At 63.1% G+C, this 112,341-nt stretch carries 113 protein-coding genes (2 of these 113 cut by a window edge); 48 read left to right on the forward strand and 65 right to left on the reverse strand.

The genetic code is table 11. The features are described 5' to 3' along the window. Positions 1-945 carry the 3' portion of a sensor histidine kinase gene (locus PIN31009_RS19905; RefSeq protein ID WP_150791375.1) on the forward strand. 444 nt of this gene lie to the left of the window's left edge, so the window shows 945 of its 1,389 coding nt (coding positions 445-1,389); the start codon falls outside the window, past its left edge; the stop codon is at positions 943-945. Positions 946-978: 33 nt separating this feature from the next. Here the strand turns inward: PIN31009_RS19905 and PIN31009_RS19910 are convergent, their stop codons facing one another. The 7 genes from PIN31009_RS19910 to hda all read right to left on the reverse strand — a co-directional run bounded on the left by PIN31009_RS19910 (position 979) and on the right by hda (position 6,616). Then, positions 979-1,500 carry a hypothetical protein gene (locus PIN31009_RS19910; RefSeq protein WP_150791376.1) on the reverse strand — a complete coding sequence of 174 codons (522 nt, stop codon included), beginning with the start codon at positions 1,498-1,500 and terminating at the stop codon, positions 979-981. 11 nt (positions 1,501-1,511) lie between these two features. Continuing rightward, positions 1,512-2,330, reverse strand: coding sequence for a 3-methyl-2-oxobutanoate hydroxymethyltransferase (gene panB / locus PIN31009_RS19915; protein ID WP_150791377.1), 819 nt, complete (start codon positions 2,328-2,330; stop codon positions 1,512-1,514). A gap of 117 nt (positions 2,331-2,447) precedes the next feature. Then, entirely contained in the window at positions 2,448-3,104 is a 657-nt protein-coding gene (locus PIN31009_RS19920) for a deoxynucleoside kinase (RefSeq protein ID WP_150791378.1), read from the reverse strand. 7 nt (positions 3,105-3,111) lie between these two features. Then, complete coding sequence (folK, locus tag PIN31009_RS19925) at positions 3,112-3,624, reverse strand: 2-amino-4-hydroxy-6-hydroxymethyldihydropteridine diphosphokinase (protein ID WP_150791379.1); 513 nt, start codon at positions 3,622-3,624, stop codon at positions 3,112-3,114. Next, complete coding sequence (gene pcnB / locus PIN31009_RS19930; RefSeq protein ID WP_150791380.1) at positions 3,621-5,198, reverse strand: polynucleotide adenylyltransferase PcnB; 1,578 nt, start codon at positions 5,196-5,198, stop codon at positions 3,621-3,623. Before pcnB ends, folK begins: the two co-directional genes overlap by 4 nt. Next, on the reverse strand, positions 5,195-5,875 hold the full coding sequence (locus PIN31009_RS19935; protein WP_058375853.1) for a histidinol-phosphatase: 681 nt from the start codon (positions 5,873-5,875) through the stop codon (positions 5,195-5,197). Before PIN31009_RS19935 ends, pcnB begins: the two co-directional genes overlap by 4 nt. A 30-nt stretch (positions 5,876-5,905) precedes the next feature. Next, positions 5,906-6,616: a DnaA regulatory inactivator Hda gene (hda, locus tag PIN31009_RS19940; RefSeq protein ID WP_058375852.1), complete on the reverse strand. Its 711-nt coding sequence runs from the start codon at positions 6,614-6,616 to the stop codon at positions 5,906-5,908. 147 nt (positions 6,617-6,763) lie between these two features. Here hda and purM point away from each other — a divergent pair, with 147 nt between their 5' ends. Then, positions 6,764-7,810, forward strand: coding sequence for a phosphoribosylformylglycinamidine cyclo-ligase (gene purM, locus PIN31009_RS19945; protein ID WP_058375851.1), 1,047 nt, complete (start codon positions 6,764-6,766; stop codon positions 7,808-7,810). A gap of 126 nt (positions 7,811-7,936) precedes the next feature. Here the strand turns inward: purM and PIN31009_RS19950 are convergent, their stop codons facing one another. After that, positions 7,937-9,526, reverse strand: a complete 1,590-nt coding sequence (locus PIN31009_RS19950; protein WP_150791381.1) for an MFS transporter — start codon at positions 9,524-9,526, stop codon at positions 7,937-7,939. A 206-nt stretch (positions 9,527-9,732) separates the two neighbouring features. On the opposite strand from PIN31009_RS19950, the gene PIN31009_RS19955 reads away from it, so the two are divergent. Then, positions 9,733-10,614 carry a LysR family transcriptional regulator gene (locus PIN31009_RS19955; RefSeq protein WP_058375849.1) on the forward strand — a complete coding sequence of 294 codons (882 nt, stop codon included), beginning with the start codon at positions 9,733-9,735 and terminating at the stop codon, positions 10,612-10,614. 12 nt (positions 10,615-10,626) lie between these two features. Here the strand turns inward: PIN31009_RS19955 and PIN31009_RS19960 are convergent, their stop codons facing one another. After that, positions 10,627-10,962 (reverse strand): winged helix-turn-helix transcriptional regulator, encoded by a 336-nt coding sequence (locus PIN31009_RS19960; RefSeq protein ID WP_150685828.1) that lies wholly within the window; start codon positions 10,960-10,962, stop codon positions 10,627-10,629. A gap of 121 nt (positions 10,963-11,083) precedes the next feature. On the opposite strand from PIN31009_RS19960, the gene gstA reads away from it, so the two are divergent. Next, positions 11,084-11,710, forward strand: a complete 627-nt coding sequence (gene gstA / locus PIN31009_RS19965) for a glutathione transferase GstA (RefSeq protein WP_150791382.1) — start codon at positions 11,084-11,086, stop codon at positions 11,708-11,710. Between the two features lie 25 nt (positions 11,711-11,735). Here the strand turns inward: gstA and PIN31009_RS19970 are convergent, their stop codons facing one another. From PIN31009_RS19970 to mutL, 9 genes are all read right to left on the reverse strand, one after another. After that, a complete protein-coding gene (locus PIN31009_RS19970) occupies positions 11,736-12,650 on the reverse strand; it encodes a LysR substrate-binding domain-containing protein (protein ID WP_058375846.1) in 915 nt (304 codons plus the stop codon). 66 nt (positions 12,651-12,716) lie between these two features. Continuing rightward, entirely contained in the window at positions 12,717-13,958 is a 1,242-nt protein-coding gene (locus PIN31009_RS19975) for a metal-dependent hydrolase family protein (protein ID WP_150791383.1), read from the reverse strand. Positions 13,959-14,065: 107 nt separating this feature from the next. Beyond that, on the reverse strand, positions 14,066-15,262 hold the full coding sequence (locus PIN31009_RS19980) for a M24 family metallopeptidase (protein ID WP_058375844.1): 1,197 nt from the start codon (positions 15,260-15,262) through the stop codon (positions 14,066-14,068). 100 nt (positions 15,263-15,362) lie between these two features. Then, positions 15,363-16,283 carry an ABC transporter permease gene (locus PIN31009_RS19985; RefSeq protein ID WP_237171990.1) on the reverse strand — a complete coding sequence of 307 codons (921 nt, stop codon included), beginning with the start codon at positions 16,281-16,283 and terminating at the stop codon, positions 15,363-15,365. A 35-nt stretch (positions 16,284-16,318) separates the two neighbouring features. After that, positions 16,319-17,383, reverse strand: a complete 1,065-nt coding sequence (locus PIN31009_RS19990) for an extracellular solute-binding protein (RefSeq protein WP_087691350.1) — start codon at positions 17,381-17,383, stop codon at positions 16,319-16,321. A 75-nt stretch (positions 17,384-17,458) separates the two neighbouring features. After that, entirely contained in the window at positions 17,459-18,511 is a 1,053-nt protein-coding gene (locus PIN31009_RS19995; protein ID WP_150791384.1) for an ABC transporter ATP-binding protein, read from the reverse strand. Position 18,512: 1 nt separating this feature from the next. Beyond that, entirely contained in the window at positions 18,513-19,412 is a 900-nt protein-coding gene (locus PIN31009_RS20000; RefSeq protein ID WP_150791385.1) for an ABC transporter permease, read from the reverse strand. Between the two features lie 197 nt (positions 19,413-19,609). After that, positions 19,610-20,557, reverse strand: coding sequence for a tRNA (adenosine(37)-N6)-dimethylallyltransferase MiaA (gene miaA / locus PIN31009_RS20005; protein ID WP_150791386.1), 948 nt, complete (start codon positions 20,555-20,557; stop codon positions 19,610-19,612). A gap of 37 nt (positions 20,558-20,594) precedes the next feature. After that, a complete protein-coding gene (gene mutL, locus PIN31009_RS20010; RefSeq protein ID WP_425495501.1) occupies positions 20,595-22,688 on the reverse strand; it encodes a DNA mismatch repair endonuclease MutL in 2,094 nt (697 codons plus the stop codon). 261 nt (positions 22,689-22,949) lie between these two features. Between mutL and PIN31009_RS20015 the strand changes: the two genes are divergently transcribed. Continuing rightward, entirely contained in the window at positions 22,950-23,618 is a 669-nt protein-coding gene (locus PIN31009_RS20015; RefSeq protein WP_150791387.1) for a VTT domain-containing protein, read from the forward strand. A 156-nt stretch (positions 23,619-23,774) separates the two neighbouring features. On the opposite strand, the gene PIN31009_RS20020 is transcribed toward PIN31009_RS20015, so the two are convergent. After that, entirely contained in the window at positions 23,775-25,262 is a 1,488-nt protein-coding gene (locus tag PIN31009_RS20020) for an N-acetylmuramoyl-L-alanine amidase (protein WP_150791388.1), read from the reverse strand. After that, positions 25,244-25,768: a tRNA (adenosine(37)-N6)-threonylcarbamoyltransferase complex ATPase subunit type 1 TsaE gene (gene tsaE, locus PIN31009_RS20025; RefSeq protein WP_058375837.1), complete on the reverse strand. Its 525-nt coding sequence runs from the start codon at positions 25,766-25,768 to the stop codon at positions 25,244-25,246. The genes PIN31009_RS20020 and tsaE overlap by 19 nt, the downstream gene beginning before the upstream one ends. Positions 25,769-25,785: 17 nt before the next feature. On the opposite strand from tsaE, the gene queG reads away from it, so the two are divergent. Together queG and xerD are read left to right on the forward strand one after the other, a co-directional pair. Then, positions 25,786-27,027 carry a tRNA epoxyqueuosine(34) reductase QueG gene (gene queG, locus PIN31009_RS20030; RefSeq protein ID WP_150791389.1) on the forward strand — a complete coding sequence of 414 codons (1,242 nt, stop codon included), beginning with the start codon at positions 25,786-25,788 and terminating at the stop codon, positions 27,025-27,027. 116 nt (positions 27,028-27,143) lie between these two features. Further along, entirely contained in the window at positions 27,144-28,079 is a 936-nt protein-coding gene (gene xerD, locus PIN31009_RS20035; protein WP_150791471.1) for a site-specific tyrosine recombinase XerD, read from the forward strand. A 26-nt stretch (positions 28,080-28,105) separates the two neighbouring features. On the opposite strand, the gene PIN31009_RS20040 is transcribed toward xerD, so the two are convergent. Then, positions 28,106-29,671 (reverse strand): class I adenylate-forming enzyme family protein, encoded by a 1,566-nt coding sequence (locus tag PIN31009_RS20040; protein ID WP_150791390.1) that lies wholly within the window; start codon positions 29,669-29,671, stop codon positions 28,106-28,108. Between the two features lie 65 nt (positions 29,672-29,736). Between PIN31009_RS20040 and ybaK the strand changes: the two genes are divergently transcribed. After that, positions 29,737-30,231 (forward strand): Cys-tRNA(Pro) deacylase, encoded by a 495-nt coding sequence (gene ybaK / locus PIN31009_RS20045; protein WP_058375836.1) that lies wholly within the window; start codon positions 29,737-29,739, stop codon positions 30,229-30,231. A gap of 125 nt (positions 30,232-30,356) precedes the next feature. Next, complete coding sequence (gene plsY, locus PIN31009_RS20050; protein ID WP_150685836.1) at positions 30,357-30,962, forward strand: glycerol-3-phosphate 1-O-acyltransferase PlsY; 606 nt, start codon at positions 30,357-30,359, stop codon at positions 30,960-30,962. A gap of 85 nt (positions 30,963-31,047) precedes the next feature. Here the strand turns inward: plsY and PIN31009_RS20055 are convergent, their stop codons facing one another. Further along, entirely contained in the window at positions 31,048-31,533 is a 486-nt protein-coding gene (locus tag PIN31009_RS20055) for a YajQ family cyclic di-GMP-binding protein (protein WP_058375834.1), read from the reverse strand. Between the two features lie 263 nt (positions 31,534-31,796). On the opposite strand from PIN31009_RS20055, the gene murB reads away from it, so the two are divergent. Continuing rightward, positions 31,797-32,822 (forward strand): UDP-N-acetylmuramate dehydrogenase, encoded by a 1,026-nt coding sequence (murB, locus tag PIN31009_RS20060; protein ID WP_150791391.1) that lies wholly within the window; start codon positions 31,797-31,799, stop codon positions 32,820-32,822. Here murB and PIN31009_RS20065 read toward each other — a convergent pair. From PIN31009_RS20065 to argF, 3 genes are all read right to left on the reverse strand, one after another. After that, the gene (locus PIN31009_RS20065) at positions 32,812-34,260 is read right to left on the reverse strand and encodes a patatin-like phospholipase family protein (protein ID WP_150791392.1); all 1,449 of its coding nucleotides are present in this window, start codon (positions 34,258-34,260) and stop codon (positions 32,812-32,814) included. The genes murB and PIN31009_RS20065 overlap by 11 nt on opposite strands. Positions 34,261-34,346: 86 nt before the next feature. Continuing rightward, positions 34,347-34,670, reverse strand: coding sequence for a pyrimidine/purine nucleoside phosphorylase (gene ppnP, locus PIN31009_RS20070; protein ID WP_058375832.1), 324 nt, complete (start codon positions 34,668-34,670; stop codon positions 34,347-34,349). Between the two features lie 361 nt (positions 34,671-35,031). Continuing rightward, on the reverse strand, positions 35,032-35,958 hold the full coding sequence (argF, locus tag PIN31009_RS20075; RefSeq protein ID WP_150791393.1) for an ornithine carbamoyltransferase: 927 nt from the start codon (positions 35,956-35,958) through the stop codon (positions 35,032-35,034). Positions 35,959-36,306: 348 nt separating this feature from the next. Here argF and PIN31009_RS20080 point away from each other — a divergent pair, with 348 nt between their 5' ends. Together PIN31009_RS20080 and PIN31009_RS20085 are read left to right on the forward strand one after the other, a co-directional pair. Further along, a complete protein-coding gene (locus PIN31009_RS20080) occupies positions 36,307-36,618 on the forward strand; it encodes a DUF3579 domain-containing protein (protein WP_058375830.1) in 312 nt (103 codons plus the stop codon). A 305-nt stretch (positions 36,619-36,923) separates the two neighbouring features. Further along, the gene (locus tag PIN31009_RS20085) at positions 36,924-37,613 is read left to right on the forward strand and encodes an outer membrane beta-barrel protein (protein WP_174997300.1); all 690 of its coding nucleotides are present in this window, start codon (positions 36,924-36,926) and stop codon (positions 37,611-37,613) included. A gap of 142 nt (positions 37,614-37,755) precedes the next feature. Here the strand turns inward: PIN31009_RS20085 and rpsT are convergent, their stop codons facing one another. Next, positions 37,756-38,028 (reverse strand): 30S ribosomal protein S20, encoded by a 273-nt coding sequence (gene rpsT / locus PIN31009_RS20090; RefSeq protein WP_058375828.1) that lies wholly within the window; start codon positions 38,026-38,028, stop codon positions 37,756-37,758. 135 nt (positions 38,029-38,163) lie between these two features. On the opposite strand from rpsT, the gene murJ reads away from it, so the two are divergent. Further along, positions 38,164-39,759 (forward strand): murein biosynthesis integral membrane protein MurJ, encoded by a 1,596-nt coding sequence (murJ, locus tag PIN31009_RS20095; RefSeq protein WP_425495504.1) that lies wholly within the window; start codon positions 38,164-38,166, stop codon positions 39,757-39,759. Between the two features lie 24 nt (positions 39,760-39,783). After that, positions 39,784-40,650, forward strand: coding sequence for a SirB1 family protein (locus PIN31009_RS20100; RefSeq protein ID WP_150685841.1), 867 nt, complete (start codon positions 39,784-39,786; stop codon positions 40,648-40,650). 89 nt (positions 40,651-40,739) lie between these two features. Here PIN31009_RS20100 and PIN31009_RS20105 read toward each other — a convergent pair whose 3' ends face one another. From PIN31009_RS20105 to PIN31009_RS20140, 8 genes are all read right to left on the reverse strand, one after another. Beyond that, positions 40,740-41,234: an Mpo1 family 2-hydroxy fatty acid dioxygenase gene (locus PIN31009_RS20105; RefSeq protein ID WP_150685842.1), complete on the reverse strand. Its 495-nt coding sequence runs from the start codon at positions 41,232-41,234 to the stop codon at positions 40,740-40,742. Positions 41,235-41,435: 201 nt separating this feature from the next. Next, positions 41,436-42,194: an SDR family NAD(P)-dependent oxidoreductase gene (locus PIN31009_RS20110; protein WP_150791395.1), complete on the reverse strand. Its 759-nt coding sequence runs from the start codon at positions 42,192-42,194 to the stop codon at positions 41,436-41,438. Between the two features lie 132 nt (positions 42,195-42,326). Then, a complete protein-coding gene (gene adk / locus PIN31009_RS20115; protein ID WP_058375824.1) occupies positions 42,327-42,992 on the reverse strand; it encodes an adenylate kinase in 666 nt (221 codons plus the stop codon). Positions 42,993-43,382: 390 nt separating this feature from the next. Continuing rightward, positions 43,383-44,165 carry a 3-deoxy-manno-octulosonate cytidylyltransferase gene (gene kdsB, locus PIN31009_RS20120; protein WP_150685844.1) on the reverse strand — a complete coding sequence of 261 codons (783 nt, stop codon included), beginning with the start codon at positions 44,163-44,165 and terminating at the stop codon, positions 43,383-43,385. Continuing rightward, a complete protein-coding gene (locus tag PIN31009_RS20125) occupies positions 44,162-44,368 on the reverse strand; it encodes a Trm112 family protein (protein ID WP_058375822.1) in 207 nt (68 codons plus the stop codon). The genes kdsB and PIN31009_RS20125 overlap by 4 nt, the downstream gene beginning before the upstream one ends. Further along, positions 44,349-45,377, reverse strand: coding sequence for a tetraacyldisaccharide 4'-kinase (gene lpxK, locus PIN31009_RS20130; protein WP_246185786.1), 1,029 nt, complete (start codon positions 45,375-45,377; stop codon positions 44,349-44,351). Before lpxK ends, PIN31009_RS20125 begins: the two co-directional genes overlap by 20 nt. Positions 45,378-45,523: 146 nt before the next feature. After that, entirely contained in the window at positions 45,524-45,976 is a 453-nt protein-coding gene (locus PIN31009_RS20135) for an ExbD/TolR family protein (RefSeq protein WP_150791397.1), read from the reverse strand. Between the two features lie 15 nt (positions 45,977-45,991). After that, the gene (locus PIN31009_RS20140; protein WP_058375820.1) at positions 45,992-46,606 is read right to left on the reverse strand and encodes a MotA/TolQ/ExbB proton channel family protein; all 615 of its coding nucleotides are present in this window, start codon (positions 46,604-46,606) and stop codon (positions 45,992-45,994) included. A gap of 447 nt (positions 46,607-47,053) precedes the next feature. Here PIN31009_RS20140 and xseA point away from each other — a divergent pair, with 447 nt between their 5' ends. The 3 genes from xseA to PIN31009_RS20155 all read left to right on the forward strand — a co-directional run bounded on the left by xseA (position 47,054) and on the right by PIN31009_RS20155 (position 50,183). Beyond that, positions 47,054-48,427 carry an exodeoxyribonuclease VII large subunit gene (xseA, locus tag PIN31009_RS20145; RefSeq protein ID WP_150685847.1) on the forward strand — a complete coding sequence of 458 codons (1,374 nt, stop codon included), beginning with the start codon at positions 47,054-47,056 and terminating at the stop codon, positions 48,425-48,427. Positions 48,428-48,628: 201 nt separating this feature from the next. After that, on the forward strand, positions 48,629-49,207 hold the full coding sequence (locus tag PIN31009_RS20150; protein WP_150685848.1) for a superoxide dismutase: 579 nt from the start codon (positions 48,629-48,631) through the stop codon (positions 49,205-49,207). A gap of 229 nt (positions 49,208-49,436) precedes the next feature. Continuing rightward, a complete protein-coding gene (locus PIN31009_RS20155; protein ID WP_150791398.1) occupies positions 49,437-50,183 on the forward strand; it encodes an HD-GYP domain-containing protein in 747 nt (248 codons plus the stop codon). On the opposite strand, the gene PIN31009_RS20160 is transcribed toward PIN31009_RS20155, so the two are convergent. The 4 genes from PIN31009_RS20160 to PIN31009_RS20175 all read right to left on the reverse strand — a co-directional run bounded on the left by PIN31009_RS20160 (position 50,180) and on the right by PIN31009_RS20175 (position 52,035). After that, positions 50,180-50,671, reverse strand: a complete 492-nt coding sequence (locus PIN31009_RS20160) for a DUF192 domain-containing protein (RefSeq protein ID WP_246185770.1) — start codon at positions 50,669-50,671, stop codon at positions 50,180-50,182. The genes PIN31009_RS20155 and PIN31009_RS20160 overlap by 4 nt on opposite strands. 135 nt (positions 50,672-50,806) lie before the next feature. Continuing rightward, positions 50,807-51,019: a hypothetical protein gene (locus tag PIN31009_RS20165; RefSeq protein WP_058375815.1), complete on the reverse strand. Its 213-nt coding sequence runs from the start codon at positions 51,017-51,019 to the stop codon at positions 50,807-50,809. A gap of 127 nt (positions 51,020-51,146) precedes the next feature. Beyond that, entirely contained in the window at positions 51,147-51,392 is a 246-nt protein-coding gene (locus PIN31009_RS20170; protein ID WP_087691371.1) for a hypothetical protein, read from the reverse strand. A 52-nt stretch (positions 51,393-51,444) separates the two neighbouring features. Continuing rightward, the gene (locus PIN31009_RS20175) at positions 51,445-52,035 is read right to left on the reverse strand and encodes a pseudouridine synthase (protein ID WP_150791399.1); all 591 of its coding nucleotides are present in this window, start codon (positions 52,033-52,035) and stop codon (positions 51,445-51,447) included. A gap of 287 nt (positions 52,036-52,322) precedes the next feature. On the opposite strand from PIN31009_RS20175, the gene icd reads away from it, so the two are divergent. After that, positions 52,323-53,576, forward strand: coding sequence for an NADP-dependent isocitrate dehydrogenase (icd, locus tag PIN31009_RS20180; protein WP_150791400.1), 1,254 nt, complete (start codon positions 52,323-52,325; stop codon positions 53,574-53,576). Between the two features lie 135 nt (positions 53,577-53,711). On the opposite strand, the gene PIN31009_RS28370 is transcribed toward icd, so the two are convergent. From PIN31009_RS28370 to PIN31009_RS20190, 3 genes are all read right to left on the reverse strand, one after another. Beyond that, positions 53,712-53,834, reverse strand: a complete 123-nt coding sequence (locus tag PIN31009_RS28370; protein WP_281355888.1) for a hypothetical protein — start codon at positions 53,832-53,834, stop codon at positions 53,712-53,714. A 192-nt stretch (positions 53,835-54,026) separates the two neighbouring features. Further along, positions 54,027-54,215, reverse strand: coding sequence for a hypothetical protein (locus PIN31009_RS20185; RefSeq protein WP_150685852.1), 189 nt, complete (start codon positions 54,213-54,215; stop codon positions 54,027-54,029). A 147-nt stretch (positions 54,216-54,362) separates the two neighbouring features. Next, positions 54,363-54,827, reverse strand: a complete 465-nt coding sequence (locus PIN31009_RS20190; protein WP_150791401.1) for a hypothetical protein — start codon at positions 54,825-54,827, stop codon at positions 54,363-54,365. 209 nt (positions 54,828-55,036) lie between these two features. On the opposite strand from PIN31009_RS20190, the gene PIN31009_RS20195 reads away from it, so the two are divergent. Then, a complete protein-coding gene (locus PIN31009_RS20195; RefSeq protein ID WP_150685854.1) occupies positions 55,037-55,396 on the forward strand; it encodes a VOC family protein in 360 nt (119 codons plus the stop codon). A 53-nt stretch (positions 55,397-55,449) separates the two neighbouring features. Here PIN31009_RS20195 and PIN31009_RS20200 read toward each other — a convergent pair whose 3' ends face one another. Further along, a complete protein-coding gene (locus PIN31009_RS20200; RefSeq protein WP_150791402.1) occupies positions 55,450-56,382 on the reverse strand; it encodes a LysR family transcriptional regulator in 933 nt (310 codons plus the stop codon). A gap of 108 nt (positions 56,383-56,490) precedes the next feature. Between PIN31009_RS20200 and PIN31009_RS20205 the strand changes: the two genes are divergently transcribed. Next, entirely contained in the window at positions 56,491-57,234 is a 744-nt protein-coding gene (locus PIN31009_RS20205; protein ID WP_150685856.1) for an SDR family oxidoreductase, read from the forward strand. A gap of 99 nt (positions 57,235-57,333) precedes the next feature. Then, a complete protein-coding gene (locus tag PIN31009_RS20210) occupies positions 57,334-58,449 on the forward strand; it encodes a glycosyltransferase family protein (protein ID WP_150791403.1) in 1,116 nt (371 codons plus the stop codon). Between the two features lie 20 nt (positions 58,450-58,469). Here the strand turns inward: PIN31009_RS20210 and PIN31009_RS20215 are convergent, their stop codons facing one another. Beyond that, the gene (locus PIN31009_RS20215; RefSeq protein ID WP_150791404.1) at positions 58,470-59,390 is read right to left on the reverse strand and encodes a LysR family transcriptional regulator; all 921 of its coding nucleotides are present in this window, start codon (positions 59,388-59,390) and stop codon (positions 58,470-58,472) included. A gap of 164 nt (positions 59,391-59,554) precedes the next feature. Between PIN31009_RS20215 and PIN31009_RS20220 the strand changes: the two genes are divergently transcribed. The 4 genes from PIN31009_RS20220 (at position 59,555) to PIN31009_RS20235 (ending at position 62,800) form a co-directional block, all read left to right on the forward strand. Then, the gene (locus tag PIN31009_RS20220; RefSeq protein ID WP_150791405.1) at positions 59,555-60,610 is read left to right on the forward strand and encodes a 2Fe-2S iron-sulfur cluster-binding protein; all 1,056 of its coding nucleotides are present in this window, start codon (positions 59,555-59,557) and stop codon (positions 60,608-60,610) included. A gap of 97 nt (positions 60,611-60,707) precedes the next feature. Next, positions 60,708-61,985 carry an aromatic ring-hydroxylating dioxygenase subunit alpha gene (locus tag PIN31009_RS20225; protein ID WP_246185771.1) on the forward strand — a complete coding sequence of 426 codons (1,278 nt, stop codon included), beginning with the start codon at positions 60,708-60,710 and terminating at the stop codon, positions 61,983-61,985. Between the two features lie 14 nt (positions 61,986-61,999). Then, positions 62,000-62,473: an aromatic-ring-hydroxylating dioxygenase subunit beta gene (locus PIN31009_RS20230; RefSeq protein ID WP_150791406.1), complete on the forward strand. Its 474-nt coding sequence runs from the start codon at positions 62,000-62,002 to the stop codon at positions 62,471-62,473. Positions 62,474-62,485: 12 nt separating this feature from the next. Further along, on the forward strand, positions 62,486-62,800 hold the full coding sequence (locus PIN31009_RS20235) for a non-heme iron oxygenase ferredoxin subunit (protein ID WP_150685861.1): 315 nt from the start codon (positions 62,486-62,488) through the stop codon (positions 62,798-62,800). A gap of 539 nt (positions 62,801-63,339) precedes the next feature. Here the strand turns inward: PIN31009_RS20235 and PIN31009_RS20240 are convergent. Then, entirely contained in the window at positions 63,340-63,546 is a 207-nt protein-coding gene (locus PIN31009_RS20240; protein ID WP_058375799.1) for a cold-shock protein, read from the reverse strand. 443 nt (positions 63,547-63,989) lie between these two features. Between PIN31009_RS20240 and clpS the strand changes: the two genes are divergently transcribed. Continuing rightward, entirely contained in the window at positions 63,990-64,304 is a 315-nt protein-coding gene (gene clpS / locus PIN31009_RS20245) for an ATP-dependent Clp protease adapter ClpS (RefSeq protein WP_010807118.1), read from the forward strand. Beyond that, entirely contained in the window at positions 64,301-66,598 is a 2,298-nt protein-coding gene (gene clpA / locus PIN31009_RS20250; protein ID WP_150685862.1) for an ATP-dependent Clp protease ATP-binding subunit ClpA, read from the forward strand. The genes clpS and clpA overlap by 4 nt, the downstream gene beginning before the upstream one ends. 125 nt (positions 66,599-66,723) lie before the next feature. Here the strand turns inward: clpA and dut are convergent, their stop codons facing one another. The 7 genes from dut to PIN31009_RS20285 all read right to left on the reverse strand — a co-directional run bounded on the left by dut (position 66,724) and on the right by PIN31009_RS20285 (position 75,658). Next, a complete protein-coding gene (dut, locus tag PIN31009_RS20255; protein ID WP_039367384.1) occupies positions 66,724-67,170 on the reverse strand; it encodes a dUTP diphosphatase in 447 nt (148 codons plus the stop codon). A 30-nt stretch (positions 67,171-67,200) separates the two neighbouring features. Further along, a complete protein-coding gene (locus PIN31009_RS20260; protein ID WP_150791407.1) occupies positions 67,201-68,244 on the reverse strand; it encodes an LLM class flavin-dependent oxidoreductase in 1,044 nt (347 codons plus the stop codon). Between the two features lie 113 nt (positions 68,245-68,357). Further along, positions 68,358-69,575 (reverse strand): MFS transporter, encoded by a 1,218-nt coding sequence (locus PIN31009_RS20265; RefSeq protein WP_150791408.1) that lies wholly within the window; start codon positions 69,573-69,575, stop codon positions 68,358-68,360. Between the two features lie 198 nt (positions 69,576-69,773). Continuing rightward, positions 69,774-70,976: a bifunctional phosphopantothenoylcysteine decarboxylase/phosphopantothenate--cysteine ligase CoaBC gene (gene coaBC / locus PIN31009_RS20270; RefSeq protein ID WP_150791409.1), complete on the reverse strand. Its 1,203-nt coding sequence runs from the start codon at positions 70,974-70,976 to the stop codon at positions 69,774-69,776. A 134-nt stretch (positions 70,977-71,110) separates the two neighbouring features. Beyond that, positions 71,111-71,668, reverse strand: coding sequence for a signal peptidase II (gene lspA, locus PIN31009_RS20275; protein ID WP_174997302.1), 558 nt, complete (start codon positions 71,666-71,668; stop codon positions 71,111-71,113). After that, positions 71,668-74,505, reverse strand: coding sequence for an isoleucine--tRNA ligase (gene ileS / locus PIN31009_RS20280; protein ID WP_150685865.1), 2,838 nt, complete (start codon positions 74,503-74,505; stop codon positions 71,668-71,670). The genes lspA and ileS overlap by 1 nt, the downstream gene beginning before the upstream one ends. A 160-nt stretch (positions 74,506-74,665) precedes the next feature. Then, positions 74,666-75,658, reverse strand: a complete 993-nt coding sequence (locus tag PIN31009_RS20285) for a bifunctional riboflavin kinase/FAD synthetase (protein ID WP_150685866.1) — start codon at positions 75,656-75,658, stop codon at positions 74,666-74,668. A 222-nt stretch (positions 75,659-75,880) separates the two neighbouring features. Here PIN31009_RS20285 and purN point away from each other — a divergent pair, with 222 nt between their 5' ends. The 6 genes from purN (at position 75,881) to nadC (ending at position 83,131) form a co-directional block, all read left to right on the forward strand. Then, a complete protein-coding gene (gene purN, locus PIN31009_RS20290; protein WP_150791410.1) occupies positions 75,881-76,531 on the forward strand; it encodes a phosphoribosylglycinamide formyltransferase in 651 nt (216 codons plus the stop codon). Between the two features lie 158 nt (positions 76,532-76,689). Further along, entirely contained in the window at positions 76,690-78,051 is a 1,362-nt protein-coding gene (locus PIN31009_RS20295; RefSeq protein ID WP_150686117.1) for an RsmB/NOP family class I SAM-dependent RNA methyltransferase, read from the forward strand. Between the two features lie 40 nt (positions 78,052-78,091). After that, positions 78,092-79,504 (forward strand): mechanosensitive ion channel family protein, encoded by a 1,413-nt coding sequence (locus tag PIN31009_RS20300; protein ID WP_150791411.1) that lies wholly within the window; start codon positions 78,092-78,094, stop codon positions 79,502-79,504. Positions 79,505-79,807: 303 nt separating this feature from the next. Next, positions 79,808-81,004, forward strand: a complete 1,197-nt coding sequence (locus tag PIN31009_RS20305; RefSeq protein WP_087691394.1) for a DesA family fatty acid desaturase — start codon at positions 79,808-79,810, stop codon at positions 81,002-81,004. A gap of 91 nt (positions 81,005-81,095) precedes the next feature. After that, positions 81,096-82,229, forward strand: a complete 1,134-nt coding sequence (gene nadA / locus PIN31009_RS20310) for a quinolinate synthase NadA (RefSeq protein WP_150791412.1) — start codon at positions 81,096-81,098, stop codon at positions 82,227-82,229. Then, entirely contained in the window at positions 82,229-83,131 is a 903-nt protein-coding gene (gene nadC, locus PIN31009_RS20315) for a carboxylating nicotinate-nucleotide diphosphorylase (RefSeq protein WP_150685870.1), read from the forward strand. Before nadA ends, nadC begins: the two co-directional genes overlap by 1 nt. A 121-nt stretch (positions 83,132-83,252) precedes the next feature. On the opposite strand, the gene nadB is transcribed toward nadC, so the two are convergent. The 4 genes from nadB to radC all read right to left on the reverse strand — a co-directional run bounded on the left by nadB (position 83,253) and on the right by radC (position 86,407). Then, positions 83,253-84,854: an L-aspartate oxidase gene (gene nadB / locus PIN31009_RS20320; RefSeq protein WP_150791413.1), complete on the reverse strand. Its 1,602-nt coding sequence runs from the start codon at positions 84,852-84,854 to the stop codon at positions 83,253-83,255. Positions 84,855-85,096: 242 nt separating this feature from the next. Further along, a complete protein-coding gene (gene rpmG, locus PIN31009_RS20325) occupies positions 85,097-85,264 on the reverse strand; it encodes a 50S ribosomal protein L33 (RefSeq protein WP_058375786.1) in 168 nt (55 codons plus the stop codon). Positions 85,265-85,280: 16 nt separating this feature from the next. Then, a complete protein-coding gene (rpmB, locus tag PIN31009_RS20330) occupies positions 85,281-85,514 on the reverse strand; it encodes a 50S ribosomal protein L28 (protein ID WP_058375785.1) in 234 nt (77 codons plus the stop codon). Positions 85,515-85,729: 215 nt separating this feature from the next. Then, positions 85,730-86,407, reverse strand: a complete 678-nt coding sequence (gene radC / locus PIN31009_RS20335; RefSeq protein WP_150791414.1) for a RadC family protein — start codon at positions 86,405-86,407, stop codon at positions 85,730-85,732. 162 nt (positions 86,408-86,569) lie between these two features. Here radC and PIN31009_RS20340 point away from each other — a divergent pair, with 162 nt between their 5' ends. The 7 genes from PIN31009_RS20340 (at position 86,570) to PIN31009_RS20370 (ending at position 93,794) form a co-directional block, all read left to right on the forward strand. Continuing rightward, positions 86,570-87,025, forward strand: coding sequence for an FKBP-type peptidyl-prolyl cis-trans isomerase (locus tag PIN31009_RS20340; RefSeq protein WP_150685873.1), 456 nt, complete (start codon positions 86,570-86,572; stop codon positions 87,023-87,025). Positions 87,026-87,033: 8 nt separating this feature from the next. After that, positions 87,034-88,005, forward strand: coding sequence for a 4-hydroxy-3-methylbut-2-enyl diphosphate reductase (gene ispH, locus PIN31009_RS20345; RefSeq protein WP_150685874.1), 972 nt, complete (start codon positions 87,034-87,036; stop codon positions 88,003-88,005). A gap of 752 nt (positions 88,006-88,757) precedes the next feature. After that, positions 88,758-89,966, forward strand: coding sequence for a branched-chain amino acid ABC transporter substrate-binding protein (locus PIN31009_RS20350; RefSeq protein WP_058375781.1), 1,209 nt, complete (start codon positions 88,758-88,760; stop codon positions 89,964-89,966). A gap of 214 nt (positions 89,967-90,180) precedes the next feature. Further along, positions 90,181-91,131, forward strand: a complete 951-nt coding sequence (locus PIN31009_RS20355) for a branched-chain amino acid ABC transporter permease (protein WP_058375780.1) — start codon at positions 90,181-90,183, stop codon at positions 91,129-91,131. Between the two features lie 18 nt (positions 91,132-91,149). Continuing rightward, positions 91,150-92,286 carry an ABC transporter permease subunit gene (locus tag PIN31009_RS20360; protein WP_174996201.1) on the forward strand — a complete coding sequence of 379 codons (1,137 nt, stop codon included), beginning with the start codon at positions 91,150-91,152 and terminating at the stop codon, positions 92,284-92,286. Between the two features lie 21 nt (positions 92,287-92,307). Further along, positions 92,308-93,081, forward strand: a complete 774-nt coding sequence (locus PIN31009_RS20365) for an ABC transporter ATP-binding protein (protein ID WP_150685876.1) — start codon at positions 92,308-92,310, stop codon at positions 93,079-93,081. Next, the gene (locus PIN31009_RS20370; RefSeq protein ID WP_058375778.1) at positions 93,081-93,794 is read left to right on the forward strand and encodes an ABC transporter ATP-binding protein; all 714 of its coding nucleotides are present in this window, start codon (positions 93,081-93,083) and stop codon (positions 93,792-93,794) included. Before PIN31009_RS20365 ends, PIN31009_RS20370 begins: the two co-directional genes overlap by 1 nt. A gap of 115 nt (positions 93,795-93,909) precedes the next feature. On the opposite strand, the gene PIN31009_RS20375 is transcribed toward PIN31009_RS20370, so the two are convergent. From PIN31009_RS20375 to PIN31009_RS20390, 4 genes are all read right to left on the reverse strand, one after another. Then, positions 93,910-94,380 carry a GNAT family acetyltransferase gene (locus PIN31009_RS20375; RefSeq protein WP_150791474.1) on the reverse strand — a complete coding sequence of 157 codons (471 nt, stop codon included), beginning with the start codon at positions 94,378-94,380 and terminating at the stop codon, positions 93,910-93,912. Continuing rightward, entirely contained in the window at positions 94,380-94,877 is a 498-nt protein-coding gene (locus PIN31009_RS20380) for a GNAT family N-acetyltransferase (protein ID WP_087722500.1), read from the reverse strand. Before PIN31009_RS20380 ends, PIN31009_RS20375 begins: the two co-directional genes overlap by 1 nt. 43 nt (positions 94,878-94,920) lie before the next feature. After that, positions 94,921-96,189 carry an acetylornithine transaminase gene (locus PIN31009_RS20385; RefSeq protein WP_150791415.1) on the reverse strand — a complete coding sequence of 423 codons (1,269 nt, stop codon included), beginning with the start codon at positions 96,187-96,189 and terminating at the stop codon, positions 94,921-94,923. A gap of 276 nt (positions 96,190-96,465) precedes the next feature. Beyond that, positions 96,466-97,500, reverse strand: a complete 1,035-nt coding sequence (locus PIN31009_RS20390) for a CDP-6-deoxy-delta-3,4-glucoseen reductase (RefSeq protein WP_150685879.1) — start codon at positions 97,498-97,500, stop codon at positions 96,466-96,468. Between the two features lie 81 nt (positions 97,501-97,581). On the opposite strand from PIN31009_RS20390, the gene PIN31009_RS20395 reads away from it, so the two are divergent. Both PIN31009_RS20395 and PIN31009_RS20400 read left to right on the forward strand, forming a co-directional pair. Further along, entirely contained in the window at positions 97,582-98,577 is a 996-nt protein-coding gene (locus PIN31009_RS20395) for a Rossmann-fold NAD(P)-binding domain-containing protein (protein ID WP_246185774.1), read from the forward strand. Continuing rightward, on the forward strand, positions 98,574-99,122 hold the full coding sequence (locus PIN31009_RS20400; RefSeq protein WP_150791417.1) for a phospholipase D family nuclease: 549 nt from the start codon (positions 98,574-98,576) through the stop codon (positions 99,120-99,122). Before PIN31009_RS20395 ends, PIN31009_RS20400 begins: the two co-directional genes overlap by 4 nt. Before the next feature lie 39 nt (positions 99,123-99,161). On the opposite strand, the gene PIN31009_RS20405 is transcribed toward PIN31009_RS20400, so the two are convergent. The 4 genes from PIN31009_RS20405 to PIN31009_RS20420 form a co-directional block, all read right to left on the reverse strand. Further along, on the reverse strand, positions 99,162-100,643 hold the full coding sequence (locus PIN31009_RS20405; protein ID WP_150791418.1) for an efflux transporter outer membrane subunit: 1,482 nt from the start codon (positions 100,641-100,643) through the stop codon (positions 99,162-99,164). A 102-nt stretch (positions 100,644-100,745) separates the two neighbouring features. Beyond that, a complete protein-coding gene (locus PIN31009_RS20410) occupies positions 100,746-102,860 on the reverse strand; it encodes a MacB family efflux pump subunit (RefSeq protein ID WP_150791419.1) in 2,115 nt (704 codons plus the stop codon). Between the two features lie 44 nt (positions 102,861-102,904). Then, positions 102,905-104,062, reverse strand: coding sequence for a macrolide transporter subunit MacA (gene macA, locus PIN31009_RS20415; protein WP_150791420.1), 1,158 nt, complete (start codon positions 104,060-104,062; stop codon positions 102,905-102,907). Positions 104,063-104,225: 163 nt separating this feature from the next. Next, positions 104,226-104,858, reverse strand: coding sequence for a hypothetical protein (locus PIN31009_RS20420; protein WP_174997306.1), 633 nt, complete (start codon positions 104,856-104,858; stop codon positions 104,226-104,228). 279 nt (positions 104,859-105,137) lie between these two features. Here PIN31009_RS20420 and PIN31009_RS20425 point away from each other — a divergent pair, with 279 nt between their 5' ends. From PIN31009_RS20425 to PIN31009_RS20435, 3 genes are read left to right on the forward strand one after another with little or no spacing between them, the layout of a single operon-like run. Next, entirely contained in the window at positions 105,138-105,395 is a 258-nt protein-coding gene (locus PIN31009_RS20425) for a hypothetical protein (RefSeq protein WP_150686016.1), read from the forward strand. 18 nt (positions 105,396-105,413) lie between these two features. Continuing rightward, positions 105,414-106,268 carry a response regulator gene (locus PIN31009_RS20430; RefSeq protein WP_150791421.1) on the forward strand — a complete coding sequence of 285 codons (855 nt, stop codon included), beginning with the start codon at positions 105,414-105,416 and terminating at the stop codon, positions 106,266-106,268. Beyond that, positions 106,265-107,695, forward strand: coding sequence for an ATP-binding protein (locus PIN31009_RS20435; RefSeq protein ID WP_246185775.1), 1,431 nt, complete (start codon positions 106,265-106,267; stop codon positions 107,693-107,695). The genes PIN31009_RS20430 and PIN31009_RS20435 overlap by 4 nt, the downstream gene beginning before the upstream one ends. Here PIN31009_RS20435 and ppk2 read toward each other — a convergent pair. After that, entirely contained in the window at positions 107,689-108,609 is a 921-nt protein-coding gene (ppk2, locus tag PIN31009_RS20440) for a polyphosphate kinase 2 (protein ID WP_058375770.1), read from the reverse strand. The two genes, PIN31009_RS20435 and ppk2, sit on opposite strands and share 7 nt — an antisense overlap. Before the next feature lie 284 nt (positions 108,610-108,893). On the opposite strand from ppk2, the gene PIN31009_RS20445 reads away from it, so the two are divergent. The 3 genes from PIN31009_RS20445 (at position 108,894) to PIN31009_RS20455 (ending at position 111,803) form a co-directional block, all read left to right on the forward strand. Then, positions 108,894-109,919 (forward strand): transporter, encoded by a 1,026-nt coding sequence (locus PIN31009_RS20445; protein WP_150686018.1) that lies wholly within the window; start codon positions 108,894-108,896, stop codon positions 109,917-109,919. 73 nt (positions 109,920-109,992) lie between these two features. Then, complete coding sequence (locus tag PIN31009_RS20450; protein ID WP_246185776.1) at positions 109,993-110,397, forward strand: helix-turn-helix domain-containing protein; 405 nt, start codon at positions 109,993-109,995, stop codon at positions 110,395-110,397. Between the two features lie 59 nt (positions 110,398-110,456). Further along, positions 110,457-111,803, forward strand: coding sequence for a type II toxin-antitoxin system HipA family toxin (locus PIN31009_RS20455; RefSeq protein WP_150791422.1), 1,347 nt, complete (start codon positions 110,457-110,459; stop codon positions 111,801-111,803). A 24-nt stretch (positions 111,804-111,827) separates the two neighbouring features. On the opposite strand, the gene PIN31009_RS20460 is transcribed toward PIN31009_RS20455, so the two are convergent. Then, positions 111,828-112,341, reverse strand: the 3' portion of a protein-coding gene (locus PIN31009_RS20460) for an autotransporter strand-loop-strand O-heptosyltransferase (protein ID WP_150791423.1). 710 nt of this gene lie beyond the right edge of the window; the window shows 514 of its 1,224 coding nt (coding positions 711-1,224); its start codon lies beyond the right edge, outside the window; it ends in the stop codon at positions 111,828-111,830.

Consider the following 112,341-nt stretch of genomic DNA (forward strand, 5'->3'; position numbering starts at 1 on the left):
GCGCACACGCAGAATGCCCGCGTGAGATTCACGCGAAATCTGGCGGATAACACGCTGCTCATTACGATCGCCACAGGCGTGCTGACGCTGCTTGCCGCGCTATGGACACTGCGTCAGGCACTGGCACCGCTCAAGCAAATCGAGACGGCGATTCGCGCGCGTGATTCAAACGATCTCGTGCCGTTGGCGGTCACGGCACCCGCGGAAACACTCGCGTTAGTCGGCGCGATCAACGACTTCATGCAGCGGCTGGCGACCTCGCGTGCGTTGATGCGGCGTGTGATCGGCGACGCGGCGCATCAGTTGCGAACGCCGGTGACGGCGCTCACCGCACAAGCGGAAATGCTGACGCAAACCGATGACGAAACCGCTCGGCAGTCGCACATTGCCCGCATTCAGAAACAGGCACGCGGCTTGGGCGGGCTCATTCATCAGTTGATCAATCACGCGATGGTGCAGCACCGCGCCGATAGCGTGGCGCCGGTGCCTGTCGATCTGGGCGAGCTGTTGCAGGATGCGATGCGCGAGACACTGTCGTATGCCGATCGCGATATCGATTTCTCGCTGCAAATGCCTGAAACCCCGGCGGGTGCAAGTGTACCGGCGATGATCGTGGGCGACGCGCTGAGCTTGCGTGAGGCGATCAAGAACGTGCTGGTCAACGCACTCGCGTACGGCGCGCCGCATCGGTTGTATGTGGACGTGACCGGCGATGGCGATCAGTGGCGCCTGCGTTTCTTCGACGATGGGCCGGGCATTCCCGAGACGGAGTGGCAGCGCGTACGCACGCCGTTTTCGTCACGTGCCGATGGGCGAGAAGGTGCGAGTCTGGGGCTGGCGATGGTGGCCGAAGTGATGCGTGCGCATGGCGGCCAAATGGCCTTCGAGCGCATCGATGGGGAAGGGTTTGCGGTGGTGTTGACGTTGCCGAAGGCGAGCGCTTGACGACGCATGACGGCGCATCAAGGACGTTCGTTCTTACTTATTACCCGGCATCGTTAGCAGAACGTCGTAATAGCTGACGACGTTGTCTTCGCTGCCCTGTGTGATTCGGTTGTACGTTTTCGCCCATGGGGAAAAACGGGTGCCGCCTTCACTTTGCATGCCGGGAAAACGTTGGTCGCCGAGGGTGACCAGACCCCACTGTCCACCGTGATTGCGACGATAGACTTCGCCGATGTAGCTGCCGAAGACCTGCGCATATTGCAGGACTTTGGTGTCGGCGGGTTTGGGGTCTTGTGACACGTAAGCGTCGTGCAGTTTGCCCAGTACCGTCTCGACGCCGGCGATGCTTTTCTCCGATCCGTCGAGGGTCACCGAGTACTGAATCAACGCGTAGCGCACGGCATCCGCAGCATAGTGCTGCGCGGCCGCTTCGATATTCGCGTCGGGCACGAAGGTACTCTGCGTCCCTTGTGCCGCGACGCTTCCGGCGCCTGCAAGCAGGCATGCCGGCAGCACGAGCGTTATCAGTCGTCGCTTGAAAATGCTCGTGCTCATGGCGATTCCCCTCAGAAGCAGTGCTCCGGTGCCGGGAACGTGCCGTGCTTGACCGCCTGCACATAAGCTTCCACCGCAGCGGCGATGCTCGGCTGACCGTCCATGAAGTTCATCGAGAACTTCGGCGACTTGCCGGGGAACACGCCCAGCATATCGTGCAGCACCAGCACCTGACCGTCGCAGTCGGGGCCCGCACCAATGCCGATGGTCGGCATCGTGTGCAACTCGGGCGTGACCTTCGTGGCCAGCGCTGCGGGAATGGCTTCGAGCACCACCAACTGCGCGCCCGCCGCCTGCAAGGCACGCGTGTCGGCAATCAGTTGCTGCCCGGCCGCTTCGTCGCGAGCCTGCACCTTGAACCCCCCGAACGCGTGCACCGACTGCGGCGTGAGACCCAAATGCGCGCACACCGGAATGCTGCGCTCCACCAAGAAGCGCACGGTATCGACCAGCCACGCGCCGCCTTCGATCTTCACCATCTGCGCACCGGCCTGCATGACGGCCACGGCGCTTTGATACGCCTGTTCCTTCGTGCCATACGTGCCGAACGGCAGGTCGGCCACCACCAGCGCTTTGCTGGCGTTACGCGCCACGGTTTCGGTGTGATAGCAGATGTCGCGCAGCGTCACGGGCAGCGTGGTGCGCTGGCCCTGAATCACGTTGCCGAGCGAATCGCCGATCAGCATCACGTCGACGCCCACGCGATCGAGCAGGGCGGCAAAGCTGGCGTCATAGCAGGTGAGCATCGCGATCTTTTCGCCGCGTGCGCGCATGTCGGCAAGCCCGGGGACGGTCACGGCCTTGCGATTGGATTCCTGGAGATAACTCATGTCGGCCTCGGTTCAGGAGGTGTCACTGGCGCGCCGGGCGGGGACGGGTGATGTCGTACGCCCGCGACGACGCATGGATCGGAGAGAGAGGCAGAGGCGCCGCCGAGCCTCGTGGGCTCAGGGGCGCGCGCCCTTGACGAAGACTTCTTTGCGCCCGCGCATCTGATCGATGCGTTCGATCAGCAGCGCGAAATCGCTGTCATTGTGCGCCGGGTCGAATTGTTCCGTATCGACGGTCAATACCGGCGCTGCGGCGTAATGATAGAAGAATTCGCCGTAGATGTCGCATAGCGCGCGCAGATACGTGTCGGGGATCTGCTGCTCCATCGGAATCGCGCGCTTCTGAATGCGCGAGAACAGCGTCTCGGGGCTCGCTTGCAGATGGATCACGAGATCCGGTGCGCGGTGCGCCCGTTCGATGTGAGCGACCAGCCGGTGGTACAGCGCGAGTTCGTCGTCGGCCAGCGTGAGCCGTGCGAACAGGCCGTCTTTCTCCGGCAGGAAGTCGGTGAAGATCGGCTTGCCTTCGATATCGCGTCGCGCAATTTCCATCGCTTCGTCCACGCGTTGCAGACAAAACGTCAGTTGCGCAGGCAGCGCAAAGCGCGCGCTGTCGCGATAGAAACGCTCGAGGAAGGGGTTGTTCGCGGGCTGTTCGAGCATCAGATCGGCACCGGCCGCGTCGGCGAGACGCCGTGCGAGCGATGTTTTGCCCACGCCGATGGGACCCTCGACGGCCAGATAGCGAAAACGCCCGAGGACGGGCGATCTCATCGGACGATCATGATGCGTAGGCGCGCTTGGTCGGGCAGCAGCACTGCGCGACACGTTCGATGCGCTGATCGGCGACCGCCGGCAGCAGCGCGCTGACGCGGCCAATGCCGGGGATGTCGAGTTCGGGAGCGAGGTCGGCGAGCGGGCGCAGCACGAAGGCGCGCTCTGCCATGCGCGGATGCGGCACGACCAGATCCGGTTCCGCAATGCGGTCTTCGCCGTAGAGCAGCACGTCGAGATCGAGCGTGCGCGGCGCGTTCTTGTACGGCCGCTCACGCCCGAAGTGCAGCTCGATCTTCAGGCACAGCGTGAGCAATTGACGCGCAGTCAGCGACGTCTCGACGGCAACGACGCAATTGAGATAGTCGTCGCCGCTCGACTCGATGGGAGCGGTGCGATAGAAATCGGATTTACCGATGATCGTGACGCCAATTTGCTGCGCGAGACAGACGATGGCGTCCTTCATCGATTGACGGGCGTCGCCAAGATTGGCACCCAGCCCGATGTAGGCAACAGTCATGAAGCACCTTCGGAACCATGCTGTCGCGATGATACCCGCTTGCCATTTTTCTCGCTGGTAGCGTTCTCACCACTATCGCCGCCCGAATTTGTGCCGCCCGAATGGCCGCCACCATCACCACCTTCGTTGCCGCCCTCATTGCCACCCTCATTGCCACCATCTCCGCCACGCGAGCCCGGCTTGCGACGGCGGCGACGGCGTTTGGCGGCCGGCGTGCTGCCTGACGTCGCGCCCTGTGAGAGCAGTGCGTCGCGGGTGACCGAGTCGCCTTCGAGGAAGTCGGTCCACCATTGACCCACATCGGCAGGCACTTCGCCCGACTCGCAACGCAGCAGCAGGAAGTCGTAACCGGCGCGCAGACGCGGGTGTTCGAGCAGACGCAGCGGCGTGCGGCCGACGCGCTTGTCCAGACGCACCTGCAAGCCCCAGATTTCCTTCATGTCGGCGACAAAGCGGCGCTGGATGGCCAGCTTGCCGGTCTGTGCGTCGAGCACGTCGTCCATTGCGAGGTGCAGCGCGGGAATCGGATATTCCCCGGCGCGTTGATACGCTTGCCACTTCTCGAGCACGAGGTGCCAGAGCAGGGCCGCGAACAGGAAGCCCGGCGAAACCGGCTTGCCGGCACGAATGCGGGCATCGGTGTTGGCCAGCGCGAGCGTCACGAACTTCTCGCCCAGCGGCTGTTCCAGCACCACGTCGAGCAGCGGCAACAGGCCGTGATGCAGGCCCTGTTCGCGCAGTTGCTGCACGCACGCCCACGCGTGGCCCGAGAGCAGCAGCTTGAGCATTTCGTCGAACAGACGTGCGGCAGGCACGTTGTCGATGAGCGGCGCGAGCTCCGGAATCGGCGCGGCCGTGGCGTCGTCGATCTTGAACCCGAGCTTGGCCGCAAAGCGCACCACGCGCAGCATGCGCACGGGGTCTTCGCGATAGCGCGTGGCCGGGTCGCCGATCATGCGCAGCACGCGCTTCTGAATATCTTCCCAGCCGTGGTGATAGTCATGCACCGTTTGCGCGGCCGGGTCGTAATACATCGCGTTGACGGTGAAGTCGCGGCGGGCGGCATCTTCATCCTGCTCGCCCCAGACGTTGTCGCGCAGCACACGGCCCGACTCGTCGGTCACGTGCGTCTTGCGATCGAGTTCGCCTTTCTTGGGACGGCGTGCGCCGATCTGCTCGCTGTCGATCGCGTCGACCAGTGCCCGGAACGTGGAGGTCTCGATGATCTCCTGCCCGAACTGCACGTGCACGATCTGGAAGCGCCGGCCGATGATGCGCGCGCGCCGGAACAGGCGCTGCACTTGCTCGGGCGTGGCGCTCGTGGCGACGTCGAAGTCTTTCGGTGCAATGCCCAGCAGCAGGTCACGGACCGCGCCGCCGACGATGAACGCCTTGAAACCGGCCTGTTGCAGCGTGTCGGTCACGCGCACGGCGTTTTTCGAGAGCAGCGTCGGGTCGATGCCGTGCACCGACACCGGAATGACGACCGGCGTGCCGGCAGGGGTGGCACTGTAGGCGGCGTCGGGGGTGCCGCTTTCTTTGCCGAGCAGCTTCTTGATGAGTTTGCGTATCACTGGAACAACTCGAGAATGGGCCAGCGACGCGCCAGCGCGATTTCGCGCAGGGCTTCATCGGGATTGGTCGCCACCGGATGGTTCACTTTCTCCATCAGGGGGACGTCGTTGGCAGAATCGCTATAGAAGAATGCGTGGTCGAAGTCACTCCACGTCTTGCCCAGGCTCGCGAGCCAGGCTTCGGTGCGGGTGATCTTGCCTTCGCGGAAGCTCGGCGTACCGACGTAGGCACCGGTGTAACGGGCCTGCGGGTCGTCGCCGACAGTTTGCGGTTCAGTGCCGATCAGGTGATCGATGCCGAAGGCTTTGGCAATCGGGCGCGTGACGAACGTGTTGGTCGCGGTCACGATGGCGCACAGATCACCGGCCTTGCGGTGGATGTCGAGCAATTCGAGCGCTTCGGGGCGCACGTGCGGCAGGATCGACTCTTCCATGTACTGCGCATGCCAGGCGTCGAGCTGATCGCGCGGGTAGCGGGCGAGCGGCGCGAGACAGAAACGCAGATAGGCCGGCATGTCGAGCCGGCCTGCACGGTAGTCCTGATAGAAGGCCTCATTGGCCTGCGCGTATGTGTCGCGGTCGACGGCGCCCTGGCGCACGAGGAAGCGGCCCCACTCCTTGTCGCTGTCCGTAGGCAGCAGGGTGTGGTCGAGATCGAAGAGAGCTAAATTGGTCATTGCGCGAATTTTACCTGAAGCGGACACCGGTCAGTTTTTGCCGTCGGGGGCGGCGGGATCGGCGTGAGTCAACATCTGGCGCAGCAGCGGCAGGGTCACCGCGCGCTTCTGCTCCATGGAAAAACGGTCCAGCCGGTCGAGCAGGGCCATCAGGCTCGACATATCGCGCTGGAAGTGGGTCAGCAGGTAGGCCGGCACGTCGGCCGCCAGTTGCAGGCCGCGCTCGCGGGCGGCGTTTTGCAGCGCCTGTTTCTTGCCGTCGTCGTCCAGACCCACAATATGAAAAACCAGACCCCAGCCCAGCCGCGTACGCAAATCTTCGCGCAGCGGCATGTCGACCGGGGGTTGCGAGCCGGCGGCGACAAAGGCGCAATGCGGCCGGGCGCGGGTTTCGTTAAACAGATTGAAGGCGGCGATCTGCTGGTTCGGCGAGAGGTTGTCGCAGTCGTCCACACAGTAGACGGTGCTCGATTCATCGAACATGAAGGCGGCCAGCGGGCTGTTGGGGCGCAAATAGCGCGCGCCCGGGCCCACGGCATGGACCAGCGCTTCCATCAGATGGGTGCGCCCGGACCCCGCGCTCCCCCATAGGTAGATGCCGCGGTCGCGTGCGGTGCCGGCCGACAAATCGGCAGGCAAACCGGCGAGCGTCTGCGCCACCTCGCGATTGGGCCCGACAATGAAATTGTCGAACGTGGCGGGCGGCGGTGTGCCGAGGTCGAGAAACAGTTGCTGGATCACGAACGAAGAAAGCCGGCGGAAGGCCGGCGCCATACGGTTTGCAGGGCACGCCGGCACTGGGCCGGCGTCCGATATCCCGTTTGCGTGCCAGCAGGGGCCGCGCATCGGGTAAAATCGCATTTTACCGAACCTTGATGCATTCCCGTCATGTCACACCCTAACGAAACTTCCGGACTTTCCTATCGCGACGCCGGCGTCGATATCGAAGCAGGCGACGCACTGGTCGAAGCGATCAAGCCGTTTGCGAAGAAAACCCTGCGCGACGGCGTGCTGGGTGGCATTGGCGGCTTCGGCGCGCTCTTCGAAGTGCCCAAGCGCTACAAGGAGCCGGTACTCGTTTCGGGCACCGACGGGGTCGGCACCAAGCTCAAGCTTGCCTTCACCCTGAACAAGCACGACACCGTGGGCCAGGATCTGGTCGCGATGAGCGTGAACGACATTCTGGTGCAAGGCGCCGAGCCGCTGTTCTTCCTCGATTACTTCGCCTGCGGCAAGCTGGATGTGGCCACGGCCGCAACCGTGGTCAAGGGCATTGCCCAAGGCTGCGAGCTGGCCGGTTGCGCCCTGATCGGTGGCGAAACGGCGGAAATGCCGAGCATGTACCCGGACGGCGAGTACGATCTGGCCGGTTTTGCGGTCGGCGCGGTGGAAAAGAGCAAGATCATCAACGGCACGACCATCGCCCCGGGCGACGTGGTGCTGGGTCTGGCCTCGTCGGGTGCGCATTCGAACGGTTATTCGCTGGTGCGCAAGATCATCGAAGTGGCCAAGCCGGATCTGGACGCCGACTTCCACGGTCAACCGCTGCGCGACGTGCTGATGGCCCCGACGCGCATTTACGTCAAGCCGCTGCTGGCGCTGATGGAAACGCTGCCGGTCAAGGGCATGGCCCACATCACGGGTGGCGGCATCGTGGAAAACATTCCGCGTGTGCTGGCCGACAACCTGACCGCCGACCTGTCGAAGGACGCGTGGACGCTGCCGCCGCTGTTCCAGTGGCTGCAAGAACACGGCAAGGTCGCCGACGCTGAAATGCACCGTGTGTTCAACTGCGGTATCGGCATGGCCGTGATCGTCTCGGCGGCGGATGCCGACGCTGCGGTCAAGCACCTCGAAGCCTCGGGCGAGACGGTCTACCGTCTGGGCACGGTCCGCGAGCGCCGCGAAGGTGAAGCGCAGACGATCGTTTCGTAAGTTTCGATCGTCTCGTAAGACACCGGGGAGGGCTCGCCCTCCCGGCAAGGAATGCAAGAAAAGCCCGCCGGGGATCTCCTCGGCGGGCTTTCTTTTTTTGCAGCTTTGTAAGCAATGGCGTGTGCGTCAGCGCGTGCCGATGTCCGTCGACGGTTCACCCAGATCAGCGGCAACGGTGCGGGGTTTGCTGCCCAGACACGCGAACACGACCGCCGCGCACAGCAGGGTGACGATGGCGAGCCGGTCGAGCAGCGTCGCGAAAGCGTGTTCGTAGGCATCGCGCAATGCCGCTTCGCCCCACGCCGGAGCGCTGGTCACGGCACCGTGCATATCGCCTGCTACCAATCGGTTGATGGCTTCACGTGCCACGTCGGGCGCCACCGCGCCATGCAGATCGGGCAGATGCGTGCCGATCAACCCGATCAGCACCGCCCCGACGAGCGCCAGTGCCACGCCTTCACTCGCGACACGCGTTGTGTTGAAGATACCCATCGCCATGCCCGCGCGCTCCGTCGGTACCACGCTCACCGACAACCCGTCCATCAATCCCCACGGCACCGCGCTGCCTGTGCCGATCAGCAACATCGGCCACAACGCGGGATTCAGTACGCCGCTGTGCGACGTGCCCGGTGCGCCTGTGGTGCGCGCGAGCCACACCAGCCCCGCGGCCGCCAGCACCAGCCCCGAACTGCACAACACGCCCGCAGGCATGCGCCGCGCCAGTTGCGTCGCGATGAATGGCACAACGAGCATCGGCAGCGACATGGCCATCATGCGCAGCCCGGCCACGATCTCGCTGTCGCCATGCACGCCGATAAAGCGCAGCGGCAACAACACGAGCAGCACGATGTAACAGCAGCACGTCGCGATGGGCAGCATCTGCACGCCGATGAAGCGCACGTAGCGAAACAGCGTCAGGTCCAGCATCGGATGCGCGACACGCCGCTCGATGACGACAAATGCGACGGCGAGCACCAACGCCAGCACTAGCGAGCCGATGACCTCCGGTGCCGTCGCGCCGATGGCGGGTGCCTGAATGACGCCGTAGGTGAAGCACGCGAGCGCGCCGGTGAAGGACAGCGTGCCGGGCCAGTCGAGCCCGGCGGCAGCCGGATCGCGCGACTCGCGCATGCAGCGTGCGCCGATGCACAGCGCGAACGCGGCGATTCCCGCGGTAGCGGCGAACACGCCCCGCCAGCCGAAGCGTTCGATGAGCACCCCGGCGAGCAGCGGGCCGAACGCCAGCCCAACGCCGAAGGTCGTGCCCAGCAAACCGTAGGCGCGCGCCCGCGCGTGTCCGTCGAAGTCTTGCGCCAGCGACGCGCCACCGCCCGCGAGCGTGGCGGCTGCTGCGACGCCCTGCAATGCCCGCAGCCAGTCGACGGCAAGCGCGGAGTTCGACAGCGCGAGGGCCAGCGACGTGAGCAGCAAACATCCCACACCCAGCAGAAAGACGCGTTTGCGCCCGAAGGCGTCTGCGCAAGCGCCCGCAGCCATCAGGCACCCGCCGAAGGCCAGCATGAACGCGCTGGTGATCCAGCGCATCTCCAACGCGCTGCCGTGCAATGCGGCGCCGATGGCCGGTGTGGCGATGGCGCCGCCCGAGAAGCTCATCGGCAGCAGCAACGCGGCCAGACAAACGGAGAACAAGCCCAGCAACCGGCGGCGCAATGATGCGTCGGCGGGCGGCCAAGGCTGGGGAGTGGTGATCGACATGAAGAGAGTCCTGAAGATGACGCGCTGACGCGCATCGAAACGCCGAGGGGGATCAGCCCATACATGCTAAAAAATCGTGAATGCGAGATAAACAGACAGAGAGTTCGTAGATTAAGGAATAAAATTCCGCAATACGCGTCAATTGATGGCGCTAGCGTCGACCGGTCGCGGGCGGCGCGCCGCGATCCGAACTGGAGGGCATAAGGATGGACAATCTGGCGGAAATCACCGCGTTCGTGCGAGCGGCAGAAACGTTGAGTTTCGTAGCGGCGGGGCAGGCCACGGGGGTATCGGCCTCGGCGGTTGGCAAGCAGATTGCGCGGCTGGAAGCGACGCTTGGCGTGCGGCTTTTCCAGCGCAGCACGCGGCGCGTGAATCTGACCGAGGCCGGCCAGATGTATTACGAACGCTGCCGGCGCGTGCTCGATGAACTGGCCGACGCGCGCGCCATGCTCTCGCAGGTATCGCAGACGCCGCGAGGCAAGTTGCGCATCGGGCTGCCGGTGACGGCCTATCGGTTCGTCATGCCGTTGTTACCTGCTTTCGCCGAAAAGTACCCGGAAATCGAGCTTGATCTCGATTTCGACGACCGCATCGTCGATCTGATCAAAAGCGGGCTGGACGTCGTGATTCGCAGCGGCGATCTACCGGACTCCACGCTCATGTCGCGTCGTGCGGGGCCGTTTCGTTTCGTGCTGTGCGCATCGCCGGCCTATCTCGCTAAGCACGGCACGCCGCAAACACCGAACGATCTCGAAACCCACACGTGCATCCGTTTTCGCTTTCCGACTTCCGGAAAATTGCAGCCGTGGGCGTTCGTTGCCGATGTGTCGCGTGAGCCCAAACTGCACACGGGTCTCACGTGCAACAACATGGAGGCATTGCTGAGTGCAACCACGCACGGGCTCGGCATCTCGTACATGCCTGACTTTCTCGCACGTGACGCCCTTGCCGCCGGCGAGCTTCAGGTTTTTCTCGGCGACTATCTGGAGAATCCCGGCCAGTTCTGGATGCTGTGGCCGTCGAGCCGTCATCTCTCGCCCAAGCTGCGCGTGTTCGTCGACTTCATGTGCGACCGGATGCTGTAGACGCTGGCCTCACTATGCGTCGTCGGCCGCTGTCGGACGCGCCTTGAGCCAGAGGCCGAATTCCTGCATCACGGCGACCACCGGGCGCAGGCGCTCACCGTCTGCGGTGAGTTCGTACTGAACTCTGACAGGCACCTCGGCGAACACGGTTCGCTTGACCAGCCCGGCGTCTTCCAGCGCACGCAGATCGAGCGTGAGCATGCGCTGTGAAATACCCGGCACGTCGCGCCGCAAATCATTGAATCGCTTCGGCCCGTCGAGCAGGTAGGAGACGATCAGCAATCGCCAGCGTCCACCGAGCAAACGCATCGATTCTTCGACGGAACAACCGGTCGCACTTTCCTTCATTGGGCACCTGAGTAGGTATATTTTTTGTACCTATATCACAAACATTTGCCTTCTTCTCTTTTTATACCGAGTGAGCGATAGTCGCTTCCTCACCGCTATCAGGGTTCAAAAGGAGAACGCAATGAAGCTGTATCACGCACCGGGAAGTTGTTCGCTGGCGATCTGCATCGGCTTGCAGGAGACGGGGTTGGCCGCAGAAGTGATTCGCGTCGACGCGCGCAAGCATCTGCTCAACGATGGCAGCAACTTCTACGACGTCAACGAGCTTGGCTACGTGCCGGTGCTGGAACTCGATGACGGGACGTGCCTGCGAGAGGGCGTGGTCATCGCGCAGTATCTGGCCGATCAGCGCCCGGAAACCGGTCTGGTGCCCGCACACGGCACGCTTGCCCGATACCGTCTGCTCGAATGGCTCAACTTTCTGAGCGCGGAGATCCACAAGGGCTTTATTCCGCTGCTGTATGCGGTGGCCGCAGGCAAGTATGTGGAGACGGCGCGCCCGAAGCTGGCGTCGCGATTCGCATGGGTCGATCGCCAACTCGAAGGCAAGGCGTATCTCATGGGAGAGTCGTTCACGGTGGCAGACGCGTATCTGTTCGCCATTACCCGCTGGGGTAAGGCGAACTGGATGACGTCGGTCTACAACGCCGACATCGATCTCAGCGAATACCGCCACCTGCGCGCATGGTTCGCGCGTGTGAGCGAGCGCGCATCGGTTCGTGAAGCGCTTGCGCAAGACGCGGCATAAGGCGCTGTGCTGTGGGGCCTCACGCTCAGCGCTTCATGCGATCTTCGACGGCGCGCATCACGTCGTCGAGCGTGGTTTCCATCACGCGCACGAGGTCGTCGATCTGCGCGCTCGGTGCCGCCGAGCGGGGCGTCACGCGCAAGGTGTGGAACGGCATCGACGGCTCGAAGCGTCGCAGCACGAGATCGGAGTCGAGGAAGTCGTAGGCCGCCACCGGGTGCAGCAGGCCGATGCCGAGTTTCTCCTTGACCATCGTGCCGATGTTCACGGAGTAGCGCGCGGTGGCCACGACCTGCTCATGCAGGCGGCCCTCGATGAAGAGTTGATCCATGCCCCAGCGCACCATGTCGGTGGGCTCGTACGAGAGGATCGGCTGCCCTTTCAGATCGGCGAGCCGTATGACCTTCTTGCGGGCCAGCGGATGACCGGCCGGCAGCGCACAAATGGCATCGAGCTTGGCGAACGACACGGCGTCGGTGGCGGCCACATCCTTGGTGTCGGTGAGCAGCCCGAGCGCGATCTGACGCGTGACGACCTGATCGCGAATCAGATCCGACGCCCCCGTGACCAGTGCAAGCTGCACGCTCGGATGCACCGCACGGTACCCGGCCATCACACGCGCGAAATAGCCTAGCCCGAACGACACCACCGAGCCCACACGAATGACGGCCTGATCGGGGTTGCGCAGGTTCAGCGCGAACTCACGGATGTTCTCGAGCCCGGCGTAGCGGCGTTCCACCTCTTCGAACAATGCCAACGCTTCGGCGGTCGGTTCCAGCCGGCCCCGTGCACGATCGAACAGCGTGAGCCGTGTCAGCCGCTCAAGGTCGGCCACCAGCCGGCTCACGGCCGACTGCGACGTGCCGAGCACCTGCGCGGCCTTGGTGGTCGTGCGCGTGAGCATCAGCGCCCGAAAGGCGTCGACGTGCCGAAAATCCATCAGGTCTCCCGAAGAGAGGGCGGGGCACCCGAGTGCCCCGACGCGTTTGCCTAAGGTGAGCAGACCCTAGAGCGCAAAAGCGTGGATTTTACCGCCCTTCATCACCATCGGAATCCGCTCGCCTTGCCCCAGCAGGCAGTCGAGCGAGCGCAACGGATCGCCGTCGACAATCAGGACGTCGGCATGCGCGCCCGGCACGATTTCGCCCAACTGGCCCGACTGTCCCAGCACCTCGGCGCCGACCACTGTGGCACTGCGCAGAATCTCGGCGGGCGAGAGCACTTCGGCACGTAGCCGGAATTCATCCGATTGCAGCCGCTGCGACTCGCCGAGCAGATCCGACCCGTAGCCCATCTTGACGCCGGCTTCGCGGAAGATTTCGAGCGAGCGCAGCCCAGCGGCGTGCACGTCGGCAATTTTCGCCACGCTGTCGTCGGGCAGGCCGAGCGATTTGCCTTCATTCGCGAGCGCATCGTAAGTCACGAGCGTGGGCACCGCGTACGCGCCCTGTTCGGCCATGAAGCGGGCCGTCGGCACATCGACCAGATTGCCGTGTTCAATCGTGCGCACACCGCATCGCACGGCGCGCTCGATGGCGGCGGCCGTGTACGCGTGTGCGAGCACATACGTGCCGCGCCCGCGCGCTTCGGCCACGATGGCGCGGATCTCGTCTTCCGAATAGCCCCATGCACCCACGGGATCGGTCGGCGATGCCACGCCGCCCGAGGCCATGATCTTGATCTGATCGGCGCCCATTTGCAGTTCTTCGCGCACGGCGCGGCGCACTTCGTCCACGCCGTCGGCGACACGCGACAATGCGCCCACGCGAACACAGCACGGGCAAGGGCCGTCGGTGCCGATGTAGTCGGTGCGGGGGCGGCCATCGCCGTGTCCGCCGGTCTGGCTAATGGCGCGACCCGATACGAACAGGCGCGGGCCTTCGGCCAAGCCGCTTTCTACCGCGTGCTTGATCGCGTGCCCGGCGCCGCCGGCATCGCGCACGGTCGTGAAGCCGCGCCGCAACATGCCTTGCAGAATCGGCACCGACTTGAGCGTGACCAGCACGTTGGGCAGATGCGCCTGCGCCGACAGATTGAGCTGCGTGGCATGCACATGCACGTGCAGATCGATCAGGCCCGGCATGACGGTCTTGCCGCGCACGTCGATTTCGCGGGCGCTCTGGCTGCGAATCGGTTTGTCCGAGACTTCCTTGATGCGGCCGTTTTCGATCAGCACCGCGTGATCGCCGCGCAACTCGCCCTTGACCGGATCGAGTAACGCGCAGTTCGACAACAGAATCGACTCCATAATCTCTCCTCCCAGACGGTGTCTCTCAAGCACCGTGCACGCTTGGGGTGCGCGGTGCTATGCGTATCGTGTCTCTTGTGTGTTTCTCGTGTGCGTATCGTGCGCGCTCAGTCGATGGTGGCGTGGGCCAGCGTGCGCGGCGTGCGTGTGAGCATTTCGGGGGTGTCGCCGGTGACGACGGAGTCGTCCAGCCGGAAGCCGCCCAGCCCATAGACATAGATGCCCGGCTCGGCGGAATAGACCTCGTTGGCCAGCAGCGGACGATGATTGAACGCCATGTCGTCCGGATATTCGTGGCCGATGATGCCCATGCCATGACCGGTGCGATGGCGGATGTATTCACCGCAACCGGCCTTTTCGATGACGGCCTGTGCAGCGGCGTCGATGCCCGAGACGGGCCGGCCGGTCACCGCCGCATTCACCGCGGCTTCGTTGGCGGCGCGCGCCACTTCATAAAACTTCGCCTGATCGCTCGACGGCTTACCGCAGAACCACGTACGTTCGTTCTCGATCACGAGCCCGTTCAGGCGCGGGATCACGATGTTCACCAGCCCGTCGCCCTCGCGGATCACCGCGCCGCACGACGCGCCGTCGCCATGCGGCGAGGCCGACGCGGGGCCGGAAAGTGTCCAGCAACGCATGACTTCCAGATTCTCGCCGGGGAACCGCTTTGCGCCTTCGGTGACCATCAGGGCCGCCATCGAGTAATCGAGTTCCTGCACGAGCCGTCCCGGGCGAATGTTCTCGCGATAGCGGTCCTGCACCCAGTCGGCAAGTTCGGACGCCGCGCGCATGATGGCAATCTCTTCCGCATGCTTGACCCAGCGCAGCGAGCGCATTTCGGCGAGCATCGGCACCAGCTTCGCATCAGGCAGCGACGCGCTGGCACGCGCGAGCGGGCCGCCCGCCGCATCCACGCCGATGCGCGCGCCCGCGAGACCAGCGGCACGAAGGCGTTCTGCGATAAGCGAGGGCACCTCGGCAAGCAACGGCAGACGCTGCGTCACACGCGGATGCTCGGCGTACAGCGAGACGCGGTCGAGATCGAGCCAAAGATGGCCCCGTTCACGCGCCATCATCAGGTGGTGTGTGGACAGCTCGTTCATGACCGCGAACGGCTCGCCGTCACGCGGCACACACACGGCAATCGGGCGCTCCCACGTCTGCACGTCGACGTGAAAGTTGGTCGCCCACTGGAAGAAGTCGGCGGCGGTGAAGATCAGAGCATCGACGCGCGTGTGATCCATCAGATCGTTCATCAGATCGCGGCGGTACTGGCGGGTAGCATCGGAGAGTGTCGGCATGGCGGAATCCTTTCGATCGGTAATGTCCGGCGCAGTCGGGTGAAGAGGCCCTGAGCCGGTGGAGATCAGCACGTTCAGTGATGCATCGCATTCGGATCATTCAGGTCATCATCGTCTTCGCGTAGCGGCGCTGAATGACCCAATGCGAGGCGATGGCGAGCGCAAACGTCACCACCATCGAGACAAGCGAGAGCACGGCACCGAACGGCCAGTTGTTCGCCTTCGCGATCTGGTCGTAGATGGACGGCGTCATCATCGTGATGCCGGTGCCGCCGAGCAGCACGGGCGTCGCATAAGCGTTCATGCACAGGATGAACACGAGCATCGTGCCCGCCGCAATGCCGGGGGCCGCCATCGGCAGAATCACGCGGGTGAGCGTTTGCCGGAAGGTGGCGCCGAGGTTGCGGGCTGCTTCTTCGACGGAGAAGTCCATGCCTTCGAGCACGCTCTGCAACGTGAGAATCATGTACGGCAACACCACCGCCGTAGTGCCCACGACCACGGCGAATGGCGTGTAAAGCAGGCGGATCGGCTGCGGCACGATGCCCAGCGAGACGAGCAGCGAGTTGACGAAGCCGGCATTGCCGAGCATCACCATCCAGCCCGCTGCGCGCACCACATTGCCCACCAGCAGCGGGAACACCAGCAAGATCACCAGCAGGCTCTTGAAGCGGCTCTGCGTGCGCGCCAGCACGTACGCGACCGGAAAGCCGAGCACGAGCGCGAGCGCAGTGCAAAGCGTGGCGACTTTGATGGTGGTCCACAACACCGACAGGTAATACGGGTCGGTGAAGAACTTGATGTAGTTCTCGCCGGTGATGGCGGCCTGCATCATGTCGACCGGATCGAACCGGTTCAGGCTGTAGCGCAGCAGTTGCAGCCCGGGCAGCACGATCACGACCAACACGACGAGCGTGGCGGGAAACGCCAGCGCACCGCCCGTGAAGGCGCCGCGCACCGCGCGGGCGGTGGCGGCTCGGGATGTGGGCGAGGTCGAGGGGAGGCGGGTCGGCGATGGCATGGTTGACTCAGGGGAATCTGGCGCAGCTGCGGCGTTCACAGGCCCACCTTGAATTCCTTGTTCCAGAAGTCGAGCAGCGCCGGCTTGTCGGCGGTGAATTTGGCGTAGTCGAGCTTGACCATGCGATCGAGTTCGGCGTTCGTGAAGCCCACGCTCTGTTGCAGTGCGGGCGGCAGGTTGGCGTTCTTGACCGTCGGCGCATAGCCCATCGTTTCGGCGAAACCGATCTGCGCGCGCGGGTCGAGCATTGCGTTCAGATAGTTGAAACCGCACATCTTCGACTGCGAGTTTTTCGGCACGGCCGCTTCGAACGTCACCGGCACGGCACCTTCCTTCGGCACCACGTATTCGATCGGCACGCCGGCCTTCTTCCATTGCAGCGCGCGCGCTTTCCACATGCAGGTGAACCAGATGTCGCCGCTCTTGAGAGCAGACGCTACGGCTTCGTTCGACGGGTACACCTTCGGTTGCTGCGACTTGCGCAACTCGCGCAGGAACTGCATGCCACCAGCGGTATCGCCATCTTTGTGGCCTGCCGCGAGCGAGCTGCTCACCACGTTGAAGTTGTAGAGGATGTCGGAGAAGCCGACTTTGCCCTTGAGCTTCGGATCGAGCGCGGCCATGAACGAGTCGGGTTTCGTGCCGAGTTTTTCCGGGTTGTACACGATCACCATCGCACTGAAGATGTGCGGGATCGAGTACGGACGGCGCAGCGATTCGAGCGTGTTGGCGAGGTTCGGCACGAGCTTCGCGTCGATGGGTTCGAGAATGCCCGAGCGGTTGATGTCGTACATGTCGAGGTCGGCCAGACAGGCGACGTCGAGCGAGCCGCGGCGCGACGCTTTTTCGGCGCGCAGCTTGGTCATGCGCGCGACCTGATCGGCCGAGTCGTACGTGACCTTGCCACCGGCGGCTTCGATGATCGGCTTGCCGATGTTCTGTTCGAGCAGATTCAGATAGTCGCCGCCCCACGTGCCCACCACCACGTTCGGGCAGGCATCGGCCGCGCGTGCCGAGAGGGCTTCGAGGCCGAGCGCCGGGGCGAGCACCAGGCCGGAGGCGGTCTTGAGAAACGTGCGGCGGTTCAGGGCGTGCGTCATGTCGTCATCCTTCCTAACGTGAGGCCGAAACAAAGGGCGGCACCGGTACGGGACCGCTGGTAAGAAAACAGAGAGTCAGGCGTTGAACAGCAGGCAGTCGCCGGGGGCGAAACACGCCTTGAGCATCTGGCCCGGCGCATATCGCCCGGCGCTGTCGCTTGCTGTGTTCGGCACATGCGCGACCAGCATCTCGCCGTGCGGGCTCTTCAGACGCAGTTCGAGCGTGGAGCCGAGATAAATCGTCTGATCGACGGTCACCGGCACCGCGCTTTCGTTGCCGACCGGCGCATCGGTCAGGCGCAGGCGCTCCGGCCGGATGCCGAGCGTGATGGCGTCGGGCGCAGCGTTGGCGAGGGCAAATCGCTCGCCCTTCGCGGTGACGAAATGACCGTCGTTCATGCGGCCAGCGAGGAAATTCATCTTGCCGAGGAAGTTCGCTACGAACGGGTTGGCCGGACGCTCGTAGAGCGCGTCGGCGGTGCCGATCTGCTGCACGCGGCCGTCGTGCATCACGGCCAGACGGTCGGCAATGGCGAGCGCTTCTTCCTGATCGTGGGTGACGAAAATCGTGGTGAGACCGAGACGCTGTTGCAGCGCGCGAATCTCTTCGCGCACTTCGGTGCGCAGCTTGGCGTCGAGGTTCGAGAGCGGTTCGTCGAGCAGAAAGACGTCGGGCCGTATCGCAAGCGCGCGAGCAATCGCCACGCGTTGCTGCTGTCCGCCGGAGAGCTGGCGCGGGTAGCGATCGGCCAGTTGGGTCAGCCGCACCATGTCGAGCGCTTCACGCACGCGGGTCGCGCGATCGGCGCTCGAGACGCGGCGCATTTCCAGCCCGAACGCGACATTTTCCGCGACGGTCATATGCGGGAAGAGCGCATAGCGTTGAAACACCATGCCCGTGTTGCGCCGGTGCGGCGGCAGGCGCGACACCTCTTTGCCGCCGATCCAGATTTCGCCGTCGGTCGGTTCCACAAACCCCGCGACCATGCGCAGCGTCGTGGTCTTGCCGCAGCCGCTCGGGCCGAGGAAGGCGACGAGTTCGCCTTCGGCAATGTCGAGCGAGAAGTCGGCCACTGCCGCCGAGTTGCCGTATTGCTTGCGCAGACCGCGCAGACAGACGTTGGCCATGTCAGATCACCTGGCTGAGTTTGACGAAGCGATCGGTGATCAGCATGACGATGCCGAGCAACACGATCTGCGCGGCAGAGACCGCCGCAATCGTCGGGTCGAGGTTGAATTCGAGGTACTGCATGATCGCGATGGGCAGCGTGGTCTTGCCCGGGCCGACGAGCGGCAGCGTGAGTTCGAGGTTCTCGAACGACACGATGAAGCTGAACAACACGGCGGCGACGATGGCCGGGCGCAGCATCGGCAGCGTGACGCGCCAGAGCGTGCGCCACGGGCCGGCGCCGAGGTTGCGCGCAGCCTCTTCGATGGTGCCGTCGATCTGCGCGAGGCTCGCGCCGACGAGACGCATCGTCCACGGAATGGTGAGGCAGATGTGCGCGACGACCAGTCCGGTGAAGGTGCCGACGATATCCACATCGAAGATGTTTTCGGCGCGCAGATAAAACAGGTAAGTCGCGATGCCGGCAACGATGCCGGGCACGACCAGCGGCAGCAGCAAGACGTTGCCGAGCGTGCGGCGACCGGGGAAACGATAACGCGCGAGTGCGAGTGAAGCGGCTACGCCGAGAATGACGCCGCCGATGGCTGCGCACGCAGCGAGTTGCAGAGACAGGAGGAAACCGTTGGCGAACGCGGCATTGCGCCACGCGTTGGCGTACCACGACAGCGTGTAGCCGCTGGGCGGGAAGGTGATGATCGCGTCGTTGAAGAAGCTCAGCCAGATCACGAAAATCAGCGGGCTGAGCATGAACAGGTAGATCAGCGTGACACCGGCGCGCACGGCCCATTTGCCGGCTGAAATGCCGCGCGGCTTGCCTGCCGGTAACCGTAGCGTGTCGCTTGGCGCACCGCCTTGCAGCGTGCCCGGCACCCCACTCTGTTCCATCGAAGTCTGCGTCATTGGCACCCTTCCCGGTATCGTGGATTCGATGCAATTTTGAATTGATCGAAACGTTGATATGCAAATTAGCATATCAAAATCGACATGCAAACCGGAAAGCTGTCAGGGTTTCAACGGAGGCGGGAGAGGTATTCAGAATGCGTTCCGCACAGCGGCATGGCGGAACGCGGGCAGGTGAGTTTTGACTCGGACTTGCGTCAGTCTTGCCAGAGTTGGCGTACGGTGGCGAGCGCGCGTTGCGGTGCATCGCTGGCGGTGCAGTCGACGATATGACGTTCGGGCATCGAGCGCAGCCACGTGAGCTGACGCTTGCACAACTGGCGCGTGGCGAAGATGCCCTTGTCGCGCATGGTGTCGTAATCGGTTTCGCCGTCGAGGTATTCCCACACCTGACGGTAGCCCACGCAACGCATCGACGGCAGGCCGGGATCGAGATCGCCGCGCGCGCGCAGACGCTCGACTTCTTCGATGAAACCGGCGGCGAGCATCAGGCGAAAACGCTCGGCAATGCGCGTGTGCAACACCGCGCGATCGCTCGGTTCCAGCGCGACGGGAATGAACGTGTGTGGCGATGCTTCGGCAGGGGCCTGCGCCTGTTCGGCGAGCCATTGCGACATCGGTTTGCCCGACAACTCGAAAATTTCGAGTGCGCGTTGCACGCGTTGCGAATCGTTCGGCGCGAGACGCGCGGCAGTGACCGGATCGACGGCGGCCAGCCGCGCATGCATCGCCGGCCAGCCATCGCGTGCGGCTTCCTCATCGAGGCGGGCACGCACGTCGGCATCGGCGGACGGCAACGGCGACAAGCCTTGCGTAAGCGCCTTGTAGTAGAGCATGGTGCCGCCCACGAGCAATGGCCGGCGACCGCGCGCGGTGATCTCGTCGACCAGACGCAGCGTGTCGTTGCGAAACTGGGCTGCCGAGTAGGCGTCGCGCGGATCGATGATGTCGATCAGGTGATGCGGCACGGCGGCGAGTTCGGCGGCGCTGGGCTTGGCCGTGCCGATGTCCATCTCGCGATAGACGAGGGCGGAGTCGACGCTGATGATTTCGATCGGTGTGTCTTGCGCGAGCGCAAGCGCGGCAGCGGTCTTGCCGGAGGCCGTCGGGCCCAGCAGGCAGATGATCGGGGGCGGGTGATTCATGGACTTCCGGATATCTTGTCGTGCTTGGTGCTGCAACTCAACGGCCGCGCATGAACAGTTTGTCGAGATCGCTCAGCGTGAGCTGATACCACGTGGGACGGCCGTGATTGCACTGGTCGGCGCGTTCGGTCGCTTCCATCTGGCGCAGCAGCGCGTTCATTTCCTCATGCGTCAGACGCCGGTTGGCACGCACGGCACTGTGGCAGGCCAGCGTGCCGAGCAACTCGTGCTGACGTTCGGTGAGCACACGCGAGCCGCCGTACTGACGCAGATCGGCGAGGACGGCGCGGGCCAGCGCCTGCGCGTCGGCCCCGTCGAGCAACGCGGGAATGGCGCGCACTGCGAGCGTCGTCGGCGACATCGCGGCGAGATCGAAACCAAGGGCTTTCAAGGTTTCCTGATGCTCTTCGGTCGTGCCGATTTCGACCGGGTCGGCGAAGAACGTCACCGGGATGAGCAACGGCTGCACCGGCACGACGCGCTCGATCAGCGCGTGCTTGAACTGTTCATACAGAATGCGTTCGTGCGCGGCATGCATGTCGACCAGCACGAGCCCGTAGGCGTTCTGCGCGAGGATGTAGATGCCGTGCAGTTGGCCGAGGGCGAAGCCGAGCGGCTGTTCGAGCTGCATGGCGTCAGGCGTGGCGCCTGCCGTCATGCCGTCGGTCATCGACGTGCCAGTCGCATCTGTTGCTGCCCCGGGGCTGCCGAGCGAGCCGTAAGCCGAAGCCGGGGCATCGGTGACGCCCGGTTGGCCATACGGGCGAGGTGCAGGCGGTGCGGCGCGTCCGAACAGGTTGTCGTAGACCGAGAGCGGCTGTGCGACCGGCAGCGTGCCTTGCTGCGCGCGCGGATTCCAGTTGCTGCCCCCCGGGGTGCCGAAACCAGCGGCAGGGCGTGCGCCCATGAAGCCGAAGCCTCCGCCATTGTTGCCATTCCCTGCCGCGAGGCCACCGCCTTCGGTGACGTGCGCGGCGTGGGTTGCACCGCCGCTGCCGGCGGCGCGCGCGAGCGCGCGCTGCACCGCGTGAAAGACGAACTGGTGCACGCTGCGCGCATCGCGAAAACGCACTTCGATCTTCGACGGATGCACGTTCACGTCGACCAGTTGCGGCGGCAATTCGAAATACAGCACGTAGGCCGGATAACGGTCGCCATGCAGCACGTCTTCATAGGCGGCGCGAACGGCGTGCGTGAGCAGCTTGTCGCGCACAAAGCGGCCGTTCACAAAGAAATACTGCTGATCGGCGCGGCCACGGCTCGCCGTGGGCAGCCCCACGAAACCGGACAGGCGCAGCTCTGCCGCGCCTTCATCCAGTGCGATGTGAGCGTCGGCGAAGTCGTTGCCGAGCACACGCGAGACCCGCGTGGCAGCGTCGGACACATTCCAGTGCTCGACCGCACGGTTGTTATGCAGGATCGAGAAGCCGACATCGGGGCGCGCGAGCGCACTGCGACGGATGACATCCATACAGTGGCCGAATTCGGTCTGCTCGGTCTTGAGGAATTTGCGGCGCGCGGGGGTGTTGAAGTACAGGTCGCGCACATCGACGGTCGTGCCGACCGGCCCGGCGGCGGGCGTCAGCGCGCCGGTATTGCCGTCGATGGCCGTGGCGTGAGGGGCGTCGATCTGGCGGCTCGACAGCGTGAGCTGCGCCACCGAGGCGATAGACGCCAGCGCTTCACCCCGGAACCCGAGGGTGAGCACCGATTCCAGCTCGTCGAGCGTGCGAATTTTGCTGGTAGCGTGACGCGTCAGTGCCAGCGGCAATTGCTCGGAGGACATGCCGCCGCCGTCGTCGGTAATCGCGATGCGGCGCACGCCGCCTTCTTCGAGCTTGATCTGGAGCGCCCGGGCACCGGCATCGAGGGCGTTTTCGAGCAGTTCCTTAACCACCGAGGCCGGCCGTTCGACCACTTCGCCCGCGGCGATCTGGCTGATCAACTGGTCCGGGAGGACGCGGATGGCCCGCGCGGGCGCCAAGGCAGCCGGAATGGGGCCGGGCAGGCGGGCCGGGCGCTCGGCGTGATCGCTATGGGCGTCGGCGGCACCGTTGGTGGTGTCGTCGGGGGCACCGGCGAGGCGCTCGGCAGCGGAATTTGAGGTCGGGGTGGCAGACATGGGAACCATTATAAAGGTTGCCCTCAAAGACATAGATCGGTCTGTGTTTCAGCCTGCAATACCTAACTTGACGCTAATAAAAGCCCTATATAGTGCAGTCATAGGAAGGTCGGGGCAGGGCCCGGCGTGGCTGAAGGGGACCGACAGCCGGTGAACGGGCGATTTTTCCCGCCACCGGCACTTAACGACGCCCGATGAATGCGCTGGTATGATGCGATTCGTCGTATGCCCGTGGGGACGGGCCGGCGTCCTTTATCTTGAGGATTCGTCTTGGATACTTTGGTGCAGTTGCTGGAGATGGTGCTCCACATCGATAAGCATTTGGGTGTGTTTATCGATCAGTACGGAAACTGGGTCTATCTGTTCCTGTTCCTGATCGTGTTTGTCGAGACGGGGCTGGTGCTGTTCCCGTTCCTGCCGGGCGATTCCCTGCTGTTCATCGGCGGTGCTTTTGCCGCGACGGGTGCCATGGACCCGTGGTTGCTCGGCGTGCTGCTCTTTATTGCAGCGATTACCGGCAATACGCTCAATTACTGGATCGGCTCGAAGATCGGGCCGCGCGTGTACGAGAAAAACTGGCGTTTTCTCGATCGCGACGCGTTGCGCAAGACGCACGATTTCTACGAACACCACGGCGGCAAGACCATCGTGATGGCGCGTTTCGTGCCGGTGGTGCGCACGTTCGCTCCTTTCGTGGCGGGCGTGTCGGCCATGTCGTGGGCGCGCTTCCAGCTGTATAACGTGCTGGGCGCGGCGATCTGGGTAGTGCTGCTCGTGGGCGGTGGCTACGTGTTCGGCAACCTGCCGATCGTCAAGCAATACCTGAACGTGATCGTGCTGGTGGGCATCAGCGCAGCCGTGGTGCCGATCGCATTGGGCGCACTGTGGAAGATGTTCACGCGTGGCCGTCGCCGCGTGCCGCAAAGCCAAGGCGAGTGATCGCCTGAGGGGGCGGTGGCGGGTCGGTAATTCCCGCCCGCCAAGCTTCAGAGAAGCTTCAGACAAGAAAATGGCGCGTCCGATTGGGCGCGCCATTTTTGTTTTCGATGCCGGTCTTCGGAGACCGGCGGACCGGCGGACCGGCGACCGCCGATATCAGGCCGTGCGGTTCTTCGCCAGCGGCGGGTTCTTCGCGAAATACGCCTTGATGCCGGTGAGCAGCGCGTTGGCCAGCTTCTCCTGATACGCCGGGTCGTTGAGCCGCTGTTCTTCATCGGGATTGCTGATGAAGGCGGTCTCGACCAGCACCGAGGGGATATCCGGTGCCTTGAGCACGGCAAACGAGGCCTGTTCGACGCGGCCGCTGTGCAAGCGGTTCAGCCCGCCAATCTGCTTGAGCAGGGCATCGCCAAACACCTTGCTGTCACGAATCTGCGCCGTGGTCGACATGTCGAGCAGCGCGTGCGCCACCGTGCGGTCGTTGGTCTTGATGTTCACGCCGCCGATCAGATCGGACGCGTTCTGGGTCTTTTCGAGCAGGCGTGCCGTGGCACTGGTCGCACCGCGCTCGGACAGCGCAAACACCGACGAGCCGTTGGCCGCCGGTGAGGTGAACGCGTCGGCGTGAATCGACATGAACAGGTCGGCGTCCACGCGGCGGGCCTTCTGCACGCGCACGCCGAGCGGCACGAAGAAGTCGGCGTCGCGGGTCATCATCGCGCGCATATTGGGCTGCGCATCGATCTTGTCGCGCAGGCGCTTGGCGATCTGCAACACCACATGCTTCTCGTACGAGCCCTTGCTGCCGATGGCGCCCGGGTCTTCCCCGCCATGGCCGGGATCGAGGGCGATGGTGAGCAGCCGGGCCGTTTTCGGACCCCGCGAAGGTGGCGGTGCGATGGACAGACCGTCGTCATCGTCGTCGTTACGCTGCGCAAGCGGCGGGGTCTTCTCCGGGGCCGGACGGGGCGGGCGCGTCGACGAGGACGGCGTGGGCGGGCGTGACGGGGCCGCGTTGCCTGCGTCACGCTGGGCATATTGCTGGAAGAACGCTTCGCTCTCTTCGCTACTCGGCGTGCCGCCCGACGACGGGCCCGGACCCTGCTGCGCGAGCGCTTCGGCCTTGCGGCCGGACTTCGCGAGCAACTCCATGAGCGGATCGGGTTCCACTGCCGGATACAGATCGAACACCGTGCGGTATTTGTAGCCCGCGACCGGTGGCAGCGTGAACGACTGCGGTTTCACGCCGGCCTTCAGGTCGAAGACCATGCGTACCACACCGGGTTTGAACTGCCCCACGCGCACTTGTGCGATCTGCGGGTCGTTCGGCTGAATCTTGGCGACGAGATCGCGCAGCGTCGGGCTCAGATCCACTTCATCGAGATCGATGACGAAGCGGTTCGGACTCTCCATCAACTGCTGCTGGAACTTGACCGGGTTGTCGGTCTCGAGCGTCACGCGTGTGTAGTCTTTCGCAGGCCACACGCGCACCGCGACGATGGCGTTGGCAAAGGCGAAGCGGGGGCCGGTGAGGGCGAGGATCAGCGTCGATGCGCCGGCTCGCAATGCGCGGCGGCGGCCGGCATTGGGCGAGGAGGCGTCGTCGGTACGGGCGAAGCGTTTGATCAGCATGAGTTCAGGCAAGCCAGACCGGCCGGCGTGTAGGCGCTCGTCGTGAGACGTCGGCCATCGCCAACTGGTTCCAGCCAAAGGCGTAAATCGGGGGTGCCCAGCAGACCGCCGGCTTTCTCGGGCCATTCGACCAGACACAGGGCGTCGCCGGCAAAATGCTCGCGAAAGCCCGTGTCGTGCCATTCGGCCGGATCGGCAAAGCGGTACAGGTCGAAATGATAGACCGGCAATACACCCTGCGGCGTGTCGATGTTGTACGGTTCACACAGCGCATACGTCGGGCTTTTGACGCGGCCGTGGTGACCCAGCGCGCGCAGTACCGCACGCACCAGCGTGGTCTTGCCGGCACCGAGATCGCCCGAGAGCTGCACGTGCAGGCCCGCATGGGCGGCGTCGGTGTGCGCCATGCGCGAGACGATGGCGTGCGCGAGTGCCGCTGCGAAGGCTTCGGTGGCAGCTTCGTCGGGGAGCGCAAAAATGCGCTCGCCCAGTGGCGCGGACGCTGTGTGATCGGGCATTGCGTAAAATAGAGTCGATGAAAGCTTTCGTGATTTTCCCCGCTCCCGCCGCACAAGTCGAGCCATCGGCACTGCCGGATGGGCCCGAAGTGTCGCCCTCGCGCGACAATACGGCGATTGTTTCGCTCAGTGCAGCGCAACTGTCGACGCTCGCGGGTCAAATTCGCACATGGGCGCATGAACTCGGCTTCGGCGAAGTGGGCATCACGGACACCGATCTCTCGCACGCCGAACCGGGCTTGCAGCAGTGGCTCGACGACGGCTGTCACGGCGATATGGACTACATGGCCGCGCACGGCATGAAGCGGGCCCGCCCCGCAGAACTCGTGCCCGGCACGGTGCGCGTGATCAGCGCGCGCATGAATTATCTTCCCCAAGACACCGATATGGCCACTTGGCGCGCGCACGAAGCCGCGCGCCAGCACATGCCGGGTGAAGCGGTGGTGTCGATCTATGCGCGCGGCCGCGACTATCACAAGGTGATGCGCAATCGTTTGCAGCAACTTGCCGACCGGGTTTCGCAGGCCATCGGGCCGTTTGGGTATCGCGTGTTCACCGATTCGGCACCGGTGCTGGAAGTGGAGCTCGCGCAGAAGGCCGGCCTCGGCTGGCGTGGCAAGCACACCCTGCTGCTCTCGCGCGACGCGGGATCGTTGTTCTTTCTCGGCGAAATTTTCGTGGATGTGCCGCTGCCTGTTGATGAGGGCGCCTCGCGCGGCGAGCACTGCGGCCAGTGCCAGCGATGCCGCGACGTGTGTCCGACCGGCGCGATCACCGAAGCTTATCGTGTGGACGCGCGGCTGTGCGTGTCGTATCTGACGATTGAACACAAGGGCGCCATTCCCGAACCGTTGCGCGCCAAGATGGGTAATCGCATCTACGGCTGCGACGATTGTCAGCTTTTCTGTCCATGGAACAAGTTCGCGCAGCCGTCGCCGTTGCCCGATTTCGATCCGCGCAACGATCTCGATCGTGCGTCGCTGGTGGAATTGTTCGCGTGGACCGAAGACGAGTTTCTCGCGCGGCTGCAAGGCAGCCCGATCCGCCGCATCGGTCACGAGCGATGGCTGCGCAATCTGGCGGTCGGGCTGGGGAATGCGCTGCGCGAGGTCAGTGCACCGGGGGCGCAGGGTGAGAATGCGAACGAGAGCGCGTGCAAGCCGCTGCGCGACGCACTCACGGCGCGCATGGAGCACCCCTCCGCGCTGGTGCGCGAGCATGTGCAATGGGCACTGGCTCAGGAAGGAGCGACGCTTTGACGACGCGCGCTAAAAAGACGCCGACGGCTGCGGGCGACCCGGCGGTGGATTTCGATGACGACGAGCCATTCGAGCAAGCGGCCCTCGGCGATTTGGATGACACCGCCGAAGCCGACATGCGCGCGGATGACGTGCTCGAATTCGACGCGCAGGGTGCCGCCTATGTGCGCAGCGCCACGCTCATCGACCAGTTCTGCGACACGATCTGGCTCGAAGACGGGCTCTCGCGCAATACGCTCGACGCTTACCGGCGCGATATGCGCCTGTTCGCCGAATGGCTGGCGGCCAAGCACGACATGGCGCTCGATGGCGTCGACGAAGCGGCGCTGTCGGCGTATCTCGCTTGGCGCCGCGAGAGTCTGGCCAGCAGCGTGAATCGCCGGTTGTCGGTGTTCAAGCGGTTCTATCACTGGGCGCTGCGCGAGCACATCGTGCACGTGGACCCGTGCCTGCGCATTGCCTCGGCGAAACGCGCACAGCGCTTGCCGTCGACATTATCCGAAGCGCAGGTCGAAGCGCTGCTGGGTGCCCCCGATCTCACTCAGCCGCTCGGCTTGCGCGACCGTGCGATGCTGGAACTGATGTACGCGAGTGGTTTGCGGGTGTCGGAACTGGTCGCGCTCAAGACCATTGAAGTGGGTCTCAACGAGGGCGTGCTGCGCATCTTCGGCAAGGGTGCGAAGGAGCGGCTGGTGCCGTTCGGCGACGAAGCCAGCGGGTGGCTAACGCGATATCTTGCGGAGAGTCGCGGCGTGCTGCTCGCGGGCCGTGCCTGCGACACGTTGTTCGTCACCCAACGCGGTGATGGCATGACGCGGCAGGCCTTCTGGTATCTGATCAAGCGCTACGCCCAGCTCGCGGATATTCACGCGCCGCTTTCGCCGCACACGCTGCGGCACGCGTTCGCCACGCATCTGATCAATCACGGCGCCGACCTGCGCGTGGTGCAATTGCTGCTCGGGCACGCGGATATCTCCACCACGCAGATCTACACACACGTGGCGCGCGAGCGATTGAAGTCGCTGCACGCGCAACATCATCCGCGCGGCTAAGCGAATTCAGCCGTCGCCAGTGGCACCTACAGCAGCGCCTTGAGCTTGTGCTTGAGCACTTTGCCGGTCGACGCGGCGGGCAGGGCATCGAGCACGCGAATCTCTGCCGGGCGTTTGTAGGGCGCCAGTCGCTCGGCCGCCCATGCGGCGAGCGCCGCCACATCGATGACGTGCCCCGGGCGCGCTTCGACGAACGCGATCACCTGCTCGTTGCCGTCTTCCTCACGTCCCAATACGGCCGCTTGCAGGACATCGGCGTGGCTCGCGAGCGTTTGCTCCACTTCGATCGGGTACACGTTGAAGCCGGAGTGGATGATCAACTCCTTCGCACGTCCCGCGAGAAAGAGCGCGCCGTCGGCTTCGCGCCGTGCCAGATCGCCGGTGCGTAACCAGCCGTCGGGCGTGATGGCGGCAGTCGTGAGTTCCGGCGCGCGGTAGTAGCCGAGCATGACATTCGGGCCGCGTACCCAGAGTTCGCCGACTTCACCGTCGGGCAAATCGTGTCCTTCCCGGCTGACGATGCGCACGGACACGCCGGGAATCGCCGGGCCCACGGCACAGTCGTCGCGTGGGGCGTCGAGCAGTGTCTGCGATACCGTCGGGCTGCTCTCCGTCAACCCGTAACCGTTATGAATCGGCAGGCCATAGAACGCTTCGACACGCGCCTTGAGCGCCGCATCGAGAGGCGAGCCGCCCGAGTACACGAAGCGCAGGCGCGGGGCCACCAGCGAGGTGCCCTGACTAGCCACATGAGCCATCAGGCGTGCGTGCATGGCGGGCACGCCCTGCAATATCGTCAGGCCATCGTGGGCCAGCGAGTCGAGCACCGCTTCAGGGGTAAAGCGCGCCGCCAGCCGCAGGGTGCCTCCGGCATACAACGTGCCCAGACACACCGACGTCAGACCGTAGACATGCGAAATGGGCAGCACGGCGTAGGCCACGTCGTCGGCGCCGACGCGCCGCAACGTGCTCGAAATCGCGGCAATAAACAGCAGATTGCGATGCGAGAGACGCACGCCTTTCGGCGTACCCGTCGTGCCTGTGGTGTAGATGAGCGCGCCGCACTGCGCTGCCGGGTCGGTCTGCACCGGTTCGGCTTCGCTTTGCGGGTCGGCGTCGGTGGCGGCCAGCGCACCCAGTGCCAGATCGGTCCAGACGATGGCCGCGCCTTGGCTGCGCGCATGAGCGGCCGCATCGGGAGAGGCATCGATCGTGAAGATCGCGCAGCGCGGGCGTGCGTGATCGCGAATGACGGCCAGTTCGGTAGCCGACAATCGCGCGTTGCAGAGCAGCGGCCAGGCATCGAGCGCCGCCACGGCGAGCAGCAGCACGACGTAGGCAATGCCGTTCTCGCCGACGATCATCACGCGATCGCCGCCGCGCACACCGTGGTCGCGCAGATGGGCGGCACACGTGGCGACGGCGTGGGTCAGTTCACCGTAGGTCAGCCGGCGGAAGTCGTCGATGAGCGCGATGCGCGTGGGCGTTTGCGCGGCAATGCGCGCGGGCAGGGCGTCGATGCGCGGCGGCAGGTTCGCCAGCCATTGGGCGGCCAGCGCATCCTGTTGCGAGGTGTCGGGGGTAGCAGCCATGGCCGCATTGTAATGCCCGCGCATGACGGCGACACAGCAGGGGCGTTTCATTACAATAGGCGCCCATGAGCAAGACCAAACACGTCTCGGAAACGCCGGCCACGCAGTTTCTGAAGCAAAAGAAAGTGGCCTTTACCGAACACGTCTACGAGTACGTCGAGCACGGCGGCACCGGTGAGTCTGCGCGTCAGTTGGGTGTGGATGAGCATGCGGTTATCAAGACGCTCGTCATGGAAGACGAGAAGGCGCGCCCGTTGATCGTGCTGATGCACGGCGACCGCACCGTCTCGACGAAGAATCTCGCGCGCCAGATCGGCGCCAAGCGTGTCGACCCCTGCAAGCCCGACGTGGCGCAGCGGCATTCGGGCTATATGGTGGGCGGCACGTCGCCGTTCGGCACGAAGCGCGCGATGGTGGTGTATGTGGAGGCGTCGGTGCTCGACTTGCCGCAGATCTACATCAATGGCGGGCGGCGCGGTTATCTCATCGGCATTGCGCCGCAGGTGCTGCTCAACACGCTGGCGGCCAAGCCGGTGTCGTGCGCGCTGGCGGACGACTGAGCGAGCGCCACCGTCGGCCACCGACGCGCCGGGACTTCGCGCAACCCCGTGTTTGCCAGAATGGGGCGGCAGGGCGTCTCAAGTAGAATGGCGCCCATTACAAATCTTCCTCACGCTAGAAGTTCATGGCCACTCTGGTTTTTATCGTCCTCGCGTACCTGATCGGCTCGGTGCCGTTTGCGGTGATCGTCAGCCGCACGATGGGTCTCGCCGACCCGCGTAGCTACGGCTCGGGTAATCCGGGCGCGACCAACGTGCTGCGCTCGGGTAACAAGAAGGCCGCCGTGCTCACGCTGCTCGGCGACGCACTCAAGGGCTGGCTCGCCGTGTACCTCGCCGAGCGTTTTGCCGACGCCTGGGGCGTAGGCGACTTCGGTCTGGCGGCAGTGGCGCTGGCCGTGTTCATCGGCCACCTCTACCCGGTGTTTCTGCGCTTCAAGGGCGGCAAGGGCGTGGCGACTGCTGCGGGCGTGCTGTTCGCGATCGACCCGATTCTCGGGCTGGCGGTGGCTGCCACGTGGCTCATCATTGCCGTGTTCTTCCGGTATTCGTCGCTGGCGGCGCTGGTCGCGGCCGTGTTCGCACCGCTGTACTACGTGTTCATGTTCGGCTTGGGTCCGTATGCGCCCGCCGTCATCGTCATGGCGATTCTGCTGATCTATCGCCATCGCGGGAATATCGCCAAGCTGATCGCCGGGAAGGAAAGCCGTATCGGCAGCAAGAAGAAGTAAGGAGCGGCAAGGGACTCACAGCGCCTGCCCAATAAAAAACCCGCAGCGAGCACTGCGGGTTTTTTATTGGCTGAAACAACAACGCTCAGTCGCGGAAGTTGTTGAAGTCGAGCGGGGTGTCGGTCACGTCCTTGCGCAGCAGCGCCATGGCGCTTTGCAGATCGTCGCGCTTGGCGCCGGCGATGCGCACGCTGTCGCCCTGAATGCTCGCCTGCACCTTCATCTTGCTGTCCTTGATCAGGCGCACGATCTTCTTGGCCAGATCGCCTTCCACGCCTTTCTTCACCTTGACGACTTGCTTGACTCTGTCGCCGCTGACCTTCTCGACCTTGCCGTAGTCGAGAAAACGCACGTCGACGTTGCGCTTGGCCATCTTGGCGATGAGCACCTGCGTGACCTGTTCGAGCTTGAAGTTGTCGTCGGCGAACAGGGTGATCTCCTGCTCCTTGTGCTCGACACGCGAGTCCGACCCCTTGAAGTCGAAACGCGTCGAGATTTCCTTGTTGGCCTGCTCGATGGCGTTCTTGACCTCTACCATGTTGGCTTCGCTAACCACGTCAAACGATGGCATCTGGCTCTCCTGAAATACAAAGGGTTCGTGAAAGGGACGGCTGGCCCCGCGTGCGGCGCCGTTGAGGCGCCTGCGCCGTGGGGCGGCCAGTCCCGGCAATCCGGACAATCCGCACAATCCGGGCAATCAGCGGTACTGCGCGGCATGGCCGGTATAATGCGCAAAATTCTTTCGCCCGACATTGTAATTCAGGCGTCCGCCCTGCATCCATCCCGCAATCATTTACGGGGCCGGCCGGCCGCTGAATCACATCACCACTCTTCATGCTCCAGTTGCAACGCGACGTCAGCCTGCGCGAATTCAATACCTTCGGTCTGCCCGCCACAGCCCGCTACTTCGTCACGATCGATAGCGAAGCGGCGCTGGTGGCCGCCCTCGCCATGCCTGAACTGGCGGGCTTGCCGCGTCTGGTGCTCGGCGGCGGCAGCAATGTGGTGCTGACCCGCGAGTTCGACGGCGTGGTGCTGAAGATGGCGATTCGCGCCCGTGAACGGCTGGCCGACGATGCCGATGCGAGCTATGTGCGTGGCGGCGCGGGCGAGGTCTGGCACGACTTTGTCGGCTGGACGCTGGCGCAAGGGTGCCCGGGGCTCGAAAACCTCGCGCTGATTCCCGGCACGCTCGGCGCCGCGCCTATCCAGAACATCGGCGCCTACGGGCTCGAACTCGCCGAGCGTTTCGCCTCGTTGCGTGCGCTCGATACCGCGACCGGTGCATTCGTCACGCTGGAGCGCGAGGCGTGTGCCTTCGGCTATCGCGACTCGCTGTTCAAACGCGAACCCGGGCGCTACATCATCGTGTCGGTGACGCTGCGCCTGCCGCGTCCGTGGCAGGCAGTGACCGGTTATGCGGACGTGTCGCGCACGTTTGCCGATGCGGGCGTCGAGGCGCCCAGCGCGGTGCAGATATTCGAAGCGGTGGCCGATATTCGCCGCCGCAAGCTGCCCGATCCGCTGGAACTCGGCAACGCCGGCAGTTTCTTCAAGAACCCGGTCGTCGATGCGCAGACGTTTGCCTCGCTGCGTGAGCGCTTTGCGCAGATCGTCGGCTATGCCCAGCCCGACGGCACGTGGAAGGTCGCCGCCGGTTGGTTGATCGATCAGTGCGGCTGGCGTGGTAAGTCGCTCGATAACGCGGCTGCGGCAGCGGTACACGAGCGTCAGGCGCTGGTGCTGGTCAATCGCGGCGGGGCGAGCGGGGCCGACATCGTCGCGCTCGCAAAGGCCGTGCAGGCCAGCGTGCACGCGCGCTTCGGCATCACGCTCGAACCCGAACCGCTCATGCTTTGATCGACGTGGCGTCCGGCAGCCGCTGGAGATAGTCGCGTCGCAAGTCCACCGTAGAGCGCACCCCTACATCGTTGAAATGCTCGTCGAGCCAGCGGGCGGCCGCGTCGCGCCCCCGGTCGCGCAACGTCGTCAGAAAGTGCCAGTCGGTCACGAATTTCGTCGACGACGACAAGTCATACAACTCCTTGTCGGCACGAATCGAGTGAATCAACGGGTACTTCAAACGCTTGCGGAATTCCGGCTTGAGCCAACCTTCGTCGAGCAACTTGTGCACGAACGAGATCGCACGGAATTCACGCTGCAACGACGCATTGAAGGTGATCTCGTTCACGCGGTTCATGATCTGCCCCGGTAGCACAGGCTTCTCTTTGCGCTCGATCGGGTTGATGTGCACGATCAGAATGTCGCTCGTGAGCGTTTCGTAATAGAACGGGTAGAGCGGCGGGTTGCCGAGATAGCCGCCGTCCCAGTAAAAATCGTCATCGATCTTCACCGGTTTGAAAAGCCACGGCAGGCAGGCCGACGCCATTGCCACGTCGAGCGTGATTTCATGCGTGCGGAAGATGCGGATATTGCCCGTGCGGATATTCGTCGCCGAGACGAACAGGCGCGTGGCCGTGCTCTCGCGCAGACGCTCGAAGTCGACCTGCGCTTCGAGCACCGTGCGCAGTGGGTTGATTTCGGCCGTGGGCTGCGCAAACGGCATCATCCACTGCTGCATGCTCTGCATCCAGTCGTGCCACACCGGGTATTCGGTCGGGCGGCCGTTGAGCCAACTGAAGACGGTTTGCGCCCACGCCGTGGCCGACGAGCCGGCCTGCGATACCCCTAGCCAGAAGCTGTGCAGCGATTCACGGGCTTTTTCGCGTGGGTCGATGCCGGGCCGGTCGAGCAGGCCATGCGCCAGTACGAGCGCGTTCATGGTGCCTGCGGATGCACCGCTGATGCCTTCGAACTCGAGACGTCCGTCTTCGAGCAATTTGTCGAGTACGCCCCACGTATAAGCGCCGTGCGCGCCCCCGCCTTGCAAGCCGAGATCGATGCCTTTACGTTTGGCACTGCCGCGACGGCTGCGTGACGGACGCGTGGCGCTCGCCTTGGTGCCTTTGGGCGTGGTGGCTTCGGTGCCTTTGGCGTCGAGCGTGTCGGGGGTGTCTGGGGATTCTGCCGCGTCGCTCTTGCGCGAGCGGGTGCGGGCTTTGGCGGGTTCAGCGGTCTTGGCTGTCTTGCCGGATTTCGCGGGTGCCGTCAGACCGTCGGGCGGCAGCAGCGGGACGTCGCTGGGCTCGAGATCCGAAGCGGTGCCATTCGCATGCGCGGTGGCGGTGTCGGACAGACTGGTGTGGCCCGAAGGGGCTGTGGAGGGAGTGTTGCCGGCAGCATCGTCGGCAGGATTGTCGCCAGAATCGTCGGCAAATTCGGGGGGCAGACGCGACATAGTGAGTAGCGGCGCCGGGCCGCGCTGAACCGGCCGAGAGGGCAACCGCGCGAATCAATCCGTGCGGTTGCGATGCTGGCCGGCGATTAGCCGTAGTGGCAAACGTAATCGAGCGTCTCGACGACCTCGATATCGAACTTGCTGTTGCCCGGCACGGAGAACTGCTCACCGGCGGCATATTCCTGCCACTCGGTCTGACCGGCCAGACGAATGCGGCAACGGCCGCCTGTCACTTCCATGATTTCCGGTGCATCGGTGCCGAACGCCAGCGTGGCGGGGAAGATCACGCCGAGCGTCTTGCGCGTGCCGTCCGGGAACAGCACGGTGTGTGAGACGCACTTGCCGTCGAAATAAGTATTAGCGCGCTTGATTACGGAAACGTTGTCGAACTGCGTTGCGTTTTGCGTCATGACCGGATGCGGTTTGATTCGGAAGTCGGAAGTCCTGCTGCCCGGCGTCGGCGCTAACCAACACATCAGGCGGGCAGGGGTGAATTCATGCTAGCACGTTTCGAGCGTCGACCCGGCTGACATTTGTGCAGTGCACAACAAATTTGCACCGAGGTGGTGCAAATTGCGAAATGTTCTGACGGGTGGTGCGCTTCAGATCGTGTGGCTATGAAGAAAGGCAGAAAATCGCTGCCTTATCGTCAATAAATGCCCAAAAACATCGAAAAACGCGCCGAGCGGCAAGCGCTGCGGCGCGTTAGCGATGATAGCGGAAGGCGAGGTGCCTTTGGCGTGTCGCGCTTACCGAAGGGAGCGGACTGGATCAGACGCGGCCGAGCATCAGGTACTCCATGAGCGCCTTTTGCACGTGCAGACGGTTCTCGGCTTCGTCCCAGACGACGCTCTGCGGGCCGTCGATCACGTCAGCCGACACTTCCTCGCCACGGTGAGCGGGCAGGCAGTGCATGAACAGGGCATCGGCCTTGGCTTGCTTCATCAGGTCCGCGTTCACGCACCATTGAACAAAGGCGGCCTTACGGGCTTCGTTTTCGGCCTCATAACCCATGCTGGTCCACACGTCGGTCGACACGAGGTCGGCCCCTTCGCAGGCTTCGCGCGGGTCGTCGAATTCGCGTACGAACGGACGGCTCGATTCGGCCACCATGGCCTGATCGAGGCGGTAGCCCGGCGGCGTCGAGATGTTGACCTGGAAGCCGAAGATCTCGGCCGCCTGAATCCACGTGTACGACATGTTGTTGGCGTCGCCGATCCACGTCACGGTCTTGCCCTTGATCGGGCCGCGATGCTCGTAGTACGTGAAGATGTCCGCCAGCACCTGACACGGGTGGTACTCGTTGGTCAGGCCGTTGATCACCGGCACGCGCGAATGCTGTGCAAAGCGCTCGATGATTTCCTGACCGAACGTGCGGATCATGATGATGTCGGTCATGCGCGAGATGACTTGGGCGGCGTCTTCGATCGGCTCGCCGCGGCCAAGTTGCGTATCTCGCGTGTTCAGGAACACGGCGTGCCCACCCAATTGGTGAATACCGGCTTCGAACGACAGTCGCGTGCGGGTCGAGCTTTTCTCGAAAATCATCGCCAGCGTGCGGTCGTGCAGCGGATGGTAGGTCTCGTAGTTCTTGAATTTTTTCTTGAGGATGCGGGTGCGTTCGAGCACGTAGTCGTACTCGTCGAGGGCCAGATCCGAAAATTGAAGGTAATGCTTGATGGGTTTAGCGGTGGTCATGTGGATGTTCTGCAGGAGGCCGAGAATCGGGGGATCACGAAGGCGAACACGAGATCGGGAGACCCGGCGGGAACTCGCCCGCTGTCGGCGCGATGAACAAGCCTTAAGGCCCGCTCCCCCACTTGGAGGAGCAGACCCCTAGTCTACCAAATCGTTTTGTCGTCACACGAAAAGCGTATGATCGACACCGCTGCGGCACAGCCCGGAAGGGCTGGCAAGACCGAAAAAAACATCTGCGGCAACGGTGGGGAGACGGGTTTGAGTCTTATATAAGATATAATACTGTCTCTGTCAGCAACGCTACCCGCGTATGGCTGGTCAGGTGTTTTTTTGAGGTGATTGAGCGATATGACCGACCAGGTTTCCGCGCGCGAGTATTTCATCCAGGGTCTGACCCGGGATGGCAAGAAGTTCCGGCCGAGTGACTGGGCGGAACGTCTGTGCGGCGCCGTGTCGTTCTGTGGCCGGGGTACCGGCCCGAACGCATACATGCAGTACTCCCCCTATGTGCGCCCGATTATGGTGGGTGACGTCAAATGCGTCGTCGTTGACGAGCGACTTCGCGAAATCGAGCCGATGGCGTTCGATTTCGTCATGAATTTCGCCCGCGACAACGATCTGCAACTGACCGAAGCCTGCTTCGTTCCCGACGTAAAGTAATACTCTTCAGTACCCCCTAGGCCGATGTCTTCGGCCTGACGTGAGTGCCGGGCCTTTGGCCCTGACTCACCGTCGTCTACCTTCCGATCTCTTCCCCAGTCCCACTTTTTCTTGTCTGTCTCGCTGATTTTCTGCGGTGTTGTGACGCGCGTTTTCGGTCGACAGGGCAAAAGCCAGACCTTTCCCTCTGTTGTGTGGGAGTTCGCCCACACCGCCCGGCGGGGCATTTCGGCATGATTTCAACGGGTGCCGGGCGGCACACGATGTCCCGTCCGGCGAATTGGTTTTACCGCAGAGGTCTATCGATGAAAAAGGCAGTCTGGAAAGTTGCGGCGTGCATGTTGGGCGCGTGGGGTGTGACGGCGGCGGCAGCGAACGCGCCGGCCAGCACAAACATCTATGTGTATGGAGACGTCGGGGCGAACGTTGCGAAGGCGGGCGACACGCCGGCTCGGGGCGGGTTTCCGGTGGATGGCGGCGCCGCAATGAGCGTGAGTGAAGCCTCGTCGACCGACGGTTCCTCGACGCTGCAACTCGGTTTTGGCTACCGAATCTCCCCCGCGTTCGCTGTCGAACTGGGATATGCCGTTCTGGGCACGTTCAAGAACACCTTCGACGGCCGTTGGCAGATGAATCCGGGCGGCGAATCCTCATCGTTCAAGAGCAACCAGAACGTTGCGATGCATGGCTTCCGGCTCGCGGCGCTGGGCATTTATCCGCTCTCCGACAAGTTCGAGCTGTTCGGCACGGTGGGCATTTACGGGCTGAATTACAAGAACGACCCGACATCCGACATGGAAGCGATGGGCAGCCGGAAGTCGTCGGCGTTTAAGCTGCGCCCGGCCATCGGCGCGGGTATCACGTATCGCATCACGCCGAGCCTGCATGTACGGGGTCAGTACGAGTTCATCAATTCGTCGCTCAATCGAGCTGCCGACAATATTGTGATCGGCAATACGCAATCGATTCGCGTGGGGCTCGTCTACGCGTTCTGATGGGCAGAACGCCGGTGGTCGCGGTTTCGGACCGGAGAATAGAAAAAAGCCCGCATGAAGCGGGCTTTTTAGTGTTCCGACCGAAGTCAGAACCGGCAAGCAACTTGTCGTGCTTTGCAGCGTGGTCTTTCGACCTGCTGTCTTAGGCAGCAGCCGACATCGCCTTGATGGCGGCCGACAGGCGGCTCTTTTGGCGAGCAGCGGTGTTCTTGTGAACGATCTTCTTGTCAGCAATGATGTCGATCGTCTTTGCCGAAGTGCGCAGCACTTCCTTGGCAGCGGCTTGGTCGCCCTTGGCGATAGCCTTGCGGACAGCCTTCACAGCCGTACGCAGACGCGAACGCAGCGCCGAGTTGTGAGCGTTGATCTTAACGGTTTGACGCGCGCGCTTGCGTGCTTGTGCAGTATTTGCCATGTTCGGTGAATTCCTTGAATTGCTCCGCCTGATGCGGCTTTCTATGCAGTTTGGCTCGGCTCCCTGGGAGACACGGTGGCCAGGAAGCAATCCATTGACTTCGAAACCGTCGATTATAGCCGAAGGCCAACGGAAATTGCAACGTCTTTGCTGCAATGCTGTGCGTATAATACCCGCAACATGAATTTGCTAAAAGCTCTCGCTACGGTCAGCGGTTTTACGATGCTTTCGCGCATCACCGGTCTGGTCCGTGAAATTCTCATTGCGCGCATGTTCGGGGCCGGTCCAATGACCGACGCCTATAACGTGGCGTTCCGTATCCCCAATCTGCTTCGCCGTCTGTCCGCAGAAGGGGCGTTTTCGCAGGCATTCGTGCCAATTCTGGCCGAATTCAAGTCGCAACGAAGCGCCGACGAGACCAAAACACTGGTCGATTCCGTCACCACGGTGTTGTTCTGGGTACTGCTCTCGATCACCGTGGCAGGCGTTCTCGGGGCGTCCGGCGTCGTTTATGCCGTCGCGACCGGTCTTTCGCGCGAAAACGGCACGTTCGACGCCGCTGTCTTTATGACGCGCGTGATGTTCCCGTACATCACCCTGATCTCGATCACGACGCTCGCCGCCGGGGTGCTCAATACGTGGCGCCAGTTCTCGGTGCCCGCGTTCGCGCCCGTGCTGCTCAACGTCAGCTCGATCGTCGCATCGCTGTGGGTCGCGCCGCACCTCGAAACGCCCGTCTACGCGCTGGCTTACGCCGTCATCGTCGGCGGCGTGCTGCAACTGCTCATCCAGTTACCCGCGCTCGCCCGTATCGGCATGGTGCCGCGCATCACCATCAATATCGTGGCTGCCTTGCGTAATCCCGGCGTGAAGCGGGTGCTCGCGAAGATGGTGCCGGCCACGCTGGCGGTGTCGGTGGCGCAGGTGAGCCTGATCATCAATACGAATATCGCGTCGCGACTCGCCCAAGGCAGCGTCTCGTGGCTGGCCTACGCCGACCGCCTGATGGAGTTTCCGACCGCGTTGCTGGGCGTGGCGCTGGGCACGATTTTGCTGCCGAGCCTCTCCCGCGCTAATGCCGACGGCGACGGGGCCGAATATTCGGCGCTGCTCGACTGGGGGCTGCGTCTGACGTTCCTGCTGGCGATGCCGAGCGCCGTGGGTCTCTTCGTCTACGCGGAACCGCTGACCGCCACGCTCTATCAATATGGCCGCTTCGACGCCAACGACGTCGTGATGACGGCTCACGCCCTGACGGCCTACGGCGTGGGGCTGGTTGGCCTGATTCTGATCAAGATTCTGGCGCCGGGCTTCTATGCCAAGCAAGACATCAAGACGCCGGTGAAGATTGCCATCGTGGTATTGATTGCCACGCAGCTGTCGAACTTGCTGTTCGTGCGCTGGTTTGCGCATGCGGGCTTATCGCTCTCGATTGGCGTGGGTGCGTGCATGAACGCGGCGCTGCTTTTCGCGGGCCTCTATAAGCGGGGTATTTACCGCCCGGCGCCCGGCTGGCGGCTTTTCTTCGTGCAATTGCTGGCGGCTTGTCTGATTCTCGCCGGGGTGTTGCTGTGGTTCACGCAGAGTTTCGACTGGGTCGCCCTCGGGGCGCGGCCGCTCGCACGTATCGCGCTGCTGGGCGCGAGTCTGGTGCTATGCGCCGTGGTGTATTTCGGCGCATTATTCCTCATGGGTTTCAATTTCTCGTTCTTCCGCCGTCGCACGAATTGACGCGGCAGGACCCACGGGTGCCGCATGGCGAATCGCTTTCTCGAGTACTTTGCTGCACTGGTGGCGTCTGACGATGGCCTGCCGCTGACCGAAGCGGCTATCTCCATCGCGCAGGACGTCTACCCCGATCTCGACGTGCAAGACACGCTCACGCAGATCGACGCGTTTGCCGCTCGCTTGTCCAGACGTTTGCCGCAGGACGCCGGGCCGTTGCAGAAGCTGCAACTGCTCGATCACTTCTTCTTCCGCGAACTCGGCTTCTCCGCCAATCAGAACGACTACTACGATCCCGACAACAGCCATCTGCATATCGTGCTGGATCGTCGGCGCGGTATTCCGATTTCGCTCGCGGTGCTGTGCATGGAAATCGGGCATCAGATCGGTCTGCCGCTGCGCGGATTGTCCTTCCCCGGGCACTTTCTGCTGAGACTGGCGGTGCCGGCCGGCGACGTGGTCATCGATCCGCTCTCCGGTAATTCGCTCTCGCCGCAGCGGTTGCTGGAAATGGTCGAGCCGTATCTGAAGCACTACCGTGACGAAAGCGCCGAACCGATTCAAGAGTTGGCGCTCTGGGCACTATTGCACCCGTTTCTGGAACCGGCGACGCCGCGGGAGATCCTCGCGCGCATGCTCCGTAATCTGCGGGCGATCTATACGCAGAACGAGCGGTGGGAGCGGTTGCTGGCCGTTCAGGAGCGAATGGTCCTCTTGTTGCCCGACCAGCCGATCGAGAAGCGGGATCGTGGGTTGGCCTACGCGAGGCTCAAACTCGTACGTCCGGCGCAAGATGATCTCGAGCTTTATCTGAGCAAACGGCCCGAAGCCGAAGACGCCGACGCCATCCGGCAGGTGCTCGACGACTTGAGCCGTCGGCCGGGAAGCCACGGATAACGCCGGATTCCAGCGGATTCCAGCGGATTCCAGTGTTCTTGCAACCAAACGAAAAAAACGCCAGCCGATGAGGCTGGCGTTTTTTCGTTTCACGCTGACTGTGCCGCTAACTCCTCCACCCGGCGTCGCAGCCCGGGCTTGTAGCCGAAGTAGAAAAACACTTCGGCCATCAGGAACATTGGTGCGATGAAAATCTGGAAGAGGTTGTCGAGCAGGGCGGGTTTGCGTCCCTCGAAATGGTGGCCGATCAACTGGATGATCCAGCCGCCGACGAACAACACGCCGAACGCGGTCAGTGCCCATGGCCAAGGCAGGCGGGCGAGGTGCTGGGTCACGGCGAGCATGACGGCGAAGAATGCGGTCATGGCCAGCGCGAGTGGCACGTCGAGCAGGAAGTAGTACATCAGCAGCACCAACACGATCACATGCGTGGCGTTCAGGCCGCTGGGGCCGAGCGGGATCCACGAAAACGCCTGCATCACCGCGAGGATGATCATGGGAACGCCGAAGAAATGGGTCAGACGATTCTTGGGACTGCGGTGATAGCGCTGGTAGAACGACATCTGTTGCGCCAGTGATTTCATGCCAGCCTCCTGCCTCGGGGGACGGGGGGAACACGCGGGGCCGGCGACGTACCGGCGTCGGAGTCGGCCGCAGAGTGCGGCCTGAGTTTCATTGTAGTCATACTCGGCACGGCAAATTGCTGCGATGCGGCAAAGTGTCTCGGGGTGCCGCTTGGTGTCTTTGGGCCGCCTTCGGGCCGCGCTTGGGCCGCGGTTGGACGCCTACTTGGGCTGCATGCGGATGGCGCCATCCAGCCGGATGACTTCGCCGTTGAGCATCGGGTTGCGCACGATCTGCTCGACGAGCATCGCGTATTCCGACGGCTTACCCAAACGCGGGGGAAACGGCACCATCTGCCCGAGCGAGGCCTGCACGTCCGGGGGCATGGCCAGCATCATCGGCGTCTCGAAGATGCCCGGCGCAATGGTCATGACGCGAATGCCGCTGCGCGACAGGTCGCGTGCCACCGGCAGCGTCAGACTCGCGACGCCGCCTTTCGACGCGGCGTAGGCGGCCTGTCCCATCTGACCGTCGTAGGCCGCAACCGAGGCCGTATTGACGATGACACCGCGCTCGCCATCGCCATTGGGCTCGGCCTGGCTCATAGCCGTGGCGGCCAGCCGGATCATGTTGAACGTGCCGATCAGGTTGATTTGGATGACGCGTGAGAACGCATCGAGCGGGTGCGGGCCCTCACGACCGACGGTCTTGCTGCCAATCGCGATGCCGGCGCAATTGATCAGACCGCGCAACGTGCCCAGCGTCTGCGCGGCGGCCACGGCGGCTTTGCCGTCGTCCTCGCGTGTAACGTCGCACTTGATAAATTTGCCGCCGAGTTTTTCGGCCAGCGCTTCGCCCTCGTCAATGTTGACGTCGGCGAGCGCGACCTTCGCACCCAGTCCGGCAAGCCAGCGCGCGGCAGCGGCGCCGAGCCCAGAGGCGCCACCGGTGATCAGAAACACATTGCCCTGAATTTCCATGCGTCATCCTCCTGAGGCAAAAAAGGCGGCCCAGTCTGCACTGGCCGCCTTCTTTTGTTGCGTCATCTGCGCCGAACGTCAACCGGGAACGGTGAGGGCCGGCGCATGGTCGCGGGTGCGATGATGATGCGCTTACTTCAGTGCATCGAACACGCGCGCGCGGATTTCGTCCACGCTGCCTTGGCCCGAGATCTTGCGATACTGCGGTGCGTCGACGATGGCGCCCGGGCTGCCGTGCTTGGCCCAATCCGAATAATAGGCCACCAGCGGCTTGGTCTGCGATTCATACACAGCCAGACGCTTCTTGACCGTTTCTTCCTTGTCGTCGTCGCGCTGCACCAGCGGCTCGCCGGTCACGTCGTCCTGACCTTCGACCTTGGGCGGGTTGAACTTAACGTGGTACGTGCGGCCCGATGCCGGGTGCGTGCGACGACCGCTCATGCGCGTGATGATTTCATCGAACGGCACGTCGATCTCGAGCACGAAGTCGATGGCGACGCCGGCTTCCTTCATGGCTTCCGCTTGCGCGATGGTGCGCGGGAAACCGTCGAAGAGGTAGCCGTTCTTGCAATCGTCGGCGGTCAGGCGTTCGCGGACCATGCCGATGATGACGCCGTCCGGCACCAGATCGCCTGCGTCCATGAAGCGCTTGGCTTCCAGACCGAGCTGGGTGCCTTCCTTGATCGCGGCGCGCAGCATGTCGCCGGTCGAGATTTGCGGGATGCCGAATTTTTCTTTGATGAAAGTGGCTTGGGTGCCCTTACCGGCCCCGGGTGCCCCCAACAAAATCAGACGCATCGATGACTCCTGAAAGTTTGTGATTTGTGAATGCTGTGCGTGCGGCAGGCAGTGGCGTCTCCGGGTTTTGCGTGGGCGTGCGGGGCGTTGACCGGCACGCAATACGACACGCAACACGGCGCGCAGGCGGCGCGCTTGGCAGCAGCGCGGCGCGCGCGACCGGAGGTCTGCTCGCGAGAATCAAAAGCGATTATGCCACGACGTGTCCGCCCGTCGGCGTTTTGCGGGCTCGCTGGCGCTATGCCTGTGCGAATTCCGAGACGATCGCCGTGTGGTTCGCGCGGGGATTACGTGACGATTGGGTGCGTTGCGGTGAGTGGTGAAGCCGTCATGAGACAAGTGCCGCGCGACGTCACGAACGAGGCCGTGTGTGACGTCGCCGTGACAGGCTCAGTCGCGAAGCAACGCGCGCACGCGTTCAAGATCTTCGGCCGTGTCGACACCGGGCAGCGGCGCGTCATCCGTCACGAGTACGGCGATTCGCTCGCCGTGCCACAACGCACGCAGCTGTTCGAGTGATTCGGCCGTCTCCAACGGTGCCTGCGGCAGGCTGGGATAGCTGCGCAGGAACTTGGCACGATAGGCGTATAGCCCGATATGCCGATAGACCGGGGTCGTTGCTGCCGGCAGTGCAGCGAGATTCGCGAGCCCGGCGCTCCATGCATCGCGCGACCACGGAATCGGGGCGCGCGAGAAGTAAAGCGCACGGCTATGCGCATCGAGCACGACCTTCACGACATTCGGCGAGAAGATCTCGGCGTTGTCGGTAATCGGATGTGCCGCCGTCGACAGCGCGCATTCCGGGTGGTCGGCGAGATGGCCCGCCACGGCATGCACGAGGCGCGGGTCGATCAGCGGCTCGTCGCCCTGCACATTGACGACGATCGTGTCGTCGGACCAGCCCTGCTGCACCGCGACTTCGGCGAGACGGTCGGTGCCGGTCGGGTGATCGGCGCGCGTGAGCACGACGTCGAACCCGTGGGCGGCAACCGCATCCACAACGCTTTGAGAATCGGTCGCCACGACGACCTGCCGGGCACCCGACTCGCGGGCCCGCTCGGCCACACGCACAACCATCGGCTTGCCGCCGATGTCGGCGAGTGGCTTGTTGGGCAGGCGCGTCGACGCGAGACGCGCCGGGACGACAGCAACAAAATCGGTCACTTGGCTCACGATCCGGCTTTGTCGTCGGTCAGCGGCACCGGCGTGCCTTCGACGGATTGACGGGCTTCGTCGGCCAGCATGACGGGAATGCCGTCACGAATGGGGTACGCAAGCTTATCCGCGTGGCAAATCAGTTCCTGGGCTTTCTTGTCGTACTCCAGGGGGCCCTTGCACAACGGGCAGACGAGAATTTCAAACAGTCGGGTGTCCACGCAATTTCTCCACTACCAGGGATACCAGGCGCGCATCGAGCGCGGCCTCGGCGGGTACGGCCCACACACGCGGGTCGGACCAGGTGAGGCATTTTACTGCATCCTTTTCGGTAATCAGGATGGCATCGGCCGCGACCCCGTCGAACGGATTGGTCGCGAAATCGTAATGATCGGGCAGCGGCAGCGTCTCGATGGTCAGACCCGCCGCGCGCAGCGCTGCGAAGAATCGCTCGGGGGCACCGATACCCGCCGCGGCGAGGATGCGCCGCGAGGCTGAGGCCGGGGCCGCCGAGGCACTGGCTGCGGCCGAAACCGGAGCCGAAACCGAAGCCGAAGCGTTACCGCCGGCAAAGTGAGCGAGCGGCCGCGAGAGCGATGGCTGGCTCACGCACCACGCGTCGCCCAGTGCCAGCGTGAGGCGCCACGTATTGGGCCAGTCAGGCAGCGTCTTGCCGTACGGATCGTTGATGAGGTTGGCATCGCGCCGGCGCGAGAGCGGTTCGCGCAGCGGCCCGGCAGGCAACAGAAAGCCGTTACCGCCAAGCCGGTGATCGAAGACGGCAATTTCGACGTTGCGCGCCAGCGCGTAGTGTTGAAGGCCGTCGTCGCAGACGATGACATCGCATTGGGGATGCGCGGCAAGCAATGCTCGCCCGCCCTCGACGCGTGCCGGCCACACCCATACGGGCACGCCGGTACGTTTTGCGATGAGCAGCGGTTCATCACCGACATCTTCCGGGCGTGACGTTGCGACGACTTCGGTCGGACGCGACAACTGTGCCCCATAGCCGCGCGAGAGCACGCCGGGGCGATAGCCCTGCTGGCGCAGCGCCGCGACCAGCGCGATGACGGTCGGCGTCTTGCCGGTGCCGCCGACGGTGAGATTGCCGACCACGACGATCGGCACCGGTAGGTGTGTCGATGTTTTCCAGCCGCGCCGGAAACTCAGGCGCCGCCATGCGGCCACGCCGGCAAAAATCCACGAAAACGGCCACAACAGCCATGCCATGGCACCGCGCCGCTGCCACTGCGCACTGACCCAATGGACGAGCGAACCGGACAACCGAGGGACCAACGCACGGGCGCGGGCACCCGAGGCACCGGCGGTGCCGTTTTTGCCCGGGGTGCCGGTGGCGTTGCGCTCGTCCGGTGTCGTCATCGGGCGGGCTTGCCGTTGGTGGTATTCGAGCGCGCGGCGAACGTCAGTCGCGACAGACCGGCTTCGCGCGCCGCTTCCATCACGTTGATGACCGATTGATGGGTACTTTTCGCGTCGGCGTTGATGATGATGACCGGCGGTTCGGCCCCGGCGCTCGGCGTGCCAGTGGCTTGCCGCAGCGCCGCCGTCAGGCTTGCCACGTCACGTTGGCCGAGGGCCTGCCGGTCGATGGCATAACTACCGTCCGCACCCACTGACACCACAATCTGGCGCGGCGGCACGACCGCTTTCTCGGCGTCGGCGGTGGGCAGGTTGACCTTGAGCGCGGTGTAGCGCGTGTAGGTCGTGGTGATCATCAGGAAGATCAGGATGACGAGCAGCACGTCGATGAGCGGGATCAGATTGATCTCCGGCTCGTCGCGCGTGGAGAGGCCTCGACGGAAATTCATCGTGCGCCTCGCCGATCAGTGCCGCGGCAGCGTGGCATCGAGGAAATGGACGGCCTGCGTTTCCAGTTCTACGAGGAACGCATCGACGCGCGTGCGGTAGTACCGATAGAAGATCATCGCGGGGATGGCGATCATCAGGCCAAACCCGGTGTTGTACAGCGCCACCGAAATACCATGCGCGAGTTGCGCCGGGTCGGTGCCGGTGGCGTCTTGCGAGCCGAAAATCTCGATCATGCCCACCACCGTGCCGAACAGTCCCATCAGCGGGGCTACCGAGGCAATGGTGCCGAGCGCCGGCAGAAAGCGCTCCAGCTCATGCGCTACCGCACGGCCGGTTTCTTCCAGCGCCTCTTTGGCACCGTCGCGCGGGCCTTGCGGGTTATGGGCAACGTAACGCACGCCGGTGGCAAGCACGCGGCCGAGCAGCGAGCCGCGCGCGAGCGCTTCGGTGGCGTCGTGTTTGGCCGGCGAGCGGCGCGCGAGCGTAATGGCGTTTTCGAGCACGCCGCTGGGCAGCACGCGTGCGCGGCGCAACGACAGGGCGCGCTCGACGATCAGGGCGAGGGCGATGACGGATGCGATGAGAAGTGGCCAGATGGGCCAGCCGGCGGCCTGGATGACGGCGAACAAAGACGACCTCTTGCTTGTTGCGGGGATGGGCAAACGAGTCCGCACTGTAGCGTGCAGGGTGGGGATGGGCAAGCACCGTTTTCCACATCTGACGAGCACAAGGATGTGGACAACCTTGGGATACTTTTGGCAAGTCTTTGACCGCAAGGAGGTTTTTGGTTCGTGATGAAAAAATGAGCAACGAATGGTTTCAGATATGAACACCTCCGCAACCTCTCGATTCCCAAACGGACAAAGACAGCCTGTGGATAACTTTGTGCACATGTCTCCGGGCGCCCGTATATCCTGCTGTCTGTCACGAAAATGCCATGTGACGCGGGTGCGACACCCGCCGGACAGCCCCGTCAGTCAAGGCTTTACCGCCCCGATGTAGGAAAAGTGCGGCGGCGGGGTGCGAAAACCCTTAAATTAACGGGCCTGTGGACAGTTTTTGACCTGCCGAATCGCATGAACCTTTCTTTTGACGACGCCCGGCCCAATCGTGGTGCGGATCGCGTGCTCAGTGTTTCGGATTTGAACAAGGCCGTTGCCGGGGTTCTGGAGCGGAGTTTTCCGCTCGCCTGGGTGAGCGGCGAGATTTCGAACTTCACGCGTGCCGCCAGTGGCCATTGGTATTTCTCGATCAAGGACGCGCAGGCGCAAATGCGCTGCGTGATGTTCCGTGGCCGTGCGCAACACGCTGATTTTTCACCGAAAGAGGGCGACCGCGTCGAAGTGCGGGCGCTGCTGTCGATGTACGTGCCGCGCGGCGAGGTGCAACTGAACGTCGAGGCGATCCGGCGCGCGGGGCAGGGCAATCTCTACGAAGCGTTCTTGCGTCTGAAGGAGAAGCTCGCGGCTGCGGGGCTCTTCGACGCCGATCGCAAGCGGCCGCTGCCGCGTTACGCCCGCCGGGTAGGCGTGGTGACCTCGTTGCAGGCGGCGGCGCTGCGCGACGTGCTGAGTACGCTCGCCCGCCGGGCGCCACATGTCTCGGTGGTGATTTACCCTGCCCCGGTGCAGGGCGCGGATGCGGCCTCGCGTCTGGCCGCAGCGCTCGATACCGCCAACGCCCGCCGCGAAGTCGACACCATTCTGCTGTGTCGCGGTGGCGGCTCCATCGAAGATCTCTGGGCGTTCAACGAAGAAGTGCTCGCGCACGCGATCGCCCGCAGCGAGTTGCCCGTCGTCTCGGGGGTCGGCCACGAGACCGATTTCACGATTGCCGACTTCGTGGCCGATGTGCGGGCACCCACCCCCACGGCCGCGGCCGAGCTGATCAGTGCGGCGCGCGACGAGTGTCTGCGCGAGGTCGACCGCGAGCGGCAACGCCTGACGCGCGCCATGTGGCGCACGCTGGAGCAACGCGCCCAGCAACTCGACAGTCTGTCGCGCGGTCTGGTGTCACCGCGTGAGCGTCTGGCCCGGCAACAGGGGGCGCTGGCCCATCTGTCCGACCGGATGCGTCATGCGCTGGAACGCCCGCTGGCGCAGCGCCGCAGCCGGTTCGAGATGCTGCGCCTGCGTTTTGCGCGCGCCGTGCCCGATGTCGCGTCGCAGCATGAGCGGCTCGCATTGCTCTCGCAGCGCCTGCATACGGCCATGTCACGGCGCGCCGAGCGCTCGACGCAGCGACTCGTCGATGCGACCGCCCAGCTCGAACTCCTCAATCCGCGCCGCACGTTGCAGCGCGGCTATGCCGCCGTGCTCGACGGCCGCGGCCAGCCGGTGCGTGACCCGCGCAAGCTCCAGCGGGGCCAGCAGGTCACGATGCATCTGGCCGATGGCGCGGCGGACGTGAGCATTGGTGATGTCCAGGTCAGGCTAGACGATACTTTTTAGCGATGTCGGAGCGCCAGTGTTAGTGAAGTGCAGACAATCTGCGTCGATTAGTCGGGATCGGCACACAATCGTCACACGTGAAGCGCAAAGTGCGGTGAAACGAGTAACCGTCGGGTTTGCGGGGTTATCGCATCTGCCCTAGAATCGGTGGTTCCGGATAATGCAAATCGGGTTCCCCTCAGAGCACAAAGGACAATCGCCATGGAACACAAGCTCCCTGAACTGCCGTACGCCATCGATGCACTGGCGCCGACCATCTCCAAGGAAACGATGGAGTATCACTACGGCAAGCATCACCAAGCCTACGTGACGAACTTGAACAACCTGATCAAGGGCACCGAATTCGAAAACGCGTCCCTCGAAGACATCATCAAGAAGTCGTCGGGCGGCGTGTTCAACAACGCAGCGCAAGTGTGGAACCACACGTTCTTCTGGAACACGCTGTCGCCGAAGAGCAGCGGCGCACCGACGGGCGATCTGGCCAAGGCCATCGATGCCAAGTTCGGCTCGTTCGACGCCTTCAAGGAAACGTTCTCGAAGTCGGCCGTGGGCAACTTCGGTTCGGGCTGGACGTGGCTCGTGAAGAAGGCCGACGGTTCGGTCGACATCGTGAACACCAGCAACGCAGCCACGCCGATCACCGGCACGGACAAGCCGCTGATCACCATCGACGTGTGGGAACACGCGTACTACATCGACTACCGCAATGCCCGTCCGAAGTTCGTCGAGGCATTCTGGGGTCTGGTTAACTGGGACTTCGCAGCGAAGAACTTCGCTTAATCGAATACCCCGGAACACCCGGAATTCACCGGCAACGAGGTCAACCCTGGCGTCACGCGCCTGACCCGAGCGCGGCGCCTCGCCGGTGAAGCAAAAGCCCATCGCATGCGATGGGCTTTTTGTTTTCAGCCGCCGCCGGTTTGCCCGCAGGGTGATGTCGTTTGATCGGGGTCAACATTCGGATGGGCAAGCGTCGTTAGAGTAACCCCTTCCAACGACCGGATAACGTATGCCAGACCCTGCGCCAACGCGCGATACCTGCTTTTCACCGCCTCGTGCTCGTGCTGCCCAACGCGCGACGCCCGATGCGCAACCTCATTTGTCACAGCATCCGTCGCAGCATTCGTCGCACCAGCGCTACTGGCTGGCCGATGCCCATCTCATGCGGAGTCTGCCGCCTGCGGCGTGGACGCTGTTCCGGTTAGCCGAACACAAGCGCGGCGGCACGGCGTCGCATATGTGGCGTGTCGGCCGGCTGGCGTGGCGTTTTGCACAGGCGTTGGAGATGCCGGCGATCGAAGCGCAGGCGCTCGGTTTGGCCGCAGCGCTGCACGATACCGGCAAGCTTTGTATTCCGAATTCGATTCTGGAGAAGCCGGGCAAGCTGACGGTCGATGAGATTCGAGTGATGCGGATGCACCCGCAGCTCGGGGCCGACATGCTCAATGCCATCGGCGGCGCTGCCTGCGATCTGGCGGCGAACGTCGCGCGCACGCATCATGAGCGGTATGACGGGCGGGGCTATCCGTTCGGATTGTCGGGCAATCGTATTCCGTTGGCCGGCCGCATCGTCGCGCTGGTCGACGTCTTCGACGCGCTGGCGAGCCACCGGCCGTATCGGGCGGCGCTCACACCGGCGCAGATCGTCAAGGCGATGCTCGGTGAGCGGGGACGCCACTTCGATCCGTGGCTGCTCGACCGGTTTTTGGAGCGGGCGCTCATGCCCGCGCTGGCGATTTCAAGTGGCGCGCGTTAGCGCGTCGACTTCGGCAGGCCCGAGATCTTCGCACCCGGCCCGAGGTTCTTGGTCTTGAACCACCCCTGATTCATTTCGAGTGCGTAGCGAATCGGTTCGCGCGGGCAGTGGTTGTCGTCCGTTTGCGGCGCCATGTCTTCAATGTTCACGATCGTGCCGTCGTCCTTGAGAAAGGCGATCGACAGCGGCAGATCGGTATTTCGCATCCAGAAACAGTTCATGGCGCGATTCTCGAACACGAACAGCATGCCGGCATTCGGCGCCATTTTCTGGCGATACATCAGGCCTTGCTCGCGATCGGCTTCGGTCGCGGCCACTTCCGCCTTGATGAGGTACATGCCGGCGGAGAGCTGAATGGTCGGGAAATCGCCGGGTTGCTTGATCTGTTGCGCGGCGGCGGAGGCCGGGGCGAGGGCCATGACGGCAGCGGCGGCAGCGAACGTGGTGCTGGCAGCGAGCGCGGCCAGTTGACGTGAAATCCGGATCACGAACGACTCCTGGGAAGGTCTGAAAACGTCAGACGAATGGCGGGTCATTGTAGCCGCCGGACGAAAAAAAAGCAGGTTGCGTGAGCAACCTGCTTATTACCGTCAGTTGCGCAAAGAAGCTGCGCGACGCGGTACTTACTTGCTGGCGGCGGCCGGCGCTTCAGCAGCCGAAGCCTTCTTCGCCGACTTCTTGTGAGTCGACTTCTTGTGCGTCGACTTCTTCTTGGCAGCCGGCTTTGCGGCGGCGGCCGGAGCTGCGTCAGCAGCCGGAGCGGCCGGAGCAGCAGCTTGAGCGAACACGCCAGTTGCGAACAGGCCAGCGACCAGGGCAGCGATCAGTTTTTTCATGAGATTCCTCGTTGAAGCTCGATGTTTGGGTAGTGAACTCGTTGACCCGCGAAGTGAGTCACCTCTAATAACGTCCATTCAGGACATCGGTTGACAACTCACTCGCGGATTTTTACGACGTGAAGTATTACGGCTTGTTACCAGTCGGCGGTTGGGTCGCAGGACCCTTCTTGGCCGACTTCTTGTGGTGATGCTTCTTATGCGATGCCTTCTTCGTCGGCGCAGCCTTGTCGGCAGCTGCCGCCGCCGGAGCGGGTGCTGCTGCTGCGGGCGCCGCCGGCGCGACAGGTGCCGTCGCCGGCGCCGATTGTTGGGCCATCGCGGCGCCGGACACGATCATGCCGGCGGTCAGGGCGAGCAGCAGTTTGTTCATGACTTGGTTTCCTCGTTTCAATTAGTGGTGCGTATGTTGCGCACCTGTTCCCTCAACGAGTCGAGCGACCGCTTCGTTGACCGGAAAGTGTAAGTATTTGTTGCGGTAGTTCGCACCACTGTCCGGGGGCGAGGTTCAACGCAAAGACGTCGACGGGGCCGATGGCCACGCGCACGAGTCGCAGCGTCGGCTTGCCGATGGCGGCGGTCATGCGCCGCACCTGACGATTCTTGCCTTCGACGAGCCGGATCTCGAGCCAGTGCGTCGGGATGCTCGCGCGGTAGCGAATCGGCGGATGGCGCGGCCACAGCGATTCGGGCTCGGGAATCTCGCGGGCTTCGCACGGCAACGTCATGAAGTCGCCGAGATCGAGCCCGGCGCGCAACCGGGCGACGGCGGCTTCGTCGTAAGCGCCTTCGACCTGCGCCCAGTAAGTCTTGGGCAACTTGCGCTCGGGCTCGGCGATGCGCGCTTGCAGACGCCCGTCGTCAGTGAGCAGCAGCAGGCCTTCGCTATCGGCGTCGAGTCGGCCGGCCGGATAGACGTTCGGCCGCTGCACGCATTCGGCAAGCGTCGGGCGCGTGGGATGCGGCGAGAACTGGCAGATCGTACCGAAGGGCTTGTTGAGTGCGAGAAGTGTCATACCAAGGGAAGAAAATCGGAGATTGCCGATATGAGGCAGTGCGACATTACACGTCACCCGGCATTTTGTGGCCTTTGCGGACTTCGCGGACTTCGCAACAGGGCGGCAACCTCTGTTCAGGCCTGACATGTTAATGCATAATCGGAAAAATCAGTCTTATGTCTTATATAAGACTAAAGGCTTGCTGTACGCAGCGATGAGCGCTGTGACTACAATAGGGCGGTAAACCCGATGGCGATACCGCCGCCTGTCGTGCGTTATCCGATCTATCCAATTGGAGCCCCACCATGTCGTATCAGCACATCAAGGTCCCCGCCGGCGAGAAGATCACCGTGAATAAGGACTTCTCTCTGAACGTTCCGGACACGCCGATCATCCCGTACATCGAAGGCGACGGCACTGGGGTGGACATCACGCCGGTGATGCTCAAGGTTGTCGATGCCGCGGTTGAGAAAGCGTATGGCGGCAAGCGCAAGATCAGCTGGATGGAAATCTACGCGGGTGAAAAGTCGACACGTGTCTATGGGCCGGACGTGTGGCTGCCTGAAGAGACGCTCGAAGTGGTCAAGGACTACGTGGTCTCGATCAAGGGGCCGCTCACGACACCGGTCGGCGGCGGCATTCGATCGCTGAATGTGGCGTTGCGCCAGCAGCTGGATCTTTACGTTTGCCTTCGCCCTGTGCAGTACTTCAAAGGTGTGCCGTCGCCGGTGCGCCAGCCCGAGAAGATCGACATGGTGATCTTCCGTGAGAACTCCGAAGACATTTACGCGGGTATCGAGTGGGAAGCCGAGTCCGAGGGCGCGAAGAAGTTGATCGCGTTCCTGCAAAACGAAATGGGCGTCAGCAAGATTCGTTTCCCGCAGACCTCGGGGATCGGGGTGAAGCCAGTGTCGCGCGAAGGGACGGAGCGTCTCGTGCGCAAGGCGATTCAATACGCGATCGATAACAACCGCGATTCGGTGACGCTCGTGCATAAGGGCAACATCATGAAGTTCACCGAAGGGGCCTTCCGCGATTGGGGGTATGGTCTCGCGAAGCAAGAGTTCGGTGCGACGGAGATCGATGGCGGCCCGTGGTGCAAGGTGAAGAATCCGAAGACGGGCAAGGACATCGTGATCAAGGACTCGATCGCGGATGCCTTCCTCCAACAGATTTTGTTGCGCCCCGCCGAATACGACGTGATTGCCACGCTCAACCTGAACGGCGACTACGTCTCGGATGCGTTGGCAGCGCAGGTGGGCGGCATCGGTATTGCGCCGGGCGCGAACCTGTCGGACTCGGTCGCGATGTTCGAAGCCACGCACGGCACGGCGCCAAAGTATGCGGGTAAGGATTACGTGAATCCGGGCTCCGAGATTCTGTCGGCAGAGATGATGCTGCGTCATATGGGATGGACCGAAGCGGCGGACCTGATCATCGCGTCGATGGAGAAGTCGATTCTTTCGAAGAAGGTCACATACGATTTCGCCCGGTTGATGGAAGGCGCGACGCAGGTGTCCTGCTCGGGCTTCGGCGCGGTCATGATCGAGAATATGTAAGGCGGGAAGCTGCGGTAATCACCGCAGCCATGGCATCCAATGTCATCGCAACCCCGGTTGAGCGCCGCTCGCCGGGGTTTTTTCTGTGATCGATCGACGGCAGCGCCTCATATCATCAGACGATGGCCTGCGCCGCTAACGTCTGAGCAAACGGCCGTCCCGGCGTTCCTGCCACATCGCGGCGAGCGCATAGCTCCCGGCAACGCACAGACTCAGTTGGCTCGATTGCGCGAGGCCTTCGACAATCGTCGATGACATGACGGATAACAGCAGCAAGTATTGCGGGAAGAGTCCAACGCCGAACGCAAACTCTTCAGCACGAACAGGGGCCGCGATTGCGGGTGTGCGACGTGTCCGCCAAATCCGCCATGCCACATAAATGGCGCCGTGAAAGAACGCACCGTACTCGACCCAATTCCCGTCAAATATGAAATTCGGCATCACCGGATATCACCTTCGGCAAAAGAGCCAGATCGCGGACACCGATGCGCCGATTGCGGCACCGATGTAGCGCGGGTCAAAAGGGAAAAAGGGGAGTTCCATGTTGCCGATGGTGACACCGGTCACTGAGATACCGATCACCGTATAGCTTGCGACGCCGCGAAGCTTCTCGCGTGTCTGAGGAGAAATCTTGATCATGAAAACCTGCGACTGAAATTCGAAAGCGACGAAAGGATGGGGGGCATGACAAATACTATTTCGTCGCCATACGTCGGACGCAAGCGTTTACCTGCCGCGAAGCAGCAAATCCGAATAATCCCTAATCGCTGAAATTCAGTGAATTCGCTATTGAACGACCACCGTCGTCGTAACGTGATGATCGCCCGTCGATGGCATACGGCTGGTGAACTCGCGCGGAAAACCGACCGTCCATGTCACGACGTCGGTGCCCGCGACTTTCCCCGCCTGATACCAGACGATCATGCCGGGAAAGCGCATCGTCTCGCAGCGTTGTCCCGCAGGTACGGTGTAATCGATCCACTCGGCGGACACTTCACCGAGCGCAGGGGCGGAGTCGAGTTGAAAGGTGGGTTGTCCGAGTGAGCGGCACAACGCGCTGTAGTTGGGCTGTACCCAGATCGCGACTTTTTCACCGGCGGGAACCGTGATTTCAATCGATGCCGGCGGGTAAGCGGCTTGACCGAAGGCCGCGCCGATCCCCAGCCAACCGATGACGAAAAGGACAACACGGCCCGCACGCCAAACGTTTCGACGGCGGGATGTGGCGCGTGCGGTGATGGCGGTATCCATAGTCGGATCTCCCACCCCCCGGGCGGCCGACTGGGGACGTTCTCAATTCCCGGCATGACGTCGGCACGACAATTCAATTACAGTGCACGCGAGCCCGTATAGCAAGGAGCGGCAACCGATAGATCAAGTGCCGCGCTCGCGGTCGTGGGATCGCACCATCGGGATAACCCGATGCCAACGGAACAACAAACCTGAAAGGGAGCGTGAAGATGAAGGTCAACCGCATCGTTGCAAACATTGCCGTGCCGTCGCCCGAAGCGATGCAGGCCGCGCAACACTTCTATGGTGAACTGCTCGGACTGGATTTGCTGATGGATCACGGCTGGATCGCGACGTATGGCAATGCCGCAAAGATGACCGTGCAGATGAGTGTCGCTACCGAAGGCGGCGCGGGTACGCCCGTGCCCGATCTGTCGATCGAAGTCGATGATGTCGACGAAGCGCTCCTACGTATGCGCGCCGCGGGTGTGGAGATCGAATACGGCCCGGCGGACGAACCTTGGGGCGTGCGCCGCTTCTACGTCCGTGATCCTTTCGACCGGCTCCTCAACATTCTGTCGCATCGATAACCGCCGCACCGCGCGTTCGGCGCGCCATCTCCCCGGCGTAGGGCGCGTGCGACTCACCGCCCATCGAAATACGCCGCCAGTTTCTGCGTTTCGAACGCTTGCACCACGTAGTCGACAAACACCCGCGTGCGCAGGGGCAACTGCTTCTTGTTCGAGTAGTAGACGAACAGGCCGCCGTACTCCTCGCACCAGCCCGGGAGCAGCCGCACCAGCCGGCCGCTATCGAGCAACGGCGCAGCGTGGGGCATCGGCAATAGCGCGATGCCGTAGCCGAGTGCGACCGCATGCGCCATCGCCTCGGGGTCGTCGAAGATCATGCGCGTGCGTGCTTCGACATTGACCCGCTCGCCGCGCGCATTGCGCAGCTCCCACGCGCGCAGTCGGCCCGACATCCCGGAGCGGCGCATCACGCCGTCGAACGACGCCAATTCAGAGGGATGCTTCGGCATCGCCCGATTGGCCCGATTCGCCATATACGCGGGCGACGCGCAAATCACCGCGTAAGTGGGCGCCAGACGTCGCGCAATCACCCCGGGCGTCAACTCGATGCCCCCGCCGATGGCGGCGTCAAAGCCTTCGCTCACGACATCCACGCTGCGGTTATCGAAGCGCCAGTCGGGCACGATGTCCGGATAGCGCGTAAGAAACTCGCCGAGCATGGGCACCAGATACTGCCGCCCGAAGGCGTGCGCCACGCTCACCTTGAGCACCCCGGACGGCGCGCTTTCGCGCTCGGCCGCGCGGGCGACGGCGTCGGTGAGTGCCGCAAAGGGGCCGTCGATCTCCCGCAGGAACGACTCGCCGCCCGCACTCAACGTGAGACTGCGCGTACTGCGGTGAAACAACCGCAAACCGATCTGCGCCTCCAGTCGCGCCACGTTCTTGCTCACCGCCGCAGGCGTGATGCCGAGTCTGCGCGCCGCCGCAGAGAAGCTACCGGTACGCGCACTGAGGACGAAGGATTCGAGCAGGTTCAGGGCTTCCATGTGTCACCTGTTCCATTGGGTTGAAAGTGATGATCGGAATTATGGACTAGTTGGCAGGTAATCCGCCGACCATACTGGCTTCACTTTTCCAAACAACGGAGTGGCGTCATGGCAACGAAATTTCAAGGCAAGGCAGCATTTGTGACGGGTGGCTCGCGCGGTATCGGTGCGGCCATCGTGCAGCGACTGGCGGACGATGGCGCTGCGGTCGCCTTCACCTACAAGGGCTCGAAGGCGGAAGCCGAAGCCATCGCGGCGGGCATTCGTGCCGCTGGCGGACGCGCACTGGCCTTGCAGGCCGACGCTGCCGATGCGGTAGCACTGGGCAAGGCCGTCGACGACGCCGCCCGCGAATTCGGCAAGATCGACATTCTGGTGAACAACGCCGGCGTATTCACCATGGCCAACGTTGCCGACATGGCGCTCGACGACTTCGACCGGATTCTCGATGTCAACGTGCGCTCGGTGTTCGTGGCGTCGCAGGCGGCGCTCGCGCACATGGGCGATGGCGGGCGCATCATCAACATCGGTTCGTGTAACGCCGATCGCATGCCGTTCGCCGGTGGCGCAGCGTATGCGATGAGTAAAGCGGCGCTCGTCGGACTGGTCAAAGGGATGGCGCGTGACCTCGGCCCGCGTGGCATCACGGTCAACAATGTGCAGCCGGGGCCGACCGCGACCGACATGAACCCCGCGACCGGCGATTTTGCCGGGGTGATGCACGACTTGATGGCACTCAAGCGCCACGCCGAACCGTCGGAAATCGCCGCCATGGTTGCCTACGTCGCCAGCGATGAAGCGGGCTTCGTGACCGGGGCCAGCCTGACCATCGACGGTGGTTTCAACGCGTAAGACGGCAAGTATTACCGCCGTAATCGGCGGTAATCGGCCGTAAGCGGATCGCCCTCGCCAAGTAAACTCCGGCGCGAGGGCGGCGATTAGACTCCCTTCATGAAGGTCGTCCACATCTCGCACACGCCGGTGGCGGGCAGTCCGGGGAACATCGTCTCGGCGCTCAACCGGTTAACCGATATCGAAGCGCGGCACGTCGTCTTTGACGCGGCCGCGTATCAGACGCGCACGTTCGCCGTCGATATCGACTGGAAACGCCAGCGCGATGTGGCACTTGACGTCATCGCGGCCGCCGACGTCATCCACCTCCATCAGATATTTCCGATGGACAAGACGTTCGGTGCCGACTTTCCGCAGCTTTTCACGCACAAGAAGCTGATACGCCAGTTCCATTCCGCACCTGAGCTGTGGTCGCGCGAAGATGCGGCAATGCGCGAGCGAATCGTTAATGATCCCATTCCGCAACTGGTCATCGCGCAAGGCCCCGAACGCTTTTATCCGTTCGCGCGCGTGGTGCCCAACATTGTTCCGCTCAACGATCCGCGTTACATGCCCCAACCGGAGCAGGCGAGCGACGCGGGGCGTCCTGTGGTGGTCTTTTCCCCGAGTGGACGTTCGTCGGGCTGGCGCAAGCGATGGGAAACCAAAGGCGCGCCGCAAACGCTTCGCCTGTTGCGCAGGCTCGAACGTCGCGGCTTATGCGAAATTCGCCTGATCACCGGTACGCCGCATGACGAGTGTCTGCGCCTGAAACAAAGTGCTGCGGTCGCGCTCGATGAGTGTGTGACGGGCAACTACCATCTCTCGGGGCTTGAAGCGCTCTCGCAGGGCAAGCCCACGCTCGGTCATCTCGACAACCGCGTGCAGTCGCAGCTTCGCCGTCTGACCGGTGCGTATGAATTGCCATGGGTCGATGTGCCGCTCGAAGCCGCCGAGGCCCCGCTCGTCGAGTTGCTGACGAACGCGGCGCTGCGTACGCAGATCGGGGCAGCGTCACGTCGCTGGATGGAGACCTACTATCAGGAAAGCGCGATGGTCGAGCACTACCGGCAGGCGTATCTCGATCTCTTCAACGCGCCGAATCGATTCACCGAGCGGCGTATCGACGACGCTACGCAGTGGCTCGCCGTCTCGCTGCCCAACCTGCGCTGGCGGGCCCGGCGCAACGCCAATGCCTTCTGGCGGGGTCTCTGGGAGACGTGGCACGGGCGCTGAACTGCGCACTCACGGCATCTTCATTCCGAAAACAACTCGAACAGCAGCGTGCGCATCCACTGGCTGGCCGGCTCTTGATGAAAGCGCGCGTGCCAGAACAGATTGATCTGAATATCGGGCACGTCGATGGGATGTTCGACATAACGCAAGCCGAAGTGCTGGGCGCTGCGCTGCGCGAACTTCTCGGTGACCGTTGCGACGAGATCGGTCGCGTGCAGGATATCGGCCAATGCGACGAAGTGCGGCACCCGCAGACGAATGTTGCGATGCACGTGTGCGCGCGCCATGAACTCGTCGACCTGCCCGTGGCCCGTGCCGGCGGCCACCACGACCACTTGCTCGGCGCGCTCGAAATCTTCGCGTGAGAGTGCGGCGGCCTTGTCGCCGTCCGGCCGGTCGAGCGGGTGTCCGGGGCGGAACATGCAGACGTACTTCTGGCGAAAGAGTCGCCGCTGAAAGAAGCCGGACGTCAGATCGGGCAGGTGGCCGACGGCCAGATCCACCTGTCCGGCCGCCATCTCTTCCTGCAAGTTGATTGCCGTGTTGCGCACGGTGCTCACCGTAATGCCCGGCGCCTGCTCGCCAAGGGCGTGCATCAGACGAGGCAGGAAGTGCACTTCACCGATATCCGTCATCGCGATCTGAAACGCCTTCTGGCTGGTCGCGGGATCGAACGCCACCTGACGATTGAACACGCCATGCAGCGCGTCGAGCGCAGCGGCTACCGGTTCCGCCAGTTCGGTGGCCATCGGCGTGGGCAACATGCCCCGCGAAGTGCGGATAAACAGTTCGTCGTTGAACAACTTGCGGAGTCGCGCGAGGGCATTGCTGACCGCAGGCTGCGTGACGCCCATGGCTTCGGCCACCCGCGACACGCGTCGTGCGTTGTAGAGGTGCTGGAAAACCACCAGCAGGTTCAGATCGACAGTGTGCAGGTCCATGGCGGGCCGTCGAGGCGATTGCAGTGTTATCACTGAAATCTATGGAGGATATAAGCGAGATTCTATTGGTTTATATCGCCCTGTGCGCGATCCTTCGTTCAAACGGCGTGACAACGCGACAAAACGGTGCCCGGCGGGCATCGGCAGAACGGAGACAAACCCCCATGGAAGTCAGCGTGCAACCGCTCGGCGAGCGCTTTGCCGCCGCCCCCGGCGACAACCTGCTCAAAGCCCTCACCGATCGTCAGATCCCCATTTCGTATAGCTGCCTCTCGGGGCGCTGCGGCACGTGCCGCTGCAAAGTCGTGTCCGGCAATGTGCAGGAGACCGGGGGCTACGAGTACCGGCACAACGCCGGCACTGACGGCGACGCGTCGACCGATGCCCGCTACGTGCTGGCTTGTCAGGCAACCGTGCACGGCGACTGCGAGATCGAGTTGCCGGAAGTCGACGAAGTCGTCGTGCATCCCGCAAAGATTCTCAAGGCGACCGTGCTCGCCATTGAGCCGCTCACCCATGACATCCAGCGTCTGGTGCTCAAGCCGGCCAAGCCCCTGAGTTTTTCGCCGGGGCAATACGCGACCCTGCAATTCACACCCGAACACATCCGGCCGTACTCGATGGCGGGAATCGACGCCGACGGGACGCTCGAATTTCACATCCGCCGCGTGCCGGGCGGTGCGGTCACCGGCTATGTCGCGGAGCAACTGAAGGTCGGCGACGCCGTGCGTGTGTCGGGGCCGCTCGGTACGTCGTATCTGCGCACGCGTCATGACGGTCCGATGCTGTGTGTCGCGGGAGGCACTGGACTCGCGCCGGTGCTTTCGATCGTGCGCGGGGCGGTTGCCCGCGGCATGACCAATCCCATCGAAATTTACGTGGGCGCTCGCTCGCCATCCGATGTGTACGGCCTCGCATGGCTGCGCGAACTGGCCGCCCGCCACGACGGCAGCTTGCGCTTGCACGTTGTGACGACGAGTGGCGCGTCGCCGGTTGCTGAACCGGCTGTTGCGACTGAAGGCGGTAGTGCGCCCTCGCGACTCGGTCACGTGACGGATGCCATCGCTGCGGACTTTGTCGGCGCCGGGGCCTTGACGGGTTGGCGAGCATATCTGTGCGGTGCGCCGCCGATGGTCGACGCTGCGACCACGTTGCTGCGCGGGCGCGGGATCGACGCCAGTCATATCTACGCCGACGCCTTTTATGCCAGGGCGGCCTGATTTCGCGCGACGCATCGTGACGCATCGTGACGATGTGTGCGCTGCGTCTTTGCCGTCCGGCGTCACTCGCCTCATGAATTCCTCAAAGGAGACAACCGTGAGTACAACACCGCAGACCGGACACGATCCGGCGTCGGCACGCCCGTCCGACATTTGGCCCGCCGAGGGCACGAGCCGTATTCCGTTTCGCGTTTATACCGATACCGATCTGTATCGGCGCGAGCTCGAACAGTGCTTCTATCGCGGCCACTGGAACTACGTAGGTCTGGAAGCGGAAGTGCCGAACCCCGGCGACTTCAAGCGCACAGTCATCGGCGAGCGCTCGGTGATTGTCACGCGCGATGCGAGCGGCGAGATCAATGTGGTTGAGAACGTTTGCGCACATCGCGGCATGAAATTCTGCCGAGAGAAGCGAGGCAACCGGACCGATTTTCACTGCCCTTATCACCAGTGGAACTACGACCTCAAGGGCAATCTTCAGGGCGTGCCGTTCCGTCGCGGCGTGAAGCAGGACGGCAAGGTCAACGGCGGCATGCCGAAAGACTTCAAGCCGGAAGACCACGGCCTGACGAAGCTCAAGGTCGCGACGCGCGGCGGTGTGATCTTCGCGTCGTTCGATCACGAGATCGAGTCGCTCGACGACTTTCTCGGCCCCGAGATCGGTGCGTACTTCGACCGCCTGTTCGATGGGCGCAAGCTCAAGCTGCTCGGCTACAACAAGCAACGCATTCCGGGTAACTGGAAGCTGATGCAGGAGAACATCAAAGACCCGTATCACCCGGGGCTGCTGCACACGTGGTTCGTCACGTTCGGGCTCTGGCGCGCAGACAACAAGTCGCGTCTGGTCATGGACGCCCACGGCCGTCACGCCGCGATGATTTCCACGCGCGGTCAGGGCGGTGGCGGAGAGGTGACGTCAGGGGTGTCGAGCTTCAAGGAGGCGATGTCGCTCAACGACACGCGCTTTCTCGACATCGTGCAGGAAGACTGGTGGAAGGGCCCGACGGCGGTACTCATGACGCTCTTTCCCAGCGTCATTCTTCAGCAGCAGGTCAACTCGGTTTCCACGCGTCACATTCAGCCGCGCGGCCACGATTCGTTCGACTTCGTGTGGACGCACTTTGGCTTCGAAGACGACACCGACGAGATGACGCAGCGCCGCTTGCGACAGGCCAACCTGTTCGGCCCGGCGGGGTTCGTGTCGGCCGACGATGGCGAGGCGATCGAATGTTCGCAGGAAGGGTTCGAACAGAAGCCGTGGCACCGTGTGCTGGCGGAACTGGGCGGCACGGGGGTGGAGAACACCGACCACATGGTGACCGAGACGCTGATTCGCGGCATGTACGCGTACTGGCGCCGCGTGATGGGCGTTTGAGGAGACACGAGACGATGGTCGACTTTGTGACGTTTCAAGCCGTTGTCGAGCTCAATGCGGCCTATGCGGCGGCGCTCGATGCGCAGCAATGGGATGCGTGGCCGGGGTTCTTCCTCGACGACTGTATTTACCGCGTGCAGCCGCGCGAGAACCACGAGATGGGGCTGCCCCTTGCGACGCTCTCGTTCGAAAGCCGGGGGATGCTGCAAGACCGCATCTACGGCATCCGCGACACGCTCTTTCATGATCCGTACTACCAACGGCACGTGATCGGACTGCCGAGCATCAAGGTGCTCGACGAGACCACGCTGCACGTGGAATCGAACTACGCGGTCTTTCGGACCAAGCCGGATCAGCTCACCGACATTCTGTCGGTCGGCCGCTATCTGGACATCGTCAAACGTACCGGCGACGGGTGGAAATTCGCGTCCCGGTTGTGCATTTTCGACAGCGAGATGATCCCCAACTCGCTGATCTACCCGATCTGAAGCGAGGACATCATGAGCGGTAACTGGATCGAGGCGGCCTCACGCGACGCCATTCCCGAGGACGACGTCATCGGCCTGGTGGTCGGCGGGCGTGACATTGCCCTGTATGGGGTAGACGGCGAGGTATTCGCAACCGATAACGTGTGCACCCACGGGAACGCGCGCCTGTGCGACGGGTTTCTGGAGGGGCACGAGATCGAGTGCCCGCTGCATCAGGGCAAGTTCGACGTGCGTACCGGCGCGGCCATGTGCGCGCCGCTCACCGAGGGGGTGAAGACTTATCCCATCCGAATCGAGGCCGGCACGGTGTACGTCGATCTGGGCTGAGGAAAGGACCGGTCTCGGCCGGTCTAGGGAAAAACATCCAAACGGGCTGCCGACGAGGCGGCCCGTCGTGTTTGCACGACACGTAGCGGGCTGGCTCACATGATTCATTGTTTTGTTGAGTGATACATATGAATCATTTTTTGCGGCGGCAGCATCCTCGCGTTTTGGCTTGTTTCTCCACTCGCAATCGTTAAAAAAGCTATTCATTTCCGGCGCTTATCTGTGGCATATCGCAGTCGCTGTCAGACAGTGGCCTGCGTAGGAATACTTAGCCTTTTCAGCTAATTGCGTAATTGATTTCCGCAACCCGGTATCGACGCGCGTTATTTTAATAACTGAGTGGAATATTGCTATGCGACGGGTTTTATAAGCGATTAAACGCAGATAAATTGTGTCGTGCGCATGATGCTGAGTGGAAAGTTGCGTTTCGTTTTGTATTCAAAAACGGATCCAAAAGATTCAAGTTGGTGCAGTCTTTTGTGCGGCGCAATAAAAAACCCGGCCGAAGCCGGGTTTCCGATGCATTGAAGCTCAGCGTATCAGGACGGTGCCTGAATGTTCGAAGCCTGCTTGCCCTTGGGGCCTTGCACCACCTCGAAGACCACCTTCTGACCTTCCTTCAGGGTCTTGAAGCCGTTCATCTGGATCGCCGAGAAGTGAGCGAACAGATCTTCGCCACCTTCATCCGGCGTGATGAAACCAAAACCCTTGGCATCGTTAAACCATTTGACCGTACCGGTTGCCATACAAACTTCCCCTAAACAATTACGACTACTACATATCACCGCAACAACGAGCACATCTGAAAAACCCGCCGACTAGTCGCGGCGGCTTCTTAGGCTCACCCAGGCATCTTTTCTTTTAAAACGCTTATAGAGGAAAAGCGCCAAGTTGATTGTTTTCGCTAACTGCCAATAGTGTCAAGCCCTTTTTCGCCGATAGAAGATGAGTTCGATCAGGTTTTACCCTTATATCTAGGAGGGCATAAGCAGTGCCGCGACACGCCCTTGAAATTTGGGTTAAGCTGACTCATATGGGTGTGGCACCCCCGGTGGTCGGGGCTGCGGCGCCTTGCTGGACAACGCACGCGGCGATTTGGCGAGTGTTGGCATTCCGGTGGACACCGGCGGCAGGCGGCAATAGGAGCTTCGATTGCTTCCTGCGCCCCGGAGTTGTTTAGAATCCACGTATGGCAACCTTACCGACAACGCATGATGACACCGTACAGGAGCGGCAAGAGCAACAGCTCAAGCCGCCTTCGATGTACAAGGTGGTACTGTTGAACGACGATTTCACCCCGATGGAGTTCGTGGTGATGGTCATTCAGGAATATTTCAATAAGGACCGGGAATCTGCAACGCAGATCATGCTCAAGGTCCACCGAGAGGGCAGGGGAGTTTGTGGGGTCTTCACGCGCGATGTCGCGGCGACCAAAGTTGAGCAAGTTGTTAGCCATGCAAGGCAGTCCGGGCACCCGCTGCAGTGCGTGATGGAGGAAGCATGATTGCCCAGGAATTGGAAGTCAGCCTGCACATGGCGTTTATGGAAGCGCGCCAGGCCCGACATGAATTCATCACGGTCGAGCACCTGTTGCTCGCCCTCTTGGATAACCCGACCGCTGCCGAGGTGCTGCGCGCCTGCGCCGCAAATCTAGACGATTTGCGCCAGAACCTGCGCAACTTCATCGCGGACAATACGCCCACGGTGCCGGGCAGCGACGAGGTCGACACCCAGCCCACGCTCGGTTTTCAGCGCGTGATTCAACGCGCCATCATGCACGTACAGTCCACTTCCAACGGTAAGAAGGAAGTGACCGGTGCCAATGTGCTGGTGGCCATCTTCGGTGAAAAGGACTCCCATGCCGTCTACTACCTGCAACAGCAGGGCGTGACGCGTCTGGATGTCGTCAACTTCATCTCGCACGGCATCACCAAGACCGGTGCCGCGGGCGAGTCGGCCAAGGCCGGTGAAGGCAGCACCGAGGGTGAAGAGGGCGCGAGCGCCAAAGAAAGCCCGCTGGCGCAGTACACACAAAACCTGAACCAGCTCGCCCGCGACGGCAAGATCGATCCGCTGATCGGCCGCGAGTCGGAAGTCGAGCGCGTCGTGCAGGTGCTGTGCCGCCGCCGCAAGAACAATCCGTTGCTCGTGGGTGAAGCCGGTGTGGGCAAGACGGCGATTGCCGAAGGCCTCGCCTGGCGCGTCACGCGCGGCGAAGTGCCCGAGATTCTGCAAGACGCTACGGTGTTCTCGCTGGACATGGGTGCCTTGCTCGCCGGTACGAAGTATCGCGGCGACTTCGAGCAGCGCCTGAAGGCCGTGCTCAAGGAACTCAAAGAGCGCCCGGGCGCGATCCTGTTCATCGACGAAATTCACACGCTGATTGGCGCGGGTGCTGCATCGGGCGGCACGCTCGATGCCTCGAACCTGCTCAAGCCGGCGCTGTCGTCGGGACAGTTGAAGTGCATAGGCGCGACGACATTCACCGAATATCGCGGCATTTTCGAAAAGGATGCAGCGCTCTCACGCCGGTTCCAGAAGATCGATGTGAACGAGCCGACCGTCGAGCAAACCGTGCAGATCCTGCGCGGCCTCAAGTCGCGCTTCGAAGAGCACCACGGCGTGAAGTATTCGTCGAGTGCCCTGTCGGCCGCCGCCGAGTTGTCGGCCAAGTTCATCACCGACCGTCATCTGCCGGACAAGGCGATCGATGTGATCGACGAAGCGGGTGCCGCACAGCGCATCCTGCCGAAGTCGAAGCAGAAGAAAACCATCGGCAAGGGCGAGATCGAAGAGATCGTCTCGAAGATTGCGCGCATCCCGCCGCAAAGCGTGTCCGCAGACGATCGCGGCAAGCTCCAGACGCTGGATCGCGACCTGAAGAGCGTGGTGTTCGGGCAAGACCCGGCCATCGACGCGCTGTCGGCTGCCATCAAGATGTCGCGCGCAGGGCTGGGCAAGACGGACAAGCCGATCGGTGCGTTCCTGTTCTCGGGCCCGACCGGGGTCGGCAAGACCGAAGTCGCCAAGCAACTGGCCTTCACGCTCGGTATCGAACTGATTCGCTTCGACATGTCGGAGTACATGGAGCGCCACGCGGTCAGCCGTTTGATCGGCGCGCCGCCGGGCTATGTGGGCTTCGATCAGGGCGGTTTGCTCACTGAAGCGATTACGAAGAAGCCGCATTGCGTGCTGCTGCTCGACGAAATCGAAAAGGCGCATCCGGACATCTTCAACGTGCTGCTTCAGGTGATGGACCACGGCACGCTGACGGACAACAACGGACGCAAGGCCGACTTCCGCAACGTCATCATCATCATGACGACGAACGCGGGTGCCGAGACGATCAATCGTGCCAGCATCGGCTTCACGAACGAGCGTCAGGCCGGTGATGAAATGGCCGACATCAAGCGGATGTTCACGCCGGAGTTCCGTAACCGTCTGGACTCGATCATCAGCTTCAAGCCGCTCGACGAGCAGATCATCCTGCGCGTGGTCGACAAGTTCCTCATCCAGCTGGAAGATCAGTTGCACGAGAAGAAGGTCGAAGTTGTCTTCACCGACAAGCTGCGCACGTATCTCTCGAAGAAGGGCTTCGATCCGCTGATGGGTGCACGACCGATGCAGCGTCTGATTCAGGACACGATTCGTCGTGCACTGGCCGACGAATTGCTGTTCGGGCGTCTGACGACGGGTGGCCGTGTGACCGTCGATCTCGACGAGCACGATCAGGTGCAACTGTCGTTTCCCGAGGACGGCAACGCCCGCTCGGAGCCGGAAGCCGCCGAAGTCGAGTAAGTCTTTAAGTCTGTAAGCCGGCAGGCGATGCGCTGACGAACCTGCTGGAAAGAAAAAACGCCGCTATATGCGGCGTTTTTTCATGGACGCGTCAGCCGCAAACCACGCGGCGCAACGTGACAAATTCAATGCTTGCCCGTGCTGCCGAAGCCACCGGCACCGCGATCGCTCTCGGGGAATTCGTCCACGAGGTTGAACTCGGCCTGCACGACCGGCACGATCACCAGTTGTGCCAGACGCTCGAACGGGTTCAGTACGAACGGCTCGTTGCCGCGGTTCCACGTCGAGACCATCAACTGGCCCTGATAATCCGAGTCGATCAGCCCGACCAGATTGCCGAGCACGATGCCGTGCTTATGGCCGAGGCCCGAGCGCGGCAGAATCAGCGCGGCATAGCCCGAGTCGGCCAGATGGATCGCCAGACCCGTCGGCACGAGCACGGTCTGACCCGGGGCGATGGTGAGCGGCGCGTCGAGGCACGCACGCAGATCGAGCCCGGCGCTACCCGGCGTGGCGTAGGCGGGGAGCTGCGAGCGCAGGCGTTCGTCGAGGATCTTGACGTCGAGTTTCATGGCGTAGGCTTGGCGTAATTCAGTAAAAAATCAGTCGGAGGCGCCGTCGGACGCCGACAGCGAGAACGCTTGCGCAAGCAATTCATGCGAGCGCAGACGGGCGCGGTAACTGCCGGCCACCGTCAGCACGATGATCTCGTCGGCATCGAACTGCTCCTGCAATTCGAGCACGCGAGCGGTCACGCGTTCCGGGGTGCCGATGATACTACGCGGCTTCTCGCGCGCGATCACTGACAACTCGCGGTCACGATATTGCGGCTTGGCTTCCGCGCCTTGCTCAAGGCTCGGAATCGGCTCGTTCATGCCGTAAGCCATCTGCACGCGTCGCAGGTCGACGCCTGCTTCGAGGGCTTCCGCCTCGGCATCGGTATCCGCACAGATTACGAACAGCGCCACCGAGCAGTAAGGCTTGCCGAGCTGTCCCGGCGTAAAGCGCTCGCGATACGCCTCGGTCACTCGATGACCATAGTGCGCGTTGATGAAGTGTGCGAAGCAGTAGCGCAACCCGAGTTGCGCGGCGAGCAATCCACCGAATTCACTCGATCCCAATACCCAAAGCTCCGGCCGCGTTTCGACAGCCGGTTGCAGCAGCACGCCGCGATACGGGTGATCGTCGGGCAGGGTGCCGTCGAAGAGTCGGGCCAGTTCCTCCACTTGCTGCGGAAAGTGCTCGCCGGCGTCGTACGGCCCCTTGGCGACGGCGCGTGCGGTGCGCATGTCGCCACCGGGCGCGCGTCCGACGCCGAGGTCGATCCGATTCGGAAACAACGCTTCGAGCATCAGAAACTGCTCGGCCAGCTTGAACGGGCTGTAATACGGCAGCATCACGCCGCCGGACCCGACGCGCAGCCGCTTGGTCACGCTGGCCAGCCGCGCGATCATGACTTCGGGGGCGGGGTTGGCCACGCCACGCAGGCCGTGGTGTTCCGCGCACCAGTAGCGCGTGTAGCCGAGGTCGTCGGCGGCTTGGGCCAATTCGACCGTGGCGGCGATGGCATCCGCTGCGCTGTGGCCGTGAATCACCGGTGTCTGGTCGAGCACCGAGAGTTTGATGCGATTGCGGGTTTGCGTCATGGAATCGATGCTCCTTGCATCACCGGGTGCGGCCGCGAGCCTTCAGGCATTCCCGCAGGCTCTCACGCACCGACAATTCGATAATTCGGCGGTTCGACAATGCGCCGAGCCGCTCAGTGCCCGCCGCCGGCCGGACCCGCCGGCGCATGGTCTGCCGTGGCGTGCGGCAAGCGCGAGATCATCAGAATGGCGACGATACCGCCGAGCGCGCCACAGAAAAAGATCGAGGCGTAACCGAAATAGTTCGCGACCAGCCCAGCCATTGGCCCAATCAGGCCCAATGCCAGATCGAAAAATGCCGAATAGGCTGCGAGTGCTGCGCCCCGGTTTTGCGGCGGCACCGAACGCAGCGCTTCCACGCCAAGTGCCGGAAACACCAGCGAGAAGCCGAGGCCGGTCAACCCGGCGCCGATCAGCGCCATGTGCGGATGGACGGCACCCCACAACAGAAACTGACCGAGCGCGCTGAACACGAGCGAGCACATCGCGACGCGGCGCCCGCCGAAGCGATCGACCGCATGGGCGAACAGAACGCGCATACCGATGAAGCAGCCGCTGTACAGCGTGAGCGCGTAGGCGGCGCCGGTCCAGCCGTGGCTGGCGTAGTACAGCGTGATGAACGCCGCGATCACGGCGTAGCCGATGCTGCCGAGCGTCATCGCCAGCCCCGGTCGCCACACGAGGCCGACCACCCGCAGGAACGGCAAACGGGTGCCGCCAACCGGGGCGGCGGCGGGCAGGCGCAGGGCAATGGCGAAGGAGATCGCCGGCACGACAATGCTGACCAGCGACACCACGGTGAACCCGGCCGATTCCAGCAGATACGCACCGAACGGCGCGCCCATCGCAATCGCGGTGTACATCGACACGCCTTGCCATGAGATGGCTTTGCTGGCGTGTGCGGCGCCAAGCAGGCCGATGCCCCACGACATACCGCCGGTGAGCAGCAGACTTTCGCCGAAACCGAGCACGACGCGTCCGGCGAACAACACCCCCAGCGCGAGCGTGGGATTCGGGATCATCGACGCGATCAGATACAACACGCCGGCGGCGGCACAGCCGCACAACCCTGTCAGCACGGCGCGGCGCGGGCCACGAGTGTCGACGGTGCGCCCGGCGTAGGAGCGCAGCAGCAGCGTCACGACCGACTGGATGCCGATGGTCACGCCGACGACGAACGAGCCGTAGCCGAGCGTCTCGTGGACATACACCGGCAGCACGGGCAGCGGCATGCCGATGGTCATGAAGCCGAAGAACATGATGGCGGCCAGCATGCTCAGTGTCCCGTAGACACTGACGACTGGCCGCGGCGTTGGAGCGGGTTGCGTCATTTTGATTGTTATCGTGTGCGGCCCCCCGGAGTCGGTGGGGGGCAGTGATGCGATTAAAGCGAAAAATGCGATAGAAACGTGGCCAACATCGCGGGGCAACCGTGGCGAGTTGCCAGTGTGTCACCGTCGCCGGACAACGACGATGACAGCCGCGAGGCCAGTAGGGGCATGCTCAGGCACTCAGGCGAGCGTGGGCGCTCAGCCGGGCGCGCGCGAGGGCAGGCGCGCGGCAATTTCGACGATCAGGCTGCGCGCCAGCGATTGTTTGTCGGCGCGCGGCAGGCGCTTCTGACCGGCGTCGTCGAAGAGGATGACTTCGTTGTCGTCCTGTCCGAAGGTCGCCGGCCCCAAGTTGCCCACGAGCAGCGGCACTTGTTTGCGGCGGCGCTTCTCGGCCCCGTGTTTTTCCAGATCGCCCGATTCGGCGGCGAACCCGACGCAATACGGCGGCTTGGGCAGCTTTGCCACCGCCGCGAGAATATCCGGGTTCTGCACGAATTCGAGCGTGGGCACGTCGGCGTCGCCCGTCTTCTTGATCTTGTCATGCGCGACCTCGCGCACCCGCCAGTCGGCCACGGCCGCCACGGCGATGAAGATGTCGCTATGCGATGCGTCAGCGAGCACGCGGTCGTACATCTGCTGCGCCGTCTGCACGTTGCTGCGCGTCACGCCATACGGCGTCGCGAGCGCGCTCGGTCCCGCCACCAGATGCACATCGGCACCGGCTTGCGCTGCGGCGCGCGCGATGGCGAACCCCATCTTGCCGCTCGACAGATTGGTCAGGCCGCGCACCGGGTCGATCGGCTCGAAGGTCGGCCCCGCAGTAATCAGCACGCGCCGGCCTGCCAGACGCTTGGGTTGGAAGAAGCCGACGACGGCTTCAAAGATATCTTCCGGCTCGAGCATGCGGCCATCGCCGACTTCGCCGCACGCCTGATCGCCACTGTCGGGTCCGAGGATCGTGATGCCGTCGCCGCGCAGGGTTGCCGCGTTGCGTTGCGTCGCCGGGTTGCCCCACATCTGCCGGTTCATCGCGGGTGCCACCAGCAGCGGACAATCGCGTGCCACGCACAGCGTGGAGAGCAGATCGTCGGCCATGCCGTGCGCGAGCTTGGCGAGAAAGTCGGTGGAGGCGGGGGCGATGAGAATGGCGTCGGCCTCGCGCGAGAGGTCGATGTGCGCCATGTTGTTGTCGACGCGGTTATCCCACTGGCTGGTGAACACCGGCCGCCCGGAGAGCGCCTGCATCGTGAGCGGGGTGATGAATTGCGTGGCGGCGTCGGTCATGACGACCTGCACGGTCGCGCCTGCCTTGATGAACAGTCGCGTGAGTTCGGCCGACTTGTAGCAGGCGATGCCGCCGGTGAGTCCGAGGACGATGGTCTTGCCCGCAAGTTCCATTTGAAAATGCCTCCTCCAAAGTGCCGCGCGGCGCCTCCGGGGCGCCGCGACGGTGGTGGCATCGGTTCGACGGGGTGTAATGCTGTCTTACGCTACCCCCCGCGAACCGTGCCGCAGATACTGCTCTGGCGTGGCTACTTGCCGCGCCGCACGCGTCGCAACTCGTCGATCACCAGCAGCACGGCGCCCACGCAAATGGCCGAGTCGGCCACGTTGAACGCCGGCCAGTGCCAGCCGCCGACGTGAAAGTCGAGAAAGTCGATCACATGGCCATAGATCACACGGTCGATCACGTTCCCGAGCGCGCCGCCCAGAATCAGCGACAGCGACAGGCAGAACATCTTCTGGCCGTTGTGACGCTTGAGCAGCCACATGATGACCACCGCCGCGACCACGCCGAGCAACGTGAAGAACCAGCGTTGCCACCCGCCCGCAGCGGCCAGAAAGCTGAACGCTGCGCCCTTGTTGTACACCAGCACCAGATTGAAGAACGAGGTCAGCGGGTGGAATTCGCCGTACTGGAACGTCTTCAGAATGGTGAGCTTGGTGACCTGATCGAGCAGAATCGCGATGACCGCGATCCCGAGCCACGGGGCCAGACCGAGTGTGGAGCCGACGCGGGCACCGCCGCCATTGCCATTGCTACCGTTGTTACGTCTTGCGCCCGAACGAGCGCCTGCTTTGCCAGCCATTATGCCGCGCTCCGGTGTTCGCCGCTGCCGAACAGATTCGACACGCAGCGGCCGCACAAGGTCGGATGTTCTGCGTCCGAACCCACATCGAAACGATAGTGCCAGCAACGCTCGCACTTCTGATGCGTCGACGGTGTGACGACCACGCCTTCATCGGCGTCGCCGGCCACTTGCTTGACGGTGGCTGCCGACGTGATCAGCACGAAGCGCAGATCGTCGCCGAGGCTGGCCAGCACGTCGAACTTGCGGCCCGACACGCGCACTTCCACTTCGGCCTGCAACGACGAACCGATTTGCTCGGCGGCGCGGGCTTCTTCGAGTGCCTTCGTGACGTCGCCGCGCACGTTGCGCAGCAGGAACCACTTTTCAAGCAGTCGGGTGCTCTCGGCCACTTCCGGATACTGGTAATACGTTTCCGTGAAGATCGTGTCGTTGCCCGGCTGGAACACCTGCCACGCTTCTTCCGCCGTGAACGACAGGAACGGGGCCATCTGCTTGAGCAGGCCGTGCGTGATGTGATACAGCGCGTTTTGTGCGGCACGGCGGGCCGGCGCATCCGGGGCGCTCGTGTAGAGGCGGTCCTTCAGAATGTCGAGATAGAAGCCGCCGAGGTCTTCCGAGCAGAACGTCTGGAGCTTGGACACGACCGGGTGGAATTCATAGCGGTCGTAGTGGCCGAGCACTTCGGTTTGCAGCGAATTCGCGAGCGCCACGGCGTAGCGGTCGATCTCCAGCCATTGATCGGCCGGCATCGCATGCTTCGCGTGGTCGTAGTCGGCCAGATTCGCGAGCAGGAAGCGCAGCGTGTTGCGGATGCGGCGATACCCTTCGGTCACGCGCTTGAGAATTTCGTCCGAGATCGACAGCTCGCCCGAGTAATCGGTCGACGCCACCCACAGGCGGATGATTTCTGCGCCCAGCTTGTCGGCGACGTCCTGCGGCAGGATCGTGTTGCCGATCGACTTCGACATCTTGCGGCCTTGGCCGTCGACGGTGAAGCCGTGCGTGAGCAGGGCCTTGTACGGCGGGCGGCCGTCGAGCATCGAGGCGGTCAGCAGCGACGAGTGGAACCAGCCGCGGTGCTGGTCCGAGCCTTCCAGATACAGGTCAGCCGGGAAGCCCAGTTCATGCGCGTGCGAGCCGCGCAGCACGTGCCAGTGCGTCGTGCCCGAGTCGAACCACACGTCGAGCGTGTCGCGGTTCTTCACGTAATCCTTGGCTTCATCGCCCAGCAGTTCCACCGGGTCGAGCGTCTGCCAGGCTTCGATGCCTTCGATTTCCACGCGCTTGGCGATGGCTTCGAGCAACTCGGGCGTGCGCGGATGCAGCGCGCCCGTTTCTTTATGCACGAAGAAGGCCATCGGCACACCCCATTGGCGCTGGCGCGAGAGCGTCCAGTCCGGGCGGTGCGCAATCATGTTGTGCAGGCGCTGCTTGCCCCACGCCGGGAAGAACTCGGTCGCCTCGATGCCGGCGAGTGCGATCTCGCGCAGCGTCTTGCCGTCACCCGGCGCGCCTTCGACCGGCGTCACATCCATGCCGGCGAACCATTGGTTCGTCGCGCGGTAGATGATCGGCGTCTTGTGGCGCCAGCAGTGCATGTAGCTGTGCGTGTACTTGAACGAGTGGAACAGGCTGCCGGCTTCGCGCAGCGCGTCGACGATGTGCGGGTTCGCGTCCCAGATCGACTGACCGCCGAACAGCGGCAGGCTGTCCTGATAGCGGCCGTCGCCGAGCACCGGCATGCGAATTTCGGAATCGGGCATGTCGTGCGCCTTGCACGACAAAAAGTCTTCCACGCCGTAGGCCGGGGCCGAGTGCACGATGCCGGTCCCCGTGTCGGTCGTCACGTAATCGCCGAGATAGATCGGCGAGGTGCGTTCGTAACCGGCGTCGGCGGTTGCCAGCGGGTGACGGAAACGGATCAGCGAGAGCGCTTCACCCTTCGTCTTCGCGATGATTTCGCCATGCAGGCCGTAGGTCTTCAGGCAGTCTTCGACACGGTCGGTGGCGAGGATCAGCAGGCCGCGCTCGGTCGACACCAGCGCGTACTCGACTTCCGGGTGCACGTTCAGGGCCTGATTCGACGGGATGGTCCACGGCGTGGTCGTCCAGATGACGATGTAGCCCGTGTCCGTCGGCAGCTTGGCCAGACCGAACGCCTTGGCAACCTTCTCCGGTTCGGCGAAGGCGAAGCCGACGTCGATGGCCAGATCGGTCTTGTCCTTGTACTCGACTTCCGCTTCGGCCAGTGCCGAGCCGCAGTCGAAGCACCAGTTCACCGGCTTCAGGCCACGGTAGACGTAGCCGTTCTCCATGATCTTCGCGAGCGCACGAAGCTCATCGGCTTCGTTCGTGAAGTTCATGGTCTTGTACGGGTTGTCCCAGTCGCCCAGCACGCCCAGACGCTTGAAGTTGGGCTTCTGGCGCTCGATCTGTTCGGCGGCGTAGGCGCGCGCCTTTTCCTGCACTTCGCGCACGGGCAGGTGCTTGCCGAACTGCTTTTCGATCTGGATTTCGATCGGCATGCCGTGGCAGTCCCAGCCCGGCACATAGGCGGCGTCGAAACCGGCAAGGCTGCGCGCCTTGACGATCATGTCCTTCAGGATCTTGTTGACCGCGTGGCCGAGGTGGATGTCACCGTTGGCATACGGCGGGCCGTCATGCAGGATGAACTTCGGCCGGCCCTTGCTGGCTTTGCGGATCTTGTCGTAGATCTTCTTGTCCTGCCATTGCTTGACCCATTGCGGCTCGCGCTTGGGCAGATCGCCGCGCATCGGGAACGGCGTATCCAGCAGATTGACGGGGTACTTGCTCGGGGCTTTCTTTTCGCTCATGGTGCTTCGCTACGAATTTTTGGAAATCGGTGTGGGGCGCTGGTGCCGTGTGCGTCGCGTGCCGGCCGGCGGGGCCGGTAGAACGCTTGGCGACGACGTGTGCCAGAGGCGGCAGCGGGCCGCGCGCGCGACGCGAAGCGCCGGTGCACGCGGGCGAAGATCAACTAATTCGGTCGGTTGCCGAGGTGGCGAAGTCGCGTCGTGCGCTCGGGCCGTTGGCGTCGAGCGCATGGGCGAAGTAGGCACGTGCCTCGCGCGTGTCCTGCGCGATGGCGGCTTCGAGTTCGGCCAGACCGTCGAATTTGGCTTCGTCTCGCAGCTTCTGCAAAAATTCCACGCGCACGAGTTTGCCGTAGCAATCGCCCGCGAAGTCCAGCAGATGCACTTCCAGCAGCACGCGGCCCGAATCGTCGACGGTCGGGCGCAGGCCGAGGCTCGCCACGGCGGGCAGCGGCGTGTCGGCCAGCCCATGCACCTGCACGACGAAAATGCCCGTGAGGGCCGGGTGTTTGTGCGCGATACGAATATTGAGCGTGGGGAAGCCGAGCTTGCGCCCGAGCTTCATGCCATGCACCACATGGCCCGAGATCGCATACGGGCGACCGAGCAGCGCATGGGCGCGCTCGAAGTTGCCGTCGGCGAGCGCGGCGCGCACTTCCGAGCTGGAAATGCGCACGCCGTCATGGGCGATCGTCGGCATTTGCTGGACGACGAAGTCGTGCTGGCGGCCCGCTTCGCGCAGGTACTCGATATCGCCGGCGCGTTTGGCGCCGAAGCGGAAATCGTCGCCGACGAGCAGCCAGCGCGTGTGCAGGCCGTCGACGATGATGTTGCGAACGAAATCTTCGGGCGACTGACCGGCGAAATGGGCGTTGAAATGCTCGACCACCAACCGGTCGACGCCATGCGCGCGCAGTGCTTCGAACTTGTCGCGCAGGTTCGAGATGCGCGCGGGCGCCTTGTCAGGGGAGAAGTATTCGCGGGGATGGGGCTCGAACGTCATCACGCATACCGGCAGGCCGCGCGCAGCCGCTGCGGCGCGCACGCGCGCGAGCAGGGCCTGATGGCCGAGGTGCACGCCGTCGAAATTGCCGATCGTCAGCACACAGGGCGCTTTGCTTTGCGCGTTGGGTAGACCCCGGAAGACTCGCACGATAAGGAAGCGTCAGTACAGGACGTTGATGAACGTTGGTGGGTAAGCTACACGGTGCTGCCCGGGACTGCCCGGCCTGCGGCGGCGGGGCGGGCCCGGGGTGCCTGACAGGACGGCCGATCCGACATTGCGGCGCCGCAGAACGTTGAATTATAAACGCTTCGGCGCCTTCGCGGCGCGGATCGCGTGTCTGGTGCGGCGCGCCAATGATAAAATCCGGCGATGAAGAACATTGTCATCCTGATTTCCGGACGTGGCAGCAATATGGAGGCCATCGTCCGTGCCTGTACTGAGGAAGGCTGGCCGGCCCGCGTGGCCGCTGTCATCGCCAACCGCGACGAGGCCGAGGGCCTCGCCTTTGCCCGCGAGAACGGCATCGCCACCGCCGTCGTTCCGAGCCGCGGCAAGACCCGCGAAGTTTTCGACGGCGAGCTCGCCGCCGAAATCGACCGCCACCAACCCGATCTGGTCGTGCTTGCCGGTTTCATGCGCATTCTGACGCCTGAATTCACCGAGCGGTACGCCGGACGCCTCGTGAATATCCATCCGTCGCTGCTGCCCGCGTTTCCGGGCTTGCAGACCCACGCACGGGCGCTGGAAGCCGGCTGCAAGGTCGTCGGCGCGACCGTGCATTTCGTGACGGCCGAGCTCGATCACGGCCCGTTCGTGCTGCAAGCGGCCGTGCCGGTCATCGCCGGAGACACGCCCGAGGCACTGGCCGAGCGTATTCTTCCGCTGGAACACATCATTTATCCGCGCGCTGTGCGGTGGTTCGTGGAAGACCGTCTGGTCGTGGCCGATGGCCGCGTGACAGTCAAACCCGCCGCCGATGGCACGCCCGATCCGCAATGGCTTTTTGGTGAGAACGCATGAGCACCCGTCCGACACAGCGCCGCGATGGCGCAAATCAATCCGGTAACCGCTCAGGCGGCAAGTCGTCCGAGACGAAGGAGCGCTACGTGCGCCCCGACCGCTACGACCGCACCCGCAACGATCGCCGCCCGGAAGCCCCGCCTGCCGAGACCGCCCGCATGCGCGGCGACCACCTGTCGCCCGCACTCTTCGAACATACGCAGCGCCTGCTCGGCAGCGTGCTCACGTTCACCGGGCCGGCCGACATGCTGGTGAGCACTTATTTCCGCGCCAACGCCAAGCTGGGCCACCGCGAGCGCGGTGTGCTGGCGGAGACGGTTTTCGCGATCCTGCGCCGCAAGCTCGAATTCGGTCAGCACGCTGGCAGCGGTTCGGGCCCGCTGGAGCGCCGTCTGGCGCTGCTGGGGCTGGCCTTCACGCGCGGTCTGACGTCGGTGCAACTGGTCGCCACGCCTGACGAAGTCACGTGGCTGGAACACGTCGGTCAGATCGATCCGGCGAGCCTTTCCACGCGTGTGCGCACCAATTTGCCGGACTGGCTGTACGAGCGTCTCGCGAAGCGTTTTGACGCCGCAGAACTCGAACCGCTGGCCGCCGCGCTGAATCAGCCGGCACCGCTCGATTGCCGCGTGAACCTGATCAAGGGGAACCGCGACGACGTGCTCGCGCAACTGCGCGCTGACGGGTTCTCGGCCGAGCCGACGCCGTTTGCGCCGAACGGCATCCGTCTGGCCGGCAAGCCCGCCCTGCAAAAGCACCCGCTGTTCATCTCGGGCACGATCGAAGTGCAGGACGAGGGCAGCCAGTTGCTGTGCCAATTGGTCGCGCCGCGCCGTGGCGAGATGATCGTCGACTTCTGTGCGGGGGCGGGCGGCAAGACCCTCGCCATCGGCGCGCAGATGCGCTCGACCGGGCGTCTCTATGCGTTCGACGTGTCGGATAAGCGTCTGGCGAAACTCAAGCCGCGTCTGGCCCGCAGCGGGTTGTCGAACGTCTATCCTGTGATGATCGACAGCGAGAACGACAGCAAGATCAAGCGTCTGGCGGGCAAGATCGACCGCGTGCTGGTCGATGCGCCGTGTAGCGGGCTGGGTACGCTGCGCCGTAATCCGGATCTGAAGTGGCGCCAGTCGCCGCAATCGGTGGCCGAGCTGACGCAAAAGCAAACGTCGATTCTGGCGAGCGCTGCGCGGCTGGTGAAGCCGGGCGGCCGGTTGGTCTACGCCACGTGCAGTCTGCTGAACGAAGAAAACAGCGCGATCGCCGAGGCGTTTGCCGCGGCCCATCCGGACTTTGCGCTGGTGCCGGCCAACGAATTGCTGGCGTCGCAGAAGATTGCGCTCGATACGGGCAAGTATCTGGAGCTGCTGCCGAATCGCCACGCCACGGACGGCTTCTTTGCCGCCGTGTTCGAGCGCCGTGCAGCAGAAAAGGCACCGAAGGCACCTAAGGCAGCACCGGAAGTCACGGAAGTTACTGAAGTTGCAGCACCGGAAGCGCCGGAAGCCTCGGCGGAGTAAGCCGGGTGACGGGCGTTAGCTAAGAAGGGAAAAAAGAGAAATGGCGATGCAGGAAAGTCCGGCTTTCGCGAGGTTGGTGCGCGACGTCGTTCGCGACTTCGGCGACCCGCAAATCATCTGGCAGATCGTGGCGCTGGTGGCCGCGCTCGGCGTGGCATTCGTTCTGCGGCGCTGGATGATCGGCCGTCTCGATCGCCATTTCGAGACCGTGGCACCGTCGCGCCGGGCCGGTTCGTCGAGCCTGCGCCGCTCGTTCTTCCCCATGTTCGGCTGGCTGTGCGTGGCGCTCACGCGCGTGGTGCTGCAAGAGTACATGCGCGTGTCGCTGCTGCGACTGGCCGAAGTGCCGCTTTTCGGGACGGCACTGATCTATCTCGCGTTCTACTTCGCGCGCCGCCTGTTTGCCTCCTCACCCCATGCCTACGGCCTGTTGAAGGTATTCGAGCGGGTGTTCACCACGTTCGCATGGCTGTCGATGCTGGCCTACGTGCTGGGCGTGCACGACGACATCCTGAACTGGCTCGCCAGCGTGCGGTTTGCCGTCGGTTCCAGCCATCTGACGCTGCTCTCGATGCTCTCGGGCATCCTCTGGATCGGCGTGACGCTGGTGCTGGCGATGTGGGTAGGCTCGCTGATCGAAGACCGGATCATGCGCACCACCACGCTCGACGGCAACCTCAAGGTGGTGATGTCGCGGCTGGTCAAGGGCGTGCTCACGCTGATCGCCGTGCTTGCCACGCTGTCGTTCGTGGGCATCGACATTACCGTGCTGGGTGTGTTCGGCGGGGCCCTCGGTGTGGGGCTGGGGTTTGGCTTGCAGAAGATCGCGTCGAATCTCGTGTCGGGCTTCATCATCCTGCTCGACCGCTCGGTGCGGCTGGGCGACCTGATCACGGTGGCGCCGTATCACGGCACCGTTTCCCAGATCAACACGCGATATACGGTCGTGCGCGGGCTCGATGGAATCGAAGCGCTGGTGCCGAATGAAAAGCTGGTGACTGACGTCGTGCAAAACCACTCGTTCACCGAGACGCGCGGACGCGTCAAAGTGAACGTGCAGGTGGCCTACAGCGCCGACGTAGAGTTGGCCATGTCGCTGATGCTGAAGGCTGCCGAAGGGATTCCCCGCGTACTCACGGACCCGCCGCCGTCGGCGTTGCTCCTGAACTTTGGGGCCGACGGTATGGACCTCGAAATGGGTTTTTGGGTACAAGACCCGGCTTTAGGCAGCGGATCGATCCGTTCGCAGATAAATTTGCGGATTTGGCGCACATTTCGTGAGCACGGTATTGAAATTCCGTATGCACAGCGCGAAATACGGATTCTGAACGACTGGGCCGACGGTGTGCCTGCGAGCGGGCCGGCGGACGCCGTCAGCCGGGTCGATGTGCCCCCCGGTACGCCGGAACTGGCGCAAACACAGGCCATCGAGGACAAAAAGCCGACCCCGTAGACGGTTTTTTCTACGGCGGCGCCTTGACCTGCGACAAAATGCGTGGCGGGGACGTTACACACGGGGAACAGTCCGTCAGGTAAAATGCCCCGCAAACCATAAAAAACCAGACGTTCACTGGCACGTTTAGCGCTCACTCGCCCCGGGAATTTACGCAACTTGCGGAGTTCCTGCGAATCAAAGCGTCAAGCGAGCGCAAGAACGAGACCGGACGCGGTGGCTGGCCCTCCGCATGGCCCGACAAGACAAGGCGCGGCAACATTGCCGCCATTGCCACCGTATTGATTAGTTTGGAGTGATATTTTGCTGGACAGTCTCCTTGGATTTCTCTCGACCGGCCTGCTCGACTGGAGCGGCTGGAAGATCTTCTTCTTCACGTTGATCGTCACCCATGTGACGATTGCCGGCGTGACGATCTATCTGCACCGTTGCCAGGCGCACCGCGCGCTCGACGTGCACCCCGTTGTCGCCCATTTCTTCCGTCTGTGGCTGTGGATGACCACGGGCATGATCACGAGCGAATGGGCTGCGATTCACCGCAAGCACCACGCGAAGTGCGAAACGCCGGAAGATCCGCACAGCCCGCAAACGCGTGGTCTGTGGAAGGTGCTCGCCGAAGGCGCTGAGCTGTATCGTGCCGAAGCGAAGAACGAAGAAACGATGCGCAAATTCAGTCACGGCACGCCGAACGACTGGATCGAGAACAACATCTACAAGCGCTTTCCGATTCTCGGTATCAGCGTGATGATGATCATCAACATCTCGCTGTTCGGCGCCATCGGTCTGACCGTATGGGCCGTGCAGATGGTGTGGATTCCGTTCTGGGCAGCCGGTGTGATCAACGGTCTGGGCCACTACTGGGGCTACCGTAACTTCAACTGCGCCGACGCATCGACGAACCTGCTGCCGTGGGGCATCATCATCGGCGGCGAAGAGCTGCACAACAACCACCACACGTACGCCACGTCGGCCAAGCTGTCGAACAAGTGGTACGAGTTCGACATCGGCTGGCTCTACATCCGCATTCTGTCGGCCGTGGGTCTGGCCAAGGTGAAGAAGATCGCACCGACGCCGAAGCTCGCGAAGAACAAGGCCACGTGCGACGACGATACGTTGCAGGCCGTGCTCTCGAACCGCTACGAAGTCATGGAGCGCTACGCCAAGACCTTCAAGCGCGCCTATAGCGAAGAGCTGGCTCGTTTCAAGGAAAAGCGTCAGGTCGGCGAGTACCAGTTGTTGCGCGGTGCCCGCAAGTGGCTGCATCACGACGAAGCCTCGCTGCAAGAGCCGCAGAAGCAGCAACTCGGCGAAATCTTCGCGCACAGCAAGTCGGTACAGACGTACTACGAACTGCGCAGCGAACTGGCCGGTATCTGGGAACGTTCGAACGCTTCGCGCGAGCAGTTGCTGAGCCAGTTGCAGAACTGGTGCCATCGCGCCGAACAAAGCGGAATTCACGCGTTGCAGGAATTCGCGACGCGACTGCGCCGTTACGCGTAAGGCGAATCAGCCAGAATTTCGTTTTTGTCGCATAATCAGAACCCCGCTACGGCGGGGTTTTGTCATTCCGGTCCCCACAGACCCAGCGAAAATGAATGCCTCACTCAAATCCGTAGAATTCGATCGCCCCGCACCGGGCGGCGCCCTGTGTGTTGCGCAAGCTTGGGCACGCGTCCCGGATGCGCCCTCGCAAGAGGAGCGCGCGGCACTCAAGGCCCGTATCAAACGTCTGCTCGTCGAGCAGGATGCCGTGCTGGTGGCGCATTACTACGTGGATGCCGACTTGCAGGATCTCGCCGAAGAGACGGGCGGTTGTGTGTCCGACTCGCTCGAGATGGCGCGCTTCGGCCGTGATCATCCGGCGAAGACTCTCGTGGTGGCCGGCGTGCGCTTCATGGGCGAGACGTCGAAAATTCTCAGTCCCGAAAAACGCATTCTGATGCCCGATCTCGACGCGACTTGTTCGCTCGATCTGGGCTGTCCGGCCGACGAATTTGCGGCGTTCTGCGACGCGCATCCCGACCGCACCGTCGTTGTCTATGCGAATACCAGTGCAGCGGTGAAGGCACGCGCCGACTGGATGGTGACGTCCTCGATCGGGCTGGAAATCGTGGCGCACCTGCACGCGCAGGGGAAGAAGATTCTGTGGGCGCCTGACCGCCACCTCGGTAGCTACGTGCAAAAGCAGACCGGTGCCGACATGTTGATGTGGCAGGGCGCATGCCTCGTGCACGATGAATTCAAGGCGACCGAGCTTGAACTGCTGCGCCGCGAACATCCGAACGCGAAGGTGCTCGTGCATCCGGAATCGCCGGCGGCGGTGGTCGAGTTGGCCGATGTGGTCGGTTCTACGTCGCAAATGATTGCGGCCGCTCAGACGATGGACGCAACCGAGTTCATCGTGGCGACCGACAATGGCATTCTTCACAAGATGCGGGCGGCGGCACCCGGCAAGCGTTTCATTGAAGCGCCGACGGCCGGTAACAGCGCCACCTGCAAAAGCTGTGCGCATTGCCCGTGGATGGCGATGAACAGCCTGCAAAATCTGGCCGACGTGCTCGAGTCCGGCCAGAACGAAATTCATGTCGACGCGGAGATTGGCCAACGGGCCCACACGTGTATCGACCGCATGTTGTCGTTTGCCGAAGCGCGCAAGAAGAATGTGCGCGCCAGCGGCGATTTCGCGCGCGACGGCGCGCTGTTTGCAGGTGTAGGCCCCGCATAATGACGCAATCCAAATCCCTGAGCACCACCGAGGCACTGTCTCCCGACTTCGCCAAATTTGGCGAGCCCCTCCAGAGCGCACTCTCGCGCAATGTGCGCGACGCGTTGGCCGAAGACGTCGGCGCGGGCGACCTGACGGGTCTGTTGGTCCCCGCCGACGAGATGGCGCACGCGCGCATCATCGTGCGTGAAGCCGCCGTGTTGTGTGGCGTGCAATGGTTTGAGGCCTGCATGCGCAGCATCGATGCGTCGGTTCGTGTTCAGTGGCATTACCGCGAAGGCGAGCCGATGACGCCAGATTCGGTGGTGTGCGACATCCACGGTCCCGCGCGGGCGTTGCTGACGGGCGAGCGCACGTCGATGAATTTCCTTCAGATGCTCTCGGGTGTGGCGACTGCCGTGCGCCGGTATGCGGATGTCGTGGAAGGCACCAAGGCGCGCGTGCTCGATACGCGCAAGACGATGCCGGGTTTGCGTCTGGCGCAGAAATTTGCCGTGCTTGTGGGCGGGGGGACGAATCAACGCCTCGCGCTGTACGACGGAATTCTTATCAAGGAAAACCACATCGCGGCTGCGGGCGGTATTCGTCAGGTGCTCGAGAACGCCGATCGGCTTGCCGATGGCGCGTCGGTGCAGATCGAAGTGGAGTCGCTCGAAGAGTTGGAGACTGCACTGGAGTGCGGTGCCAAGTCGATCCTGCTGGATAACTTCACGCTGGAAATGATGCGCGAAGCGGCCCGCGTGACCGATGGCCGCGCCGTGCTGGAAGCCTCGGGCGGCATCAATCTGGAAACGCTGCGCGCCATTGCGGAGACCGGTGTCGACCGCATTTCCGTCGGCGGTCTCACCAAGGACGTGCGCGCCACCGATTTCTCGATGCGTATTATCGAGACGGTGGGCTAAGCCCTGTAATAGGATCAAACGGTCAGTGCGGAAGGCGCTCGCCCGCTGACTCCAGTCTCAGAACAACACCCCGCACGTTGGAAATTGATCCAGTGTTCGGGGTGTTATTTTTTGCGGCGAGTCAGCGCTTGCGCGGCAACACTGGCGAAAGCACGGTCGGCAACGCTTTGGGCAGTGTGTCGGGGAAATCGCGGGAGTAGTGAAGCCCGCGGCTTTCGTGGCGTGACAATGCGCTATCCACGATCAGTGACGCCACGTCGACCAGATTTCGCAGTTCAAGCAGGTCGCGGCTCACGCGGAAGTTCGCGTAGTACTCGGCAATCTCCTCGCGCAGCAACGCAATACGATGCTGCGCGCGCTCCAGACGTTTGCTCGTACGCACGATGCCGACGTAATTCCACATCATCCGGCGCAATTCATCCCAGTTGTGGGCGACCACGACTTCTTCATCCGCATCGGCCACGCGGCTCTCGTCCCATGCGGGCACGTCGGTAATGCCGGGCAGCGACACCTCATCGCGCTGAATATCTTCCGCGGCGGCCTTGCCCAGCACGATGCACTCGAGCAGCGAATTGCTGGCGAGTCGATTCGCGCCATGCAGGCCGGTATAAGTCGCTTCGCCCACCGCATAAAGTCCCGGCAAATCCGTGCGGCCGTTCATATCCGTGACGACACCGCCACAGGTGTAATGCGCTGCGGGCACCACCGGAATCGGTTGTTTCGTGATGTCGATACCCAGTTCGGCGCAGCGCGCGAGAATCGTCGGGAAGTGTTCTTGCAGGAATTCGGGACTTTGATGGCTGATATCCAGATACACGCAATCGAGTCCGTGCTTCTTCATCTCGAAGTCGATGGCGCGCGCCACAATGTCGCGCGGCGCCAGTTCGGCGCGCGGATCGTGTTGCGGCATGAAGCGCGTGCCGTCCGGCAGCACCAGCCGGCCACCTTCGCCGCGCACCGCTTCGCTGATCAGAAACGACTTCGCGTAGGGGTGGTAAAGGCAGGTCGGATGGAACTGGATAAATTCCATGTTCGCGATCCGGCAACCGGCGCGCCACGCCATCGCGATGCCATCGCCCGTCGCCGTATCGGGATTCGTCGTGTAGAGATAAACCTTGCCCGCACCGCCAGTGGCCAACACCGTGTGACGTGCGGTCATCGCATGCACCGCGCCGGTGGCCATATCCTGAACGTAAAGCCCTTGGCAATGGCGGCCGGCGGTCGGCGCCGCGTCCGCGCGATCCGAGGTGATCAGATCGACGGCGAAGTGATTTTCAAACAGCGTGATATTGGGGTGTTGGCGCACACGCTCGGTGAGGGTAGTAATCACCGCGTGGCCGGTCGCATCGGCCGCATGAATGATGCGGCGATGGCTGTGGCCGCCTTCGCGTGTCAGGTGAAAACCGAGTTCGGCGCCTTCGTCACGCGTGAACGGCACGCCCTGTGCGATCAACCATTCGATCGCCTCGCGGCTATGTTCGACGATGAATCGCGTGGCGGCTTCATCACACAACCCGGCGCCGGCGATCAGGGTATCGGCCACATGTTCGTCGACGCTGTCGGCCGAATCGAGCACGGCAGCGATGCCGCCTTGTGCCCAGTCGCTGGCCCCTTCGGGCATCGGGCGTTTGGCGACCAATGCGACGCGGCAGGTATTCGCCAGATGAAGGGCGACCGATTGACCGGCGAGTCCACTGCCGACGATGACGACATCGAAATTCATGATACGGGCTGTCTCCGTAATCGACGTCATCTCGGTGACGTGATTCGCATGATGGGAAGTGAGCCAGTATAGCGAGTCGATACGCGCGTGGCACATGACCCTATGCGCACATCGGCAAAATCGGAGGAGGGATGACTACGCAACGCGTAGCTTGGTGAATTTCGGGACGCCCAAATGAAAAACCCCGCCAGAGGCGGGGCATTGAACGCAGCAGCGAACTGCTGCGAGAAAACCTGTTGATCTTATTTGATCTTGGTTTCCTTGTACGGCACGTGCTTACGAGCGACCGGATCGAACTTGCTGATTTCCATCTTTTCCGGTTTGGTACGCTTGTTTTTGGTAGTCGTGTAGAAATGACCGGTACCAGCGGTCGATTCCAACTTGATCTTGTCGCGAGCGCCTTTTGCCATGATGAGCTCCTAAAACTTAGATGGCCTTGCGCGAACGCAGGTCGGCGAGAACGGAATCGATGCCGTTCTTGTCGATCAGGCGCAGGCCAGCGTTCGAGATACGCAGGCGCACCCAACGGTTTTCGCTCTCAACCCAGAACCGGCGATTTTGCAAGTTCGGGAGAAAACGGCGCTTGGTTTTGTTGTTGGCGTGGGAAACGTTGTTGCCGACCATCGGCGCTTTCCCGGTCACTTGACATACGCGTGCCATGAAGCACTCCTAACCCAGAATTCTGTGTAAAAAAAAGTGGTGAGTCGAAAAGACAGACCGCGATGATACCACAAAAATCCCAGACAAATCAATCGCTTTAGACGATGTAGGACGCGAGCCCATGGTGGGAAGCGCCTGTCGGAGATTCGGGAAGGGACGGATTATAGCGCAAAGCGGCCCGCGAACGCGAACTGCTTGCTAAATTGTTGTGCAGATCACAATTCGCCCTGCTCGGCGAGCGAGTACACGCTATCGCCGGCGACGATGAAATGATCGAGCAAACGTATCTCCAGCAAGGCCAGCGCGTCCCCGAGCAAGCGCGTGAGTGCTAGATCTGCCGGGCTTGGCAGGGCGATACCCGAGGGGTGGTTATGCGCGACGATTACCACGGCCGCATTGACTTCGAGTGCGGCGCGCACGATTTCGCGGGGGTAGGCACAGGTCTGGGTGAGGGTGCCTTCAAACATGATGCGGGCGCTCACCAGACGATGGCCGGCATCGAGAAACAGGCAGACAAAGCGCTCGCGGGAGTGGTCGTGCAGCGTCAGGCGAAGATAATCTCGCACGCGTGCGGGGGTATCGAGCACATCGCCGGCCTCCAGGCGCTCGCCCAGCATGCGGCGGGCTATTTCCAGTGCGGCTTGAAATTGCACGAACTTGGCCTGACCGAGGCCGGGAATCTGCCGTAGCGCGTCGAACGGCGAGGCCAGCAGGCGGGTTAGCGAGCCGCCGCTGCGCGCGAGCAGATCGCGGCCGAGATCGACGGCATTGCGCCCGCGCGAACCGGTGCGCAGGAAAATGGCGAGCAACTCGGCATCGGAAAGGGCGCTGGCCCCACGGGCAAGCATTTTTTCGCGGGGCCGCTCGGCGAGCGGCCATTGGGCGATGGACATGACGACTCCAGGCGCAGACACCGCCGCGCGCATGAATCGTCGCGATGTCACTAAAGAGAAATACAGTCGCTGGAGGTAAAATTCCGGACTGCGCGTAGGGGGAGCCGGACGCGCAACGCGTCGTCATTTACAATATTAGCTTGACCTTGCTGTGAGACCCCCATGAATTCTGTCGCATCCCCCGTGGTTCAGGACGATTCCTATCTGACGCTGCACTACCGGATTGGCGCCCCTGACGGCGCGGATATCGTCAACACCTTCGAAGGCACGCCGGCCACGCTGCAACTGGGCGGCGGCCAGATGGCGCCGACGCTCGAACAGGCGCTGCTGGGCATGAGTGTGGGGGAACGCCGTAGTATCGAACTTGCCCCGGAGCAGGCCTTTGGCCCGCGCAATCCCGAGTTGCTGCAACGTGTCACGATGAAGACGCTGCAAGAGAACAGCAATTTCGGCGAAGAATATACCGTGGGCGATCTGGTCGAATTCAACGCGCCGAGCGGCGGCCGCTATGCGGGCATCCTGCGCGAGTTGGGTGACGGCTGGGCATTGTTCGACTTCAACCATCCTTTGGCTGGACAGCCGATTGTGTTCGAAGTCCAGATTATCGGCATTCTGTAGGAATCGAAATGAGCGCCACCCAAGTCGTTGCGCCGACCCTGTCGGACGCGGAAATTCTGCTGGCCCAGCCGCGCGGTTTTTGCGCGGGCGTCGACCGTGCAATCGAGATCGTCGAGCGCGCGCTGTCTATGTATGGTGCCCCGATCTATGTTCGTCACGAGATCGTACATAACGCCTATGTCGTCGAGAACCTGCGCAAGAAGGGCGCGATTTTCGTCGAAGAGCTGACCGACGTGCCTTCGGGCAACACGTTGATCTTCAGCGCTCACGGCGTGTCGCAAGCCGTGCGTGCCGAGGCTCAGGAGCGCGGTCTGCGCATCTTCGATGCCACCTGTCCGCTCGTGACCAAGGTGCACGTCGAAGTCGCGAAGATGCGCGGCCAAGGGCACGAGATCATCATGATCGGCCACAAGGGCCACCCGGAAGTCGAAGGCACGATGGGGCAGTCGGGCGAAGGCATGTTCCTCGTCGAGACCATCGAAGACGTGCTCGCACTGCAAGTCGCCGACGAAACGAAGCTGGCCTTCGTGACGCAGACGACGCTGTCGGTCGATGACGCCGCCGAAGTGATCAACGCGCTCAAGAAGCGTTTCCCGCTGATCACCGAGCCGAAGAAGCAGGACATCTGCTACGCGACGCAAAATCGTCAGGACGCCGTGAAGTTCATGGCCCCGCAATGCGATGTGGTCGTGGTGGTGGGCAGCCCGAACAGCTCCAATTCGAATCGTCTGCGCGAAGTGGCCGAGAAGATGGGCGTGCCGGCCTACATGATCGACTCGCCGGCGCAGCTCAAGCCCGAGTGGTTCAACGGTAAGCGCCGTATCGGCGTGACGGCAGGCGCGTCGGCGCCGGAAGTGCTGGCACAGTCGATCGTCGCGCGCCTGCGTGAACTCGGCGTGAATCAGGTCAAGGTGCTCGAAGGCGTCGAAGAGAACATCGCGTTCCCGCTGCCCAAGGGCCTGACGCCGGTGACCGAGTAAGCTTTACGCTGTCAGCATGATCGTCTGCGGGGCGTCGTAAGCACGAAGAAGCACGAAGGCCCGCAGTCACAAGAGCCGGGGTGTCGCACTATGCGCACCCCGGCTTTTTGTTGTCCTGCTTGTTCCCCCTCCCGCTCCCCCCGCCCCCTCTCAGCACTTTCTGGAAGCGACGCAGGCGCCGCTCCCCATACCCTTGCACGTCGTCAATAGACGCACGCAAATTCAGGCAAAACCCCACGCGACCTCTACGCAATTCTGCGTACGTTTTTGCGGAATCCCCGCAATGGCGATTTGGCGAATTTCGCCGTATCGGCCATTAAAACCACCTGCGTGATTTCCGCAATTCATCACTTAATGAATTAATGCCAAATAACGCCATTCGCTTTTCAATTATCTAATTATTTATATATTCACTTAATTAGAGTATTCGCTCCAAATCGATCGGGCACGTAATTTGCTTTATTAATAACTATGGTGATGAATCCCATATTTGGTGCATTGTATGCACCATGGAGCCGCCTGAGCGGATTCGCCCAGGTATGTAAAACCTTGATCGAAAGCGGGGTTGCACTTTTGAAAAAATAGGGTTGCACAAGTCGGTATAAACCTTAGGCCTCCATTATGGAAAACCCTGTGGCGGCGGGCGTCGCAGCCGCAAAGAATGGAGTTACAATGCGCGCGTTTCGCATACGAAACATTGAATTGGCGTTATTGGCGTTTTATTAAACCGCCGACAATCAGGAGATAATCACATGCAACTCAAGTTCGCGAAGGTACTGCCCGTAGTCGCCGCAGTGACGCTGTTGGCGGCATGCGGTCAGAAGGAAGAAAAGCAGGCCGATTCGGGTGCCGCTTCTGCACCTGCCGCGACGACTGCCGCCAGCGGGGGCGGCGATGCGGTTGTTATCAAGATTGGTCACGTTGCACCGTTGACGGGCCAAATTGCTCACTTGGGCAAAGATAACGAAAATGGTGCACGCCTCGCAGTTGAGGAAGCCAACAAGGCCGGTCTGACCATCGACGGCAAGCCGGTCAAGCTGGAACTGGTGGCTGAAGACGATGCGGCCGATCCGAAAACCGCGACCCAGGTTGCACAGAAACTGGTCGACGAGAAAGTCGTCGCAGTGGTGGGCCACTTGAATTCGGGCACGACGATCCCGGCCTCCAAGATCTATAGCGATGCGGGTATCGTGCAGATCTCCCCGTCGGCAACCAACCCGGCCTACACCCAACAGGGCTTCAAGACGGCCTATCGCGTGGTGGCAACGGACGCTCAGCAAGGTCCGGCACTGGCCAACTACGCAACGAAGACGCTGGGTGCCAAGTCGGTGGCCATCGTCGACGACGCGACCGCCTACGGCAAGGGCTTGGCCGACGAGTTCGAGAAGACCGCCAAGGCCAACGGCCTGAAGGTGCTCTCGCACGACGCGACCAACGACAAGGCCACGGACTTCCGCGCCATTCTGACCAAGATCAAGGGTGAGAAGCCGGACATCATCATGTACGGCGGTATGGATGCGACCGGCGGCCCGTTCGCCAAGCAGTCGAAGGAACTGGGCATTGGCTCCAAGGTGCTGGCCGGCGACGGCGTGTGTACCGACAAGGTGGCCGAACTGGCCGGCGACGCCATCGACAACATCGTCTGCTCGGAAGCGGGTATGGCGCTGTCGAAGATGGAAGGCGGCGACGACTTCTCCAAGCGTTATGAAGCTCGCTTCAACCAGCCGATCCAGATTTACGCCCCGTTCACGTATGACGCTGTCAATGTGATCGTCGACGCGATGAAGCGTGCCAACTCGACCGATCCGGCCAAGATCCTGGCGGCCATGCCGGCCACCGACTACAAGGGTGTCATTGGCCACATCGCTTTCGACAGCAAGGGCGACATGAAGGAACCGGTGATTACGCTCTACAACTATCAGAACAAGAAGAAGAGCGTGCTTGACGTGGTGAAGATGTAACTCCCGGGCGCTAGCGCCATGAAACGGCACCGTTGCCTACCCTTTCGGTGCCGTTTCTTCATCTGCGGAACGAAGCCGTGCCTGCATGACGGGCACGGCCCCCCCTCCTGAACCAGGATCAGCCTCAACACCCGCAGTTCTCTCAGCCACCCCTGCGACGCCTATCGGTGAAGCGCGCTGGGAGCCCGTTTTCGGGGAACAAGGAGTTAGCTTCATGGATATTTTTATCCAACAAATCTTGAACGGCCTCGTGCTTGGTAGCGTGTACGCGATCATTGCGCTGGGCTACACCATGGTCTACGGCATTTTGGGCATCATCAATTTTGCCCACGCCGACGTGATGATGATCGGCGCGATGGTCGCGCTGTCCACCATCAACTTGTTGATGAAGATCGCACCGAACATGAATCCGGTGCTCATGCTGGCCATCGCCACGGCGGTGTGTGTGCCCGTGTGTGCGTTGACCAACTTCGTGATCGAACGGGTCGCGTACCGGCCGCTGCGTAACGCGCCGCGTCTCGCACCGCTGATCACCGCCATCGGTGTGTCGCTGCTGTTGCAGACGATCGCCATGCTGATCTGGTCGCGCAACCCGCTGTCGTTCCCGCAGCTGCTGCCTACCGACGCCATGACGGTCATCCCGGAGCGCGGTAACCATCCGGGCGCTGTGACCAACGGCACCGGCATCGTGATCGTCGTCGTCGCGTTCCTCGTGATGTTCGGCCTCACGCAGCTCGTGAACCGCACCAAGCTCGGCCGTGCCATGCGCGCTACCGCAGAGAACCGCAATGTGGCGGGTCTCATGGGCGTGAACCCCAACTTCGTGATCTCGGCGACCTTCGCGCTGGGCGGCGGACTGGCGGCGCTCGCGGGCGTGATGATGGCGTCGAACTACGGTAACGCGCACTTTTACATGGGTTTCATTCCCGGGATGAAGGCGTTCACCGCCGCCGTGCTCGGCGGGATCGGCAACCTGCAAGGCGCCATGGTCGGCGGCGTGCTGCTCGGCCTGATCGAAGCGCTGGGTGCCGGCTACATCGGTGACCTCACCGGGGGTGTTTTCGGCAGTAATTATCAGGACGTATTCGCCTTCGTCGTTCTGATCGTGGTGCTCGTGTTCCGTCCGTCCGGTTTGTTGGGCGAGCGCGTGGCAGATCGTGCATAAGCGGCGAGGACAAACACAATGAATCAACCTGTGCAAACTTCGTCGGGCCCGGCCACGCAAATTTCGGCGGCCGCCGCCACACGCAAGGCCTATCGCGGCCTCGCCTTCTTCCTGATCGCGGCTATCTTCGCCCCGGTGCTCGTCGGCTATGCCGGCGGCAACTACTGGGTGCGCGTGCTCGACTTCGCGCTGCTCTACATCATGCTCGCGCTGGGCCTGAACATCGTGGTGGGCTTCGCCGGCCTGCTCGACTTGGGCTACATCGCGTTCTATGCCGTGGGCGCGTACGTGACTGCCTTCCTCAGCTCACCGCACCTCACCACGCAGTTTGAGTGGATCGGGCATCTGTTCCCCGGCGGGCTGCATGTGCCCGTGTGGTTCACGATACCGATCGGGGCGGCGGTGGCGGCGATATTCGGCATCTTGCTGGGGGCGCCGACACTGCGTCTGCGCGGTGACTATCTGGCCATCGTGACGCTGGGCTTCGGCGAAATCATCCGCATTTTCATGAACAACCTCGACCGTCCGGTGAACATCACCAACGGCCCGAAGGGGATCACCGGCATCCAGCCCGCGTCGTTGTTCGGCTTCGATTTTTCGAAGGCGCACAACTTCTTCGGCATACAGGTCAGCTCGGTGTACATGTATTACTACCTGTTCGTGTTCCTCGCGCTGGTCATCGCGTTCATCTGCGTGCGATTGCAGCACTCGCGCATCGGACGGGCGTGGGTGGCCATTCGTGAAGACGAAATCGCCGCCAAGGCGATGGGCATCAACACGCGCAACATCAAGCTGCTCGCGTTTGCCATGGGCGCGTCGTTCGGCGGTGTGGCCGGCGGCATGTTCTCGGCGTTCCAAGGCTTCGTCTCGCCCGAGTCGTTCACCTTCTGGGAGTCGATCGTCGTGCTCTCGATGGTGGTGCTCGGCGGCATGGGGCACATTCCGGGCGTGATTCTGGGCGGTGTGCTGCTCTCGGCGTTCCCCGAGATCCTGCGCTCGACCATGGGCCCGTTGCAAATGAAATTGTTCGGCAGCGTCATCGTCGATCCCGAGGTGATCCGGCAACTGCTGTACGGTCTGGCCATGATCTTGATCATGCTGTACCGTCCGGCCGGCCTGTGGCCGTCGCCGCGTCCGGAAGAACGGACTCTGTAAGCCGAGGGAGATGATCTGACTATGAGCGAACAAATTCTTCTGTCCGTGAAGGGCGTGAACAAGCGCTTCGGCGGTCTTCAGGCCCTCACCGATGTGGGTCTGGAAATCAAGCCGGGGCAAATTTATGGGCTGATCGGCCCGAACGGTGCCGGCAAGACCACTTTCTTCAACGTCATTACCGGGCTCTACACGCCCGACTCCGGCGAATTCACGCTCGACGGCAGCACCTACAAGCCGACCGCCGTGCATGAAGTGGCGCGCGCGGGCATTGCCCGCACGTTCCAGAACATTCGTCTGTTCGGCGGCATGACCGTCGTCGAGAACGTGATGGTCGGGCGCCACGTGCGTACGAAGATGGGCGTAATCGGCGCCATCCTCCGGTATCCGGGGGCGAAGGCTGAAGAGCGCGCCATCCGTGACCGCGCGATGGAGTTGCTGGAGTACGTGGGCGTAGCGAAGTACGCCAACTACACGGCGGCCAACCTCTCGTACGGCCACCAGCGCCGTCTGGAGATTGCGCGTGCGCTTGCCACCGACCCGAAGCTGCTTGCCCTCGACGAACCGGCTGCGGGCATGAACGCGACCGAAAAGATCGAGTTGCGCGGCTTGCTCGACAAGATTCGCAGCGACGGCAAGACCATCCTGCTCATCGAGCACGACGTGAAATTGGTGATGGGCTTGTGCAACCGCATGACGGTGCTGGATTACGGCAAGGTGATTGCCGAAGGTTTGCCGCAGGATGTGCAGAAAAATCCCGCGGTGATTGAAGCGTATCTCGGTGCAGGAGGCCATTGATGAGCGCAATGTTGACGATCAAGGGCCTGAAAGTCGCGTACGGCGGTATCAAGGCGGTCAAGGGGATCGACTTGAGCATCGAGCCGGGCGAACTGGTCACGCTAATTGGCGCGAACGGTGCGGGCAAGACGACCACGATGAAGGCCATCACTGGCCTGTTGCCGTGGGCCGATGGTGATATCGAGTATCTGGGCAAGTCGATTCGCGGCGTGAAGGCGTTCGATCTGCTCAAGCAGGGGCTGGCGATGGTGCCGGAAGGCCGCGGCATCTTCACGCGCATGACCATCCTCGAGAACATGCAGATGGGGGCGTATCTGCGCAACGACACGGCCGGGATCAAGAACGACACCGACAAGATGTTCGGTATCTTCCCGCGTCTGAAGGAGCGTAAGGACCAACTTGCCGGCACGCTCTCGGGTGGTGAGCAGCAGATGCTCGCGATGGCCCGTGCGCTGATGAGCCAACCGAAGTTGCTGCTGCTCGACGAGCCGTCGATGGGCCTCTCGCCGATCATGGTCGACAAGATCTTCGAGGTGGTGCGTACGGTGTCGAGTGAAGGCGTGACGGTGCTGCTCGTCGAGCAGAACGCACGGCTCGCGTTGCAGGCCGCAAACCGTGGCTATGTGATGGACAGCGGGCTCGTCACCATGACCGGTAACGCGAAAGACATGCTCGACGATCCGAAGGTGCGCGCCGCGTATCTCGGGGAGTAAGTCTTAGCGAGTCGGCACGTATCGATACGCTGCTGAAAGGAAAAAGAGCGCCGGAGGAAACCCCGGCGCTCTTTTTTCATGGCGGCGACGCCAGCACTTACAGCGATTCCAATATTTACAGCATCGCTCCCGCACCGGCAGTGAGCGGCAGGCGCTTGCCAAGACTCACCACATCGTCGGCGGCATAACCGTGTGCCGCGTAGAAGGCGAGGGCTTCGCGCGACTGCGTGAGCACCTGCAAGTTGAGCTTCAGACAGCCGCGCTCGGTCAGCGCATTTTCCGCATGACGCAGCAACGCACTGGCGACACCGCGCCGGCGCAGCGACGTCGCGACCGCCAGCGAGTACACCCAGCCGCGATGCCCGTCGTAACCGGCCATTACGGTGCCGATCACCTTGCGATCGCGCACGGCGACGAAGAACAGGCCGTCGTGCATCGCCACCTTGTTGGCGATCGAGCGGCGCGGCTCGCGATGTGGCTTGTCCGCGCGGTTGTACTCGGGAAACGCCTCGCGCCAGAGCGCGATCACCGCGTCGGTATCGGTGTCGTCGAACGTGCGGATATGAATGTCGGTGGCCAGCGCGATCACGATGCATGCTCCTTGCCGGTATAAATATCGGGCCGGTGAATCTGCATCATCTTGTTGGGCTCGCCCAGCGGCTCAAAGCCATAACGCGCATAGAGACTCGCCGCATCGGTGGTGGCGAGCAGAAAGCGCCGCAGGTTCTGCAACGCCGGGTGCGCGAGCACGTTCTCGCACAGGCGCTTGCCGATGCCGAGCCCGCGCATCGACGGATCCACAAATACATCCGCCAGATACGCGAACGTGGCGCGATCGGTAATCACACGGGCAAAACCGACCTGCTGCACGGGCCCGCCTTCGACGTGCGTGGCGTACGCGCCGAAGCACAGCGAGTGCGAAATCGCGCGCGTGAGCGTGTCGCGCGGAATGTCTTTCGCCCAATGCGTCTGCGTCGACAGCGCCTTGTGGATGAAGCCGATATCCAGTCTGGCCGGATCGGGCGATATTTCGACGATGGCGTCGGCCGGTGGCGTCGCGTGCGCCTGGCTCATGTCGTTCATCGTGGGTCTCTCCTCTGAGAATCTGGGAACGTAGCGGCGGGTCTTACGCGTGCTTGGCGAGCAGCGAGTCGAGCATGGACAGCATCTGATCGATTTCGTCGCGGCTCACGTTGAGCGCCGGCATGAAGCGCAGCAAGTTCGGGCGAGCCGAATTGAGCAGCAGGCCGTCCGGCCCCATGTCGCGCGCCGCTTCCACCAGTTGCGGGCCGATGTCGCGCCCGAGCAGCAGCGCACGCAGCAGGCCGGCACCGCGCTCACCTTGGCCGCCGTAGCGCGACGACAGGTGCTCCAGCCCGGCGCTCAGGTAATCGGCCTGTGCCCGCACGAATTCGAGGAAGCCCGGGGCACTGACCGTGCGCATGACCGCGAGGCCTACCGCACACATGAGCGGATTACCGTTATACGTGCCGCCCTGATCGCCCGGTTGGAAGACGGCGAACTCGTCGCCGCAGAGCATGGCCGCCAGCGGCACGCCGCCACCAATGCCCTTGCCGAGCGTCATGATGTCGGGCGTGATGCCCGCCTGCTGGTGCGAGAAGAGCGTGCCGGTCCGGCCGCAGCCCGTCTGCACTTCGTCAACGATCAGGAGCAGGCCGCGTGCCTTGGTGAGCGCACGCAGTTCCTTGAGAAACGCCTCGGTGGCGGGCACTACGCCTGCTTCGCCCTGTATCGGCTCCAGCATCACGGCGACGGTGTCGGGGCCGATGAGGGCCTCGACCGACGCGATGTCATTGAGATCGGCCTTCGGAAAGCCCGGCACTTGCGGCGCGAAAATCGTGTCCCAGCCCGGCTTGCCGCTGGCCGACATCGTGGCGATCGTGCGGCCGTGGAAACCGTTCTTGAACGTGATGATCTCGAAGCGCGCGCCACCGGCCGGGTTCGGATGCAGTTGGCCCCACTTGCGGGCGAGCTTGATGGCGCTCTCGTTGGCTTCGGCGCCGCTGTTCGCGAAGAACACCTTGCCCAGCCCCGACAGACGCGCGAGGAGGTCGGCGAGCTCGATCATCGGCAGGTTGTAGTACGCCGGGCTCGGGTTCAGCAGTTGCGAGGCCTGCGTGGCGAGTGCGTCGCGCATCACCGGATGGCAGTGGCCGAGGCTGTTCACGGCCCAGCCCTGAATGAAATCGAGATATCGCTTGCCGTCGTGGTCATACAGCCACGCGCCTTTGCCGTGGGTGAACACGAGATCCGGGCGCGAGGTGATCGGCAACAGGGCGTGAGTGGCGAACTCGGCAAACTTCGCGTCAGACGAAGTCGTTGAGGTCGACGAAGTTGACGATGACGATGCGGCGGATTGGGAAGCAAGCGACATAACGGTCTCCGAAGGACGAAAGGTAAAGAGACGAGGAATAAAAAAAGCCACGGGGTGTGCCCGTGGCTTTGCTGTGCTTGAGAACTCGCTTGTTATCGCAGTCCATAGCGCGCCGCGCGGCATCCCGGGAGGGGCAGCGTACGGCGACGTCGGATCGAGGCGATGGCAATCAGGTTCATGTCGGCAAGAATAAGGCGATGATGCGGCGCTTGTCAAAGGGAATGCGTGAACTGTCGCGTTCATGCATCTGTCTTGCCCCTGACGCGCGCCCGGCGATCAGTTGCCGCTCCCCGGGTTGTCGGCCTCGGTGGTGAAGGCGTCAGCGAAGAACGCGTCTTCCGGCAGGCGGTGGTGGGCGATGAAGTCGCGGCGTGCCGATTCGACCATCACCGGTGCTCCGCAGGCGTACACCTCGTAGCCCGACAGGTCCGGCAGGTCTTCGGCCACGGCGCGGTGCACGAACCCCGTGCGGCCTTGCCACTGGTCTTCGGGTGCGGCTTCGGAGAGTACCGGCACGAAGGAGAAGCCCGGAATCTCGCGCGCCCACTGCTCGACCAGATCGCGCAGGTAGATGTCCTTCAACTGGCGGGCGCCCCAGTACAGTGTCATCGGGCGATTCAGGCCCTTGTGCACGGCGTGCTCGACGATGGCCTTGATCGGCGCGAAGCCGGTGCCCGAGGCGAGCAGCACGATGGGCTTCTCGGAATCTTCACGCAGGAAGAACGTGCCGAGCGGACCTTCGAAGCGCAGGATTTCGCGCTCCTTCATCGTGTTGAAGACGTGATCGGTGAACACGCCGCCGGGCATATGGCGCAGGTGCAGATCGATGAAGCCTTCTTCGTGCGGCGCGGTGGCCATCGAATAGCTGCGGCGGCGGCCGTCTTTCAGAATGAATTCGATGTACTGGCCGGCCAGATACTGAAAGCGCTCGTTGGCCGGCAGTTGCAGGCGCATGACGATGACGTCGTCCGCGAGGCGCGTCAGCGCGTTCACGCGGCACGGCAGGCGCTTGACCGGGATGTCGCCGATGCCCTTGACTTCGCGGCTCTCGATGACGACATCGCTCTTGGCGTGCGCGCAGCACAGCAGCGCGAAACCGCGCGTTTCTTCGTCCTTGGTGAGTGCGGTCGCCGAGTGCGCGCCGTGTTCGACGGCGCCCTCGACGAGCTTCGCCTTGCATGACCCGCAGCCACCGTTCTTGCAGCCGTAGGGCAGGCCGATGCCCTGACGTAGCGCGGCCGAGAGCAGTGCCTCGCCGTCTTCGACCTGGAACTCGCGCCCGCTCGGCACGAGGGTAACGTTGTAAGCCATACTACAATCCGAAAAATGAAAAATCCGTCCAAATCCCTCGGTCGCCCACGCCTTCTGGTCGTGGGCTGCGGCGATGTCGGCATGCGTGCGCTGCCGGCCCTCGTCAAACGTTTTCGCGTCTATGCCGTGACTTCCAGCGACGCGCGTCATGCGCTCCTGCGTGCGGCCGGCGCAGTGCCTGTTGCCGCCAATCTGGACGACCGTGCGAGTCTCGCGCGTATCGCCCATCTGGCGCCGCGTGTGTTGCATCTGGCGCCGCCCGACGGTGTTGCCGGCAGCGGCACCCAAGACCTGCGCACGCGCCGTTTGCGGGCCGCACTTTTACGGCCCTCGAAGCCCAATATTGTACCCGAGGGGGGCGCACGCGCTTCGCGTCGCATCCTCGTCTACGCCAGTACCAGCGGGGTGTATGGCGATTGCGGCGGCGCACGGGTGGATGAGACACGCACGCCGCAAGCGCGTTCGCCGCGCGGCCAGCGGCGAGTGGATGCGGAGCGCACCTTGCGCGCACTCGGACGGCCTTCTGCGCACGCCCGAAATGCGCGGCGCGAGTGGGCGGCCGGGCCGCCACGCACGCTTTCACCGGCGAGTGCGACGAGCGTGGCGGGTGTGCGCCCCAGTTGGCGCCAAGCGGAGCGGGCCCGCGTGCGCTGGCGCGCGTCCATCGTCCGAATTCCCGGCATTTACGCCGCCGACCGGCTTCCGACGGCGCGTCTTGAGCGTGGCACGCCCGCATTGCGCGAATCGGACGACGTGTACACCAACCATATCCATGCCGACGATCTGGCCGCGATTCTGATCCGGGCGATGTGGCGCGGCAAGCCGCAGCGCGCGGTGCACGCGAGCGACGACACCGAATGGCGCATGGGCGAGTACTTCGACCGGGTGGCCGATGCGCTCGGTCTGGCCCGTCCGCCGCGTATCTCGCGTGAAGCGGCCGTGCTGGAGTTGCCGCCGACGCTGCTGTCGTTCATGTCGGAGTCGCGCCGGCTGGACAACACGCGCCTGAAACGCGAACTCGGTTATCGGTTGAAGTATCCCGACGTGGCGGCGCTGCTGGCGACACTGGCAACATGACGACATTTCGAAATTTCGCACTCGTGGCGCTGCTCGCATTGCCGGGCGTTGCGCCGCTGTCGGTCGCGCATGCCGAACCCGATATTCGCGTCGGCTTCTCGCCGGAGGGCTCGGCACGCACGCTGGTGCTCGAGACCATCGGCAGCGCGAAGCACAGCATCCAGATGCTTGCTTACTCGTTTCAGGCACCTGACATCATGCAGGCGCTGGTCGATGCGAAAAAACGCGGCGTAGCGGTGCGCGTGGTGATCGATAAGAAGCGCAATACCGGCAAAGCCAGCAAGGCAGCGATGGATTTCGTGACGGGGCAAGGTGTGGCGTTGCGCACCAACGACCACTTCAACATCCATCACGACAAAACGATCATCGTCGACGGCAATACGGTGGAAACCGGCTCGTTCAACTTCGCGCCGTCCGCCGAGACGAGCAATTCCGAGAACGTGATCGTCATTCGCGACATGCCCGACATCGCACGCCAGTACGTCGCGCACTGGCAGTCGCGTTGGGATCTCGGCGAGCCTTATCCGCCTTCGCCGCAGCGATGACGTCGACGCCGATGCTGCGGTGACCGCCTAAGGACGGCCTCACACCTCGCCGTTCGCTGATCCCCCCAATGCCTTGATGAGCGTGAGCGTGGCATCGATCTGATCGAGGCGCGATTGCGCGGCGTTCCGGCGTGCCTGCCGCGCCAGCCGTTGTGCATCGAGCCACGTCTGCAAGTCGATGTCACCGGCGCGATAACGCGCACCCGACAATGCCGACGCGCGTTGGGCGAGCGTGGCCGCCCGCGCCAGCGCTTCGTACTGCACCGACGTGCGTTCGCGCGTCGAGAGGGCATCTTCCACTTCCTTGAGGGCCGTGAGCAGCGTGCTGCGAAACACGACGGTCGATTGCGCGAAGTCGTTGCGGGCGAGCGCCGTTGTTAAGCGCGCCGTCTGAATTTGCAGAAACGGCATGGCGATCGTGGCGGCGAGCGTGCCGACGGGATTGGCGAGCAAGCGCGACAGCGAGTCGCTGGTCGTACTCGTCGACCCCGTGAGCGTGAGCGACGGATAGAACGACAGACGCGCCGCATCGACATCGGCCAATCGCGCCCGCACGCGGGTCTCGGCCGCCGCGAGATCGGGGCGGCGGGCGAGCAGTTCGGCGGGCAAGCCCGGCGCCACTTCGGGCAGTGTCGTGTCTGCCAGCGATTCGCGCTCGCTAAAACGTGTCTGAGCAGGCTCGCCGAGCGCATTCGCCAGCGCATGGCGGGCGAGATCGCGCAAACGCTCCCAGTCGGCCAGTGCGCCGGCCACGGTGTCGCGATCCTGTTGCGCCTGCACGGGGTCGAGTGCTGACACGGCCCCGGCGCGGCGACGCGCGTCGACCAGCGCGACGACCTTGTCGGCCGACGCCAGATCGTCCTTCGCGCTGCGCACGTTTTCGTTCAGATAGGCGAGACGCCAGTACAGCGACGCAACATCGCTCGACAACGTGAGTGCCGCGGCGCGGCGATCCCATGCGCTGGCCGCCGCCTGCCAGTTGCCCGCATCGCGCTGCGCAGCGAGCTTGTTCCACAGATCCACTTCGTAACTGATGCTCGCATTGGTGCCGGACGTCGTTTGCGTCTGCCCAATCGCGGCAATGGCCGCGTTGCCACCATCGAGCGAACGCGACTTGGCCCCCGCAATCGAGGCAGAAAGTTGTGGCCAGCGATTCGCGCCCGTCAGTCCTGCCTGAAGCGCATCGCGGTCGGCCTGAAGCGATTTGAGCGCCAGCCCCGGATTGCCCGCCAGCGCGCGGGTGACGAGCGTGTTCAGACCGGGCTCGCCGAAGCCTTGCCACCACGGATCGATTTCAGCGGGCGTATCGCTCGCCGCTTGGGGCTGTGATGCAGCGCTGGTCGATGTGGCGCCATCGAGGGGCGTGCGGTATTGCGCGGGCACCGGCAGCGCCGGACGTTCGTAATCGGTACGCATCAGACCGCACCCGGCGAGCAGCAAGGCGAGGCTCAGAACAGACAGCACGGGCAGACGGGCGGGTGACGACAAAGCCGTCGGGAAACGCAACAGGGAGCGGGTCATCGAATCGTCAAAAAGACCCCCGCGCGCGACACCGAATCGCGCGCGGGGTATAAATCCATCCCGAGCCTGAGGGGGGGCGCAGCGGGACGGTTGGGGGGCAATTCATTCACGGGCCAGCGCATCGACCGGATCGAGCCGTGCCGCACTGCGCGACGGCCACCAGCCACTGGCGACGCCGATGACACTGGCGCACAACACGGCCGCCGCGAAAGTGTTGACTGAAAACACGACAGCCACCTGCGGCACCACGAACGCGACGAGTTGGCCGATGGCGTACGACAGCACCACGCCGACGGCACCGCCCATCAGGCAGACCAGCACCGCCTCGATCAGAAACTGACGCAGGATGTCCTGCCGCCGCGCACCGATGGCACGGCGAATGCCGATCTCACGCGTGCGCTCCGTGACCGACACCAGCATGATGTTCGCCACACCGATGCCGCCCACGACGAGCGAAATCAACGCGACGAACGAGAGCAGCAGCGTGAGCATCTGGCTGGTGCGCGAGATCGACTTCACGACCGTGTCCATGTTGAACGTGAAGAAGTCCTTGTTGCCGTGCGCCCGGGTCAGCACGCGCACGATGCCTGCTTCGGCGGCCGACGGCGGATGGCCGTCGAGAATGCGCACGGTGATCGCTTCCAGATGCTGCTGACCCGCAAGACGGCTGGCGGCGGTCGACCACGGCACATAAAGGTTGAGCGAGCGGCTCACGAACATCGACGAACGGTCGCGCACCACACCGATCACCCGCAGCGGCAACGAGCCCGCCAGCACGATCTGGCCGATCGGGTCGCCGCCGTTCGGCATCAACTTGCGCAGCGCGTTCTCGCCGATGACGGCCACCTGCGCCTGACGTTCGACTTCGCTGGTGTCGAAGCCGCGCCCACGCGCGAGCTTCAGCCCGTTGGCGCGCAGGAAGTTCGCGCCTTCGCCGTGCACCTGAGCATCGGTATCGATGCGGCCGAAGCGCACGCGCACCGTACGCGCATTCACCTGCGGCGACACGCTGTCCGTGTACGGTTGCGCGGCGAGCAGTTCGGCGTCGCGCGGCAGCAGCGTGCGAATCTCGGCGGCTTTGTCGTCGTTAAAGTCTCGGCCACGCAGCACTGTGATCGTGTTCGGCGCGATGCTGCCGATATCGTTGAGCACGCGGCGTTTAGTGCCCTCGCCGATGGCCGAGAGCGAAACCACCGACGTGATACCGATGACGATGCCGAGCATCGTGAGCCCCGTGCGCAACCGGTGCGAAGCGAGCGCGTGCCACGCCATCGACAGACTTTCCGAGAACTTTGGCCAGCCCGCGAACCAGCGACGACGCGCTTCGACTGACGGCGGCTTCTGCAAGGTAACGTCATCGGTCTGCGGCGCGGTTTCTTCTGCGGTGGGGTCGACTTGGCCTGCGTGTGAGTCTTCGTGCGATTGCGATCGTGACTGTGACTGCGTTCGTTCACGCGTCAACGCGGCAAGCTCGGCCGTACGTGGCGTCTCGTTCACCCGGTCGCGCACGATGCGGCCATCGGCAATTTCGATGACGCGTTGCGCCCACGCGGCGACACCAGGGTCGTGCGTGACGAGAATGATCGTGTGCCCGCGTGCGTGAAGTTCGCACAGGATCTGCATGACTTCCAGACCGCTGCGGCTGTCCAGCGCCCCGGTCGGTTCGTCCGCGAGAATGATGTCGCCGCCATTCATCAGCGCGCGCGCAATACTCACGCGCTGCTGCTGTCCGCCGGACATCTGCGACGGCCGGTGCGACAAATGTCCACCGAGCCCCAACCGCCCGAGCAGGGCCGCCGAGCGTTGCGCACGCGCCGTCTTCGACGTGCCGGCATACACGGCGGGCACTTCGACATTGCCCTGTGCCGTGAGGTGGCCCATCAGGTGATAGCGCTGAAAGATGAAGCCGAAGTGCTCGCGGCGCAGCGCGGCGAGATCGTCATCGGAAAGCGACGCCACGTCGCGGCCGTCGATTTCGTAGCACCCGCTGCTGGCCCGGTCGAGACACCCAAGCACGTTCATCAGCGTCGATTTGCCGGAGCCCGAGGGGCCCATGATGGCCACCATCTCGCCGCGCCGGATCACCAGTTCGACATCGCGCAGGACAGTCACGGCGCCGACGCCCTCGCCAAACGAGCGCGCCACGCCGGACAGGCGCAACAGCGGGGCAGCGGCGGATGTATGCAGCGTATCCGGCGTGTTCGGCGTTTCAGGCATATCGGATGCCGGCGCCATGGCGTCGGTCGATGGGCGCACGTGCATCACAGCAGGCCACCTCCGGTGTCGCCGCTGCCGGGCGGGGGCGTATCGGTGGGGTCGGCGGTCACCACGCGCTCGCCTTCTGCGAGCCCGTCGAGCGCTTGCGCCGTCAGGCGATTGTCGAGACCGACCTTGACCCAGCGGGCCTGTGCATGGCCCTTCGCGTCCAGTACGCGCACCTTGAACCGGCCATCCGCACGCTGTTCGCCGAGCGCGACCGAGGGGAACGTCAGCGCGTTCGAAATGCGCTCGCGCACGATCGAGACTTGCGCCGTCATGTCGGGCCGCAACACGCCGTTCGGGTTCGGCACGTCGAAAAGGGCGTTGAAGAAAATGGCGTTGTTGATCTTCTCGGGTGAAGGTTGAATCACGCGCAGCTTGCCTTCGTAACGCGTCTGCGGCGCGCCCAGAATCGTGAAATACACCGGCTGGCCTTCGCGAATGCGCACCACGTCCGCTTCGGAGACTTGCGCCTTGACGGTCATCTTCGAGAGGTCGGCAATCTTGAGAATCGTCGGGATCTGATAGATCGCGGTGACGGTCTGGCCTTCCTGTGTGCTGATCAGCGTCACGCTGCCCGAGATCGGCGCGGTGATGCGCGTGTACGACAGGTTGGTGCGGGCCTTGTCGACCTTCACGTTCTGCTGGCTGATTTGCGAGTCGAGTGCGGCGAGTTCGGCGCTCAGCGCCTCATAGTCGGTGCGCGCCTTTTCAAAGTCGCGCGGCGAGGTGGCGTCCTCGCGGGCCATCTGCCGTTGGCGTGCCAGCTCGCGCTCGGCCTGCGCATGGCGAATGGCCTTGGCGCGACGGTCGGCGGCGAGCGTCGTGAGGCCCGCCGTCACTTCGCGAAGATCGTTCTCGCTGAGCGTGGGGTCGATCTCCGCGAGCAATTGCCCCTTGGTGACCTTATCGCCGAGCACGACCTTCAGCGAGCGCAACTGCCCGTTGGCTTGCGAGCCGACTTCCACTTGCTTGATCGGCTGAAGCACGCCCGTCGCGAGCACGGCATCTTCCAGACTGCTGCGGGTGACCTTCGCGCTGAGATAGGCCGGCGGTTTCGCCTGCGGCCATTGCCACGCCACGATGGCACACAGCGCGAGAAAGACGGCCGCGGCGGTCTTGCGGCGACGGGTGAGGCGAAACTTGCGTGAGAGCGTCATTGATCAGGAAATAAGCACCGCGTCCGCACCGTTGTGCAGACATGTGGCGATCCTAATCAAAGGGGGCGGGACAAACTGTTTTCAGTTGTTGCGACTTTGTGAACAGAATTGACCGGACATGGATTTATGTCGCTTTCGGTGGAATTGCGTCGGTTTGCGTGCCCTAGGGCAATGGGCGTGCACCCGCGGGCAACGCCGGATGATCTGGGGTGGGATAGGTCAGTGCGGGCAATGGTGCCCCGGGGCGCCGGATGACAACTTGATCGACCACGGCCTCGACGTCGGCTGTCTGTTCCAGCGCCTTGATGAGTCTGGCGAGCGGAAACCCCGGTGCCATGCAGCCCTGCATGACGATGATGCGCCGCTGGAACGTGAGCCAGAGCGAGGTCTGCGTTTTCCACGGGATGTCGGCGGCGACGGAGGAAAGCCGTCGCTGCGCACTCTCGGCAATCTCGACATCGTAGCGATAGCTGTTAGAGAGCCGGCAGCGCCCCTCGAACCAGCAGTGATTGCCTTTCTCGATGCGGTGGTGGGCATCGGCGATCCAGTCGGATTCGCGCATAAACGGGCCTAATGGCACCGGACAGTTGGCCACCGCCGAGGAAATGTGGAGAAACGGATCGTTGCCGAAATTGCGCAGATCGTCATGGGCGCCGGCAGCCGTTGTGCTTGCCGGCGCGGCGGGAGCCCCGCCCGGCAAGGCAGTTGCGGCGGCGCTCGCCGTTGCCGCGACAGCCATCGCCAAAGCCAGCCCGGTGGCGGCGCGTTTGCACAATGTGAAGATTGGACGGCGCATACGACCTCCCACGAAACGTACGGGGTGAATGCTGCAACACGTGAAACCAGCGCGCACGCGCCAAGATGACTATAATTTCGCGCTATCGCTTGCAACGTCGCTCAAATCTACATTTTTTGGTCGAGCGGCGATTGTGACCGGCTGGACTGCGGATCAGGTTGCCTTACCAATCCTTTCTGAAATAAGGATTGGATGCCATTTTATTGGATGCTTCGGCCAACGGGTGGCTGGACGGGCGCGCAAACTTCAGCGTATCTCGACACCGTGGGAGCACAAACCATGTCCTCAGGCATTGGCGCGCCGGGTGCGGCGCTACATCGGGCCTGGCGTTTGCCGGGGCAGGGCACCGCCGCTACCGTCGGCACACGCCGCGCTTCGTCATCGCCCGACCGTTTCACGAATGCGCTGCGATCGCTCTCCGGGGTGCGCGAATCTGCTGCCTCCGAGCCGGTGCAGTCGGTACAGCATACGGCGCAAGACCCTGCCGTAGCGGCAGTCCAGAGTTCGGCCTCCCTGCGTGAGCTGGGCCGAGCCTAAATTAGCGAGAATTCCTTCATGAGTCTGCATGTTCTTCTGGTCGACGACGATCCCGTCGTGCGCGACCTGCTGCGTGAGCTGCTGCATGCCAACGGTATGCAGGTCTCGGTGCTTCACAACGGCGCGTCGTTGCTGCGCCGGCTCGAACTCGAGCGTCCGTCGGTGATTTTGCTCGACATCATGATGCCCGAGCGTGATGGCCTGCGCGCGTTGCAGGACTTGCGCGCGGCTGGCGAAGATATCCCCGTGATCATGCTCTCCGCGCGTGGCGGTCCGCTCGACCGGGCCCTCGGTCTGGAGTTGGGGGCTGACGATTACCTCGCCAAACCGTTCGATCCGCGCGAATTGCTTGCGCGCATTCACGCGGTCTTGCGCCGGCGTGGCCCGGTAGCGGCGAGTGCACCCGACGCGCGCGCGCCGTACCGTTTCGGTCCGTTCGAACTCGATTTCACGCTGCGCACCTTGCAGCGCGAAGGCGAGCGTCTGCCGCTGCGCGACACCGAATTCGCAATGCTCAAGGCGTTCACGCAACATCCGATGCAAGTGCTGCCGCGTGTGAAGCTGCACGCGATGCTGTACGGCGACGGCATCTCGTTCCGTGATCGCAGCCTCGACGTGCCGGTGTGGCGCCTGCGCCGCCTGATCGAAACCGATCCGTCCGAGCCGCGTTATATCCAGACGATTCGCGGCAAGGGCTACGTGTTTGTGCCGGGCGGCGAGCTGTCGGCCGATGCGACGTCCGACGCGCGCGAACATGACGCCGGTGGCGCCGACGATGGCCGGGCGCTTGCGGTGTCGCCGGTGGCTGCGGTCGCGGCGGTGGCCCCAGTGGTCAAGCGTGCCGTGCGTGGCTGGCGGGAGTCGATGGCGTGAAACTGTGTTGGCGGCTGCGCGACACGCTGTTCGGGCGCATGGCATTGCTGGGCATCGGCGTCTTGCTGGTGATGCATATCGTGTGGAGCGCGCTAGTGTTCTACCAGCGGCCTCGCCAGCAGGTCGACGGTTTCGCGCGCGGCTTGCTCATCGCCATTCAAAGCGTCGATCAGCGCGCCGTCGACCCGGGCAGCCTCGCACCGCCGCGAGGGTTGCGGCGCGTGCCGGTCTCGCAGGCGCCGGTGTTTGCCGATCCGTCGGAAGACGGCCGCGCTGCGCATCTGCGTAACGAACTCCTCTCGAAGCTGCCGCCCGGCACGCAGTTGCATGTGCGCGAAGAGCCGAAGCGCACCAGCTTGTGGGTCTTACTGCCGAACCACGATCAATGGATTGTCATCCCGCTCGATCTGCCGCCAATGCCGCCGTTCGTGCGCGAGACAGTCGGCATTCTGATTGGCGCGGTGTTGCTGGCGTTGTTGATGGCGTGGCAGATGCAGCGCCCCATTGCACGCGTGGCACAAGCCGCCCGGGTGATCGCCCGGGGACGCCGTCCCGCGCTGCTGCCCGAACAAGGGCCGCACGAATTGCGTGATCTGGCCCACGCGTTCAACGACATGGCCAAGCGTCTGGCCGAGGCCGAAGACAATCAGGCGATCATGCTCGCCGGGATTGCGCACGATCTGAAGTCGCCGCTCACGCGTCTGCGTCTGCGCGCGGATCTGATCGACAGCGAAGGCTCGCGCGACGGTTTCGTGCGCGATATCGCTTCCATCAATCACATCGTTCAGCAGTTTCTCGCCTATGCCCGCGACGAGGCCGATACGAGTCCGCTCGTCGGCGTCGACGCGTTTCTGCGCGAGCAATTTCCTGCGGAAGAGGTGTGTGACGCGACTGTCCCGCCGCTCATGACGACGGACATGGTCGTCGAAGCGCTTGCCTATGCCGATGGTGAAAATGCCGAAGGGGCTGACGGCGCCGCAGCGTTGAGCGGTGCCGCTGGCGCGTCGTGCACGGATCAGGCGTTGTTCACTTGCGACCTGCGCGCGGGGCCGGACTTCAGGCTGCCGCGGACGCTGCTCGATCGCGTGATGTCGAATCTTGTCGACAACGCGCTGGAGCACGGCGAGCCGCCGGTGCGGCTGGCGACGTGGCGCGAAGGCGATATCGGCTACATCGAAGTGACCGACTGCGGCGCGGGAATTCCGGAAGATCAGGTAGCGCTGGCGATGCGGCCGTTCGTGCGGCTCGATGCTTCGCGTGGCGGCGAAGGCCACTGCGGCCTTGGCTTGTCGCTGGTGGGGCGTCTGGTCGAAGGGCTGGGCGGCTCGGTGCGGCTCGCGACGTCACCGGAAGGCGGGTTGCGCGTCACGCTGTGCTTACCGGTTGGCGCGTTGCGCGCCAACCTTTCCGCCAATCAAGCTCAATAAATCTCCGGCACGATCATCGTGTCGGGCACCGGGTGGCGCATGTAGTCTTCGCTGCGGGCGCGCTCGGGCAGCAGCACGGGCGTGCGTTCCACGTCGTGATAGGGCACTTGTGCGAGCAGGTGATGAATGCAGTTCAGGCGCGCGCGCTTCTTGTCGTCGGCCTGCACCACCCACCACGGTGCTTCAGGAATGTGGGTGCGCTCCAGCATGACTTCCTTGGCGCGCGTATAGCTTTCCCAGCGGCGGCGGCTTTCCAGATCCATCGGACTGAGCTTCCACTGCTTGAGCGGGTCTTGAATGCGGGCGAGAAAGCGCGCTTCCTGCTCTTCGTCCGAAATCGAGAACCAGTATTTGACGATCTGTACGCCGCTGCGCACGAGCATCTTTTCGAACTCGGGCACCGAGCGGAAAAACTCTTCGTACTCGTCATCCGTACAGAAGCCCATCACGTGCTCGACACCGGCGCGGTTGTACCAGCTACGGTCGAACAGCACCATTTCGCCGGCAGCGGGCAGGTGCTGCACGTAGCGCTGGAAATACCATTGCGTGCGTTCGCGGTCGTTGGGGGCGGGCAGGGCGGCGACGCGGCACACACGCGGGTTCAGGCGTTGCGTAATGCGCTTGATGGCGCCGCCTTTGCCGGCCGCATCGCGGCCTTCAAAGATCACCACGAGGCGGTGACGGCTGCGAATCACCCAGTCTTGCAGCTTGACGAGTTCGCCTTGCAGGCGGAAGAGCTCGCGGAAATATTGCAGACGTTCGCTGCGCGCGGTGTCGGTCAGATCGTTCAGGCCGGGCAGGCGCAGATCGTCGATTTCCATCTCGATTTCTTCGTCGTAGCTGTCGATCAGGTCATCCTGGAGGCGACGCGCGAGCGAGGCGTCGTGGTCGGCATCGGAGTCGAATTTTGTCATGGCGACGATCTCGGTACGGGGCGGAGAAAACCCCCGCGTGGCGGATTGAGCAACTGAGTATGCGACGATTCTATGACACCCGCATGGCGCTGGCGAGGGCCGTGTTCCGGGGCGCACCGCGCGTGCAACGGGTTTGTGACTGTCACATAAAAGACATATGACATTGTCATGATGGCCGGTCCCGCCACGTTTTGGCGAGGCATTCCCGACGCGCCGGGCTCGACCGGCCGTTGGGGTCTTCACGACCGTTACCGACTTCCCCACGTTTGACTCCGACAGTGCGCATGTTTGCCGACCTTGCTCATCATGCTTATGGCTGCGATCAGGCGGGTTTGATCTACGGCTATCACTTCACCGAGGGCGCGTCGCCGGCGCCGATCGATTCCGGTGAGGCGCTGGCGTGGCTGGCGAAGCTTGCGCGCGGCGAGCACGCCGACGGGTTCTTGTGGCTGCATTTCAACTTCGCACATGCGGCGTGTGAGAAGTGGCTGCAACAACACATGAGCCTGCCGGAGGAGTTCTTCGACGCGCTGACCGAAGGCTCGCGCTCGACACGCATCGAACATTCCGACGACTGGTTGCTGGCCGTGATCAACGACGTGATCTTCGCGTTCGACATTGCGCAGTCCGAAATTTCCACCTTGCGGGTGGCGGCCAATGCGCGGCTGCTGGTGACCGGGCGGGTCAAGCCGTTGCGATCGATCGACAAGCTGCGCGCGTCGGTCAAGCGCGGCGAGGCGTTTCGTTCGCCGTTGGCGTTGCTGGTGCACTTGCTGCGCGATCAGGCGGATGTGCTGGAGCGCATCGTGCGCGAGACCAGCCGCCGTGTGGACACCGTGGAAGACCGGTTGTTGCAGCAGCGCATCGAGAGCAACCGGGCCGATCTGGGTTCGCTGCGGCGGGTGCTGGTGCGGCTGCAACGCTTGCTGGCACCCGAGCCGGCGGCGCTCTTCCGATTGTTGAGCCGCCCGCCGGTGTGGGGGCATGCCGAAGACGTGCAGGAATTCCGTCAGGCGACGGAAGAGTTTGCGGTGGTGCTCAACGACTTGTCGGCGCTGCTCGAGCGCATCAAGTTGTTGCAGGAAGAAATTGCGGCGATGGTCAGCGAGCGCACGGACCGTACGATTTACACGCTGACGGTCGTGACGGTGCTGGCATTGCCGATCAACATCGTGGCGGGCTTTTTCGGTATGAACGTCGGCGGCATTCCGCTGGCCGAGCATCCGCATGGGTTCTGGGTACTGGTCGCTATCGTCGCGACCGGCACGGCGGCCGCCGGCTGGTGGGCATTCCGGCGCCGGCCGGAGTGAGGTGCTACGCGTCGAATGTTCGTGAAATCGAGCATTACGGCGATTATGCTCGATTTTACGAGCATCAATAATCTTGCCTTTTCCGAATTTGATCGTAAAATCAAACATTAACGCGTTAATGCTCGATTTTACGATCATGAAAATATCCCAAAGCGAATCGATATCCTCGGCATTGCAGGCCGAAGCTGCGCGTCTTGGCCAACTCCTTGCCAGACTGCGCAAGGCGCGCCAGCTCAAGCAGACTGATGTGGCGGCACGTGCCGGGCTTTCGCGTAACACCATCTATCGCATCGAGCACGGTGACCCGGGTCTCGCGTTTGGGCAGATCCTGCGCTATCTGGACGCCGTCGCTCCCGGCGCAACGCTCCAGGATCTATATGCTGAATCGGATCCCGCCTTGGCTGCATTGAAGCTGCGGGAGCAAACCCAGCGGGTGCGCGATTTGACGAGTGCCGATCTCGAAGCCCTCGACTTCTGAGCGAAGGCCGAAATCCCCCGCTGCTTCAGTGACTTCTTTCTTATCTTGGAGTGCGAACAATGGCAGAGGCCACGACCCGGCTCACCGTTTTTGCGCATTTGGTGCAGGGCTGGGCACCTTGCGGCCAACTGGATCTCACGGAATCTGGGGCTACGTTGATGGCGTCAGCGTTTGCGTATGGTCTGAAATACCTGCGTCGCAAAGACGCCATTGAAGTCGATCCAGTGAGTCTTGGTATTCGCCAACGCGAGAGCGTTGAAGCCAGACGCTTATTTCCCCACAACCAGTTGACGGCATTCGGTGGCATTCGCGACGCCGCGCCCGATGCGTGGGGGCGGCGTGTGATCGAGGCGAAACTCAAGGTGCCGGCCAACAGTCTTCCTGAGTCGGCCTATCTGCTTCACGCGGGAAGTGAGCGTGTCGGTGCGCTCGATGTGCGAAGCGGACTCGACGATGCCCCATCGGCAGGTGTGACCGGCGTGAAATCGCTGGCTTATCTGGTGGAAGCGGCCGATCGGATCGAAGCGGGGCTGCCGGTGCCGGCCCATCTGGACGCCATCTTCGTCGACGGTTCTGCACTCGGCGGTGCACGACCCAAAGCTTCCGTACGCGACGAGGCGGGGGTGCTGTGGCTCGCCAAATTTCCCAGTCGGACCGATCCGTTCAATGTGCCGACGCTGGAGTGCGCGACATTACAACTGGCCGCGCGTGCCGGCTTGACGGTGCCGTCGGTTCACGTGCGCAAGCTGGGCGAGCGTCAGGTGATGCTGATCCGTCGTTTCGACCGATTCTGGACGACCCCCGATGAAGCAACCCGCGCCGACGCGGCGACTTCATCGGTCGGACCCGAGAGAGGATATGTCGAACGTCGCATACCGTTTGTGAGCGGGTTGACGTTCGTCGGATGCGACGAAAGCGAATCGCACACGAAGTCGTACGCCGACCTTGCCGATGCCGTGCGCCGTTATTGCCATACGAGCGTCATCCGACAGGACAACGCCGAATTGTTCAAGCGGATGATCTACAACATCTTTGTCAGCAACGACGACGACCATCTGCGCAATCATGGATTCGTCTGGGACGCCCACCTTGGTGGTTGGCGCCTCAGCCCGCTCTACGATGTCATGCCGCGAAGCAGTGGCGCGCAAGAGCGCGTCTTACACCTCGGTGTGGGGCCACAGGGACGTTTGGCCACGCTGGACAATGCATTGGATTCCCACGAGCGCTTTACGTTGTCGCGCCGCGTAGCGTCGCAACTAATCGACGACGTCTGGCGCGTTGTTCGCGAGTGGCGTGTGTTCTTCGACGAGTTCTCGGTCAGTGCTGCCGACATCGAGCGCATCGCCCCGGCGTTTCGCCATATCGACGACATTTCCAGTGCTGCCCTACGTAAGCAATTGGCCTGAAACCAGCGCCGGGCGGCTGCCGCCCTATCGCGCACTCGTTGCCGCTGCGGCAATCCCCGGTATCCGATCCACCGCCGCCAGCACTTGTTCTGGCGTGATCTCGCGAGTGCATTCGAAGGCGCGTGATGTCCCGTGATGGCGCGGGCACCAGTGGAAGTCATCGTGCCGGTAGCGTAGCGCGGGATCGTGCCAGCAGCCGGTGCAGACGTTCTCCGCAATCACGCGATAGGGCGTGGCGAACTCGTTGTGCGGCAGCGTGAAGCCGGACACCAGCACCGTCGGTGTGCCTGCCGTCCACGCCAGCCACGACAGGCCGCTCGATAGCCCAATGAATGCGCTCGCATGCATCAGCCACCGTGCGCGCTCCGTGAGCGGCAGATCGCCGGTCGCATCTTCCGCACCCTCGGGAATGGCCTGCCAGAAGTCGCCCTTGCCATGACGCGGCTTCTGATCGATGCAGATCACCCGAAGCCCTCGCGCGCGCAAGCCCGCGACCACCGTCTCCCAGCCGTCCGCCCGATTCCAGTATTTGCACTGC

This window comes from Pandoraea iniqua, from assembly GCF_902459685.1.
GTDB lineage: Bacteria > Pseudomonadota > Gammaproteobacteria > Burkholderiales > Burkholderiaceae > Pandoraea > Pandoraea iniqua.

Coding starts and splice junctions, on each gene's coding strand:
- PIN31009_RS19910 (WP_150791376.1), bottom strand. CDS start 1,500: ATGAGCACGAGCATTTTCAAGCGACGACTGATAACGCTCGTGCTGCCG.
- panB (WP_150791377.1), bottom strand. CDS start 2,330: ATGAGTTATCTCCAGGAATCCAATCGCAAGGCCGTGACCGTCCCCGGG.
- PIN31009_RS19920 (WP_150791378.1), bottom strand. CDS start 3,104: ATGAGATCGCCCGTCCTCGGGCGTTTTCGCTATCTGGCCGTCGAGGGT.
- folK (WP_150791379.1), bottom strand. CDS start 3,624: ATGACTGTTGCCTACATCGGGCTGGGTGCCAATCTTGGCGACGCCCGT.
- PIN31009_RS19935 (WP_058375853.1), bottom strand. CDS start 5,875: ATGACCAATTTAGCTCTCTTCGATCTCGACCACACCCTGCTGCCTACG.
- purM (WP_058375851.1), top strand. CDS start 6,764: ATGTCACACCCTAACGAAACTTCCGGACTTTCCTATCGCGACGCCGGC.
- PIN31009_RS19950 (WP_150791381.1), bottom strand. CDS start 9,526: ATGTCGATCACCACTCCCCAGCCTTGGCCGCCCGCCGACGCATCATTG.
- PIN31009_RS19955 (WP_058375849.1), top strand. CDS start 9,733: ATGGACAATCTGGCGGAAATCACCGCGTTCGTGCGAGCGGCAGAAACG.
- PIN31009_RS19960 (WP_150685828.1), bottom strand. CDS start 10,962: ATGAAGGAAAGTGCGACCGGTTGTTCCGTCGAAGAATCGATGCGTTTG.
- gstA (WP_150791382.1), top strand. CDS start 11,084: ATGAAGCTGTATCACGCACCGGGAAGTTGTTCGCTGGCGATCTGCATC.
- PIN31009_RS19970 (WP_058375846.1), bottom strand. CDS start 12,650: ATGGATTTTCGGCACGTCGACGCCTTTCGGGCGCTGATGCTCACGCGC.
- PIN31009_RS19975 (WP_150791383.1), bottom strand. CDS start 13,958: ATGGAGTCGATTCTGTTGTCGAACTGCGCGTTACTCGATCCGGTCAAG.
- PIN31009_RS19980 (WP_058375844.1), bottom strand. CDS start 15,262: ATGCCGACACTCTCCGATGCTACCCGCCAGTACCGCCGCGATCTGATG.
- PIN31009_RS19985 (WP_237171990.1), bottom strand. CDS start 16,283: ATGCCATCGCCGACCCGCCTCCCCTCGACCTCGCCCACATCCCGAGCC.
- PIN31009_RS19990 (WP_087691350.1), bottom strand. CDS start 17,383: ATGACGCACGCCCTGAACCGCCGCACGTTTCTCAAGACCGCCTCCGGC.
- PIN31009_RS19995 (WP_150791384.1), bottom strand. CDS start 18,511: ATGGCCAACGTCTGTCTGCGCGGTCTGCGCAAGCAATACGGCAACTCG.
- PIN31009_RS20000 (WP_150791385.1), bottom strand. CDS start 19,412: ATGACGCAGACTTCGATGGAACAGAGTGGGGTGCCGGGCACGCTGCAA.
- miaA (WP_150791386.1), bottom strand. CDS start 20,557: ATGAATCACCCGCCCCCGATCATCTGCCTGCTGGGCCCGACGGCCTCC.
- mutL (WP_425495501.1), bottom strand. CDS start 22,688: ATGGTTCCCATGTCTGCCACCCCGACCTCAAATTCCGCTGCCGAGCGC.
- tsaE (WP_058375837.1), bottom strand. CDS start 25,768: ATGCCCGATCACACAGCGTCCGCGCCACTGGGCGAGCGCATTTTTGCG.
- queG (WP_150791389.1), top strand. CDS start 25,786: ATGAAAGCTTTCGTGATTTTCCCCGCTCCCGCCGCACAAGTCGAGCCA.
- xerD (WP_150791471.1), top strand. CDS start 27,144: ATGCGCGCGGATGACGTGCTCGAATTCGACGCGCAGGGTGCCGCCTAT.
- PIN31009_RS20040 (WP_150791390.1), bottom strand. CDS start 29,671: ATGGCTGCTACCCCCGACACCTCGCAACAGGATGCGCTGGCCGCCCAA.
- ybaK (WP_058375836.1), top strand. CDS start 29,737: ATGAGCAAGACCAAACACGTCTCGGAAACGCCGGCCACGCAGTTTCTG.
- plsY (WP_150685836.1), top strand. CDS start 30,357: ATGGCCACTCTGGTTTTTATCGTCCTCGCGTACCTGATCGGCTCGGTG.
- PIN31009_RS20055 (WP_058375834.1), bottom strand. CDS start 31,533: ATGCCATCGTTTGACGTGGTTAGCGAAGCCAACATGGTAGAGGTCAAG.
- murB (WP_150791391.1), top strand. CDS start 31,797: ATGCTCCAGTTGCAACGCGACGTCAGCCTGCGCGAATTCAATACCTTC.
- PIN31009_RS20065 (WP_150791392.1), bottom strand. CDS start 34,260: ATGTCGCGTCTGCCCCCCGAATTTGCCGACGATTCTGGCGACAATCCT.
- ppnP (WP_058375832.1), bottom strand. CDS start 34,670: ATGACGCAAAACGCAACGCAGTTCGACAACGTTTCCGTAATCAAGCGC.
- argF (WP_150791393.1), bottom strand. CDS start 35,958: ATGACCACCGCTAAACCCATCAAGCATTACCTTCAATTTTCGGATCTG.
- PIN31009_RS20080 (WP_058375830.1), top strand. CDS start 36,307: ATGACCGACCAGGTTTCCGCGCGCGAGTATTTCATCCAGGGTCTGACC.
- PIN31009_RS20085 (WP_174997300.1), top strand. CDS start 36,924: ATGAAAAAGGCAGTCTGGAAAGTTGCGGCGTGCATGTTGGGCGCGTGG.
- rpsT (WP_058375828.1), bottom strand. CDS start 38,028: ATGGCAAATACTGCACAAGCACGCAAGCGCGCGCGTCAAACCGTTAAG.
- PIN31009_RS20100 (WP_150685841.1), top strand. CDS start 39,784: ATGGCGAATCGCTTTCTCGAGTACTTTGCTGCACTGGTGGCGTCTGAC.
- PIN31009_RS20105 (WP_150685842.1), bottom strand. CDS start 41,234: ATGAAATCACTGGCGCAACAGATGTCGTTCTACCAGCGCTATCACCGC.
- PIN31009_RS20110 (WP_150791395.1), bottom strand. CDS start 42,194: ATGGAAATTCAGGGCAATGTGTTTCTGATCACCGGTGGCGCCTCTGGG.
- adk (WP_058375824.1), bottom strand. CDS start 42,992: ATGCGTCTGATTTTGTTGGGGGCACCCGGGGCCGGTAAGGGCACCCAA.
- lpxK (WP_246185786.1), bottom strand. CDS start 45,377: ATGGCATGGCTGTTGTGGCCGTTTTCGTGGATTTTTGCCGGCGTGGCC.
- PIN31009_RS20135 (WP_150791397.1), bottom strand. CDS start 45,976: ATGAATTTCCGTCGAGGCCTCTCCACGCGCGACGAGCCGGAGATCAAT.
- xseA (WP_150685847.1), top strand. CDS start 47,054: ATGAACCTTTCTTTTGACGACGCCCGGCCCAATCGTGGTGCGGATCGC.
- PIN31009_RS20150 (WP_150685848.1), top strand. CDS start 48,629: ATGGAACACAAGCTCCCTGAACTGCCGTACGCCATCGATGCACTGGCG.
- PIN31009_RS20155 (WP_150791398.1), top strand. CDS start 49,437: ATGCCAGACCCTGCGCCAACGCGCGATACCTGCTTTTCACCGCCTCGT.
- PIN31009_RS20165 (WP_058375815.1), bottom strand. CDS start 51,019: ATGAAAAAACTGATCGCTGCCCTGGTCGCTGGCCTGTTCGCAACTGGC.
- PIN31009_RS20170 (WP_087691371.1), bottom strand. CDS start 51,392: ATGAACAAACTGCTGCTCGCCCTGACCGCCGGCATGATCGTGTCCGGC.
- PIN31009_RS20175 (WP_150791399.1), bottom strand. CDS start 52,035: ATGACACTTCTCGCACTCAACAAGCCCTTCGGTACGATCTGCCAGTTC.
- icd (WP_150791400.1), top strand. CDS start 52,323: ATGTCGTATCAGCACATCAAGGTCCCCGCCGGCGAGAAGATCACCGTG.
- PIN31009_RS28370 (WP_281355888.1), bottom strand. CDS start 53,834: ATGTCATCGACGATTGTCGAAGGCCTCGCGCAATCGAGCCAACTGAGT.
- PIN31009_RS20185 (WP_150685852.1), bottom strand. CDS start 54,215: ATGATCAAGATTTCTCCTCAGACACGCGAGAAGCTTCGCGGCGTCGCA.
- PIN31009_RS20190 (WP_150791401.1), bottom strand. CDS start 54,827: ATGGATACCGCCATCACCGCACGCGCCACATCCCGCCGTCGAAACGTT.
- PIN31009_RS20195 (WP_150685854.1), top strand. CDS start 55,037: ATGAAGGTCAACCGCATCGTTGCAAACATTGCCGTGCCGTCGCCCGAA.
- PIN31009_RS20200 (WP_150791402.1), bottom strand. CDS start 56,382: ATGGAAGCCCTGAACCTGCTCGAATCCTTCGTCCTCAGTGCGCGTACC.
- PIN31009_RS20205 (WP_150685856.1), top strand. CDS start 56,491: ATGGCAACGAAATTTCAAGGCAAGGCAGCATTTGTGACGGGTGGCTCG.
- PIN31009_RS20210 (WP_150791403.1), top strand. CDS start 57,334: ATGAAGGTCGTCCACATCTCGCACACGCCGGTGGCGGGCAGTCCGGGG.
- PIN31009_RS20215 (WP_150791404.1), bottom strand. CDS start 59,390: ATGGACCTGCACACTGTCGATCTGAACCTGCTGGTGGTTTTCCAGCAC.
- PIN31009_RS20220 (WP_150791405.1), top strand. CDS start 59,555: ATGGAAGTCAGCGTGCAACCGCTCGGCGAGCGCTTTGCCGCCGCCCCC.
- PIN31009_RS20230 (WP_150791406.1), top strand. CDS start 62,000: ATGGTCGACTTTGTGACGTTTCAAGCCGTTGTCGAGCTCAATGCGGCC.
- PIN31009_RS20235 (WP_150685861.1), top strand. CDS start 62,486: ATGAGCGGTAACTGGATCGAGGCGGCCTCACGCGACGCCATTCCCGAG.
- PIN31009_RS20240 (WP_058375799.1), bottom strand. CDS start 63,546: ATGGCAACCGGTACGGTCAAATGGTTTAACGATGCCAAGGGTTTTGGT.
- clpS (WP_010807118.1), top strand. CDS start 63,990: ATGGCAACCTTACCGACAACGCATGATGACACCGTACAGGAGCGGCAA.
- clpA (WP_150685862.1), top strand. CDS start 64,301: ATGATTGCCCAGGAATTGGAAGTCAGCCTGCACATGGCGTTTATGGAA.
- dut (WP_039367384.1), bottom strand. CDS start 67,170: ATGAAACTCGACGTCAAGATCCTCGACGAACGCCTGCGCTCGCAGCTC.
- PIN31009_RS20260 (WP_150791407.1), bottom strand. CDS start 68,244: ATGACGCAAACCCGCAATCGCATCAAACTCTCGGTGCTCGACCAGACA.
- PIN31009_RS20265 (WP_150791408.1), bottom strand. CDS start 69,575: ATGACGCAACCCGCTCCAACGCCGCGGCCAGTCGTCAGTGTCTACGGG.
- coaBC (WP_150791409.1), bottom strand. CDS start 70,976: ATGGAACTTGCGGGCAAGACCATCGTCCTCGGACTCACCGGCGGCATC.
- lspA (WP_174997302.1), bottom strand. CDS start 71,668: ATGGCTGGCAAAGCAGGCGCTCGTTCGGGCGCAAGACGTAACAACGGT.
- ileS (WP_150685865.1), bottom strand. CDS start 74,505: ATGAGCGAAAAGAAAGCCCCGAGCAAGTACCCCGTCAATCTGCTGGAT.
- purN (WP_150791410.1), top strand. CDS start 75,881: ATGAAGAACATTGTCATCCTGATTTCCGGACGTGGCAGCAATATGGAG.
- PIN31009_RS20295 (WP_150686117.1), top strand. CDS start 76,690: ATGCGCGGCGACCACCTGTCGCCCGCACTCTTCGAACATACGCAGCGC.
- PIN31009_RS20300 (WP_150791411.1), top strand. CDS start 78,092: ATGGCGATGCAGGAAAGTCCGGCTTTCGCGAGGTTGGTGCGCGACGTC.
- nadA (WP_150791412.1), top strand. CDS start 81,096: ATGAATGCCTCACTCAAATCCGTAGAATTCGATCGCCCCGCACCGGGC.
- nadC (WP_150685870.1), top strand. CDS start 82,229: ATGACGCAATCCAAATCCCTGAGCACCACCGAGGCACTGTCTCCCGAC.
- nadB (WP_150791413.1), bottom strand. CDS start 84,854: ATGAATTTCGATGTCGTCATCGTCGGCAGTGGACTCGCCGGTCAATCG.
- rpmG (WP_058375786.1), bottom strand. CDS start 85,264: ATGGCAAAAGGCGCTCGCGACAAGATCAAGTTGGAATCGACCGCTGGT.
- rpmB (WP_058375785.1), bottom strand. CDS start 85,514: ATGGCACGCGTATGTCAAGTGACCGGGAAAGCGCCGATGGTCGGCAAC.
- radC (WP_150791414.1), bottom strand. CDS start 86,407: ATGTCCATCGCCCAATGGCCGCTCGCCGAGCGGCCCCGCGAAAAAATG.
- PIN31009_RS20340 (WP_150685873.1), top strand. CDS start 86,570: ATGAATTCTGTCGCATCCCCCGTGGTTCAGGACGATTCCTATCTGACG.
- ispH (WP_150685874.1), top strand. CDS start 87,034: ATGAGCGCCACCCAAGTCGTTGCGCCGACCCTGTCGGACGCGGAAATT.
- PIN31009_RS20350 (WP_058375781.1), top strand. CDS start 88,758: ATGCAACTCAAGTTCGCGAAGGTACTGCCCGTAGTCGCCGCAGTGACG.
- PIN31009_RS20355 (WP_058375780.1), top strand. CDS start 90,181: ATGGATATTTTTATCCAACAAATCTTGAACGGCCTCGTGCTTGGTAGC.
- PIN31009_RS20360 (WP_174996201.1), top strand. CDS start 91,150: ATGAATCAACCTGTGCAAACTTCGTCGGGCCCGGCCACGCAAATTTCG.
- PIN31009_RS20365 (WP_150685876.1), top strand. CDS start 92,308: ATGAGCGAACAAATTCTTCTGTCCGTGAAGGGCGTGAACAAGCGCTTC.
- PIN31009_RS20370 (WP_058375778.1), top strand. CDS start 93,081: ATGAGCGCAATGTTGACGATCAAGGGCCTGAAAGTCGCGTACGGCGGT.
- PIN31009_RS20380 (WP_087722500.1), bottom strand. CDS start 94,877: ATGAACGACATGAGCCAGGCGCACGCGACGCCACCGGCCGACGCCATC.
- PIN31009_RS20385 (WP_150791415.1), bottom strand. CDS start 96,189: ATGTCGCTTGCTTCCCAATCCGCCGCATCGTCATCGTCAACTTCGTCG.
- PIN31009_RS20390 (WP_150685879.1), bottom strand. CDS start 97,500: ATGGCTTACAACGTTACCCTCGTGCCGAGCGGGCGCGAGTTCCAGGTC.
- PIN31009_RS20395 (WP_246185774.1), top strand. CDS start 97,582: ATGCGTGCGCTGCCGGCCCTCGTCAAACGTTTTCGCGTCTATGCCGTG.
- PIN31009_RS20400 (WP_150791417.1), top strand. CDS start 98,574: ATGACGACATTTCGAAATTTCGCACTCGTGGCGCTGCTCGCATTGCCG.
- PIN31009_RS20405 (WP_150791418.1), bottom strand. CDS start 100,643: ATGACCCGCTCCCTGTTGCGTTTCCCGACGGCTTTGTCGTCACCCGCC.
- PIN31009_RS20410 (WP_150791419.1), bottom strand. CDS start 102,860: ATGCCTGAAACGCCGAACACGCCGGATACGCTGCATACATCCGCCGCT.
- macA (WP_150791420.1), bottom strand. CDS start 104,062: ATGACGCTCTCACGCAAGTTTCGCCTCACCCGTCGCCGCAAGACCGCC.
- PIN31009_RS20420 (WP_174997306.1), bottom strand. CDS start 104,858: ATGCGCCGTCCAATCTTCACATTGTGCAAACGCGCCGCCACCGGGCTG.
- PIN31009_RS20425 (WP_150686016.1), top strand. CDS start 105,138: ATGTCCTCAGGCATTGGCGCGCCGGGTGCGGCGCTACATCGGGCCTGG.
- PIN31009_RS20430 (WP_150791421.1), top strand. CDS start 105,414: ATGAGTCTGCATGTTCTTCTGGTCGACGACGATCCCGTCGTGCGCGAC.
- ppk2 (WP_058375770.1), bottom strand. CDS start 108,609: ATGACAAAATTCGACTCCGATGCCGACCACGACGCCTCGCTCGCGCGT.
- PIN31009_RS20445 (WP_150686018.1), top strand. CDS start 108,894: ATGTTTGCCGACCTTGCTCATCATGCTTATGGCTGCGATCAGGCGGGT.
- PIN31009_RS20455 (WP_150791422.1), top strand. CDS start 110,457: ATGGCAGAGGCCACGACCCGGCTCACCGTTTTTGCGCATTTGGTGCAG.